The sequence below is a fragment of the Tessaracoccus bendigoensis DSM 12906 genome, assembly GCF_900141915.1.
In the GTDB taxonomy this organism is placed as follows: domain Bacteria; phylum Actinomycetota; class Actinomycetes; order Propionibacteriales; family Propionibacteriaceae; genus Arachnia; species Arachnia bendigoensis.
The window spans coordinates 1-88630 of record NZ_FQZG01000008.1 but is presented as its reverse complement, the minus strand read 5'-3'; the positions used below and the strand labels follow the sequence as shown (position 1 = coordinate 88630).

The following is an 88630-nucleotide window of genomic DNA, read 5'->3' as shown; positions in this document are numbered from 1 at the left end:
CCTTCCAAGTACCAGCGTGTCCGAGCGGGTTGTTCGCCCACTGGGCCCTGGTCATGTACGGCAGGTAGGTGAGGTTGTTGAATGCCCACCCCTGCTGACGGACGAAGGAGCCGTTCGCGTTGCGGGTCACCGTGGTTGCCCAGATCTCCGTGCGGCAGCGGGTCGTCTGTGAGTAGGTCTCGCAGGTGGTGAGCCACTGACGTCCGTTGAAGATGTGGTAGCCGGGGACGGTGTAGGGGATCGACGGCGCCCAAGCCGGAGCACTCGGCGTCGGCGTCGGCGTCGGCGTGGGTGTCGGAGTGACCTTGGCCTTGATCGCATAGGCGACCAGAACCGTCGTCCTGTTACCAGAAGCGTCCGAGACCGTCACCGTCGCGGTTCCCGAGCCAGCCGTGGTCGGCTGACCGGAGATCAATCCGGTGGTCGCATGGATCGACAACCCGGCTGGCAGCCCGGTCGCCGAGAAGGTGATCGGCTGGAGGTCCGTGGCCTTGACCTGGACACTGACCCGGTCGCCGACCTGGGCGTTGATCGGTGGCACTGCCTCGACGACCGGCTTGGTCGTGTCCTCGACGATGATCGTCAGATCCTCGCTGTCGGAGCGGTCGAGCGCATCCTTGACCGTGACGGTCACGTCCGAGGTCCCGAGCGCCGTCGGCGTTCCGGTGATCGCGCCAGTGGTGGCATTGATCGTGACCCCGGCGGGCAGACCCGTGGCGGACCAGGTGAGTGCACCCGAGCCCCCCGTGACGGTCGGGTTGATGACGACGGGTGAACCGAACTCGATCGTGGCATCGGACAGATCGCCGATTTCCGGAGCAGCGGGGACGCCAACCTGGACAGTGATCTCGGCCGTGGCCGAAACCTGACCACCGGTTGCCTTGACCTCAGCCTTGCCCACTGCCGTGCCCGAGGGGACGGTGATCGATGCGGTGAAGAACCCCGTCGCGTCGGCCGTGGCCTGAACCGATGCGGAACCGAGCGTCACCGTGACATTCCCTGCCGGGAAACCGCCACCGCTGACGCTCACGACGCCACCTGGGGCGACCGTCGTCGGCGAGACCGACAGGGCCGCGGCCAGCGGGACATCCGGGAGCGTCTCCGGGGCCGGAGCAGCAACTCCGGTGACCCGCAGCTCGGCCACGCTCGTCCAGGCCTGATTCAGGACCGCAGACGTCGAGCGGAGCTTGAGGTAGCGCGCCGTGACCGGCTCGCTGAACGTCACGGTCTTGGCGTCGGTGTTTGCCGTCGACCAGGTGCCGCTGTCGATCATCGAGTAGGTGGCATCGGCGGGCTCCGGGAAGCTACTCGTCCTCAGTTCCGCCGCAGTCGGGGCGACCCAGGTGCCACCGGTTGCCTCATACAACTCCCAGTTCGCGATCTGGCCGTTGCACGCCGTCGGCGAGTTCGAACCCGAGCAGGTCGACTTCGGCCTCGGCACGTACGTGAACGACGTCAGCGTCTTCTCAGAGCCGAGGTCGATCACGATGTAGTGCGGCTGGGGCGTGCTGCTGCCCTGCCACTGCGTGTGCCAGAAGGTGGTGGTGTCGCCGTCGATCGCGGCCGACACAAACCCGCTGACATCACCCTCGCCGCCGGCTTCGGCCGAGTTCCACGCCGCGACCCCCTTGGCGGTGATCGCCGCCGGATCCTGGAGCGTGATCCGCGACGTCACCGACGCGCTAAGCCCATCAGGGGTGGTGACGGTGGCCCGGATCTCCCCGGCCGTTCCGGTCTGGGGCGCGCGCACCGTGATGCTCGCCGTCCCATTGCTGACCCACTGCGCCGACGGCGACACCTGCCACCCGGCCGGTGCGGTGATCGACAGCTTCGACATCGGGGGCAGATCCTTCAGCGTGTAGCTGATGGTGCCGTCCGACGAAAGGACGAGGCTCGTGGGCGCCGAGGCGACCTCGATCTTCGGCGAGACGCCCACGGTGAGCGTGAACTCGACCGTTGCCTCGTTGCCGACGGCATCGGCGACCGTCACCTCGACGGGGAACGCCCCCTTCTCGGTCGACGTGCCGCTGATCAGGCCTTCGTCGTCAATGGACACCCCGTCGGGAAGCCCGGTTGCGCTGAAGGACAGCGGCAGGCTCCGGTCGGTTGCCTCGACCTGGATGTCGACGGCGTCACCGAACTCGACGAAGGTGTCGTCGATCGCCTCGACCACGGGGGGCCTGCGATCGGTGTCGTCACCGGAGACGACGACCTGCGCGTAGTCGCTGACGGCGAGGCGCTGTCCGCTGACCGCATCGGCGACCACGGCGCGCACCCGGTAGGTGCCGTTGATCTCAAGGACCCGCTCTGCAGGTGCGACCACTGGGGTGGTGGCCCCACGGTCGAGCCATTCGAACGTCGTCGTGGTGACGGCGCCGTCAGCCAGCCCCGTCGGGGCCGTGACCGTGGCGGTGGCCTTGACGGTCTCTGCCGGGGCCATGGTCGACCTGTCTAGCGCGACCGTCGCCGAGTAGGTCGGCGCGCCTGGCGCCTCGTACGGGGTGAAGTCGCCGACGGCGCCGGTGGTCGAATGCACGGGCACGAGCCTGACGGTGGTCGGGCCCTGGCCTGCGGCCTTCGAGAGCACCGCGACGGCGATCTCGTTGCTGCCCTGCGGGTTCAGCCAGCCGGACGGGATGGTGAACGACGACTGCGGGCCGACATCACCGATGAACATGCCGACGTTCCAGCCGTTGACGTACAGGTAGGCCTGCGAGCCGTTGGTCCTGGTCGCGGTGCTGCCGCCGAAGTTCGCAGCCTCCACGTTCAGCCGCCAAGCGGTGTCCTGGCCCTCCGGAACGTTCAGGTCCGCGGTGGTGCGGTACCAGGTGACGCCGGGCGTGTCGGCGACCATGGTCGTGGCGGCATCCCAGTCGGAGGTGGGGTAACCGGGCAGGTACCAGCCGGCCCGCTCACCGTAGAGGCCACCGACGTTGTACTCGCCGCGCACCTCATCGCCCGAGCTCTGCGGGTCGTCGGCACCCTGGATCTTCCAGGCCACCGCGCCCTCCGCGGAGAGCGCCGCCTCATAGAGGCCGCGGTTCTGCCGCGACAGGCCGTCATCGGACCAGTCGAGATTCAGGCCGAGGTTGTTGGCGAGCACCGAGACGACGACCGGCTGGCCGGCCACCACCGCACCGGCCGGTGCGGGGATCGACTGGGTCGACCCGTTCAGGGTGCGGGCACCGGCGTAGACGCCGTTGACCCAGACCTGGAAGAACGCGGGGTTCTTGCGCTGGGCCCCGAACGTGCCGCCGTTGCCGCGGAAAGTCAGGGTCGGGTCGCTGGTGGCGGCCGTGTACTTCGCCCGGTACCAGACCGAACCGTTGTGGAAGCCGTAGCGGTTGGAGTCGAGGATGACGCCGTTGCTGCCGGGGCCCTGGTATGGGTTCAGGCGGTCGGTGGCGTTCGCGACCGTCCAGGCCGAGTCGTCGAAATCGACTGCCGCCTCGGGGTTCTCGCTCGCCTTCACCCAGGTGAGGGTTGGCTCCGAGACGGCTGTGGCACCTGGCGCCGCGGCCGTCAGTGCCGACCCGTTCCAGGTGTAGGACGTGATCCCGGCCGGTAGCGTGACGCTCAGCGTGCCGGATTCACTCATGGAACCGGTGATGTGTGCCGTGGAGCCTTCGAAGGTGACGCCACGGACGAACTCGGCGCCGGCGACCCACACGGAGTCGTTGCCCGAGCCGCGGATCCCCTCCACGTGCCAGGTATCGGCCGCGGTGTCGCGGTCGATCACCTTCAACACGAGAACGTCACCGTCGGCCTCGGTCAGGACGATGTCCTGCGCCGAGGTGGTGTGGGTGTAGTTCAGCCGGAGTTGCTTCGTGGCCGCGTCGTACGTGCTGGTGACGCCCGACGGCGCCTGCAGGCTGTAGCCCTCCTCCACGCGAAGCAGGGTCTCGCCCGGGTCACCCGGGTAGCCGACCAGGCTCTGCTCGAGTCCACGAGCGGTGGTGAGCGGGTTGTCGAAGACCTGCGAGGTCGTGTAGTACATGTCGAACTCGCCGCCGATCTTCAGGTCGGCGGTCAACATCAGGGCGTCGCGGCCGTGGATACTCAGCTTGGTGTCGGCCTGCTGCGGCACCCGGGTCCAGCCGACGGCGTCGGTGGAGGTCTCCGGCGTGGTGGTTTCCCCGGTGAACACCTTGACGGCGTCGACGGAGAAGTAGGCGCCGCGGGTGTCCTCCGCCCCCGGGAAGAAGGTGCCGGTGTGGACCAGGCGCACGGTGTGGCTGCCAGCGGCCAGGCCGGTCTTCTCGAAGATCACCTGCTGGGGGACCGCGCTCTGCGAGACCTCCTCGCTGGTCTGCCCGACGAGCGTGTCGTCGATGTAGACATCGGCCGGGCCGTGGTTGGTAGAGAACGCGGCGAGCACCTGGAAGCCGGTGCCCTCGAAGGTGAACTCGACCTGGTCACCCTCGGTTCGGGTGTAGGTCTCATCGCCGTCGAGGTTGCCGGAGGTCCAGCTGAAGCCGGACGCGTGGGTCCAGTTGGCGCTCTCGCTGCCGACGGTGGGGGTGAACTGCACCGGCGCCGGGGTAAATGTGAAGAAGTCCGTGTCGGAGTCGTTGTGGGTGACCACCTCGCTGGTGGGGGCACCGAGCACATTGACCGCGTCGATCGCGACCGCCGTGCCGGTGCCGCCGGTGGCGGCCTCACCCTTGACGGTGACCACCGCGGTGTGTGTGCCGGAGGCGAGGTTCTCGGTGCGGTGCACCACCTGCTGCGTGGGGGCGTTCTGCTCCGTCTCGTACCAGGAGTCGAAGTCGACCGCGGCGCCGCCGTCGATCGAGATCGTGGCCTTGCCGTAGCTCGGGCCGCGCGGCGCGATGATCTCGATCCCGGTGCCGGTGAACGGGATGCTCACCGAGGAACCTGCCGTCGTGCTGCGGGTCAGCGTCTGCTGGTACGCGGTCGGTTCGGCGACCTGGGTCCAGCCGTTGCCGAATGTCAGCCGTGTGGAGCGGTCGTCGTCGGTGAACTGGTCGACGGTGCCGCCGTCACCCTCGTCGAGGGTCAGCGGGAACGCGAACGTCGTGTCGGTGGTGGTGTTGGAGTTGGACAGGCGGGCGCCGATGAACCGGGTGCCGTTGCCGGTGACCGACTGGTCGAGATTCTCGGTGGCCTGCCGCTGGTAGAGGTTGACGGTGCTACCGCTCACCTCGGTGGCCGCGGCGGAGTCGATGCGCGACATCGACGCGAGCGGGACGGCGCGCTGGTAGTAGCCCAACTCCTTCTGGACCGCCAGCTTCGGCGTGATGGTGCGGTCCTCGTTGAGGGCCGCGCCGTAGTCGTAGGAGGTGAAGCCGGAGCCGGGGGCCCCGGAGAAGCCCCAGTTGGTGCCACCGATGATCATGTAGTAGTTGAACGCGGTGACGCCCTGGCCGATGTTGTTCATGCCCCACTGGCGGGTGAAGTTCGTGTCGACGAAGTTGGCGCACTCGTCGTTGGCGCTCCAAGGTGCGCCCCACGGGGAGAAGGCACCGCCCTGAGCCTCGGTGATGAAGTGCGGGGTGTCGGGCGCGAAGTTGCGGAACGAGCTTTCCTGATCGGTGATCGTGCCGCGGGCCGCGTCACAGGAGAAGCCCAGCGGGTAGGAGTCGTAGGCGTAGAAGTCCAGCCCGAGCTCACCGGTGTCGCCGAAGCGGCCACCCAGCCCGTAGTCGTTGTGGAACAGCGGCACGGTGATGCCGTCGGCCTTGACCTGGTCGACGAGGGCCTTGAGGAAGTTGCGGCGCGGCTGGTCGTCGGTGATCAACTCGTTCTCGACCTGGTACAGCAGCACCGAGCCGCCACCTTCGGTGACCTGATGCTTCTTGGCGATCTGGTTGAACGCGTGCAGCCACGCCTTCGAGGGCTCGAGCACGGTCGCGTCGGTGGAGCGCAGGGAGGTCGCCATCTTGTTGACCATCCAGGTGGGCAGGCCTCCCATCGAGATCTCGGCGTTGACGTAAGGGCCGGGCGGGCGATGACGTAGAGGCCCTCCTCGGCGGCGATCGTCAGGAGCCGATCGATGTCGTGCGGGGCGGAGAAGTCGAAGGGACCACCCTCCTCGCTCTGGTGCATGCCCCAGAAGAAGTAGAGCGACACGGCGTTGAAACCGGAGGCGCGCAGCTTCTGGAAGACGTCACGCCAACCGTCCTCGTGCGGCACGCGCCAGTGGTGCAGCTCGCCCGACCAGACGACCAGACGTTCGCCGTCGATCTTGAACGAGTGCCCGTCGAACTCGACGTCGTGGGCTTGGCCGTCGTTGCCGGGGAACGTGATGGCGTTGGCGGTGGTCGGTTCATCGGCTTGCGCGGGTACCCCTGTTGTCAGGGTGCCCACCATCAATGCCGATGCGGCTAAGAGCGAGACGAGATGTCTGCTGAATCGTCTGAACACGTGGTGCGTCCTCTCCGATGTGGATGCTTTGCAGGGAGCATTGCAACCGGGAGGCCCACACCACAAGGGCGATGGGCAGATCAGGCGAAACGAACGCGCATTTCTGCTCACTTCCGGTAGGTGATCGCGCCCCGCAGGAAGGTCGCCTCGACGGGGTCGGGCAGCAGGCGGCCGTGGTACGGGTTGTTCCGCGATAGTGACGCGGACGCGGCACGGTCGACCTTTGCGACCCGCGCCGGGTCGATCAGGACGACGTTGGCCGGTTCCCCGACGGCGATCGGGCGGCCTTGGTTCGTCAACGATGCGATGCGGGCCGGGAGGTGACTCATCTTGTCCGCGACCGCCGCCCAGTCGAGCCGACCGGGGTTGACCATCGTCTGGATCACGACGCTGAGGGCCTGCTCCAGCCCGATCATGCCGGGGCGGGCGTCGACGAACGCGTGGTCCTTGTCGTGGGCGGCGTGCGGCGCATGGTCGGTTGCGACGACGTCGATGGTGCCGTCCTGCAGCGCCTGACGAACGGCCTCGATGTGTTCGTCGGTGCGCAGCGGGGGATTGACCTTGAAGGTGGTGTCGTAGCCCTCAAGCTCCCTGGTGCTGAGCAGCAGGTGGTGCGGGGTCGCCTCAGCGGTGACCCGGACGCCGCGGGCCTTGGCCCAGCGGACCACGTCGACCCCCTCGGCGGTCGAGATGTGGCAGACGTGTAGCCGCGACCCGGTCGCCTCGGCCAATTGCACGTCGCGGGCGATGATCGACGACTCGGCCACCGGCGGCCAGCCTCCCAACCCCAGTCGACCGGAGATCTCACTTTCATGGCAGCAGGCGTCGGGGCCTGCCAGGAACGAGTCCTGTGAGTGTTGCATCAGCACGCCGTTGAACGGCTTGATCCATTCGAGGGCGCGGCGCATCAGTTGGGGGTTCATCAGGCAGTGGCCATCGTCGGAGAACATCGTCACGTGGGCGGCCGAGGTGTGCATCAGCCCAAGCTCGGCGAGTTGCTCACCGGCGAGGCCCTTGGAGATCGCGCCGATCACCGTGACGTCGACCAGGCCGGCGCGCCTCCCCAGATCGGCGATGTACTCGGCCCGCTCGGCGGTATCGGTCACCGGCGTCGTGTTGGCCATGGCACACACGGCGGTGAAGCCTCCGCGGGCGGCGGCCTGGGAGCCGCTCAGCACCGTCTCGGTGTCCTCCCGGCCCGGTTCGCGCAGGTGGGTGTGGATGTCGACGAGCCCTGGCAGGGCGATGAGGCCGTCGCAGTCGAGGGTCTCGGCATCGGACGGGGCATCGTCGACGAACACGCCGTCGGCGATGAACAGGTCGGTGCGGGTGCCGTCAGGCAGGGTCACCGCGCTCAGCTTCGTGGATGGCATTGTCACGATTCCCTTCGTTGGGTGCCGGGGTCACCGGCCAGCAGGTGGTAGAGCACGCTCATCCGGACGGCGACACCGGAGGAGACCTGGTCGAGGATGATCGACTGGGCGGCGTCGGCCGCCGGAGACGAGATCTCGAGCCCTCGGTTCAGAGGGCCGGGATGTGCGATGCACGCGCCGGGCTTCAAACGAGCCAGCCGTTGCGCCGTCAGCCCGTATCCGGCGATGTACTCCCGCTCGGACGGGAAGAAGCCGCCGCTCATCCTTTCCCGCTGCACGCGCAGCATCATGACCACATCGACGTCGGGCAGGACCGTGTCGAGGTCGTAGCTGACGTCGACCCCCCAATGCTCGACGCCTGGGGGCAGCAGGGTCGGGGGAGCGACCAGCACGGCGGATGCGCCCAGCTTCGCCAGTAGCAACACGTTGGAGCGGACGACCCGCGAGTGCAGCAGGTCGCCGACGATTGCGACGCGCTTGCCCTCCATCGTGCCCAGGTCGTGTGCCTTGAGGTGTCGACGGATGGCGTGGGCGTCGAGCAGCGCCTGCGTTGGGTGTTCGTGCATGCCGTCGCCCGCGTTGATCATGGAGGCGCGGACCCAGCCGGCCGCCTGCCTCACGGCCCCCGACCCGGCGTGCCGCATGACGATCGCGTCGACCCCCATCGCGTCCAAGGTCATCAGCGTGTCCTTCATCGACTCGCCTTTGCTGACGGAGCTGCCTTTGGCCGACACGTTGATCGCGTCGGCCGAGAGCCATTTCGCCGCAAGTTCGAAGGAGGAGCGCGTCCGGGTCGAGTCCTCGAAGAAGAGGTTGACGACGGTGCGCCCCCGCAGCGCCGGGAGCTTCTTGACGGGCCGAGTCTGCACGTCGTGCATCTCCTCGGCGGTCGTGAGGATGGTCTCGATCTCGTCGCGGGAGAGGTCGGCGATGCTCAACAAGTGCAACATTCAGGCGCTCCGCTCGATGGAGACCAGGTCTTCGCCGTCGGTCTCGGTGAGGTGCACGCGGACCCGTTCCGAGCCTGCGGTGGGGATCGACTTGCCGACGATGTCGGCCTGGATGGGCAGCTCGCGGTGGCCACGGTCGATCAGGGTGACCAGTTGGATGGCACGGGGCCGTCCGAGGTCGGCGAGCGCGTGCAGCGCCGCCTGGACGGTGCGGCCGGAGAAGAGGACATCGTCGACGAGCACAACGGTCCGGTCGTCAAGGTCGCACGGGAGGATGGTGCGCCCGACGCTCCTGGTGGGGTTGGCGCGCAGGTCGTCGCGGTACATCGTGATGTCGAGTTGGCCCACCGGAACGCTCTGTCCGTCGCGGGCCGCGATGTCGGCCAGCCGCTTCGCGAGGGGGGCCCCGCGCGTCAGGATGCCGAGTAGGACGACACCTTCGGAACCGTGGTTCCGCTCAAGGAGTTCGTGAGTCATGCGGGTCATCACCCTCGACATGTCGTCCGCGGACAACATGGAACGTGCGGTCTGTTCCATCGCTTCCCTTTCGAGAGACCATGGTGAATCTATCGCAGCCGGGCCGCGATTATGATCGAGCCCGCCACGGGGCCGCGATTCGGCTAGAGTTCCCTGCATGAATCTGCTGCCTCTTGAGGTCCTTCCCGGCTGGCCCGAGCCCGCCCCGATGTCCGACCTGCACATGTGGCTTCTGTTGATCATCGGCCCCCTCGCTTTCGGGCTGGTCGTCACCTTGATTGCCTTCGCGCCGAAGTTGGCGCGCGGCACCAGCACGGAGGGTTCCGTCCCGGCCCGTGCGCTCGAACCACGCCAGGAGTAGCCGGACCATTAAGGACGAGGGTGGGCCCGATCGGGTCCACCCTCGTTTGCGTCTCCTGCCTCTGGTCGAGCCCCGGAACCGGTCCTGGTCCGGCGCGGATTCCGCGATTCCGCCTCCGTCAGCAGATTCTGGGCGCACCATTATCCAGTCTGAACCGATGAAGGGGGAAAAGTGACTCTCTCGAAGATGGCATCGCGGTACGGGAAGCGCACCTGGCTGAGCCTGGTGGTGACCCTGGCTGCGGCCATGATGATGTCGTTGGGAGCGGCCGAGCTCGCCTGGGCGGCCAGTCTTTCGACGCCGCTGCTGGTCGGCCCGATCGCGCGAACCAGCACCACCCTCAGCGTCCGGTTCTATCGACCACCGGAGTCCAACGGTATGTGCCAACCCGACATCGGGTACGAGTTCAAGGGAGGCGTGTTCAACGACTGGCACGACGCCGGAGGGTTTCCCCACGCTCCCTGCGACGACCCGGACCCTGGCTACAAGTTCTCGGGCCTGGCCCCCGGGACCAGCTATGTGCTGAGCATCCGCGCCTACCGCATCGTCAGCGGCGTCAAGACCGACTATTCGGTGCCCGCAAGCCTGACTCTCACCACCCTGGGGTCGACGCCGACGCCGACGCCGACGCCGACGCCGACGCCGACGCCGACGCCGACGCCGACGCCGACGCCGACGCCGACGCCCACGCCCACTGGGCTGATTGCGCCAACGCTCGCCCCGGCGCCCTCGGCCCGCACCGACACCACGATCAGCTTCCGGATCTACCGCTCGGTGACCTCGGGGGGCACTTGTCAGCCTGAGATCGGCTACGAGGTGCGCCGGGACACGGGCGGCTGGGTGGACGTGGGGGGCTTCGCCAGCGCCTGCGCCACGAACCCGGTCGGCTACAAGTTCACCGGGCTTACCTCCGGCACCAGCTACGTGCTCAGCGTCCGGGCGTACCGGCTGACCGGCGGCGTGAAGACCGAGGTGACCTCCGCCGCTAGCATCACGGCCAGTACCACCTGAACGGCGTCGTGGCTTCGACGACGACAGAGCCGACTGTCGCGCTCAGCTGAAACCCAGACAGACGGCGGCCCGGGGATCTCTCCCCGGGCCGCCTACGTGTCCTATCCGAATCAGACCTGGCGGCTGCGTTCCTGAGCCTGCAGCGCGCGACGGGCCTCGTCGATGCGCTCAGTGACGGTGCGTCGCACCTGCTCGCTCGGTTCGTTGTCCTCCAACCAGGAGGCGATCGTCGAGACCAGCGATTCCGTCACCAGTGGGGTGGGGAACAGCCAGCGCAGGGCGGTGCCGATCGCCGCGTAGCCGCGTGACTCCCAGACGCCCTCGCGACGCGAGATCCGGCCCAGCAGGTCAAGGTAGGCGGCCGGGTAGCTTTCCAGCACCTCATCCTGGCCGTAGCGCCAGAAACCCGCGCAGATCGAACGGTGCGTCTCATTGGGCACGTCGGGGTCATTTGTAGCGAGATCCCAGGCCAAGGCCTTGGCGTCGGCGTCGGGGCGGGCGGCCGCCGCCCCGGCCGCAGACTCCGCCCCGGCGGACGTGTTGTCGCGGTCCAGTTCTGCGCCGATCTCCTCGTCCCCGAACACGCCAAGTTTCGCCAGCGCCGAGACGATGGTCCAACGCATGCCGGTGTCGATGGCGAGGCCCTGCGGCACCTCCTCGTCCTCGAGCCAGCCCTTGAGGAGGTCGACACCTTGGGTACGAACCGTCGCGATCAGCGCCTTGGCGACCAGTACCTGCTTGTCAGATCCGGGTTCGGTGTCCTTGAGTAGCCGCGCCAGACCGGCAACCAGACGGGTGTTGACCTTGTCTCGCAACTCCGGGGCCGTGAACGCGAGGGCCGCGTTGCCGGCCTGAGCCAACAGCGTCGAGTACGCAGCCATGTCCTGCTCGCTGCGCAGGCCGGACAGCACCAACGAGACGTAATCCTGGGCCGCCAACTCGCCGTCGCGGGTCGACTCCCAGAAGGAGGTCCAGGCGACAGCCCGGGCGAGCGGGTCGTGTAGCGCCCCGAAGTGATCCGTCAGGGTCCGGGTGGACACATCGTCCAGACGGATCTTCGCGTAGGTGAGGTCGCCGTCGTTCAGGAGCACCAGGTCGCCGCGCTGTTTGCCGATCAGGTCGGGGACCGCGGTGCGTTCCCCCGCCACGTCCAACTCGACGAAGCCGTCACGGGCCAGGTCGCCATCTGATGTCAGGGAGTACAGCCCGATGCCGAGCCGGTGCGTGCGCAGCGTCGGCAGTTCCTCCGTGGCCGTCTGGACGACGTCGAACCGGGTGAAACGGCCCTCGTCGTCGAGGTCGAAGTCGGCCGCGAGCGTGTTCACCCCGGCGGTCTCGAGCCATTCCGACGTGAACCACGACAGGTCTCGGTCGGAGGCCGCCTCGAGCTCGACCAGCAGGTCGCTCAGGACGGTGTTCCCGTAGGCGTGTTTGGTGAAGTACTCATACACGCCGAAGGCGAACGCATCTACGCCGACGAACGAGACCAGCAGCTTCAGGACGGACGCGCCCTTGGCATAGGTGATGCCGTCGAAGTTCTGCTCGACCTTCTCCAGGTCGGACATGTCGGCGGCGATGGGGTGTGTGGTCGAAAGCTGATCCTGCTGATACGCCCAGGCCTTGCGTTCGTTGCTGAACGACGCCCAAGGGTCGGCTCCCGTTGCATAGCGCTCGGCGATCGCCGCATTGGCGTAGTGCGACGCCCATTCGGCGAACGACTCGTTCAACCAGAGGTCGTCCCACCAGCGCATCGTGACCAGGTCGCCGAACCACATGTGGGCCAACTCGTGCAGGATCGTGTTGTCCCGGGCATCCATCTCGCGCGCCGTGACCCGTGAGCGGAAAAGGTACTCGTCGCGGAACGTGACGCATCCGGCGTTCTCCATGGCACCCGCGTTGAACTCGGGCACAAAGATCTGGTCGTAGGTGCCGAACGCGTAGGGCACCCCGAACTCGGTCTCGAACACCTCGAATCCCCTCTGGGTCGTGGTGAAGATCCGCTCCGCATCCAGGTACGGGATCAGCGACCGGCGGCAGACAACGGAGGCGGGCACCTCGCCTGATGCCGACTCGATCGAGCCGCGCTCGACGTGGTACGCGCCGGCGACCAGGGCGGTGATGTAGGTCGACATGCGGGCCGTCGGCTCGTGCTCGAAACGGCCGAACCCGTCCCCGATGTCGGAGGGCTCGACGCTTGGGGCGTTGGTGAGCACGACCCAGTCCGACGGTGCGAGCACCGTCAGCTGGAAGGTCGCCTTGAGGTCGGGCTGCTCGAAGTTGGCGTACATGCGGCGCGCGTCCGCCGTCTCGAACTGTGTGTAGAGGTAGATCTGCTTATCGACCGGGTCGACGAAGCGGTGCAACCCCTCGCCGGAGTTCGAGTAGCGGCACACCGCGGTGACCTGTACCTCATGGCCGCCCTCGGACAGCTCGGGCAGGGGAAGGCGGTAACCGTCGAACCCGTCGACATCGAATGACACGCCGTCGAGGCTGGCTTCGCGGACCTCGTCCGCGATGAGGTCGAGATGGGTGGTCCCACCGCTCGATGTGAACTGCAGGATCGTGCTCGAAAGGAACTGGTGATCGGGCTCGGCCACCTCGCGGCCGGTCAGGTCGACGGTGACCCGGTACGCCTCGGTGGCGACGACCCGCGAGCGGGCGGCTGCTTCGGCGCGTGTGATGTTGGACGTTGCCATGCCCGGTGTTCTCCTTGGATCGAAACTTGTCAGCCCCTGGGTTCTGCTCTGACGGCCCCCATTGTTCTACGATTCGGGCGGTCACTGTGGGATATCGGGTCCGGGCGGGTCGCTTGCGCGTGTGGAACGATTGGGTCCATGTCTGATCCGCAAGTCGATTCCGCAGTGACGTCCCCCGAGCTGAGACGCCGCTGGAGCGACCTGAACACGCTCCTGACGGAGGCGCAGGAGGCCTATTACGGCGCCGACGCGCCGACGCTCTCGGACGCGCAATACGACCAGGCGATGCGCGACCTCGTCGCGCTCGAGGCCGACCACCCGTCACTCGTCAACCCGGACTCCGTCACCCAGCGGGTCGGGACGGCGCAGATCACGGAGTTCCAACCGGTGACGCACCTGCGAAGGCTGCTCAGCCTCGACAACGTCTTCAGCGACGAGGAACTGCTGGCCTGGCTGATGAGGACCCCCGCCGTCGACTACCTGTGCGAGCTCAAGATCGATGGGCTCGCCGTCGACCTTGTCTATCTGGACGGCAGGCTCAGCGTCGCTGCGACCAGGGGCGACGGGCGCGTGGGCGAGGACGTCACCCCCAACGTCGCAACCATCCTGGGCATCCCGCACCGGTTGAGGGGCGATGCGCCCGCCGTCCTGGAGGTGCGCGGCGAGGTGTTCTTTCCGGTGGCCGGTTTCGAGGAACTCAACGCGTCGCTGGTCGAGGCGGGCAAGGCGCCGTTCGCTAATCCACGGAACGCGGCGGCCGGGTCGCTCAGGCAGAAGAATCCCGCCGTCACCGCGTCGCGCCCTCTGCGGATGCTGGTGCACGGTATCGGTCAGGTGGAGGGCTTCCGTTTTGAGAGCCAGTCGGCCGCCTACGCCAAGTTGAGGGAATGGGGGCTGCCGGTGCCAGAGACCTTCCGGATCCTGCAGAGCCCCGCCGACGTGCTGGCGTTCGTGGCGCATCACGGCGAGCACCGCCACGACCTCAGCCACGAGATCGACGGCATCGTCGTCAAGGTCGACGACCTTGCCCGGCAGTCCGCGCTCGGAGCGACGTCGCGGGCCCCCCGCTGGGCGATCGCATACAAATACCCGCCGGAGGAGGTCAACACCTTGCTGCTGGACATCCAGGTCAACGTGGGCCGCACCGGCCGGGTTACCCCGTACGGCGTGATGAAGCCCGTGTTCGTCAGCGGTTCCACCGTCGAGATGGCCACGCTGCACAACGCGTTCGAGGTGCAGCGCAAGGGCGTGCTGATCGGCGACACCGTCGTGCTCCGCAAGGCCGGCGACGTCATCCCCGAGATCGTCGCGCCGGTGGTCGCGCTGCGTGACGGCACCGAAAGGGCCTTCGTGATGCCGACGCACTGCCCCTCCTGCGGTACAGAGTTGCGCCCCGAGAAGGAGGGTGACAAGGACATCCGCTGTCCCAACGCGCGTAGCTGCCCCAGCCAGCTGCGCGAGCGGCTGTTCGGGCTCGCTTCGCGTGGGGCGCTCGACATCGAGGCGTTGGGCTGGGAGGGCGCGGCCGCGCTTCTTGACTCCGGTGGGCTCACCGACGAGGGCGACCTGTTCAACCTGACCGCCGCCGACCTGCTCCAGACCGATTTCTACACGCGGGCCGCGAAACCGGCCGAGCTTACGGACGCCGGTGTTGAGGCCCGATCCGGCCGGGTGTTGTCCGCGGTCGGAGGGAAGTTGCTGGCAAATTTGGAGGTGGCTAAGCAGCAGCCGCTGTGGAGGGTGATCGTGGCCCTGTCGATCCGGCACGTCGGCCCGACCGCTGCCCGTGCCTTGGCGACACACTTCCGTTCCCTTGACGCCGTGCGAGCCGCGTCTGCCGAGGAACTCGCATCGGTCGACGGGGTCGGTTCGGTGATCGCGGAGGCGGTGCTGGCCTGGTTCGCGGTCGACTGGCGCCGCGCCATCGTCGACAAGTGGGCGGAGTCCGGAGTCAGGATGGCGGACGAGGTTGATGACACGACGCCGCGCACTCTTGAGGGCCTGACGGTGGTGGTCACGGGCTCGCTCGAGGGGTACTCCCGCGATTCGGCCAAGGAAGCCATCCTGACCCGTGGAGGGAAGGCGGCAGGATCGGTCAGTCGCAACACCGACTTCGTCGTCGTCGGCGCGAACGCGGGGTCGAAGGCCGATAAGGCCGAATCGCTCGGGGTGAGGATCCTCGATGAGGTCGGCTTCGGGAAGCTGCTGGCCGAGGGCCCGGCTGGGCTGGGGTAGTTGGGTTGAGAGCCGGGCTGGCGCGAGCCGGTTGAGCCGTGGTGCGCGTCGGTTGAGCGGGGGTGCGCGTCGGTTGAGCCGAGGTGCGCGACGGTTGAGCCGGGGTGCGCGACGGTTGAGCCGGGGTGCGCGACGGTTGAGCCGGTCCCACCGCGCGGAGCGCCGGGGACCGTGACGAAACCATCGTGGACCTTGTCCGGGGTCTTGTGCTCGGGTTCTTCGCCTTAGGTTCGTATTGTTTGTTCAGGGACGAACCAACATCGCGATGTTAAGCCAAAGTGGGCGTCATCTCGGGACTTGTGACCGGGATTCTGCGCCGGGTGCGAGAGGTAACGCCCACGCGCAGGCGTCGCTGCGCTCCTTCGGCGCGGCTCGACCAGCGCGACGGTTGAGCCGGTCCCACCGCGCGGAGCGCCGGGGACCGTGACGAAACCATGGTGGACCTTGTCTGGGGTCTTGCGCTCGGGTTCTTCAGGACGCTCACGCGCGACCATGAACTGAGCGTCCATCCGACGGCTGGGCTAATGTGGCCGCATCCGAGATTGGAGGTCGCGATGTCTGCTTCGCTGCCCGTGCCGATGCCGTCCGAACCGGCCTGGGACCGGTTCACTGCCGACCCAAGGCGCCCGCGCAACGCCGACATCCGGGTCGGGAACGCCGACCGGGACATGCTCGCCGACCTGCTCGCCGACGCCTACTCGTTCGGCCGCCTGGACAGCGCGGAGTACCACGAGCGGCTCGACAAGGCCATGGAGATCAAGACCGTTGGCGAGATCATGCCCGTCGTCGGGGACTTGATCACCGCACGCATGGCACAGCCGCAGGAGCGCTCTCATGGGCGCCTTGTCGCGGCCAGGGTGCTCATGCTCATCGCGGGAACGGCGGTAGGTCTCAACATCCTCATCTGGGCATTGGCCAGCATCTCCGTCGGTGGTTTCCTGTACTTCTGGCCGATGTGGGTGGCGGTCGGCATGGTGGTGCCCGTCGTGATTGCGTTCGCGCTGCGACGCTCGGACGACTGACTCCGCAACTTAGCGGTGCTGCTCAGCCCAACTGAATTACGCGAGACTCCCACGGGGCGAGCCGCGGCTCCTCCGGTGCGGAGGCGTGCGTGCCCAGCACCAGCACCGCGCCGGCCAGGCCCGGCAGCCCGTCGGCCGGGAGATCGGCCGGGGTGGATGAGCAGTTGGCCAGCACCAGCAGTGCACGGGGCTGGTCTTCATCCCCTGCAGGGGCAGCCTCGAGCGTCCGGGTGAACGCCCAGAGCTGATCGTGGTCGGGCAGCAGCAACTCGAAGCGACCCTCCCGCACCACCTCAAGCTCGTGCCGGAGCCGGATCAGCTTCTGGAAGTGGGCGAAGACCGACGCGGGGTCGCGGCGGGCATCCTCGGCGTTGATGCCGACGTAGTTCGGGTTGACCCCGAACCACGGCGTGCCGTCGGTGAACCCGGCGTTGGCCGAGTCGTCCCACTGGACGGGGGTGCGGGCGTGGTCACGGCTCTTGCGCGTCAGCGAGCGCAACACCTCGACCTCCGTGACGCCCGCCGCGGTGGCGAGCGTGTGGTAGTTGAGCGACTCCACGTCCTGGAAGTGTCCGATCTCCGTCAAGGGGGCGTTGGTCATGCCGAACTCCTCGCCCTGGTACACGTAGGGGGTTCCCTTGTGCAGGTGCAGGACGGTGGCAAGCGTCTTTGCGGAGTGGACGCGGTGCTCGGGCGAGTCGTCGCCGAAACGGGAGACGGCGCGCGGTTGGTCATGGTTGTCGAAGTACAGCGAGTTCCAGCCCGCCTCGGCCAGCCCGTACTGCCATTCTGCGAGGTTCCCCTTCAGACGGGGTAGCGGCAGGTCGGCCAGGTCCCACTTGCTGCCGCCTTCCTGCTTGTCGAGTTCGACGTGCTCGAAGGTGAACACCATGTTCAGTTCGTGCCTGGCCGGGTCGGTGACCCGACGGGCGACGTCGACGGTGGCGCCAGGCATCTCTCCGACGGTGATCAGATTGTTCTTCTCCAGGCCGACCTCGCGGTTCATCTCGGCGAGGAACTCATCCAGCCTGGCCCCGTTGGCGATCTGCATGAAGCCCGCCGAACCAGGGTCGACCGGGCCGCTGGAGGTCAGGCCCGCGGGCTTCGAGATCAGGTTGATCACGTCCATCCGGAACCCGTCGACGCCGCGGCCGACCCACCAGCGCATCATCTCGTAGACGCTGCTGCGCACCTCCGGGGTCTCCCAGTTGAGGTCGGGTTGGGCGGGGCTGAACATGCCGAGGTAGTACTGCCCGCTCGCCGGGTCGAAGGTCCAGGCCGACGGCGCGAAAGCCGCCGGGCTGTCGTCGGGTTCGGCGCCCGGGGTACCAGGCTCGTGCCCGGCGCGGGCCGATCGCCAGTAGTACCAGTCGCGCTTGGGGGACGCCGGGTCGCGGGACTCGACGAACCAGGCGTGCTGGTCGGAGGTGTGGTTGACCACCAGGTCCATCACCAGCTTGAGCCCGCGCTCGTGCGCCCCGGCGATCAGTTCGTCGAGGTCTTCCAGGGTGCCGAACAGCGGGTCGATGTCCTGGTAGTCGCTGATGTCGTAGCCGTTATCGACCTGTGGTGAACGGTAGACCGGCGACAGCCAGAGCACGTCGACGCCCAGTTCGGCCAGGTAGTCGAGCCGCCTCGTGATGCCGGGGATGTCGCCGACGCCGTCGCCGTCGGAGTCCTGGAACGAGCGTGGGTAGATCTGGTAGACGACGGCGGAGCGCCACCACCCGTCGGGTCGCTCGGAGTTTGTCGGGGGGGAGGAAATGTCTGTCATATGTGGTCCTAAAGGTCGTTGTCCGTGGATTGTTCGACGCTACTTGATGGCGCCCTGGGTCAGGCCCGACATCACCCAGCGCTGCGCGAGCACATAGACGAGGATGGCCGGCGCCATCGCCATCAGGTAGGACGCGAAGCTCACGTTGTAGCTGTTGCTGAACTGGGTCTGGAAGATGCTGTTTACCACCGGGATGGTCTGCCACTCGGCGTTGGAGATGATCAGCGACGGCATCATGAAGTCGTTCCAGGAGCGCAGGAAGGCGAAGATGCCGACGGTGGCGGCCATGGGAGACAGGAGCGGGAAGATCAGCTTCCAGAAGGTCTGCCAGGTGCTGGCGCCGTCCATTCGCATCGACTCCTCCAGTTCGAGGGGGATCGATCGCAGGAAGGTGGTGAACAGCAAGGTGTTGAACGCGAGGCTGAACACGATGTGCAAGATGATGACGCCGCCGAAGTTGTCGAGCCCCAGGATGCCCGTGAGTCGCACCTGCGGCAACGCGACCACGGGGAAGGGGATGAACATGGCCGCGAGCAGGTAGAAGAACGAGTAGCGGAAGAAGCGACGCTCCCAGTTGCGCACGATGGCATACGACGCCATCGCCGAGACGAGGATCGCGCCGGTCACGGTGACGAGGGTGACGACGGTCGAGACGAAGAATGCCTGCGGGAAGTTGGTCAGGCTCCAGGCCTCAGCGAAGCCGCTGGTGCTGAAGGGGTTCGGCAGGGTGAAGGCGTTGCCGTCGACTGCCTGCTGGGTGGTCTTGAAGGCCATGGAGACGGTGACGTAGAGCGGGACGAGGACTGTCAGGGAGGCGAAGAGCAGCAGGATGGTGGCGGGCCAATTGGTCCGTTCCTGGCCCACCTTGCCGCGCTTGGCAGGGGTGGTGGATGGCATGACGATGGCGGTGCTCATGATGCGGCCTTGGTCCTTCCCTGCGTCACTCGCAGCTGGATCAGTGCGATCACGATCGTGATCACGAAGAAGACGGCGGCATTGGCCATCTGATATGCGTAGTCGCCGCCCTGGAAGCCGCGCAGGATCGTGAAGGCGACGGAGCGGGTGGCGGTGCCGGGGCCGCCGTCGGTGAGGGCGACGATCTGGTCGTAGACGCCCAGGTAGTCCTTGAAGCCGACGATGACGTTGATGCCGACATAGCCAGCCACCAGCGGCAGCGTGATGTGCCACAGGGTTTTGGCCGGGCTTGCGCCGTCGATGGAGCTGGCCTCGTAGACCTCCCCTGGCACGGTCATGAAGCCCGCGATGTAGATCAGCATCGCGCTGGGGATGGAACCCCAGGTGCACACCAGGACGATCGCCAGCCAGGCCCAGCTCTCGTTGGCCAGCAGGCTCGACGACAGGGTCTCGAGTCCCAGCGCCTGGCCGAGCTCTGGCAGCGAGTTGCTGAAGAGGAAGCGGAAGACGTAGGAGTAGATGATGGCCGAGATCACCATCGGGATCACGAAGATCGCCCGGAGCGGATTCGTCAGCTTGATCTTCGACGTGAGGCCGAGCGCAAGGAAGAAGGCGATGACGTTGACGAGGACGACGGTGGAGATCGCGAAGAGGAAGGTGAAGGCATACGAGGAGACGATGTTCTCGTCCTGGAACAGCGCGATGTAGTTGCGTGCGCCGATCCAGTCGAAGTCGCCGAACCCCATCGAGTTGGTGAAGCTCATCACGAATCCCTCGATGGCGGGGTAGGTGATGAACAGGGTGAAGACGGCGATGATGGGCACCAGGAAGACCCAGTAGATCGGCTCGACGGGGCGGCGGTGGCGCGACTTCTGCGGGGCTGTGGCCCGGTGCTGAGTGGTTGCAGACATCTGTGTGGCTCCTTTTCTCAGGCGCGGAAGGCGAGTCGGGCCCAGTCGCGGTCGAGCTGCGCGAGCAGTGGCTCGGGTGCAGCGCCGAGGGCGATCGACTGGATGTAGTTGGCGGCCGGGATCGTGTTGGGGATGAACTGCGATGCCCCCATGTAGAACGCGCCCGAGTCGTAGAACGGGGTCAGCTCCGTGATTCGCGGATCCGTCGGCGCAGGCGCGTCGATCGTGGTGCCAAATCCCATGAATGCGGCGTTGTAGGGGTCTTGGATCTCCGGGCGCATCAGGTACTGGAGGAAGGCGCGCGCGCCCTCCTTCGCGTCGGACTTCTCCGGCACCCACAACGACAGGTCGATGTTGACCCTGACCTTGAGGTCGTCTGCACTGTCCGTGGCGGGCAGCGGGAAGGTGCCAAGGTCCTGGTCGGGATTGACCTTCGCGAACTCGCTGAAGGCCCACGGCCCCTGGAGGATCATGGCCGCGCCGTCGTTACCGAAGGCGGTGTTGCCGTCGCCGTACCCGCGGCTGGCGGCGTCCGGGTTCGTGTACTTCGTGAGCTCGATCATCTTCCTGGTCGGCTCGAGCATCACCGAGGAGAACGACACTTCGGACTCGGGCGTGACGTCTGCGCCGGCCTCGTTCATGGCCCGGTAGAACTCGGTGACGTCGACCATGCCGCCGATCGGGTAGTCCCACCAGCCCTGCATGATGGTCCACGGGTCGACGAAGGTGCCGAAGAACGGAAGCACCCCGTTCGCCTTGAGGGTCTCGCAGACCTCGATGAGGGCGTCCCAGGTGGTGGGCACCTCGACGTTGTTGGCCTCGAAGATCCGCTTGTTGTAGATGACGCCGGCGGCCATCGCGGAGTAGGGGAGCACGCTCACCCGATCCCCGTATTGCGGGTAGGCGTGTGAGAGTTCCACGATGTCTGGTCGGATCGTCGCGGCCTCAGGCAGGTCGGAGAGGTCGGAGAGCGCCCCGCGCTCCATGAAGCGGGCCATCTCCAGGTTGTAGTTCAGCATCCCGAGATCGGGTGGGTTGCTGCGCACGAAGCTGGCCGAGAGGTTTGTGGAGAGGTCGTGCAGGATGCGGTACTCGCTCTGGGACGCCGTGAACTGCGCGGCGAGGTCGCGGAAGTGGGGCACCGCCTCGGGTTTGGACTGGTAGAAGGTGACCAGTTGCGCGGCGTCGGAGGAGCAGCCCGCGAGCCAGGGGGTGGCGCTCGCGGCACCGACAGCGCCGAGGGCCTGGAGGAACCCGCGGCGGGAGGGTTTCCAATGCTTCGGCACGCGGGCGGGGTTGCGCCCGTCGGGTGGGTTGACTGAAGGCACGTCGTTGTCCTTTGTTGGTTGCGTTCAGGAGACTTGGTTCAGCGACTAGATTGGATAGCTGAAGAAACTCTGACTCGGATATAGTGCCTCAAGTTCGGGCACGACGTCAAGGGGGTTCGCGACATGGTTCTGGCAGAGAGGAACACCCGGCATCGCGCGAGCACCGAAGCGGTCCTCGGGTTCGCGTGGGATGCCGAGGCGTTTCGCGCCGACGACGTCATCGCCGCGTTGGGGGTGACGAGATCCACGACGCTGGCCGCGCTCGATACGCTGATCGAGGTGGGCCTGATTCGTGAGCTGCCCAGCGCCGGTGCCGAGGAGGGGTACCGGATGGGTCGCCCTGCCCGTCGGTTCGAGCTCAATGATGGGGCGGGGGTAGTCGTCGGCCTCGACGCCGGTAATCGTCGGTTCAGGGCGATCGTGGCGGACCTTTCGGGTCGCGCATTGGCCGAGGAGCACCTGGATGTGCGGGGCTTTCACGACGCGGCTGAAGTTCCCTACCCGGATCGCGACCCGGAGGAGCGCCGGGTGGCTGCCTTCGCCGTGATCGACGCCGCGCTTTCCCGGGCGGGGGTCGCGCGAGGCGCGGTCGTCGGCGTTGGGGTTGCGGTCCCTGCCCCGGTCGACGCCGAAGGTTTCTCGCCCATGCACCCGCGTGGGTTCTGGCAGTACATGAACGCGGATCTGCAGGCGGCGCTGGCCGTGGAGTTTCCAGGCGTCCGGGTGGAGAATGACGCAGCTCTCGCGGCCGTCGCAGAGAGGGGCCTCGGCGAGGCGCAAGGCTGCGACGACTTCGTCGCGATGCTCGTCGGTCGACGGCTCGGCTCCGGTGTCTACCTGGACGGTCGGCTGATCCGGGGAGCCCGGGGAGGCGTGGGAGAACTTGAAGGACTCGCCTATGTCGCCGATGTGGGCGGCACCTGGGGCATGGGGGACCTGGCCGAAAAATGGGCCCGCGAGAGACTTGAGAGCGGGCTGATCCCTACCGGGCATCCATGGGGGAGCCCGATGCCGTCCGCCGAAGAACTGCTTGCACAGGCCAGTCTCTCCGATCCTGTGACGCGGCCTCTGCTGGAGGAGCTGGGGCTGCGGCTCGGGCGGATCTGCAGCGTCGTGGCCCGGTTCTACGATCCGGCCCGCATCGTCGTCTGCGGTGCGGTGGCGGGTGCTCTTGGTGAGGTGATCGCGATCGCCAGGGCCGAGGTGCGGCGGTCGGCCGAGTTGCCCCCGCCCGAGATCGTGACCTCCCGGCTGGGTGGCGACGTCGTCTCGCTTGGTGCGGTCCTGGCGGCCCGCGAGAGGGCGCGGGGCCTGGTGTCGCCGCTGCTGTCCGACCGTCAGGCGCGTGGTCCCGAGGATGATTCGGCAAGGTCTTCTTGACACCGTCGTACCCGCTGTTACTCTTGACCAAGACAGTTGATTTGCGCATCGAAAATAGTCCGGGAAGTCCCTCGGGTGGGCGCCTCAACTCACGGTCCGGGAAGGACAGGCGACCCAATGACGCTCTCCTCACACGATGTCTTCAATGCCCCCGATTGGTGGCGTCAGGCTGTCGTCTACCAGATTTATCCACGCAGCTTCGCGGACGCCAACGGCGACGGCATCGGTGATCTGGTTGGCATCACCTCGCGGGTCGGATACCTCAAGGAGCTCGGCGTCGACGCCGTGTGGCTGAGCCCGTTCTACCCGTCGGCGCTGGCCGACGGCGGCTATGACGTCGACGACTACCGCGACGTCGACCCGAAGATCGGCACGCTCGACGAGTTCGACGAGATGGTCGCGGCGCTGCACGCGGCCCAGATCAAGGTCGTGGTCGACATCGTCCCCAATCACTCGTCGAACCGGCACGAGTGGTTCAAGGCCGCCGTCGCCGCGGGCAAGGGGTCGCCCGAGCGTGAGCGCTACATCTTCCGTGACGGCAAGGGCGAGGCAGGAGAGCTGCCCCCCAACGCCTGGCCGTCGGGCTTCGGCGGCCCCGCATGGGAGCAGGTCATCGAACCGGACGGCAGCCAGGGCCAGTGGTACCTGCACCTCTTCGCGAAGGAACAACCCGACTTCAACTGGGACCACCCTGACGTGCACGCCGACTTCCTGAAGACCCTGCGCTTCTGGAGCGACCGGGGTGTCGACGGGTTCCGTGTCGATGTGGCCCACGGCCTCAAGAAGAACCTGGATCCCGCGTTCGACGCGATCGCACGCATCCTCGAAGGAACCGACCTGTTCGGCGACGGCCAGCACCCACTTTGGGACCGCGACGAGGTGCACGAAGTGTACGCCGAGTGGCGTGCCGTGTTCAACGAGTACGACCCGCCGCGCACGGCCGTCGCCGAGGCTTGGGTCGCGCCGCACCGGCAGGCGCGCTACTCATCGCCGGAGGGGCTCGGGCAGACGTTCAACTTCGACCTGCTGCGGGCGCGCTTCGAATCCGATCACTTCTACGAGATCATCGACCGAAACCTGCGGGCGGCCGCCGAGATCGGTGGGTCGACGACCTGGGTGTTTTCCAACCATGACGTCGTGCGTCACGCCACTCGCTACGGGCTCGACGGGGAGGGAATGTCGGCCGCAGCCCCCGGCGGTGGCGCGACCATGGGAGGCAACGACGGCAAGCGGTGGCTGCTCGACGGCGGCGACCCGGCCGACGTCGACCAGGCCAAGGGCCTGCGTCGGGCGCGCGCCGCGACGCTGTTCATGCTCGCGCTGCCGGGGTCGGCCTACCTGTACCAGGGCGAAGAGCTGGGGCTTCAGGAGGTCGGCCAGATTCCGGACGAGGCCCGTCAGGACCCGGCGTTCTTCCGGAGCGAGGGCCGCGAGATCGGCCGCGACGGGTGTCGCGTCCCGCTGCCTTGGACGAGGGAGGGCGGCTCGTTCGGGTTCGGTCCCGGAGGTGCGCACCTGCCGCAGCCGGCCTGGCTCGGCGACTTCGCCGTCGACGTGGAGGAGGGCGATCCCGGGTCGACCCTGACCCTGTATCGCCAGGCACTGGCGCTGCGCCACGAACTGGAGTGTGCAGAAAGCCTCACCTGGTTCGAGCAGACGGCTACGACGCTCGGATTCGAGCGGCCGAACGGATGGTGTGCGGTGATGAACTTCGGCACCGAGCCGGTCGAACTGCCCGAAGGTACGGTGCTGGTCTCCAGCGGCCCGTTGACCGAAGGCCAGCTGCCTGGGGAGACCACGGTCTGGGTCCGGCGCTGAGCGGTTGCGCTGAGCAAGTAGTTGCCGAAACGTTCCTAAGCTGAACGTTTCGCGCGGGCGACCCGCAGTCGTCTGGCGGCGCGCTGTGCGTTGATCATCCGCGGAAGGACGAGGTTCGCGGACGAGCGTTCGCTCAGCCGTCGGTCCAGTTGCCTGAGGTTTCGGTTCGTGTTCTGCGCCATGCGGTCAGCGTAACGGCGGGGAAGGGGTGACACGCCGCACGGTCGCGCATTGGGATTGACCGCTAGCGCGTCGGTTGAGCCGGGCCGTGAGGAACGAACGGCCCGTGTCGAAACCATCTGGCACACGGTGCAGGAACCGGAGCACAGGTCCCTGGACAAGGTCCACGGTGGATTCGTCACGCCTTGCTCGTTCCTCGCAAGGCGGCTCAACCAGCGCGTCGGTTGAGCCGACGGCTCAACGCGGCGCTTCGCGCTGGGGGCCGGGCTCAACGGGGGGCGCGTCTCGCTGTTCCCCGGGCCCGATCGTTCTGCGCGGGGCGCCCAAGAGGCGGGCACGCAGCGCCCGCTCCTTGTCGACGAGACCCGACACACCGTCTCTCCCGAAGTCCCTCGGCGGCTGCTCGCTCATCGACCCAGGCTAGCCGTTGTGCCCGACCCAGTGGCACAGCCAGCCTTTGGCGGTAGGCCACAACGGTGCCCGAGCCAGCGCGCGTCACAAGGGTGGCCACGCTAGGTTTGGAGGATGCCTGAGGGACACGTCATCCACCGCCTTGCCGCCGCGTTGACCGACACGTTCGGCGGACGGGCGGTATCCGTCACCTCCCCGCAGCGGCGCTTCGACACCAGCCTGCTTGACGGCACCGTGCTTGAGCGCGGCGAGGCCGTCGGCAAGCACCTCTTCGTCGACTTCGCCAACGCCCGTGTGGTCCACATCCACCTGGGGCTCATCGGGAAACTCGGATTCGCGGACTACGCCGAGCCCTGGGGTCAGGTGCGGCTGAGGATCACCGACGGCGTCACCGCCGCGGATCTGCGCGGCCCGCAGTGGTGTCGCCTCCTCACACCCGGCGAGAGGGACGCGGTGATCGACGCCAGTGGACCCGACCCCCTCCGTCCGGACGCCGACCCAGCACGCGGCTACGCCCGCCTCAAGCGTTCCGGCAAGTCGATAGCTGCGCTGCTGATGGACCAGAGGGTCGCAGCCGGGGTGGGCAACATCTTCCGTGCCGAGGTGCTCTTCAGACACCGGATCAACCCGATGACCCCAGGACGCGACATCGATCCGCGCACCTGGCGCATCGTCTGGGACGACCTCGTCAACCTCATGGGACATGGCGTCGTCCATGGACGGATCGACACGGTTCTCGATGTCCACGGCCCAGAGGCGCAGGGCCGCCCGGCCCGCGTCGACCGGCACGGCGGCGAGGTCTACGTCTATCGCAGAGCGGATCAGCCATGCCTGGTGTGTGGAACGCCGGTGCGCTGCGCCACGCTCGAGGGCCGCAACCTGTACTGGTGCCCGCGCTGTCAACGCAGGAAGTCTGCCGCACGCCCGTAGGTAGGGTGGTTTGATGACTTGGAGCAACTATCGAGCCATCCTGTTCGACCTCGACGGTGTGATCACGCCGACGGCTGAGGTACACATGCGGGCCTGGCGGCAGGTGTTCGAGCCCTTCCTCACAGGGCTACCCGACCAGGAGCCCTACACCGAGCACGACTATTTCACCCACATCGACGGCAAGGCCCGCATCGACGGGGTGCGCGATCTCCTGGCCTCCAGGGGACTCGTGCTGCCGGAGGGATCGCCGGACGACGACCCCGCGTCCGAAACGGTCGTCTCCCTCGGCAACCGAAAGAACCAGGCGTTCAGGCAGATCATCACCGATGAGAGGATCCGGCCCTATCCGGGCTCCGAGGAGTTGGTCCGCGAACTCGCCGCGGCAGGGTTCCGGTTGGCGATCGTGTCGTCGTCGCGCAACGCCAGAGTCGTGCTCGAGTCGACCGGTTTGGCCGACCTGTTCGAGGTAGTGGTTGACGGCGAAGTCGTGGCCCACGACGACATCGAGGGCAAGCCGGCGCCCGACGCCTTCAAACATGCGGCCGCGCTGCTGGGTGTACCCGAGAACGTGTGCGTGGTTGTCGAGGACGCGACCGTGGGTGTCGAGGCTGGGGCGGCAGGCGGTTTCGGTCTCGTCATCGGGGTGGACCGGGGAACGGGCGCCGACGCGCTACTGGCGGCAGGCGCCGATCTCGTGGTCACGGACCTCTCCGAGTTGGTGGGCGCATGATCCGCGATATCGCTTCCGACCCGCTGGACAGGACCAGGTTCCCGGTCAAGGGGTGGAGCCTCACCGAGGTGGAGGGCAGTGACGCCGATGTCGGTGCCACCGAGAGCCTCTTCGCGGTGGGCAACGGTTACCTCGGAATGCGGGGCAACCCGGAAGAGGGTCGCACCGCGTTCGCGCATGGCACCTTCATCAACGGATTCCACGAGACCTGGCCGATAAATCACGCGGAGGAGGCGTTCGGCTTTGCTCGCACGGGGCAGACGATCGTCAACGTGCCGGACGCGAAGATCCTGAAGCTCTATGTCGACGACGAACCGCTGACCCTCTCGGTGGCGGACCTGGATTCCTACGAGCGCTCGTTGGACTTTCGCTCGGGCACCCTCACCCGCACCATGGTGTGGCGCACCCCGGCTGGCAAACGCGTGCGAATCCGCAGCTCCCGGATGGTCTCGTTCACCGACCGGCACCTCGCCTTGATGGAATTGGAGGTGACGATGCTTGAAGGCGATGCCCCGGTGGTGATCAGCTCACAGCTCATCAACCGCGCCGACGGTCTCACCGACCAGCCAGACGACGACGAGGAGGGGTTCGATCCCCGCAGGGCGGCCAGCCAGGGCGTCCGTATCCTTCAGCCGGAGCAACACTGGTGTGAGGGTGGCCGGATGCTGCTCGGGTACCGGACGACGCAGTCCCGGATGTCGCTTGCCGTTGCGGCCGACCATGAGATCGAGACGGAGAACCCGGTGGAAACCATCGTCAGGATCGAACCCGACCGTGGCAAGCAGGTATATCGCGTCCAGGCGGTGGAAGGGGAACCGATCAGGGTGCGCAAGGCGGTGGCCTACCACACCTCGCGGAGTGTTCCGGTGGGGGAGTTGGGGGACAGGTGCAAGCGGACCCTCGACCGCGTCCGCGGGTTCGGGTTCGAGCACTACCTCGAAACACAGCGTTCCTGGCTCGATGGGTTCTGGGCGAACAGCGATGTCGTGATCGAGGGCCAACCTGCGACCCAGCAGGCGGTTCGATGGTCCTTGTTCCAGTTGGCTCAGGCGACCGCGCGCAGCGACCAGCAGGGGATTGCGGCCAAAGGGGTTACCGGCTCCGGGTACGAGGGCCACTACTTCTGGGACATCGAGATCTACCTCGTTCCCTTCCTGATCTACACCTCGCCGCAGGTAGCGAGAAATGTGCTTCGGTACCGCACCAGCCTGCTTCCGCAGGCGCGCGCACGGGCAGCGGTGATGTCGCAACGCGGCGCGCTCTTCCCGTGGCGGACCATCAACGGCGAGGAGGCGTCTGCCTACTATGCGGCGGGCACCGCCCAATACCACATCGACGCCGACGTGGCCTTCGCATTCGACAAGTACCGGGACATCACCGGCGACCGGGATTTCATGTACCGCGAAGGCGTCGCCGTCCTGGTGGAGACTGCCAGATTGTGGGCAGACCTCGGGTTCTGGCGGCAGGACGCCGATGGCGGACCGAGATTCCACATCCACGGGGTAACTGGGCCGGATGAGTACACCGCCGTGGTGAACAACAACATGTTCACCAACGTGATGGCGAGGGCAAATCTGCGCTCGGCGGCCAGCCTCCTGAAGGAGATGCGTACCACCGACCCAGCGTCCTACGAGAGGGCCTGCAGGTCGTTGCAGTTGCGGCCCGAGGAAATCGGTGACTGGGAGGAGTCGGCCGACAAGATGGTGGTGCTGTTCGACGAGACGTTCGGTATCCATCCACAGGATGAGAAGTTCCTGAGCTCTGAAATGTGGGATCTCGAGAACACCCCCGACGGCAAGCGTCCGCTGTTGCTCCACTATCATCCCCTTGTCATCTACCGGTTCCAGGTGGTCAAGCAGGCAGATGTCGTGTTGGCGCTGCTGTTGCAGGGCCACGAGTTCTCCTACCAGGAGAAGCGGGCCGACTTCGAGTACTACGACCCGATCACCACCGGGGATTCCTCCCTTTCGGGCGCGGTTCAGTCGATCATCGCTGCGGAGGTGGGCTATCAGGACATGGCGATGAAGTACTTCCTCAACGGCCTCTACGTGGACCTGGGGGATCTGCACAGCAACGCCCGGGACGGCGTCCACGTGGCAGCGGCGGGTGGCGTCTGGGCCTCACTGATCTACGGCTTCGCGGGTCTGCGCGATCACGACGGCGAGATCAGTTTCGATCCTCGGCTGCCAGCGGATTGGGACGCGATGACGTTTCCGCTGCAGGTGCGCGGATCCCGGCTGCGGGTCCGTCTGGAGCCGTCGTCCATCGGCTTCTCCTTGGAGGTTGGAGAGCCGGTGGGAGTAACGGTGCGGGGAGAGCGTGTCGTGGTCGAAGGCGAGGGCCCCGTCAACGTGCAACTCGATGGGCAAGGGGAGAGGTTGGAGTCTTTGAAGGGGAGTCACCCGATCGTCGGGCTGCGCAGGGCCGACGGCTCCGTCGTGAGGTCGGTGCTACCCGAGGTATGACCGGTCGTGGAGCTCCGGCACGATCCGGCGAACCGGGTGCGGCCGCATTAGTCTGGCCAGATGAACTGGGGCAGGTTCCAGGGTTGGTTGTTCGACCTCGACGGTGTGATCACACCGACCGCCGAGGCGCACATGCGCGCCTGGCGTGAGACTTTTGCCCCCTTCCTGGCGTCGATCCCCGGCCAGCGTCTCTACGGCACGGGGGACTATTTCGCCCATCTCGACGGCAAGCTGCGCCTCAATGCCGTTCGTGACCTTCTCGCCTCCCGCGGGATCTTTCTACCCGAGGGTGAGCCCGACGATGATCCGTCGGCTGACACCATAAACGGGCTAGGGAACCGCAAGAATCAGCTTTTCGGCGCAATCGTGCGGGGCGGCGGCGTGCGCGCCTATCCGGGGTCGGAGGTTCTCGTGCGTCAGCTGGCAGATGGTGGCAGGCTGCTCGCAGCTGTCTCATCGTCAAGGAACGCAGAGTCGGTGATCCGCTCGACTGGGCTCAGGGACTTTTTCAACGTGGTGGTCGACGGCCAGATGGTCGCTGAGCGACACCTGGCGGGAAAGCCTGCCCCTGACATGTTCTTTCAGGCGGCGGAACTGCTAGGGGTACCAGCACAGCAGTGCGTGGTGTTCGAGGATGCCGTCGTCGGCGTCGAGGCAGGGGCGGCCGGGGGGTTCGGCCTTGTCGTCGGCATCGACCGGGGAATCGGGGCCGGGCGACTGCGCAGGGCCGGAGCGGATCTGGTGCTGCGGGATCTTGCGGAGGTGTCGCTGTCTTGAGCCAAGTGACACGAGGCTCCTCCGGGCCCCCGATAGGCTGGCCGGAGAACGAAGGGTCGTCAGGTGGAGGTCTCCATGGCTGGACAGAGCCCCGAGGGGCACATCCATGAGCATTGAGCTGGTGGGCTCGGTCTCCGAGCATTTCGAATCCCGGCTGCTGCCCGACGGGATTGAGATCACCGGGTCGGGGCGGCTGCACAAGCTCGCCATCACCTTCCCAGGTTGGCTGACGCCACGGGTGGCGGGTGAGTCCGTCGGCGTCGACATCGAGCACGAGGAAGGCGTCACAGCGAGGGTGAGGTTTCGGTCTGGCCAGCGGCTCCGCGTCGAGATCTCGGTCGAGTCGGACAGCGACGACCTGGTGGTGGTGCCCGGCCCTGTGATGGCGGTCAGCGGCCCGCGACCCGCGGTCTCCTGGTTCGCGGGCGCGTCGGGTGAGATCGTACTTCCGTCTGAGGAGGGGCCCGGCCTGCTTACCCAGCGGCGTGGGCTCTCTACACCGGGCGAAGGCTCCGGGGTCGGCTATCCGCTGGAGGCGGAGTTGACGCTGCGGGCGCGACATACGCTGAGCGCTGCCTGGACCTACGAGGCGTATCAGGGCGACCTGCTCGACGTGCCGTCCGAACCGTCCTGGCTACCGTGGGTCAGATACGTCGAGCGGGGCTACGCCGTCGAGGTCGTGGCGCCGGACGGTGTCGTGACCGTCGAAGATCGCACCCGAGTCGAGGAGGTCGACGACGAGTTCGAGGTTTACCCGCCGGAAGGGCTCACCACCGTCGGGCTCTGGGGGCCTGGTGGCCAGACCCTGTTCGAGGTCGGTTCCTACCGTCCGCTCTCCGGGCTCCGGGCCATGCTGGTCAGGGAACAGAGCAATGACGACGCCTGGTGTTACGTGGCGCTGAGGCATCTGCTCGAGACTTCGGTCGATGACCGGATTCTGGACCGCGTCGACTTCCTTCTGGGGGGTATGGAGGAGTCTCCGACGGCGTGGTCGGCGGTAGCGTGTCATCTGGCCACCCGGTTGGGGTTGCCGCTCGCCGAGCAGGCCCGGGAGTCTGCCACCACGGTTCTGTCTCGGGGGCTCGTCGACGACGTGTTACTGCTTGCCGTCCACCAGGTGGCGCCGGTCGATCTAGCGGCGGGAGCCTGGCCGGTCGGCGATTTCGACCGGCTCGGAGTGGAGGCGGTCGCGGCCCTCGGGTATGGCAGGATCTCGACCGACGAAAGGGTCGAGCGGGGCCGCGACGTCGCCGTCGCCAAGTTGTTCGCCGCAGGGCTCGGGGAGTCCGAGCGGGGGCTGCACGCGGCTGCGTGCGCCCAGGTCGCCGAGGCGAGGAAGTTGTCGGCGCTGTCGGTGCGGCCGAACTCGAACGATGTCGCCTGGCTGTCGGTCCCGTAGGGATGTGCGCGTTGCGTGAACCTCCCAGCAGGCCCTGCTAGGGGAGCCGTGGCCGCGGTCGCTGGCCTTCTGAAAATCGACCAGTGGTCGATTCTGGTGTGTCTCGTGTCGAGTATCGGCCTCTGCCTGTGCCCCGGGCCTCTTGACTGCCCCTACAGGTGCTGCCCGGGCAGTCGCTGGCCGCGACCACCTGACCTGGCCGACAACGGCGACGGGAAGGGCTCCAAGCACGGGGTCCTGATGGTCGCTGCAGCCTGCCCTGTCACTTACCCGAATGCGAGTCGTAGGTCGTTCTTGAACCGGTCCCAGTTCACGCTCTCGCGGGGCTCGACGAATCCAACCGGGGTGCGGAGGATGCCCAGCGCCCATGCCATGTCGTAGAGACCGTCGTCGCGGAGACGCTCACACATGATTGCCATTCGATCCAGATAGGTGGCCTGATTGAAGACTGGGTCGGGGGTGCCGACTCTGCTGGTGACACCAACCGGCCTCGTGACCTCCGGGGTCACCTCCATAAGAAAGACGTAGCCACGCTTCAAGCCAGTTGGCAGCAAGCCGTGCTCCTGGGCACGCCGCAGGTCCTGTGCAGCACCAATCACTTCGTCGGCACGGTTGTTGAGGTTCTTACCTTCTGAGCCCGTCATGCTCTTGTACTCCAGCGCGAGCACCGGGCGCCTCTCTACAGTTACGAGCAGATCCCAGTTTTTCGAGGCCCGGTAGTAGCCAGGGACGGTTGCGCCCCGGTCGAACCAGGCGTCGAGACCTGGCAGGCCGAGGGACTCGAGTTCATCCATGAGAAGGGTGTTGATTCCTGCCAGGTGTCTTCCTCCGGTGACCGCGGCCCTGGTGCCGCCTTGCGCCGTGCCTGCGGCCTCCGACTGGGTCTGCTGTTCCAGCTTGGTCTTGACCCAGAAGTCGACGGCTTCGGTGATGCGATTCCGGTCCGCTTCGTCCATGGCCTGAACCCTACAGAGTGGGGAACGTCCGCCAGGCGGCGGCGCTGGCCCTCGCGCGATCGTGGGCACGGAACGCCTTGGCCAGATCTGCCGCAACGGACGCCGGAACTTCACTTGGCCTTGGAATGCGAACCATTCGCAGAACTGTCGGCTGGAACCTTAGGGTGCCGCCTCGCATCCGCACACAGTGAGCTGCGACCTGACGCTCGACGGGCTCGGACAGCAGCAGGCCACCCAGTACATCCAAGTCCCACCCGTGGCTCATGAACCAAGTGAGCCCGTGGTGCGGATAGAAGCCCGCTGGCACCCGCACAGGGTGGGCGTGCAGCTTCATGTCCTGCATCACCAGCAAGTCGCATTCGAGTAGGGCCGGATTGAAGCTGTCGATGGTGCGCCACCAGTTCGCCGCACGCTTGGCGACGTTGCGGCTGCGAAGCTGCTCACCGTGGCGCTCGTAGTAGTGGTGCAATTTCGGGTATTCGGAGATGTTGACCAACGACCTGCCTTGCCACGGGCTGACCAGATGCTCGCCGGTCCAGTTGAAGGTCGGTCCTTTGATCGCGGCGGGCGTGACCATTGGGACCAGTCGGTCGCCTTCGACATCGGCGTCGCGCTGAATGTAGATCTTGTCTGCGCCGGTAGCGATACCGATGCCCAGCGTGACCCCTGCTTGTTCAATCAGCGGGAACCGGGCGAGGTCGGCCAGCCATGCCAATTCGTCTGGGGTGCCGTCAGGCCAGACAGCGCTGGTGGTGTGCCAGTGGTCCATCCGGGCGGTTGCGGCGTCGGTGCCGTAGTAGCCGTCTTCGTGCGTGTCGCGCCAGCTCAGGTAGTGGCGGGCGGCGGCGTCGCCGAAGGTATCGGAGGCGTTGGCGACATTGACCTGACCTTGCTTGCCCGCCCGGATGTTGACGATGGCCGGGTAGGCGGAAACCTTGTCATCGAAGGCGTCGGCCTCATGCATGACTAGAACGTCGTCCACGGCGAAGTCACGCACAACCTTGGCTCGGAGGTCTTTGCCGTAGCCGTTGCGCATCCAGCGGTCGGCGCAGATATAGATGAGTCTGCCGCCCGGCTTCAACAGGTCCAGCCCGCGCTCGAAGAATCCGACGAAGATGTCTGCGCGGCGGCTCATGGTCGGGCAGTAGTGGCGGTAGGCCGCCAGGAGCGTCGGGTCGAGGTTGTCAGCTCTGATGTATGGCGGGTTCCCAATCACAAGGTCGGCCTCCGGCACGTCCGTGAGCAGGAAGTCGGCGGTGTGGAACCACGCATCGACCAGCTCGTCTGCAATCGGACAGCCGGCGTTGACCAGAATCGAGCGGGACAGCGTCTTGCAGCTTTCGACGTGCTCAGAGCGTAGATCGTAGCCGCGCAGTGAGTCGAACATCGAAGTCCATGGCGCGCCGGATGCAGCCAGCCGCTCCACAATTGGCCCCACGAACGCGCCGGAACCGATGCTGGGCTCCACAACGCTCTTCGACACTTCGCCGTTGTAGCGGGCAAGGTCGAGCATCATGTCTACCACCCAACGGCGTGTGAACACCTCGCCGGTCGTCGTCACTGTCACCGCGCACCTCCGTCCCAGACCCTACCCGCCTGGTGTGACGCGTCGTGAGTGCGTTTGTGTGGTGCCCCGATGCCCATTCGAGAACAGAGGCCGACTCGCTAGTGGTCGGGGCGACAGGACTCGAACCTGCGGTCTCCTGCTCCCAAAGCAGGCGCGCTAGCCACTACGCTACGCCCCGGCAAGGGCTTTCGCCCCTACTTTTCGCCAACCTAACCGGCCAACCTAACTAAGTTGTACGCGGGCCTGTACAGATGTGCGGTGCCAACACTACAGGTGAGAGCTTCTTGCTCCCAACTCGGAACGGCACATGCCCTCCCTCATGGGCTGCGGGGGCGGGAAGGGTGGTGTGGGCCCTCATTCAGCAGCCACTCGATGCCTTCCAGGGCTTCTCTCGAGAACGCGCCTCCCTGACGGCGGGAGCTCCGCCACGGTGGGTCCAGCCCTGCCTGACGGCTAGTGAGCCCTATCATCAAGGCGTGGTGGGCGAGATAGAGCAGGCGAACTCCGACGGCAGTTCTCTCATGCCCGTCTACGAGGCGAAGAATCACTCCACGTACCTCAATCGCCTTGAGGCTGCGCTCTCGCAGCCAGATGTTCGCAACATTGCCTTGACCGGCCCGTACGGGAGCGGCAAAAGCAGCATCTTGGCGGGGCTGCGCAAGAACCCCGAGTTCAAGGCTCGTATCGTGCAGGTCTCCCTGTCGAGCGTCGGTGTGAGGCCAACCAACGGGCAAGAGGGCAACGAGTCCGACGAGACAGAAAGCGCAGACAGTTCGCTGGGTGAAAAAAACGAACCAGATTCAGAAAGAGATCGTCAAGCAACTGCTCTACAGCCTGCCGGGCAGGGAGTTACCCAAATCTAGGTTTCGTCGCATCACGCCCTCACCCGGCCCAGTGTTCAGATCGGGCGCCGACAGCCCAGCTGGCAGCTCTCAAGCCGCCTCATGAAAGAGGGAGGATAGGCTGGCCCCGTGACCATCACCCCCACCGAAGCCACCCCCTGGGCCGAGCAGGCCGACGCCGTCGCGGCGTCGCTCGGCTCGTCAGCCGCGGGGCTCACCACCGCCGACGTCGACCTGCGCCTCGAAAGGGACGGCGGGAACGAGCTCCCGACGCCGGCTCCGAAGCCCGCCTGGCTGAGGTTCCTGGCCCACTTCAACGACCTGCTCGTCTACATCCTCATCGCCGCGGCGGCGCTCAAGGCGATCAGCGGCGACTGGATCGACTTCACCGTCATCGCCGTCGTCATCGTTGCGACCGCGCTCATCGGCTTCATCCAGGAGGGGCGGGCCGCGTCCGCGCTCGCCAGCCTTCAGACGATGCAGTCGCAGGAGGCCCAGGCGCTGCGGGACGGCACCTGGGGCGTCGTCGACGCCGCGACGCTCGTCGCCGGCGACATCGTGCGGCTGCGCTCCGGCGACCGCGTGCCCGCGGACCTGCGGCTCGTGACCGCGTCGTCGCTGCAGGCCGACGAGGCCGCCCTCACCGGCGAGTCGGTGCCCTCGCAGAAGGAGGTCGACGCCGTCGAGGCGGGCGCGGGCGTGGGCGACCGCACCTCCATGCTCTTCTCGGGCACCCTGATCACCACGGGCACCGCCGAGGGCGTCGTGGTCGCGACCGGCGGTCGCACCGAGATCGGCAAGATCTCCGCGCTCGTCGCCGAGCAGGACAAGCTCGACACCCCGCTCGCCCGGCAGCTGAACAGGCTGGGCACGCAGTTGGCGGGCCTCATCGGCATCCTCGCCGTCGCCATGCTGGCCATCGGCTACTTCGTGCACCGCCTCGCCGCCGACGACCTGATCTCGGCCGCCATCGGATTCGCCGTCGCCGCCGTGCCCGAGGGCCTCCCCGCGCTCGTCACCATCACCCTCGCCCTCGGCGTGCAGCAGATGGCGAAGCGCAACGCCATCACCCGCAAGATGGCCGCCGTCGAGACGCTGGGCTCGGTCACGACGATCTGCTCCGACAAGACCGGCACCCTCACCCAGAACGAGATGACGGTGCGCACCGTCGTCACCGCGCAGGGCACCTACGACGTCGAGGGCACCGGCTACCGGCCGGAGGGCCGCGTCACCGCCGACGGCGCCGTCGCCGAGTTGGCCGAGCACCCGGACCTCGCGGCGCTCGTCACCGCGGCCGGGGCAGCCAACGACGCGCGGGTCGAGGAGACGCCGGAGGGCTGGCGCGTCGTCGGCCAGCCGACCGAAGGCGCGCTCGACGTCCTGGCGGCCAAGGCGGGGGCGGACATCGAGGCGGTGGCGCGGGTGGCGCAGGTGCCCTTCGAGTCCGCCCACAAGTTCTCCGCGACGCTCGACGACGTCCCCGGCGTCGGTCGCGTCGTCCACGCGCTGGGCGCGCCCGACCGGCTGCTCGACCGGGCCACGACCCAGCTCGGCCACGACGGCGAGCTGGTGGGCGTCGACCGCGAGGCCTGGGAACACCACATCGACGTGCTGTCCGGGAAGGGCCTGCGCGTCCTGGCTGCGGCCTCCCGCCCCGCCGACGGCGTGGAGGGCATCGAGCTGGACGACCTCGACTCCGGCCTCACCTTCCTCGGCCTCTGCGGCATCGTCGACCCGCCGCGGCCCGAGGTGCGCGACGCGATCCGCGAGTCCCACACCGCAGGCATCCGCGTGAAGATGATCACCGGCGACCACGCGGGCACCGCCGTCGCGATCTCGCGGGAGTTGGGCATCGCCCCCGCGGAGGGCGACGTCCCCGCCCTGACCGGCGCCGAGCTCGAGGCCATGAGCCAGGAGGAGCTCGCCGAGGTCGCGCGCGACGTCGACATCTACGCCCGCACGTCGCCGGAGCACAAGCTGCGCATCGTGCAGGCGCTGCAGACCCACGGCGAGGTCGTCGCGATGACCGGCGACGGCGTCAACGACGCGCCCTCGATCACGCGGGCCGACGTCGGCGTCGCCATGGGCATCAAGGGCACGGAGGCGACGAAGGAGGCCGCCGACATCGTGCTGGCCGACGACAACTTCGCCACCATCGAGCGCGCGGTCGAGGAGGGGCGCCGGATCTACGACAACATCCGCAAGTCGGTGGTCTTCCTGCTGCCGACCAACGGCGCCCAGGCGCTGGTCATCCTCGTCGCGGTGCTCTTCGGTTGGGCGCTGCCGCTGTCGCCGGTGCAGATCCTGTGGATCAACCTCGTCACCGCCCTGACGCTGTCGCTCGCCCTGGCCGGCGAGCCGGCCGAGCCCGGCATCATGGAGCGCCCTCCGCGCTCCCCCAAGGAGCAGGTGTTGGCGCCGCGCGCGATCGCGCTCGTCCTGTGGACGTCGGTGCTCATCGGCGGCGCCACCCTCGGCGTGTACCTCTACGGCCGCGCGAACGCCGACACGTACGCCATCGGCCAGACGACCGCGGTCACGATGCTCGCGCTCGGCCAGCTCGCCTTCCTGTTCAACTGCCGCTTCCTGAACAGCTCGTCGCTGACCCCGCGGGTGCTTGTGGGCAACCGGGCGGTGTGGGTCGCCGCGGGCCTGATGATCGCGCTGCAGGCGGTCTACGTGTACGCGCCGTTCATGCACTCCTGGTTCGGATCCGCCCCGCTCGACCTCGCGCACTGGCTCGGCGTGCTGTTGCTGAGCCTCGGCATCTTCCTCGTGGTCGAGCTCGGCAAGTGGGCGAGCCGACGCGTCTTCGGCGCCAGTCGCTGAGGCGCGGGGCTGAGAGTGCCCGCGGAGGGCGCCACCTACCCGACAGTGTCGATCCGTTGCCCCCCGCGGGCTGCCCTCACGGATCGCGTATCCGGCCTCACCCGCAAGGTCGGCCCTCATCAGCACCGCCGACCCCACCAGGTCGAACAGTTCGTGTGACCACCCCATCTCACTCAGCACGGCACCGGCCAGGCTCAGCAGCGCCCACCCCCTCCGTGAGGACCCGCTGCGCCACGCTGCGAGCCCGGCCACGCCGGCGATGCCGACGAGCGCGATCGCGAACAGCCGATCCGGTGGCGCGACGAGCAGGGCGACCCCCTCAACCGCCCCCAAGGGCGTGAACCCCAACGCAACGGGCCGGAGATCGGGCAGGTAGGCGCGTTTACAGGTGCCTCGTCGGGTCCATCCGTTGATGCAGAATCCGGATGACGTCGACGCCGCCGGCGCGTTCGACGTAGAAAGGCGCGTGGCTGCCAATGCCATACCGCCGATAGCCGACGCGGATCTCGTCGCAGGAGCGCCCGCGACGAGGATCGTCGGCGATACGTTCAATCGCAGACCTGATCTCTGTCACATATGTCTCTGCTTGGCGGATGTCCCAGCGCTCCTCGGTGGAGTCCCAGATCGACGAGAGGTCGCGCTGCGCGGCTGGGGAGAGACGGTAGTTGCTCACGACTTCTTCGCGGCGATGAAGGCGTCGAAGTCGAACTCTTCCGGCACGCCGCTCTCCTCGCCCGCGACCAGAGCCGCACGAAGAGCCCCCAAGCGTGTGTCCTGGTCCTCGAGGAGCCGGAGGCCGGCGCGGATGACCTCGCTGGCGGAGCGGTAACGACCCGACGAGACCTCGCGGGAAAGGAAGTCCGTGAAGTGATCATCCAAGCTGATCGACGTGTTCTGCGCCATGACAGAAGACTGCCAATGATTGGTAGCGATCAGTCCGGCAGACCTGCTGACGAGCCGTCCTGACTCGCACTGACGCTAACCTCGATCTTTCATGACGGGCCTGTGTGGGGCTGGTCGGCGCCGGTGGCGTCGGGGTTGTTCTGATTCTTGCAGGTGGGTGTGACAAGACTCCGCGTGACGTCTGCGGGGCGGGTTTCCAGGCCGAGAGCTTCGTGATTCAGAGGGTCGTGTGGAGGTCTGGGGGTCAGGTCGCGGGTGCCGGGAGGTTTCGGAGTCGGCCGATGCTGTCGATGATCAGCCCACTCCAGGGGGATTGCTCGGTGAGGTGGACGACGACGCCTCTCGACATTGGTAGTTCCGATGCTGCTGCTCTCCTATCGGAGGGATGGACCGCAAGCCAAGAACCGGTCACGAAGACGCTGGGAGCGGCCCGGGCGGGCGCATCGGAGGCTCAGCTCCGCGATAGCGGGAAATGGGAGACCGTTCGCCACTATCGAGTAAGCCTCAAACCGGGGGAGATCGAACTGCCGAGACTGGAGCTTGCGTATGTAGCGCGGAGGAGTGGAGCTCTCGACAACTCTCCCACCACGGTCCCGTTTGCGCTGCTGGTCACGATCGCTGATGAGTCCGGCGCGGTTGACGTCTACGACGATGTCAGGGCTCGCTTCTCCGGCCTTCGGCCTGCACTGCGAGCCCGGTCGCGGCTTCAGACGCGTAGTGCTCCGCGCCACTGGTTCTGAGGCGCCAACCGACGAGTGCTCCGAGGCATCTCGCGGGGGCCCTCGGTCGGCGCTTCGGGTCGAGTCGGCTCGGCTTGATGGTCGTTGGGACCCCGCCTTCGGTCCTGCCGGGCGAGATTGCTCCATCAGGCCCGGCCTTGCCGCAGCTTGAAGACGGAAGCAAAGTTGGGCGATGGGCGGGGGCCCATCGTGATGCGAGCCCAACGCGGGCCGTGGCAATGGCGCCATGGGAACAGTCACGATGAGCCCCATGCGCTCCCAGCGACCGGCTGGCAGGAATCCCGCCGCGCTGGGCCGCGCTGGGTCCGAATTCGGCATGGAAGGCGCGCGCGGCACTCAGGCCTTGGCTGCTCCACCTGCTCGCCCGGAAGTCGCACTTGGTCTCCAGGCGTGGGAGTCAGGAATCGGGGTCGGGTGACGGCTCAGAATCTTAGCGTCCCTTGGGGAATCCCGGTCTTGCTTTCACCCGCGAATCTGCCGCCATATCTGGGTTCCTCCGTGACGCTGACACTGTAGATGGGTGACGAGTCGAGACCGTATTGGTGACGCTGAGGCATGGTTTCCCAAGTCGCCGCGGACCTGCCGTGAAGCAGTCCTGGGCATCAGTCTGGCCTTGGCTGAGCCTCTGTTGGACCCCCGCGTGTTGAGCCGCTGCATGCGAATGATGGACGCAACTCGCGATGGTCGACCTTCGCTGTGGCTGGCCATGTGGTCCATGCTCCTACGTGGCGTCGGTCTCGCTCATCAGTACTCAGACTCGCCTCTGCTGCATCCTTCCCTGGCAATCTGCGGTGCGACCATTGGCGATACGCCAGACGATGCGGAAACCGGCGCGTGGTGGCCTGACGGTGAGCCATTTGGCGACCGTGGCGACTGGGGTGCTCCCGCCGGCGCCGACGACACCGACTTGAACTACGCCGCTCCGGACGCCTGGTGTGAACCGTCAGTGGTTGCCGTTGCGCTCTCAGCAGTCCACGGTCTGGATGAAGTCATGTACGCGCTGGAGCACGTAGCTGACAACGCAGTTCCACTCCACGCTCTTAGACACCTGGCATGGTCGGCCAGGCAGCTTGGTGCCCACGACTCACGCACGATGTATGCCCTCGGGCGAGCCGTGGCCACGTCGTCTTGGGGGACTGTCGAGGACGCAGAAGCCGGCTTGAGACTGGCTGTCGCCGAAGCGACCCGCGATACGCCTGACTGAGCGCCACCCCCTGCCGTCGCATTTCAGGATGAGGCAGAGCGTTCGGGCCCTTGCCCGGCCCGCCTCCACCCGTCTGTCAGTCGTTCAAGGAACAATGGTCCTGAACAGTGGAAGGGGCTCAGGATGCTCGAGTGGGTCACCGCCGTGAGTACGTCAGTCGCGGCAGTCGCCGCGGTGCTGGCGGTGGGTGCCTCTCTCTGGATCGTGTCGGGCGACCGGCGCCGTCAGCACCTGCGCGACCGGCTGACAGACGCCGTGTCGCTGATGGCTGCTTTCGAGGAGTTGCACGCTCTTGGGGTAGCGGACTGGTTGGCAGCGGAGGCGACGGGGCCTGCGCCCGGCTCGGGGCTCGAACGCACGCGAGCCGAAGCCCGCTTCGCGGCCCTCCTGCGTGCGTCGTCCGAGGAATTGCCAATCACGAAGGGGACTGTCTTCCGTCACATCCCATTCGGAGCGGATGATGAACGCGAGGCGGCGTATCTTGCCGCGGCGCCGATGCTTGGGAATCCCGAGACGGACGATGACGTCGACATGAAGATCCGCGCCGAGATAGTTGGGGTGATTGATGGTCTGCGTGCGCAGCTCAGCTCGGCGCGGGTCACTAACGTGTGGCGGGGTCGCCCTCTGTCCGACGGTGACATCGGCGATCTCGAACGGGATCGTGGAAGGGCCTAGCAGTGCAAATCAAGACGCGCCAGCGTGTTCGTGACCTTGCCGAGGTCTACACGCACACCCGCGAAGTCACGGCGATGCTCGACCTGGTCCCCGACATGTTCCCCAGCGAGACTGACCCCAACAACACCGACCGCAAGTTCTTCGAACCGGCGGCCGGCTCGGGCAACTTTCTGGAAGAGATACTGCTACGCAAGATCGCCCACGTCACTTCGCTGCGCTACGCGTCGACCCAATTCTACGAACACCGGCTGCTGCGCGCTCTGGCCTCGATCTACGCCGTCGACATCGATCCCGAGAACGTCGCGGAGTCCAAGGAGCGACTCAAGCACGTCATGCAGTCCCACCTAGACAACGACCTCAACACCAAGGTGCCCACGCCCGGCTTCGCGAGTGCCGTCGAGGCCATCCTGGGAACCAACATCGTGCTGGCTAACACCCTGACCGATCTCGACACCATCGAGTGGGTCGACTACCAGCCGGGCCGGAACGGCACCTTCACCCGTGAGTGGTCCACCGCAGGAGAAGCGGGCGACGACCTCTTCTCTGCGTTCACTGAACCTCGTCGCGATGCTGCGCCGATCCACTACTCGCTGTTGATAGAGAACCCTGAGCCCGTGAAGGCCCCGAAGAAGGTGCGAGCATGACGACCACGACCCGATTCGGGGCGCACGTCCCCGACATCCTCGACTGCCTGGCGCAGCTGTCCAACGATGAGGTGCCCACGCCGCCCAAGGTGGCCCGAGCCATGCTGGACCTGTTGCCAACCGACGTCTGGAGCCGCCCCGACTTCGTCTGGCTGGACCCGTTCAGCAAGTCCGGGGTGTTCCTGCGGGAGGTGGCCACCCGCCTGTTCGACGGGTTGGCCGAATGGGAACCCGACTTCGTCAAGCGCCGCGAGCACATCTTCCGCAACATGCTGCACGGAGCGTCGATCACCGAGATGACCGGGATCATCTCCCGCCGAAGCGTCTACTGCGCCGCCGACGCCTCCGGCACCCACAGCGTGGTGCGTTTCGACGACCCCGAGGGCAACCTGCCCTTCGTCCCGGCTGAGCATGACTTCAGCGGCGGTGGTCGTTGCGCACTATGCAACGCACCGCAAGACCTCGAACGAGGTGACAGCCGCGAGAATTACGCCTACTCGTTCATCCACGGCGCCTACCCGACCAAGGAGATGGCAGACATGAAGTTCGACGTGATCGTCGGCAACCCGCCGTACCAAATCGACTCAGACGGCAACACCCGAACCATGCCGATCTACCAGAAGTTCGTCGAGCATGCCATCGACCTCGACCCCCGGTACCTGGTGATGATCACCCCCTCGCGTTGGTTCGCGGGCGGCCTCGGTCTCAATGAGTTCCGTGCGCGCATGATTGCCGACCGGCGCCTGGCGAAGCTGGTGGACAACCCCAAGCTCTTCGACTGCTTCCCGGGCGTCGAGATCAAGGGTGGCGTCTCCTACTTCCTCTGGGATCGCGACCACGATGGCGACTGCGAGTTCTCGACCCGCATCGACGGCAAGATCGTCTCCACGATGACCCGTGATCTTCGCGCTGGTGACGGCGTCCTGATGCGGGATAACCGAGCTGCCTCGATCGTCAGGAAGGTTCTAGGTGCTGGGCTGCCGAGCGTGGAGGAGCGGTTCGGGCCCCAAGTGCCCTTCGGACTGCGAACCAACTTCAGTGGCTCCGAGGACCAGCCCTTCCCTGGCAGTGTCCCGGTGGTTTACGGCTCGCGGATTGGCTACGTCCGCCCTGACCAGCTCGAGCGGCTTCACGACTGGGTCGACCGGTGGAAGGTGCTTATCCCCATGGCTGGGGATGGGCACGGTCGGGAGATCTCATACGTACTTGGAGAGCCCATTGCTTTGGCTCCTGGTTCCGCTTGCACGCAGACCTATCTCATCGCCGACACCTTCGACACCCGTGATGAGACCGAGAACTACGCCTCCTACATGACGACTCGCCTCTATAGGTTCTTGGTGCTTCAGCGCAAGATCACTCAGCACCTGACCCCCGATCGATTCCGATTCGTCCCGATGTTGGACATGACTCGCTCGTGGACCGATGAGGAGCTGTACGACAACTTCGGCCTCACCCGTGACGAGCGTGAGTATGTCGAGGGTGCCATCGCGCCCCGTGATGTGAACTGGTCTCTCGACTCGCCGATCCCAGCGAGCCACCTGCCCGGCGGCTCCAAGTACCGGCCGGGTGCAGTTGACGATGAGCCGGAGGATGACGAGTGAGCAACCGGATCTACGTCTACACCGTCCTCGGCAAGGACACCGAACCGTGGACCCGCGCCGAGGGCACGGCGCTGGTCGACGGCGTCGGCCTCGTCAAGGTCGGCCAGACCACCAAGGGGACGGCCCGCGCCCGTGTGAAGCAGCAGCTCAACACCGCCTACCCGGGCCTCAAGGGCGTCGACATCCTGCTCGACGAGCCGGCCACCCGCACTGACGGCACGGAGTTCTCCGATCACGACGTCCACACTGCACTCGTGGCCGCCGGCATCAACCGCACGGGCGGCGAGTGGTTCGAGGCCACCCTCGACGAGGTCAAGGCCGCCATCCAGGTGGTGCGCTCCGGCATCGCCTACCAGCCCAAGCGGACCCAGTCGTTCGGCATGCGCCCCGAGCAGCAGGCCGCCGTGGACCTGACCGCCAGCTACTTCCGCAACCACGTTGGCACCAAGGCGCCCAAGTTTCTGTGGAACGCCAAGATGCGGTTCGGCAAGACCTTCACCACCTACCAGCTGGCCAAGGAGATGGGCTGGCAGCGTGTCTTGGTCCTCACTTTCAAGCCCGCCGTGGCCACCGCCTGGCACGACGACCTGGTCAGCCACGTCGACTTCGACGGCTGGCGCTACGTCGACAAGGAGTCGACCGCTGAAGAGCGCGACGACGCGGCGGACTACGCCGGACCAGTGGTCTGGTTCGCGTCACTCCAGGACCTGGGTGGCCGTGATGCCGACGGCAACATCAAGGCCAAGAACGAGGTCATCCACCTCATCGACTGGGATGCCATCGTCCTGGACGAGTACCACTTCGGCGCCTGGCGCGATTCCGCTCGCGAGCTCTACGACCCAGCCGACCAGAAGGAGCTCGCCGGGATTCGTGACCTGGACGAGGACGACGACGGCGTCACGACCGAGGACCTCACCGAGGAGCTGAAGGTCAAGGCGGACCACTACCTCTACCTGTCCGGGACCCCGTTCCGGGCCATCACCGACGGTGAGTTCACTGAGGATGCGATCTTCAACTGGACCTACGTCGACGAGCAGCGCGAGAAGCAGGACTGGGACCCGGCCGGGGGCCCGAACCCGTACGCCACCTTGCCCCGCATGGAGATGTACTCCTACGACATGGGCAAGGACGCCGCTGAGTACGCCGAAGACGGCGAGTTCAACGGGTTCAGCCTCAACGAGTTCTTCAAGGCCACCAAGGCCGACGATGGCACATTCGCCTTCGAGCGGCCTGACGAGGTCGCTGAGTTCCTGGAGATGCTGCGCGGCAAGCTGTCGGACCAGATGAAGCTGCAAGTGCTCACCCAGGACAAGCCGCCGTTCCCGTTCGAGGCGGTTCGTTTCAAGGATGCCGTGAAGCACTCCGTCTGGTACATGAACAACGTCGCGGCCTGCTTCGCGATGGCAGACCTGCTCGCCCAGCACCCGTACTTCTCCCAGTTCGAGATCGTCGTCGCGGCCGGCAACAAGGCGGGCCAAGGCATGGCCGCGCTGCCCCCGGTGGAGGCGGCGATCGAGGATGTGAAGAAGGGCAACGGCGTCGGCTCCATCACGCTGTCTGTCGGCAAGCTCATGACCGGCGTCACCGTCCGCGAGTGGGGAGCGATCCTCATGCTGCGCTCGCTGAAGAGCCCTGAGTCCTACTTCCAGGCCGCGTTCCGCGTTCAGTCCCCATGGGCCTACATCGACGCCGAGGGCAACCTCGACCTGCGCAAGCCGGTCTGCTACGTCTTCGAGTTCGACCCCAACCGGGCACTGTCTCTGGTGGCCGAGTACGGTGCCAAGCTGGCCACCACGGCCGACACCACGCCCGCTCAGGCGATCGGCGAGCTGATCAACTACCTACCGATCTACGGCTTCACCGGCGGCGCGATGACCCAGCTCGATGCCACCGCCGTGCTCGACTGGGCCACCGCTGGCATCGGCGCAGCGGCGCTCGCACGGCGCTGGAACTCGCCGACCTTGGTCTCGGTGAACGAGCACACGCTGGGAGCTGTGCTCGCCCAGCCAGCCCTCATGGAGTCGCTGGAGAACATCGAAGACTTCCGGGCCCTCGTCGATCATGCCCAGACGGTCATCACGAACACGAAGGACCTGAAGAAGGCCAAGCGCGAACAGGGTGGCAAGCTCGACGGCGACCAGAAGAAGAAGCAGACCGAGACCGCCTCCAAGCGCAAGGAGATCCGCGAAAAGCTCCAGAAGTTCCTCGCCAAGATCCCGGTGTTCATGTACACCACGGATTACCGCGAAGAAGCCCTGAAGCACGTCATCGAGTCTCTCGACTCGGCCCTGTTTGAGCGGGTGACCGGCCTAACGGTGGACGATTTCAAGACGCTGAACCAGATCGGACTGTTCAACGCCAACCACCTCAACCACGCCATCTACCAGTTCAAGCGCTTCGAGTCGGCAAGCCTCGACTACGCACTAACCGATGAGGAGCGCGAGCGACGGCACAGCAACGAACAGATCGGCTTGTGGGACACAGTCGCGTCAGCCCCAGTTTGACGGTCGTCGAAGGAACGCGGGCAGAATGAACGGCGGGAACGCACCCGCGATGGGGTCCCCGTTGGGATCAGTCTTGGGATGACGGTAGTGCTCGTCGACAAGCTCTCTTTGTAGGCGCTCGATCCGTGCCCGAAGTCGTCCGAGCTCAACTTCCAACTGAAGTTGTTGGTCGTCCTCCATGAGCTGCGCCAAGAGGCGATGCGACGACTGTCGTCCCGCCATCGGGGCATCCTCCCAACGCAGGACTTCCGGCTCCTCAGGCTCATTTGGGTCTGCGAGCGCCATTTCGCCGAAGTTGGCATGGCCGAACGCCCGAGCCAACGCGTTCAGCTCGTCCACATCGAGTTGCTTGCCGCCCTTAGCTGTGCAGATTCGGTGCAGGACGCTGCTCCCCACATCCCAGCCCTGCTCAGCACAGCGTTTCGAAAGTTGTTCGTAGCTCAGCCCGCGAACTTCTCGCCAAAGGCGAACCTCGATTTCCACTGCCAGTTGCCACGTCTCTCGGTCCGACTGGCGTCTTCGCCCCATCCAGTCTGGTCCCAGTTCGGCTTCGAGTTCTTGGTACCAACGAAGGAGGCGGTCAATCGCCATGATTGTCCGTCGCATTCGGCCCGCCGCAAAGGCTGGGTCGGTGTCCAGCATGTCGTGAAGCGGCACAGCGCATGCTTTGGACCACAGCGCAAGGTCGGGGAGCGGAGTTGGTTGCTCACCCCACCTACGACGATTCAACGAAGCCAGACTCAACTTCTGGCCGAGTTCTTTGAGCCGCGCCTGCACCACGCGAACTGGGAGACCTCTGATCTTCTGGGCCTTGGTCAGCGCTTGGTTGTAGGTGATTTCCAGCGTACGCATAAGCCATCCCAATAATGAGTAATTCTGTCCCGTGGTAATACTACGTCATGGGATGCACGATGGTGTCATGGAAGAGAACAAACTCATCACCACTGCCGAAACGGCCCGCATGCTCGGGCTCCATCCCGGCACAGTCCGCAACTGGCGTCAGCGCCAGCAAGGCCCCGCGTTCGTGCGCGTCGGGTCCCGGATCCGCTACCGAATCGCTGATGTCGAGAGCTGGATCACGTACAACCACCAAGGTGTGAACAAGTCGGAGGTGGCGCGATGAAGGGCTTCAAGACCAACGCATCCGCCACCTGGGACGCCTTCATCGACCCCAACGTGCGGTTCGAAACGATCGGGGACTCGATTTCGGGGACCTTGGTCGCTCTCGAAGCGAGGGAGTTCGACGACGGTGGCCGTGCGCCGCACCTGACATTGATGACCCCCGAGGGGGAGCGATACCTCACCGCCTCATCCAGAGACCTCGTCCGAAAGTTGGTCGCGCTCGCCCCGTCGCTCGATTCCACCATCGAGATCACGCTCTTGGGCATTGAGGACATCCCGGGCACGGACCTGCAGCGCAAGACCTTCAACGTTCGACTCATCGACCCATCAGAGGCGAGTGGCCAACTCGAGGATGACGGCACCAACTTCATCTCATGAGACAGCGCGGGGGGCTGGGAGACCAGCCCCCCCGCAGGAAGGACCACACACATGGCGCTCTCACCATTCACGATCGCCGCCCCTGACTACATTGGGGCCGGCTGGACCGTCGTGGTGCTGCCACAGCGCCGGAAGGCACCCCCACCCATGGGCACGACGGGGCGGCTGGCGAGCGCACCCACGCCCGAGACAGTGGCGCGCTGGAGGCGTAACGGCGGCAACATCGCCGTCCGCCTGCCCTCAACTGTCGTCGGTGTCGATGTTGATGCCTATGGAGACAAAGTTGCCCTTGACACCCTGAGCCACCTTGAGTCGAAGTTTGGGACCCTCCCTCCGACGTGGGTGTCTTCGGCTCGGTCTATTCCTTCGGGCATCCGGTGGTTCCGGGTCCCCGCCGGACTCGAGTGGTCGGATGTCGGCCCGGGCATCGAACTGGTGTGGTGGGGCCATCTACGCAGTCGTGCCTCCCTCGCTTCATCCCGAAGGCATGGCCTATCAATGGCGCGACCCGAGCGGCGCCAGCGTCCAGCTCCTGCCCGAAGAGCATGACCTTGCAGAACTCCCAACAGCATGGGTCACCGCACTGTCATCCGAAGCGAGGCCAGCCTGGTCCGCAGCGCCAGCAAGCCATGCAGAAGTGCAGTCTTGGATGGAGGCGCGCCGGGCCTCGCTCAGCCCTTGCCCTGAAATGGGCCGAAGAGCCCTTTGGCCACACGGGGGCGAGTCGGCCCACACCCGGCTGAACAGCGTGGTGGCACGTCTGGTGCGGACCGCCTCGGATGGGCACCCGGGCTTCGCCAAGGCCATCGAGTCGGTGACCGAAGCGTTCGTGGCTGAAGTCACCACCCGTGGACGGTCCGGCCGCCGTGCCCCACACGAGGCGCTCCTCGAAGTCCAGCGGTCAGTGGCCGGCGCGGTCGCGCGGATGGGGCAAGAGCCCCCGCCGGCACGGTGCCTGTGCGAGTGGCTCGAAGGGGCCCAGTCATGATGTCAACGTGGATTCCGCAGCCGGCGCTCGACATCACCGTCAGCGCCGATGACGAGGCGACCATCCTTCGCCGGGGTGACGGCGCAGGCCTGCTGTACAGCGGCCGCGTCAACAGCTTGATTGGAGCCAGCGAGAGCGGCAAGAGCTGGCTGGCCGTTGAGGCCCTACGACAAGTCGTCACCGATGGCGGGCTCGCCGTCTACCTCGACTTTGAAGACTCCCTGCCATCTATCGTCCGCAGACTCAGGACGGTGGGGCTGGCAGACGCTGACCTCGCCCGCGTCCGCGTCGGTAGCCCAGACGACCCACCCGCAGGGGAGGACGCGAACCGCATCGCCTCGGGCGCACAGCTGGTGGTCTTTGACGGGATGGACAGTGCCCTGCACCTCGCTGGCTGTGACCCGAACTCCGCCGCCGATGTCTCCGGCTTCTACGACGGCGTCCTGCGCCCCATTGCGCACACCGGCGCGGCAGTCATCGCGGTCGACCATGTGCGAAAGCGACGCGACACCGGCGAGCGAGGCGCCGGCGGCAGCCAAGCCAAGCGAGCCAAGGTCGACGGAGCGAGCCTGCGAATCACCATGACGGAAACCGTTGCGCCAGGACGTACCGGCCGCCTCGAACTCCATGTGGACAAGGACCGCCCGGGACGAGTGCGCGGCTTGACCACCGCTGGTGACCTCGTCGCTTTCGCCACCGTCGTCAGCGACCGCGTCACCCACAACATGAGCATCCAGCTCGATTCACAGCTGTCTGGCCGCCGGCGTGATCTCGTCGACCAGGTCGGCCTGTGTATCACCCAACGAGCCAGCGAGCACCTGACCCAAGCCGATGTTCGTCGCCTTGTCCCGCGGCGCCGTGAAGACGTCGACACGGCACTCGCAGAGCTGGTCGAACTGGGCTATGCGGCGTTCTCGCCCGCACCCCGAGGCGGGCGATTCATCACGGTGCTCAAACCCTACGACCCGGAAGCCATGACATGGAACGCCTATTGACCTGTCCCGCGCCGGGGACACAGTTCCCTGTCCAGTCGAGGGGAACAGCGACGGGCAGGGTGTCTTGGTTGACGACGACGCCCCCTGTCGCACCGCATTTCGTCTTGTCCCAACCGCGGGGACAAGCATCGATTGCCACCCTGTCCCACTGCCCCCCTCCCTATGAGGGGGCAGGGGGCACCAACAGAAGGAGAACCTCATGGAACTCGACCCAAGAATCGCCCTCATCAGACGTGTCCACTCGGACCGTGCATCCCGGCAAAAGGCCGCCACCGGACCGCGTCGCAAGCGCTCCGATGCTCGCGGGCTCAGCCAGCTCGACATCGACCGAGAGCGAAGGAAGCTCGACCGACTCGAACGAATCACTCAGCTGGGCACACAGGCTTCCTACTCCCGCTCTGCACTGAAGGAAGAACTGACAGAAGCGGCCCGGTCAGGAGTGCCAATCGCAACCTTGGCCCGCGCCTCCGGGGTCAGTCACGTGACGATTCGAAAATGGCGAGATGCAGCTGCCTGACGCGGACGCCGAGCGTGAAGGCGACTCAGCGAGCGGGGCCCACTAACGACCGTTAGTGACACGCGCTGACACTGTGGGGATATGAGCCCCAGAACCCGTCCCAAAACCACGAACGTCCCAGATGCTCCGGCGACCGTTTCTGGGACATCGCGCGCTGGGTCGGGCACAGTCGTGAGCTATCTGCGCGTCTCGACAAGCCGGGACCAGTCGGTTGAGTCTCAGAGGCACGCCATCGAGCGCGCTGGTTGGGCACCGGCCAAGATGTTCCTAGATGAGGGCATCACCGGGCGGCGTATTGATAGGCCGGGCTTGCAGAGCATGTTGGAATGGGTGCGCGACGGCGACACGGTGGTCGTCTACAGCTTGAGCCGTATCAGTCGCTCGACTACAGACCTGCTCGGACTGCTCGAACGTCTCGACCGACAGGGCGTGGCTCTGGTCTCGCTGTCAGAATCCGTGGACACATCGACACCGGCGGGCCGTCTGCTGGTGACGGTGCTGGCCGCGCTGTCGCAGTTCGAGGTGGATACCCTTCGGGACCGGACTCTCGCTGGACTAGAGGTGGCGCGTGCACAGGGCCGGGTAGGCGGACGGCCTCGGGCGCTCACACCCGAGGAAGTCGTGATGGTGCGCGGCTTGCGAGCCAGTGGTGTCCCGGCACAGTCCATCGCGGTCAGGATGGGCGTCGGTCGCTCGACGGTCTATCGGGCTCTGGAACAATGAGCCCGTGGCTAGCGTCGGTGACCTCTGGGCGAAGTTACCCCGTCGCGCCGTCGATGCTGCCCGCGCCCGTGGAGACAAGCGGTTCGTCGCGCGGTGGCGTGATGCAACGGGCAAGAGTAAGGAGAAGCGGTTCCACACACGCGCCGAGGCACTAGCCCATGCAACGGCCCATGACCATCGGGGTGGGGCTGTTGGTGAACTGACCGTGACCGAGGTCGTCCGTCAGTATGTCCATAGCAAGAGGCACCTGAAGTCCGCCGGGCTGGAGAGCGTGAAGCTCCACGCCGGGCACGTCACTGATGCCCTTGGTGATATCGCGGTCGCGGCGTTGAGGCGGTCCATGGTGGAGGACTGGGTGGCGGCGATGTCCTGCGCCGATAGCTCGAAGCGCAAGCGTCTGGCGCTGTTGCGCGCCGCGCTCGTGGCGGCACGGCAGACCGATGTGACCGCCGGGCTCGTCGTCAGTATCAAGGACAAGACGCCGATGGCGTTCCTCACGATGGCCGAACTTGTGACCGTTGCACGGACGGCCCGGACGGTGACCCCATCGAAGCATGGGCCACGGGGTGAGAGGGTCAACGCGGAGATGTGGGAGACCTTGATACTGCTGCTGGGCACCGCCGGGATGCGCGTGACCGAGGCGCTGACATTGACCGTCGGCCAGCACGACTATGCGCGGTCACTGCTATGGGTGGAGGGCACCAAGACCGTGACATCGCGGCGGTGGGTTGTGCTGCCCCATGCCATCAATGAACGCCTGCATAGCTATATCGGTGACCGGGTATCGGACGAACTCATCTTCCATACATCGCGCGGCACGGCGGTGACCCGTGAACGGGTTGGGGAGCGGGTGCGTGACGCAAGTCTGCGGGGTATCGGGCGGAGGATTCGGGTGCATGACCTACGACACACTGCGGCCTCTGCGCTGATCGAGGCGGGCGGTCTAGTCGTGGCCGCAAAGCAGCTAGGTCATGCGGACGCAGGTATCACTGCTGCGGTGTATGGGCATGTGCGCGATAGCGCCGTGCGTGAGTCCGTCGATGCTGTCTCTATAGAGCTGAACCGGGCGCTCGGTGTGAAGTCTGTTGCCCCGACCACCGGCGAGGTCACAGACGCCGACGCGGCGTTCTGAGCCTAACGGCGAACCTAACGAACTTGTACACGAACCGGGCGAAAGTGTGCACATTGTGGGGTGTCTGAGCGTAGATGCGACGCTCATCGGCGGCACCGCGCATTCTCCCAAAGCAGGCGCGCTAGCCACTACGCTACGCCCCGTGGTGCGCCGTGGACCTTGTCAAAGAGTGTTTGACAAAGCCACCGGCACATCGAGCGGATGACGGGAATCGAACCCGCGTAGCTAGTTTGGAAGACTAGGGCTCTACCATTGAGCTACATCCGCAGAACCGCGGATCAGCATATCAGCGATCCGCGGAAACCACATGTCAGCCCTTGAGGCCGAGGAAATCGACGAGTTGGGGCAGCTGTCGCTGCGACTGGAGACGCCCCGCGTCGTAGACCGCGCGGAGCTTCGTCACGTCCCTCTCCGAGTTCCGGATCGGCATCTCATCGGGGAAGATCAGGAACGCCTGCCCGGCCTCCTCCAACGCCAGCAGTTCGTCCAGGCTCCGGTTGTAGTTCGTCGGTCGTGCCAGGAGCGCCTCTGCCACCGCGGGATACCTGCGAAACACCGACCGGTAGGCCGCAGGCATCCGGGCGTTCTGCTTGCGGTAGCCCCGGGTCCTGGTCATGACGACGACGAACCTGGTATAGCCGGCGGCGCGGGCCGCGTCATAGGCGAAGCCGCCGGTCGGGCCGAGCGCGCCGTCGCAGTATTCGACCCCGTCGATGGTGGTAAACGGCATCAAGGCTGGCATGGTCGAGGAGGCTCGCACCCTTTTCATGAGCATGGGCAGGGCGACCATATCTTCGCGGCCCCAGTAGACCATCTCGCCGTCGCTGCACCTGAGCGCCCCGATCGCGACCCCGGCCGGGTTTGCCTGGAAGCGTTCCCAGTCGAAGGGGAGCGCCTGGTCGGGGGCTGAGGTCCGTTCATAGATCCACTCGGCGTTGAACACCCCCTTGCCCTGTAGCCAGGTCCGCCAGTCGCCGAACTCGGGCTCGGCGGCGAAGTCGGTGAACGACCGCTCCGAACGAGCGGTGTCGCGCGAGACGTAGTTGGCCAGGCAGGTGGTGCCAGCCGAGATTCCGCCGACCCAGTCGGCGTGGATGCCCGCCTCGAGGAGTGTGGTCACGACACCGGATGAGAACGCTCCGCGCATGCCTCCGCCCTCGAAGACCAGGGCAGTGTCGGTGACGTTATTGTTCATGGATTCCCGCACGCAGCCATGCTAGGTCGTGGCCCAACGGCGACAACGGGCTGGGGTGGGTGAGTCACATGGTGGCGCCGTTGTGCTACGCGCCGTGGCACCCCGATTGGTCGAGGCCGCTGGGGCGGATAGACTGGCCCGCGAACATTTTTCAACCTCAGGAGTCCTTTCGTGCCTAGCACCGTTGAGAAGCTGAGCCCGACGCGGGTCAAGCTCACCGTCGAGATCCCGTTTACCGACCTCCAGCCGTATCTTGATAAGGCGTACAAGGGGATCGCCGAACAGGTCAACATCCCCGGCTTCCGCAAGGGTAAGGTACCCTCCACCGTCATCGACCAGCGGTTCGGCCGGGGCGCCGTGCTACAGGAGGCCATCAACGAGGCCATCCCCGCCGCCTACAACGTCGCCATCGACGAGGCCAAGGTGTGGCCGATGGCCCAGCCGCAGGTCGACGTCACGAAGCTTGAGGACAAGGAACTCGTCGAGTTCACCGCCGAGGTCGACATCCGCCCCGAGGTGACGCTGCCCGACCTGTCGACCGTCGAGGTCACCGTCGACGCACCACAGTCCGCCGACGACTTCACCAGCGAGCGTCTCGAACTCCTCCGTCAGCGGTTCGCCACCACCACGGAGGTCGACCGGGCCGCTAAGGACGGCGACGTGCTGAGCATCGACCTGGTCGCTACGCAGGACGGGGAGGAACTGCCCGACGCCACCGCGGAGGCCATCACCTACAAGGTCGGCGAAGAGAAGAACATGCTCGAGGGCCTCGACGCGGCCGTCACGGGCCTCAAGGCCGGGGAGTCGAAGAAGTTCACCTCCACGCTCGTCGGGGGCCAATTCCGCGGCCAGGACGCCGACATCGAGGTCACCGTCAAGACTGTGTCCGAGCAGGAGCTGCCCGACCTCGACGACGACTTCGCCCAGATGATCTCCGAGTTCGACACCGTCGAGGAGATGCAGGCCGACCTACGGAAGGCCGCCGAGCAGCAGGTCAAGGCCGAGCAGCTCTCCGACGCGCGCGACAAGGTCCTCGAGGCCGTCGTTGAGGCGACCGACTTCGAACTTCCCGAGGCCGTCCTCGCAGGTGAGAAGGAAGGACGACGCGCAGAGGTGCAGCGCCAGCTCGCACAGGGCGGCCTGACCGTTGAGACCTACCTTGAGCAGGCAGAGGACGAGGAGGCCGAGACCGCAGACGAGTTCTGGGCCTCCATCGACACCCGTTCCACCCAGGCACTCCGCGCCCAGGTGATCCTCGACGTGTTCGCCGACGAGAACAAGGTCGACGTCTCGCAGCAGGAGCTCACCGAGATGATCTTCCGTCGCGCCCAGCAGAACGGTTCCTCGCCCCAGGACGAGATCAACCACATGATGGAACACAACCACATGGCTGAGTGGATGCAGGAGATCCGTCGCGGCAAGGCGCTGGCCCAGATCTGCGCCGCCGCCAAGGTCACCGACACCGACGGCAACGTGGTGGACATGTCGCTGCCGACCCCCGAGACCGCCGAGGACGTCGCCGACGAGGTCGAGGAAGAGAAGGCCGCAGAAGCCAAGCTTGACTGAGTGAGGCAACGCCACCCAGGCCGCCGTCGTCCCATCCGTGGGACGACGGCGGCCTCTTTGATACCTCTGACGGATAGACTCAGCGCCGCATCAGGAGGGACTTGCATGAACAACCAGGAACAACGCTCAGGCGAAGACGCGTCGGAGGTCGTGCCGCCGGAGCCCGAGCAGGCGGAAGGTGGCGCCGTTGCGGTTGCCGTTCCCGCCGCTGAGGAGCCCGACCCGATCGATCCAGAGCCGGAACAGGACGCGCAGGGGGCCAAGCGAACCGGGCTGCCCCGACTCGGGCTTGTCGCGGTGATCGTCGCCGCCGTGGCACTCTCGCTCGGACTGTTGCAGGATCTCTCGAGCACCATCGCACCGATGTTCCTTGCCTTGAACCTTCTGATCGTCGCCTACCCCATCTTCACCGCACTGCGGAAGGTCGGGACGCCGAAGCTCGTCGCTGCGGTGGTGACGATGCTCGCGGTGTTCATCGTCCTCGTCCTGGGAATCCTCGCCATCGTCTGGTCCGTCACCCAGGTCGTCACCGTGCTCAGTGGCTACAGCTCACAGTTCACTTCGATGTACTACTCGGTGGCCGAGTGGCTCGCGCAGTTCGGCCTCGACCAGGAAGCCATGCTCAACGCGCTGAGGTCCATCTCGCCATCCAACATCATCGATGTCGCAGGGTCGATCCTGTCGGGTACCTCCGCAGCCACCGGCATCCTGGCGGTGACTGTGGTCGGCATCGTGTTCATGACCTTCGATCTTCCCTCGGTCGACGAGCGATTGGGGATCACGCAGCGTCTGCATCCCGGGCTCACCGACTCGATCGGGGCAGTCACCGTCGGGATCCGGCGCTACTGGGTCGTCACGACCATCTTCGGCCTGATCGTCGCGCTCATCAACGGTGGTGTGATCCTTGCACTCGGGATCTCCCTACCGGCTGTGTGGGTCATGCTGACCTTCATCACGAACTACATCCCCAACATCGGATTTGTCATCGGCCTGGTTCCGCCCGCTCTGCTCGCGCTGGTGGAGAAGGGCCCTGTCGCCGCGTTGATAGTGGTGATCGCGTTCTGCGTCATCAACTTCGTCATCCAGTCGCTGATCCAGCCCAAGTTCACGGGCGACGCGGTGGGCATCACCCCGACGGTGTCGTTCATCTCGCTGCTGGTGTGGGCCTGGGTGTTCGGTGCACTCGGGGCCTTGATCGCCCTGCCCGCGACGCTGACCGTCAAGGCACTGCTGATCGATCCAGATCCCAGAACCAGGTGGCTGAACGCGTTCATCAGCAACGAGCCGCGCAGCGCCGCCGGTTGAACAGTCCTGCGTTGACGCCTGAGGCGAACTTCGAGGTGTCGGTCTTGGGTGCTAGCCGATAGCCGGTAGGTTAGTGGGGTGACTCAGAACCCAATCGACGCACTCCGCATGGCCGGGCCGGGTACCTCCGGCCTCGGCATGACTGACAACGTGTACGCGTCGCTGTTGGCCAACCGCATCATCTTCCTCGGCTCAGAGGTCAAGGACGACAACGCCAACGCGATTTGCGCGCAGATGCTCCTGCTAAACGCAGAAGATCCCGAAAAGGACATCTACCTCTACATCAACTCACCCGGCGGCTCCGTCGACTCAGGCATGGCGATCTTCGACACCATGCAGTGGATCAGCAACGACGTCGCCACGGTCGCGATGGGCCTGGCTGCCTCAATGGGTCAGTTCCTGCTCTCGGCAGGCACGCCCGGTAAGAGGTTCGCCCTGCCGCACAGCCGCATCATGATGCACCAGCCGTCGGGTGGCCTCGGCGGCACGGCCTCCGACATCCGCATCCAGGCCGAGCAGTCGCTTCACATCAAGAAGACGATGGCCAACCTGATCGCGAAGCACACGGGCCAGACGATCGAGCAGATCGAGGCAGATTCGGACCGTGACCGGTGGTTCACCGCCGAGCAGGCCCTCGAGTACGGATTCATCGACCACGTCTTTGAGCGTGCGTCCCAGATCAAGTCGGAGGCTCCGAACCAGTGATGACCAACTTGCTGCCGCAGGGCTCCGCGCCCGCAGGCATGGACATGAACTACTACATCCCCCAGTGGGAGGAACGCACCAGCTACGGCGTGCGCCGCGTCGACCCCTACACCAAGCTGTTCGAGGACCGGATCATCTTCCTCGGCACCCCGATCAACGACGAGGTCGCCAACGCGGTGATGGCGCAGCTGCTGTGTCTGCAGTCGCTCGACCCGGAACGCCAGATCTCGATCTACATCAACTCGCCCGGCGGTTCGTTCACTGCGTTGACAGCCATCTACGACACGATGCGCTACATCAAGCCCGACGTCCAGACCGTCTGCCTCGGGCAGGCTGCCTCGGCGGCCGCGGTCATCCTCGCGGCAGGCACCAAGGGCAAGCGGCTGGCGCTTCCGAACTCCCGCATCCTGATCCACCAGCCTGCGACGGAAGGTGGCTACGGCCAGTCGTCCGACCTGGAGATCCAGGCCAGGGAGATCCTGCGCATCCGCTCCCTTATGGAGCAGATGCTCGCCTCCGACACGGGCCAGAGCGTCGAGAAGGTCAGCAAGGATATCGAGCGCGACAAGTTCTTGACGGCACAGGAGGCCGTCGAGTACGGCATCGTCGACGACATCCTGCCGTCGCTGAAGGAACTCGACTGAACACTGCCGAACAGGCGCCGTCCCGCATCGGTGGGACGGCGTCGCTGGTTGGGCGCGGCACACCGATTTGGAAGAACCCAAACCAGGGTGTCGCGCCCCGCAGGAGCGGTCGACGGGTAGTGTGGGACAAACAGTTGATCAAGGCATCGAGGGGGTGGACGGCGTGGCGCACATCGGTGAATCGAGCGACCTGTTCAAGTGCAATTTCTGCGGCAAATCCCAGAAGCAGGTCAAGAAACTGATCGCCGGGCCCGGCGTCTACATCTGCGACGAGTGCATCGGCCTGTGCAACGAGATCATCGAAGAGGAGTTTCCGGTCCCCTCCGACTCCGGCCTGTCGAACGACCTGCCTAAGCCCCGTGAGATCAGGGATTTCCTCGACACCTATGTCATCGGCCAGGACGCGGCGAAGAAGGCGCTCTCCGTGGCGGTCTACAACCACTACAAGCGCATCCAGTCCGAGCAGAACCCTCACCGTCGCCGGGCGGAGGCCGAAGAGGTTGAGGTCGGCAAGTCGAACATCCTGCTGATCGGTCCTACCGGTTGTGGCAAGACCTATCTGGCTCAGACCCTGGCCCGCATGCTGAACGTCCCGTTCGCGATGGCAGATGCCACGGCGCTGACAGAGGCCGGCTACGTCGGCGAGGATGTGGAGAACATCCTTCTGAAACTGATCCAAGCCGCCGACTTCGACATCGCGAAGGCCGAGACCGGAATCATCTACATCGACGAGATCGACAAGGTCGCCCGCAAGTCGGAGAACCCGTCGATCACCCGCGACGTATCGGGCGAGGGTGTGCAGCAGGCGTTGTTGAAGATCCTCGAGGGGACCGTTGCGAGCGTCCCACCGCAGGGCGGTCGCAAGCACCCGCATCAGGATTTCCTCCAGATCGACACCACAAAGGTGCTGTTCATCGTCGGGGGCGCGTTCTCCGGCCTCGAGGAGATCATCAATCAGAGGGTGGGTAAGCGTCCACTGGGGTTCAGCACGGGGGAATCTGCCCAGCGCAAGTCCGACGTCGACCCATTCGCACAGGTGCGCCCTGAAGACCTGCACAAGTTCGGTCTCATCCCCGAGTTCATCGGCCGACTGCCGATGCTGACCACCGTCAGCCCCCTCGACCGGGAGTCGCTGACCCGCATCCTGGTCGAGCCGAAGAACGCCCTGACCCGGCAGTTCCAGAAGCTGTTCGACCTGGACGGCGTCGAGCTCGAGTTCACCGACGAGGCGATCGAGGCCATCGCCGACCTCGCGCTGGCTCGCGGCACGGGTGCCCGTGGACTCAGGGCCATCATGGAGGAGTTGCTCCTCGACGTCATGTTTGAGGTCCCTTCCGAGAGCGATGTCGCGCAGGTGCTGGTCACCCGCGAATCCGTAGAGGGGGCCGAGGCCCCGAAGCTTCTGCCGAGGGCAAAGCTGGCCCGCCGGCGCGACCTGTCCGCCTGACCAGGGAACGCGAACGCGGGGGTCGCTGATTACTCCGAAAATCGGGGTCCGAGTCACGCGGTAGGCTCGCCCTCATGTCTTATCTGCGCTACCCCCACCTGCACGGCTCCGCCCTCGTCTTCGTCGCCGACGACGATCTGTGGCTCGGGGCGGTCGATGGCGGACGGGCATCCCGGCTGACCTCCGGGGAGCTGACGGCGCGGAGCCCCCGATTCTCACCCGACGGTTCCCGGATCGCGTTCGTCTCCTCGTCGGCGGGCGGTCTCGACACCCATGTCGTGGCACTGGACGGAAGCGTCAAGAGGTTGACCTGGCTCAGCGCGCGGCGCATGCAGGTGTCGGGTTGGTTGGACGAGGCACACATCCTTGTCAGTTCCGACCACGCCTCGGTCCACCGGGTGGACGCGTCGATGTATTCCCTGTCCCTGGACGGGGAGTTGCGGCGCCTGCCCTGGGGAGCCGCGACCTCCGCGGCAGTCGACCATAGGGGGAGAGTCGCGGTCGCGAGCGCGAACTTCCGTGACCCTTCCGGTTGGAAGCGCTATCGGGGAGGGATGGCTGCCCGGCTCCACGTCTCCGACGGTGCAGGCCATTGGAAGCGACTGCTTCGGAACGAGGAGGCAGGGCTGTTCGGCCCCACGTGGATCGGCGACCGGATCGTGTTTACCTCCGACCGAGGGGAGGAGCCGGATGTCCAGGCCCAGGTCTGGTCGATGACGGCTTCAGGCAAAGACGTGCGGCAACACACCTGGCACACAGCCGAGCAGGGTTACGCCCGCGATGCCACCAGCGACGGGCACGCCGTCGTGTACCACGCCCGCGGTCGGCTCTATCATCTTTCCGGCCTGGATGAGGAACCTCGCGTGATCGACATCACGGTTCCGGCGGGCGCCCCCCGGCCCATTCCGGTGGCCCCGACCGACCGCTTGGAGAGCATCACCCCCGACCACGGTGGGGATGCCTCCCTGCTCGAATGGCGAGGCGCGGCCTACTTGATCACGCACCGCGGCGGACCAGCCAGGGCGCTTGCCGACAGGCCGGGCGTGCGGGTGCGCGAACCACGCCTGCTCGGCCGTACCGGATCTGCGGTGTGGGTCAGTGACATCGGTGGTGACGACTGCCTTGAAACCCGTCAACTGGACGGTGACAAGGACCCGAAGCGTTTCGCGGCCGGGCGCCTCGGGAGGGTGCTTGAAATCGGACCGGACCCGGCCGGCACGAAGGTCGCGGTAGGCAGCCATGACGGCACCGTGTACCTGGTGGATCTGGCGCGCGGGACGGTGAAGAAGATCGGGCGCTCGCCGGGCGGCGAGCCGAGCGGGTTCACCTGGTCTCCTGACGGTCGCTACCTGGTGTGGCGCAGCGCCGTCGCCAATGAGGGGATGCTCGGACGGCTCGTCGGTTTCGACCTCTCGGCAGAGAGCGCGTTCACCCTGACCAGGGGGCAGTTCAACGACTTCTCGCCCGTGTTCACGCCCGATGGGAAGCACCTCTGTTTCCTGTCGAGCCGCACGATCGACCCCAGCTATGACGAGTTGGGTTTCGACCTCAGCTTCACCAACACCGTCCGACCATGGCTCGTGCCGCTGAGCGCAAGCGAACCCGCCCCGTTCGGGCCGACCGCAGACGGCTGGCCGATCAGCGACCCGCACGAAAAGGAGGGCGACTCCAAGGACGACACACCGGCCCCGGACGGCCGGGACGAGGCCCGGGAAGAGGAAGCGGCCCCCGTGCTCGACAACGACGGCTTCGAGGACCGGATGGTCGCGTTTCCGGTCCCGTCCGGCCGCTACGCGGCGCTGCAGGCGACCAAGGAAGGCTTCGTGTGGTTGTCGCTGCGCTCGGTCGGGGAGCTGGGCGCGCTGCGCGCAGGGGTCGAGGGCGAAGTCAAAGACCAGATCGAGCACTTCTCCCTCAAAACACGGAAGGTCAATGTGGTCGTGGACGCGGCCGACTCGGCGACCGTCTCAGGCGACGGCGAACGGCTCGTCGTGCGCAACGGAGAAGACGTCTGGGTCCAGGCCGCGGAGCAGGCACCGGGAGATGACGACGAGGCGAGGGTTCACGTCGACCTGAGTCGGCTCCGCCGCGAGCTGGACCCCCGAAGTGAGTGGCGGCAGATGTTCGAGGAGAACGCCCGCCTGATGCGGGACCATTTCTGGCGCGACGACTTCGACGGCGTCGACTGGGGGAAGGCGGTGTCACGGTACCGACCGCTCCTGGAAGAACTGGCGACGTATGACGACCTGGTCGACGTGCTGTGGGAATGCGTGGGTGAACTGAACACCTCCCACGCCTACATCTCTCCAGCGGAACAGGGAGACGAAAGTCCCCGCGTGGCGTACCTCGGCGCCGAGTACTCACGCAACGCCAAGGGCCAGGTGGTGATCGAGCGGGTGCTGCCGGGTGAGAACTCCGACCCCTCCGCCCGTTCTCCCCTGCGGGCGGCAGGCGTGGCTGCGTCCGCGGGCGATGTGATCCTCTCGGTCGACGGCAGGCCGACCGCGGAGGCGGCAGATATCGGTGAGCTGCTGCTCGGCGCTGCGGACAAGGTGGTCGAGCTGACGCTGGCGCGCGGCAGCCAGAAGAGGCGGGTCGCCGTCGTTCCGACCTCAAGCGAGTCGTCCCTGAGGTACCACGAGTGGGTCGCAGGCCGCGTCGCCTATGTCGCACGGTACTCGTCGGACAGGATCGGCTACGTACACGTGCCCGACATGGCGGCGTCGGGCTGGGCCGAGTTCCAAAGGCTGGTCGAGGTCGCGATGCGGCATGAGGGCGTGATCGTCGACGTGCGGTTCAACGGGGGTGGCCACACCTCGGAGCTGATCCTGGAGAGGATCGGGCGGAAGGCGATCGGTTGGAGCGGGGCGCGCCACCTGGACGTGCTCGGCACCTACCCGTCGCAGGCCCGTCGGGGTCCTGCGGTGTTTCTCACCAACCCCTTCGCGGGTTCCGACGGCGACATCGTGACCGCCGCTGCCCAGAACCTCGGGCTGGGGCCGGTGGTCGGGGAGCGCAGCTGGGGCGGCGTCGTGGGCATCGACGGCCGGTTCAACCTGGTCGATGGCAGCGAGGTGACTCAGCCGAGGTACTGGATCTCGTTCGACAAGCAGGGGTTCGGCATCGAGAACCACGGCGTCGACCCTGACGTGGTCGTCGAGGTGGGGCCGGGGGAGTGGGAATCCGAACGCGACGTGCAGTTGGACAAGGCGATCGAGATCGCGCTCCAGTCGCTGGCCGAGTCGCCTGCCTCGACCCCACCACCGCTCGATCCGCCGCGCTTCGTCAATTAGCCGGTCGAGCCAGGCGCCTGCGAGGCAGGCAGTGGCCGATTCTCGTGTCCGGACGGATCAGAATCGGCCACTGGTCGATTTTCGGGAGTCGCGTCGCGCAACTCCCGCGGTGTTCAGTTGCTCTCGGCCAACTCCACAACCACCGACAGCGGTTCGCCGGACTCCGCCCACGTCACGTCACCGCTGATCCGGCCGACCGCCCGAAGGTCGAGCTCGATCCCGCGGAGTCGGGCGACGACGTCGGCGGGTCCCGAGAAGGCCGCGAGGCTGACGGCCGTCTTCATCGATACCTTCGCATTCGACTTGGCACCCCGGATGGCGATCAGTGCCTGCGCCACATCGTCCAGTAGCGTCGGGTCACCTTCGACTGCCAGTTCGGTGACCGTCGGCCACGCGGCGGCGTGGACCGACGAGTCGTTGGTCCAGCGCCAGACCTCCTCCGTGGCGAACGGCAGGAACGGTGCGAACAGCCTGAGCTGGACACCCAGCGCGATGCTCAACGCGGCCTGTGCCGAGGCGCGGCCCGCGTCGTCGCCGGTGTAGGCCCGTTCCTTGACGAGCTCCAGGTAGTCGTCGCAGAAGGCCCAGAAGAATGTCTCGGCACGCTCCAACGCGGTCGTGTAGTCGAACTCCTCGAATGCTGCGGTCGACTGGGCGACGACGGCGGCGAGGCCGGTCAGCATCGCTAGGTCGGCCGGGTTGGTGACGGAGGCGAGCGAGCCCGGTTCCTCAGCAAGCGACAAGACGAACTTGCCCGCGTTCAGAATCTTCATCGCGAGGCGGCGGCCCACCTTCATCTGGGTTTCATCGAATGGTGAGTCCATGCCGGGGCGGGCCATCGCGGCACGCCAGCGGACGGCGTCGGAACCGAACTTGTCGAGGATCTCCGTCGGGACGACGACGTTGCCCTTCGACTTGCTCATCTTCTTGCGGTCGGGGTCGACGACGAAACCCGAGATCGTTGCGCGCTTCCACGGCAGCGCATCGTTTTCGAAGTTGGCCCGCACGATCCGGCTGAACAGCCACGTCCTGATGATGTCGTGTGCCTGCGGCGCCATGTCCATCGGGAAAGTGAGGCCGAACAGTTCCGCGTCGCGTTCCCAGCCGGTGGCGAGTTGTGGGGTGAGCGACGACGTCGCCCACGTGTCCATCACGTCCGGATCGGCCATGAACCCGCCAGGATGGTTCCGCTGTTCCTCGGCATAGCCGGGTGCGGCGTCGGCCATCGGGTCGACCGGCAGCGATGTTTCATCCGCGACTATCGGGTGGTCGTAGTCCGGCTCACCGTCGGCATCCAGGGCGTACCAGATCGGGAAGGGCACTCCGAAGAAGCGCTGACGGGAGACGAGCCAGTCGCCGTTCAGGCCACCCACCCAGTTCTCGTACCGGTGACGCATGTGCTCCGGCGTCCAGGCGAGTTCCTCGCCCCGCGCCATCAGGCGCGCCTTCAGATCGTCGTCACGGCCGCCGTTGCGGATGTACCACTGGCGGGTGGCGACGATCTCCAGGGGCTTATCGCCCTTCTCGTAGAAGTTGGCCATGCGGGTGGTGGCCTTCGGTTCGCCATCGAGGTCGCCGCTGTCCCGCAGCGCCGCGACGGTCGCCTCCCGTGCAGAGAACGCCGTCTTGCCCGCCAACGGTTCGTAAGCCGAGGCGTTGACGACCCACTCCGGTGTCTCGGCCTGGAACCGGCCATCGCGCCCGATCACCGTGCGGGTCGGCAGGTTCAGCTCGCGCCACCAGGTGACGTCGGTCAGGTCGCCGAACGTGCAGCACATCGCGATGCCGGCGCCCTTGTCAGGCTCGGCGGCCGGGTGCGCTAGCACCGGGATCTCGACGCCGAAGAGGGGAGAGGCGACGGTGGTTCCGAACAGGTGGCTGTAGCGCTCGTCGTCGGGGTGTGCGATCAGGGCGCACACCGAGACCAGCAGTTCGGGGCGGGTGGTCTCGATGTAGACGGGGGAGCCGTCGGCGCGGCGGAAGGCCACGCGGTGGTAGGCGCCCGGGTAGTCACGGGCCTCGAGTTCGGCCTGCGCGACCGCGGTCTGGAACGTGACGTCCCACAACGTCGGCGCATAGCTGAGGTAGGCCTCGCCGCGTGCGAAGTTGCGGAGGAATGCCTTCTGGGCGGTGCCCTGCGAGGTCTCCGAGATCGTCGTGTACAGCGTGCTCCAGTCGACCGAGAGCCCTAGCTGACGCCACAGATTCTCGAACGCCAGTTCGTCGACCGCGGTCAGCTCGTGGCACAGCTGGATGAAGTTGCGACGGCTGATCGCCACCTGCCGCTTCGGGTCCGGTTTGGCCGGGGGCTGGAAATCGGGGTCGTAAGGGATCGACGGGTCGCAGCGCACACCGTAGTAGTTCTGAACGCGTCGTTCGGTGGGGAGGCCGTTGTCGTCCCAGCCCATCGGGTAGAAGACGTGCTTGCCGTTCATGCGCTGATAACGGGCGATGGTGTCGGTGTGGGTGTAGCTGAACACGTGCCCCACGTGCAGCGAGCCAGAAACCGTCGGGGGAGGGGTGTCGATGGAGAACACCTGGTCGCGCGACTCCGGCCTGACGAACGCGTAACAGCCTTCGTCCTCCCATACCTGCCCCCACTTGGCCTCGAGGCCTTCGAGAACGGGCTTTTCCGGGAGGGCGCGCTGATGCGCGTTGGCTGCAGTCATGCGCCCGATCTTAGTTGGCTGCGCGGGCGACGGTGAAACCAGGCGGAGGGTCGCTCGGGCCGGACATGGCAACGGCCCCGGGGATCATCCTCCGATGTCCCCCGGGGCCGTTTCCCCGGATCGGGTCAGCTGTCGATCTGCTTGCCGCCGGCCTCCCAGGCTTCGGTGATCGCCCGCAGCATGTCGTCCACGGTCGGCTGGATCAGCACGTTGTTGGACTCGTCCGCGAACTGGAGCTGCTGGCCGCTGACGAGGTAGGTCGGGGTACCGGTGATCTTGTCGTCGTCGAACCTGCCCTGCGTGTCGCGCACGAACTGGTCGTAGGCCCGCTCGTCGTAGAGCTTCTGGAACTTCGTCAGGTCATCGCCCTCGATGCCAGCCTCTTGGGCGAACTGGTCGCGGAGTTGCTCCTTGGTATAGCCGACACCCTCGGTCGGCTGGTTGCGGAACACGGTGTCGTGGTACTCGCGGAACTTCCCGACCTCATCCGCGGCGGCAGCCGCGATCGCGGCCCGCTTCGAGTCGCCGTCCTCCACCCGGCTGCCGTCGATCTTCTGACCATCCAGGAAATAGACGCTACGGACCTCGACCGTGATCTTGTCCTCGGCCACCAGCTGCTCGGTGATCGGGCCGTAGGTTGTTTCGCGTGCGGCGCAGGCGGGGCACTGGAAGTCCTGCCAGATGACGAGGTGCGGCTTGTCCTCCGAAGGCTGTTTGCCGTCCATCAGGATGCCATAGCTCGAGGTCGCGTTGGGAGGCGTCGCCTGATCGGCGGTGACCCCACGACCGGCGGTGACGGCCTGGATCACAACGATGGCCAGGACCACGACGACTACCACGGCCGCCAGCCCGATGCCGGCGAACGCGATCCGCTTGTTGCGCTTGCCGCGCTCCTCCTGCTCCTGCTGCTGGCGCAGCGCGGCGCGCTTACTCAGCGACGAGTTGTTAGCCATGTGCCGGGTGCTCCTTGTGTGGCGTGACATTGGCCGCGGCCTGTGCGGTGCGGCGGAACCATGGTAGCCGCCCTCGAAAGAGATCGCGCATTCAACTACCTGTTGTCCAGGACGGGATGTCGGATGATCGCCAAGTCCGAGGCTGGACAGTACCCTGAAGGCACGATGAGCCACTCCACACATGAAGAACTGACAGCAGCGCTCACCTCAAGGTGGCCTGAGCACCGTGTCGCTCCCAGCCTCAACCGCATCTCGGCGCTGATGGAACTCCTGGGCGACCCACAGCGTGCGATGCCCGTGATCCAGGTGGCGGGGACCAACGGCAAGGGCAGCAGCGCGATCATGATCGACTCGATCCTGCGGGCGGCGGGGCTTCGCGTCGGCCGCTTCGCGAGCCCGCACCTCAGCGACGTCCGGGAACGCATCGTCATCGACGGAGAGCCGATCGGGGTCGAGCGGTTCGACGAGGTGTGGGCCGAGATCGAACCCTACGTCGCGATGGTCGATGAGCAGAGGCTCGACGGCGTCGAAATGACCTTCTTCGAAGTCATCACCGGCATGGCCTACGCAGCCTTCGCCGACGCCCCCGTCGACGTCGCCGTAGTCGAGGTCGGCCTCGGCGGACGCTGGGACGCCACCAGCGTCGCCGACGCCACCGTCGCGGTCGTCGCACCAATCGGGCTCGACCACACCCACATCCTCGGCGACACGATCGAGGAGATCGCGGCCGATAAGGCCGGCATCATCAAGCCAGGGTCCACGGCGGTTCTGGCAGGCCAGGATCCGGCCGCAGCCCGGGTCCTGCTGGAACGCGCCATGGAGGTCGGCGCACCTATCAAGGCGGAGGGGCCCGACTTCGGCGTCATCGAGCGGTCCCTCGCGGTCGGGGGGCAGTTGCTGCGTCTGGAGACGTCGGAGGGCCCCGTCGGCGACGTGTTCCTGCCGCTCTTCGGTGAACACATGGCCCGCAACGCCGCATTGGCGGTGGCCGCGGTCGGAGCGCTACTCGGCGCTGGCTCGCCCAGCCCGGAGGTGGTGGTCGAAGGCCTCGGTGCCGTCGAGGCACCCGGTCGCCTCGAACTGGTGCGCACCTCGCCTCCCATTGTGATCGACACGGCCCACAACCCGCAGGCCGCGCGGGTCACCATCGATGCGGTTACCGAAAGCTACGACTTCGACCCCGTCATCGGCGTCGTCGCCATGATGCAGGACAAGGATGCAGAAGAGGTACTGGAGATCTTCTCCGAGAAGATGGATCAGGTCGTCATCACCAAAGTGTCGTCGAGCCCCCGAGCGAGAGAGGTGGACGATCTGGCCGCCGTCGCCGAGACGATCTGGCCCTCGCATCAGGTACACAGGGCCGCCACCATGGCAGAGGCGCTCGATCGGGCAGTCATGCTCGCCGACACCACCAGCAGCCAGGCCGGGGTCCTGGTCGCCGGATCGGTGATCGCCGCGGGTGAGGCCAGGGAACTACTCAAGAAGGAGAGCCAGGAATGACTCTCGCTCCCGACAACCCGATGCGTGTGCCCGCAATGAGCACGCTCATCTTCCAGATCATCGTCGTCTGGCTAGGCTATATCGGCATGATTCAGGTTGCCGAGGTCGGCCTCGGGATCGCCGCCGGATGGTGCGCCGCGGTGTCCGTCCTGTGTCTCGTAGGTGCCGGGGGATTGCGCCACCGGTGGGGCTACCTGGTCGGCTGGGCCGCGCAGGCAGGCACGATCGCACTCGGTCTGCTGACCCCCTGGATGTATGCGATGGGTATCATCTTCGCGTTGATCTGGATCACCTGCATCGTCCTGGGCAGGAGAATCGAGACCCGCCCACGAGAGGAGAGCGCCGGATGAACGCGCGCACGCTGGTCATCATCAAGCCCGACGCGTTTGCGGCTGGCCATGTCGGTAGCATCCTGCGCCGCTACGAAGAGGCGGGGCTCAGGATCCTGGCCATGGAGAGGCGCACGATCGGCCCCGACTTCGCCGACCTCCACTATGCGGAGCACGTCGGCCGGGATTACTACCTGCCGCTGCGTAAGTTCATGACCGAGGGACCGCTGGTCGCAGTCGTGTTGGAGGGCGAGGACGCGATCCGGCTGGTACGCACCATCAACGGGGCGACCGACCCGGCGCAGGCGGACGAAGGCACGATCCGCGCCGACCTCGCTGAGTCTCATAGGCGCAACGCCGTGCACGCCTCCGATTCTGAGGAATCGGCGGAAGCCGAGATCGCGCTCTGGTTCCCCGACCTCTGACGCGACACGCCGAGGCGGCCCGCTTTCAGCGTCCGATGATCCGTGGCTATGATCGGTGGCGTTGAACCGGGCAATGAGGCCCGAGAGCAGGGAGGGAAGCGCCCAATGAATGCGCGCACATTCGTCATCATCAAGCCCGACGCGTATGCGGCCGGTCAGGTAGGAAACGTGCTCACCCGCTACGAGAGCGCCGGTATGCGGATCCTGGCCATGGATCTGCGCAAGATCGAGCCCGAGTTCGCGGACCGGCACTACTCGGAGCATGTCGGCAGGGACTATTACCCTGGGCTCCGGGATTTCATGACGGAGGGACCGCTGGTGGCAGTCGTGTTGGAGGGTGAAGACGCGGTGGGTCGGGTCAGGGCGCTCAACGGTGCCACCGATCCTGCCAAGGCCGCGGCGGGGACGATCCGCGCGGATTTCGCCGAGTCCATGGGGCGCAATGCGGTACACGCCTCCGATTCGCAGGCGTCGGCTGAGGCGGAGATCGACCTCTGGTTCCCCGTTCTGTGACCCAGGATCGACCGGAGCTCATCCCGCCCTCGGAAGCAGCGGATCCCGGGTCCGCTCCCGAAACAGGCAGCGGGGAGGCCCAACGCGGGCAGTGGGCTCCGCCGTCGATTCCAGTACCGCAGCACCGGGCGCCCGGCGCCGGGACCCCCGGCTGGGATCAGTCGGCGCCGTGGGCTCCGCCGACGTATCCGCCGCCAGACGCCAACATCCGCCGTTCCCCGCTGCCTGGGGAACCGACCAGCTATCCGCAGTTCTGGCGCCCAGCCACCCGCGGTCTGCCGATCGCGGCCTCGCTCCTCATGGGGGCCATCTTTCTTGTGGTAACCACGGTGGTCGTGGCGGTGGCCATCCTCGCCAGCGGCACGGACGATCTCACCGCGATCGTGGCAGGCGAGTTCACCCCTGGGGTGGTGCTCGCAAACAGTGTCGCGATCGCTCTGGTGCTTCCGTTCTCGTTCCTGGTCGCAAGGATCACCGGGCAACGGCCCGGGTATCTCTCGTCTGTGGTCGGCAGGTTCCGATGGGGGTTCTTCTGGAAGTGCGTGGCGGTCGCCGCTGCCGTCCTGCTCGTCTACATGGGCGTGCCGATCCTCTTCACGGGAGTAGGTGACCTCGGGCTGGCGGTTCGGGACTACTCATGGTGGCTCCTCATCGGGCTGTTGCTGGTGACGCCGTTCCAGGCGGCCGCAGAGGAGTACCTCCTGAGGGGGTTCGTGTACCGCACAGTCGGCTCCTGGTTCGCGGCCCCGATGGTCGCGGCCGTCGTCGGTGGCCTGGTCAACTCCCTGATCTTCGCCGCGATCCACCTCTCAACCGACCCCTGGCTGAACCTGACCTACTTCTCGATCGGCGCGATCGCCAGCTACCTCGTGTGGCGCACCGGCGGGCTCGAGGCGGCGGTCGCGCTGCACATTGTCAACAACATGATCGGGATGGGGCTGCTGCCCTTCCAGGATCTGGCCACCCAGTTCGACCGCTCAGCCGGCGCAGCCGGGGCGGAGGTGCTGCTGCAACTTTTGGCCTTCGCGGTCAGCGCGTGGCTCATCGTCCTTGTCGCGAAACGGTCTCGTGTCGCGCGGCTCGGCCCGGAACGGCCCACGGTGAATCCGGAGATGGTGTAGCGCACGACCTATGGCGCGGCCGACGTCATCAACGACGAAGGCGGGACCGGCGCGGCAGTATTCACCGCCCCAGAGCTGCCCGAAGGCGAGACCCGCGTCATCTTCGAGCGCCTGGAGCAGTGGATCGCTGGTCAGGGCGGACGGTCGAGCGCAGCGGCTCAGAGATGTGATGGTTGAGCGGTAGATAGCGTGCCGAAACTCCCACCGAAACCCATTCCAACCGAAACTTGCCGTAGATCCTTTTCGGCTGACTCGCGTACGATGGGAGAGTCCACAGAACGGAGCAGATCATGACCAGCGTCAGGCGTCCTCCATCCACCCAGGCCGCCGTCGAGGAACCTCTCGCGTTTCAGGGTGAGCTGCTCAGCGTCACCGCGTTGCTGGCGCGATCGTTGGCTGAGCCTGATCAGGTCAGCGCCGATCGAAGCTTGCGCCACGATGCAGCCTCCAATGCAGTGTTCGGTCGGTTGCTGCTTGCCGAGGGCGAAGAGCTAGCTGAGGTGTGGCGACTGGCTGTGCTGCAGACCCTCGACGACTACAGCTCAGCGCTGAAGCGTGGGGGAGTGGAGCTGGCGCAGTGCGTGTTCCACCACGAGCCGGCCTTGACGGGCTCGGCCGAGATCGACGCGGCCTTTGCTGGGTTGGCTGAGTATCTGGCTGATCGCGATGGCTGGGTAGCGCCGGAGTGGACGTCCGCAGCGGCGACCGTGGCGCGGTGGTACCCCGGCGTGCCGAGGATCTTCCGTGAAGATGCCGACCGGGAGAGCCCGCCGGCGTTTCGCCGGCGCGGGATCTTCATCACCGACTCGTCGCTCGCTCGAGCATGAGCAGCGACAACATCGAGCTCGGCTCTGAACAGCTGCGTGGGCTGTTCGAGGAACTCTCGGAAAGTCTGAGAGCACGCGACCTTCAGGCGCAGCTGTTCGTCGTAGGCGGGGCCGCGATGGCGCTGGCCTATGACGATCGCCGCATGACCCGCGACGTCGACGCCGTTTTCGTCCCAGCACGGGAGGTTCGTGAGATCGCGGCCGAGGTGGGGCAGCGCCACGACCTCGACCCGGACTGGCTCAACGACGCCGCGAAGGGTTTCATGCCCGCGGTGGAGGACACGCCCCAGACTGTCTATGAGTCCGAGAGCTTGGTTGTGCAGGTTCCCTCCGCAGAGTTCCTCCTGGCGATGAAGCTCCACGCCTCGCGTGCCGATCGGGACCTCGACGACGCCGCGGTGCTCTTCGTCAAGGCCGGCTATCGCACGCCGGAGCAAGGCATGGATCTCCTGGCTCGGAGCTACCCGCCATCACGCCTTCTCCCGAAGCACACCTACGCGGTGGCGGAGGTAGCGCAGCGTGCAGCTGCTCTGAGGGCGACTCAGCAGGAGGCCGCCGGTCAGGAGCAAGCGCTCCGCGCACGTCGCCCCGCTCTGCAGGTGATCCGCGAGACAATTCGGCAGATCGAGCAGCGCAACGACCTCACCGGTGACCAGCCCCGCCACAGAGGGCCCGAGCCGGAGATTCGCGGCCGTGACGAGTTGGGGCGTGAGTTGTGACGAAGATCGGATACGCCCGGGTCGGTACCCGGGAGCAGAACCCGCAGGCACAGGAGGCCCAGCTGCGCGCGGCCGGGGCGCAGCGGGTGTTCGTCGACCAGGGCGAGTCGAGCAGGCGCTCTGATCGGCCGCAGTGGTTGGCGTGCCTGGACTACCTACGTCCCGGGGATCAGCTGTTGATCCGGGCGTTGGATCGGATCGCCGGTACGGAAGTCATGGCGATCGAGATCCTGCATGACCTGGGTCGGCGTGGTGTCAGCGTGAAGAGCCTGACAGAGCCGGCCTTGGATGTGGACACGTCGACGCCTGCCGGTCAGGCGTTCGTGGGGATCATGGCGGTGTTTGCTCAGTTCCGGGTGGACCAGATTCGTGCCAACACGAAACGAGGCCTTGAGTATGCGCGGGCGCAAGGTCGGGTTGGTGGCCGACCTACCGTGATGACGCCGGAACGAGTGGAGCAGGCGAAACGGATGCGTGAGGAGGGGGCGAGCATCAGCTACATCGCCAAGGTCCTCGACGTTGGAGCAAGCTCCGTCTCCCGCGCGCTGCGTCAATGCAGTTCTTCGGCCACCTAGACGTGACGACGCCGCCAACATCGGCACGAGCTCGAAGGTGCGACTGCCGGCCGTATAGCCTCGCTCAGCGGGGCTCATCGGTTCAGCATCAAATGCGCGGGCCTCGCGTCCCCACGCCTCGAGCGCGAACGGCTCAAACCCTCGAGGACCGTTTCGAATCGGAACGTGGGGACGAACCACCCGTTGACCCATTGGTCGAGTTCAGTCGATGGGGTGGGCCACACCATCCACGGTCGCCGCTCGACCCCGACGAGGCGCTCGCTGAGGTCCTCGACGGTGGCCGCGAGCGCGGCCAGCAGCGCGAGCAGTTCACCTTTGTCTTCACTCTGAGGCGAGGCTGGTTCCGCCGGCGGGGGCACGGGAAGGTTCCCGGGGAGCCGACGGTGGTGGGGGCGGTAGTCTCCCGGATAGTCTGGACGACGCTCGCTGAACTGGAGGTTCCACATGACGACGGACGCGCTGCCGCTGCACTCGGTGTTCGACCGGCTCGAGCCCCTGCTCGCCCGGGTGAACAAGCCGATCCAATACGTCGGCGGTGAACACAACAGCGTCGTCAAGGACTGGGAAGCCGTCGACGTGCGCTGGTGCCTCTCCTATCCCGACGCCTATGAGGTCGGCCAACCCAACCAAGGGGTGGCGATCCTGTACGAGGTGCTCAACGAACGCGACTGGATCCTCGCCGAGCGCACCTACTCGGTGTGGCCGGACATGGAGGCGCTGATGCGGGAACACTCCATCCCGCAGTTCACCCTCGACGCGCATCGCCCGGTCGGCAGGTTCGACGTGCTCGGCGTCTCCTTCTCGACCGAGCTGGGTTACACCAACCTGCTCAACCTGATCGACCTGGCTCAGTTGAGCCTGCACGCCGCCGACCGCGGGGAAGACGAGCCCCTCGTGATTGCGGGCGGTCACGCCGCGTTCAACCCGGAACCGATAGCGGACTTCATCGACGTCGCGGTGCTCGGCGACGGCGAGGAGGCTTCGCTTCTCATCTCCGACATCATCCGGGAATGGAAGGTGGAAGGTCGGGAGGGGGGCCGTGACGGGCTGCTCATGCGGCTGGCGTTGACCGGGGCCTTCTATGTGCCGCGGTTCTACGACGTCGACTATCTGGGCGACGGGCGGATCCAGCGCGTGGCACCGAACCGGGCAGGGGTTCCGCACCAGGTGCGCAAACACACGCTCATGGATCTCGATCAGTGGCCCTATCCCAAGAAGCCCATCGTTCCGATGGCGGAGACCGTGCACGAGCGCTACTCCGTCGAGATCTTTCGCGGCTGCACCCGGGGTTGCCGGTTCTGCCAGGCGGGCATGATCACGCGCCCGGTCCGCGAACGCAACATCGAAACCATCGGCGCCATGGTGCAGGGCGGGCTGAAGGCGACCGGGCTGGAAGAGATCGGCCTGCTTTCGCTGAGTTCGGCCGACCACTCCGAGATCGCGGAGGTCACCCGCCAACTCGCCGACCGGTACGAGGGCACCAACGTGTCACTCTCGTTGCCGTCGACCCGCGTCGACGCGTTCAACATCGACCTGGCCAACGAACTGAGCCGCAACGGTCGCCGCTCCGGGTTGACGTTCGCTCCCGAGGGCGGCTCGGAACGGATGCGCAAGGTGATCAACAAGATGGTCACCGAGGATGACCTGATCGACACCGTCGCCGCCGCGTTCTCGTCTGGCTGGCGTCAGGTAAAGCTGTACTTCATGTGCGGGCTCCCGACAGAGACCGACGAAGACGTGCTCGCCATCGCCAACCTGGCGACCCGCGTGATCGAGACCGGCCGTCGGGCCTCAGGCACCCGCGACATCCGCTGCACGGTGTCCATCGGTGGTTTCGTGCCGAAGCCACACACCCCGTTCCAGTGGGCGGCGCAGGCCAGCGCCGAAACGATCGACCACCGGCTGATGCTGCTGAAGGAGACGATCCGGCAGGATCGCAACTACGGCAAGGCCATCGGCATGCGGTACCACGACGGGAAACCGGGCATCATCGAGGGCCTCCTGTCGCGCGGCGACCGCCGCGTCGGTCGCGTCATCGAGCGGGTGTGGCGTGAGGGCGGCAAGTTCGACGGCTGGAGCGAGCACTTCAGCTACGAGAGATGGACAACGGCCGCCAACGAGGAACTGGCCCGGTTCGGGATCGACCTCGATTGGTTCACCACCCGCGAGCGGGGCTACGAGGAGGTCCTGCCTTGGGATCATCTCGATGCCGGCCTCGACCGTGATTGGCTGTGGGAGGACTGGCAGGACGCGATCGACGAGCGCGAGGTCGAGGATTGCCGCTGGACGCCATGTTACGACTGCGGTGTGTGCCCGCAGATGGACACCGAGATCCAGATCGGCCCGACCGGCCGCGTCCTGTTGCCGCTCACCGTGGTTGGCCCGGATCTGGCCTGACGCCCCGTCCGCAGGTGGAGTCCGGCACTGCCCGTCTCGCGGTTCGGGCAGCAGGTAGGCTGTGCATCCGTGGCTGACCTTGGATTTGATCGCGAGCGGTACCTCGCTCTTCAGTCGGAGCACATCAACGAGCGCCGGGCGCGCTTCGGTGGCAAGCTCTATCTCGAGTTCGGGGGCAAGCTGTTCGACGATCACCACGCTTCGAGGGTGCTTCCCGGGTTCACCCCGGACAACAAGATCCAGATGCTCGAGACGATGAAGGACGACGTCGAGATCGTCATCGCCGTCTCGGCGGTCGACCTGGCCAGGAACAAGGTGCGGGCCGACCTCGGCATCCCCTACGAGGCCGACGTGCTTCGGCTCATCGATGAGTTCCGCTCCTACGGCCTGTTCGTCGGGAGCGTCGTGATCACCCAGATGACCGACGAGCACCGCCAGGCCCGCGCGTTCAAACGCAAGCTGGAGCGGCTCGGTCTCAAGGTCTACCGGCACTACCCGATCAAGGGCTACCCGAACGATGTGGTGCTCATCATGAGCGAGGCCGGCTACGGTCGCAACGAGTACATCGAGACCGAGCGTGACGTCGTCGTCGTCACGGCTCCCGGGCCGGGCAGCGGGAAGATGGCGACCTGCCTTTCGCAGCTGTATCACGACCATCAGCGGTCGATCTCGTCGGGATACGCAAAATTCGAGACGTTCCCGATCTGGAATCTGCCCCTCGATCATCCCGTCAACCTGGCCTACGAGGCGGCCACCGCCGACCTTGACGACGTGAACATGATCGACCCGTACCACCTGGCCGCCTACGGCGAGCAGTGCGTCAACTACAACCGCGACGTGGAGATCTTCCCGGTCCTGAAGCTGCTGCTGGAACGGCTGACCGGCAGTTCCCCCTACCAGTCTCCGACGGACATGGGCGTCAACATGGCGGGCGTGTGCATCTCGGACGACGAGGTGTGCCGGGCCGCCGCCAAGCAGGAGATCATCAGGCGCTACTTCAAAGCTTTGGTGGCCGAGCGGCGAGACGAGCTTGAGCCGACGGTCTCCGACCGGATCGCCCTCACGATGAGCCAGGTCGGCATCACCAGGGGCGACCGTCCTGTCGTCGGCCCTGCGCTGGAGCTCGAACGCAAGACGAAGGCGCCCGCGGCCGCGATCAAGCTGGCCGACGGACGCATCGTCACGGGCAAGACGTCGCCGCTGCTCGGCGCCTGTTCGGCCATGCTGCTCGACGCGCTCAAGGCGCTCGCGGGAATCGACGACAAGGTCAGGCTGCTGGCCCCGGAGAGCATCGAACCGATCCAGACGCTGAAGACCGAGCACCTTGGCAGCGCCAACCCGCGTCTGCACACCGACGAGGTGCTGATCGCGCTCTCGGTCAGCGCCAACTTCGACGAACACGCGAGGGTTGCGCTAGACCAGTTGCGAGAGCTGCGGGGCTGCGACGTGCACAGCTCGGTGATCCTCGGCTCGGTCGACGAGGGGATCCTGCGGAACCTCGGGATCAACGTCACCTCCGAGCCCGTCTACCAGTCGAAGAAGCTCTACAAGAAGCGCTGACCGGTTGCAGGGGTGAGTGTTTCAGCCACTTCCGAGTCGTGGAGAACATCGACACCAGCGACATGGCGCAGGTGGGAGGTCGCTGACTAACCACCCGACGACGCCGGTGGCGACGAGAACCTCGGGTAAGACCGCGTCGACGGCGCCGCTCGGTGCGGTCTTGACGTTGAGCACTATCCCGGGGTCGATGGCCCAAAAGGCCTGTTTTCACGTTCAAGTTCCCAACGAACCCTGGATAGTGCTCAAAGCCCGACGTGACCACAGCCCCGACGCGGCCAGGGAAGTGCGCTTGCGCGCGTTCGAAATCCTGGCCGACGCGTTGCTCTAGCCCGCTCTGGCCGGCTTTAGCCCTGCAACAGCCCGCGGCTCACCGCAGTCGCCAGAGAAGGAGTCAGTGGCAGACGCGGGATCAGCGTCGCCTGCACAGCGTGGTACAAGTCCGGCTTCCCCGGCCAGACGGTGTCCGTCGGCCGGTTCTGGGGATCGAGCTGGTGGAACCAGGAGCCGTCGAAACGGTCGATGAAGCAGGTTTCGGCGTGGTCCCACCAGCGCGCGTAGTCGGACGCGAACCGCTCATCGCCGGTGGCGCTGTAGAGGGCGGCAGCCGCGCCGATCGCTTCTGCCGCGACCCAGTGCATCCGGTCACGCGTCACCGGGGTCCCGTCCCAGCCTGTGGTGTAGACGAATCCTTCCTTGCCGTCGGCGGCCCACCCATCGGCGACCGCCCGGTCGTACAGCGAGACGGCCGCGTCGACCCAACCGGCCTCCGTGTCGCCGAGTGCAGCCTGCAGGTGCAGGAACAGCCGTGCCCACTCGAGCCCGTGCCCGACGGTGGCCCCGTACGGGCGGAATGGATCGTCGGGGCGGTCGACGTTGTATTCGAGCTGGGGCACCCAGTCCTCATCGAAGTGCTCCGGGAGCCGCCACTGGTTTGCCTCGGCCTGCGAACGGGCGAACCGCGCGATTCGTTCCGCGCGGCGCAGCCAGGCGACATCGCCGGTGACATCGGCAGCGGCGAGGAACGCTTCGACGGAGTGCATGTTCGCGTTGATGCCACGGTACGGGTCGACCGAGTCGAAGCTGGGGGAGACGGCGTCGACCATCAGGCCGTGCTCCTCGTCCCAGAACCGCTCCATGATGGTGTCGAGCGCGTCATCCAGCAGCTGGCGGGCGCCGTCCAGGCCAGCGAGCGTTGCGGAACTCGAAGCCAACACGACGAAGGCATGGTCGTAGGCCTCCTTGGCGCCCTGTTGACGCGCGTCATGGAACCAGCCGCCGTGCGTGGCGTCGCGTAGCGGCCCGAGCGCCAGAGCGTCGACGGCGCCTTGCGCCAGGACTTGTGATCCCGGGCGACCGAGCAGGACGCCGAGCGAGTACACGTGGGCCGTGCGGCAGGTGATCCAAGTCTCAACCGGGTGGGACTCGTCGGGAAGCCCGGACCCGTCCAGCCAGGCGGCTCCCTTCCCGGGGACGATGGCGCGGACGCCGAAGCCGAGCAGACGTTGGGTCTCGGATTGGAGCCACGTCAGGTGTTGGGGGAGCCGGGGCCAGGGCAGCATTTCTGGACTTCCTTCGTGGGGCCGGCCCGCGTTGAGCGGGCGACAATGGTGGCGTGGCCTCACTCTAGTGGCCCGTCGCGCCCAATTGCACGGGTATGGCGCGTCATTCGGGCGACTGACTTCGTTGTCGTCGGTCGACGTTGGACACCGGTGCGTGACCCTTCAGCCCACCCCGGAAGCGTCACAGGCCGGCGCTGTGGGGCGGCTAGACTCCGCTCGTGGGAAACCGACAGCCACCAGTCCAGCAGGCACCGCCAGCGCAGAAGTTGCGCCTCAGGTACGCGAAGCGTGGGCCAGCCCGGTTCACCTCACACCGCGACTTCGGCCGGGCCCTTGAGAGGGCGCTTCGGCGTGCGGAGATTCCCATGGCCTACTCATCTGGCTTCTCGCCCCACCCGCGCATCTCGTATGCGAACGCGGCTCCCACCTCGGCCGCCTCCGAGGCTGAGTACGTCGAGTTGGGCCTCAAGGAGGTCTGCGCCCCGGCAAAGGTCAGGAACGCCCTCAATGAGGTCCTCCCACACGGTTTCGTGGTGTTGGACGCCGCCGATGCGGTAGCCGAATCCCTCGGCGATCTCCTCCAAGCCTCCGATTGGGTGCTGAAAATCGCCCAGACGCCGACCGGGGTGCTGACGGATGTGGTCGCGGCTCTGCTTGATCAGGAGACGTTCACGGTCGAGCGGATGACCAAGAGCGGCATGCGGACGTTCGACGTGCGCTCAGCGGTGATCCATCTCGAGGCCAGGGACGACGAGACGCTGGTCCTGCGGTGCCTGCACCAGACGCCGTTGGTGAGACCCGACGATGTGGTTTCCGCGCTGAGGAAGATCGATGCCCGGGTGCCGTCCCAGGCGCTGCTGACGAGGGTCGCACAGGGGCCCCTGCGCAATGGTGAGATCGGCGACCCGCTGCGCTGAGCAGGCCTGAGCGACGGAGAAATATCCCCATTCTTTGGTGCCTGTGCGATAATGGCGAACAGGTCACGGCACCGCCGGTGCCAAACCGTGTGCAGCGGGCTGCACCGCGGCAATCATGCCGCGACTGCCCGTAGCTTCGGCCGACCTTCTGTCTTAGTGCACAACCCCGGTTGTGCCCGTCCGCGCTACGCGCGTAAGGAGCCGCATGCTCGACAACGAGATCGCCAGCGAGTCCAACGAACCCACAGAATCCAAGCCGGTGACGCGCCGACGCCGCACCGCCTCGCGACCGGCAGGATCGCCCGCCCCTGAATCGACCACCCCTACCGAGGAGGGGGCGACGACCGACATCACGCCCAAGCGCCGACGCGCCGACACCGCCACCACGGAGGCCACCACCCGCCGCCGCAAGGTCCCGGTCGAGGCTGCCGAGGCGGAAGGTACGAATGAGACCGTGGTGCCCAACGACGGGTCCGCGGAGCCTGCCGATGGCCAACAGGCCCCTGAGAAGCCCGTTCGCCGCCGTGCGACACGCAAGACCGCCGCTCCCGCGGTTGCGGAAGCCGACGAGGGTGAGGTAGATGCCGGCGGGGCCGCTGCTGCCAAGGCCCCGGCCAAGAATCGGCGCAGCCCCGCCAAGCAGAAGCCGGCAGCTGTGGAGGAGCCCGGCGCATCGGAGCCCGAGACCCCGACGGTTGAGGAATCCTCGGATGAGGTCGCTCCCGCGGACGCCGATGAGGTCACTTCCAGCCCTGCGCCTGACGCTCCCTCGGCGGCGCCGGAGGTACCCGTGCGGCGACGCCGCGCGACCCGCCCGACCGCCGCCCCTGAACCGGTCGAGCCCCGGGCGATCGCAGCCACGCCGGTCCAGTCGGCCATCGTGGCCGCCCCGACCCAGTCGTCGATCGAGTCCGCTCCTCAGTTCGCCGCTATCGAGGCGCCCGTCGTGGAGGTGAAGGCGGAACCTGTCGCTCAGCCTCCCGCCCGCCGTCGTCGAGCGACCCGGGCCGCCGCGGCACCCGAGCATGTCGACGCTCCCGTGGCCGCTCAGCCGCTCGATGAGGCGACACCGGAAGAGGAACCGCTCGAAGAGGACACGACCACAGCGGACACGGCCACAGAGAACCAGCAGGTGTCCGACGCGCAGGCTGTCGAGCAGCCCAGGTCACGGCGTCGACGCGCGACCCGCAAGGCCGCTGCCCCCGAACCGCACACCCCTGACGAGACCGACGATCCCATCGGCGCCGCGCTAAAGGCCGCCGAGGACATCGCGGAGGCGCGCAAGGCGGTGCAGGCCGACCCCTTCATCACGAAGGAGGCCCGCGACGCCGAACTGGCCGCCCTTGCGGGAGCCATCGCCGCCGGTGAGGATTCCGACGAGGGACACGACACACCCGAAACCGACCCCGAGCCTATCGGTGACGAGGCTGCCGCGCAGCACGGGGACGGCGAGGCCGACACGGATGAGCCTTCGGGTGAGGAACCCGACGCCGAGTCTGACGACGAGCGTCCGGCCCGTCGCCGCCGCCGCCGCGGAGGTCGTCGCCGTCGTCGCTCTGATTCCCGGGACGAGGACTCCGACGATGAAGCAGACGAGGACTCCGGTGAGGAACCGCCAGCCGAAGGAGCCGGTGAGAACACCTCGGAGGGCGATTCCGGCAGCGCTGATTCCAACGAGGACGATTCCGATGCCGATGAGAACGGCTCGACCACGCGTCGCCGTCGCCGTCGCCGTCGCAGGGGCGAAAACGACAAGGAAGGCTCCTCCGACGGCGAGGTGACCGGCATCGAGGGCTCCACCCGGATGGAGGCGAAGCGTCAGCGGCGCAAGGAATCGCGTGCCGCGGGGCGCCGTCGTGTACCGATCCTCAGCGAGGCCGAGTTCCTGGCCAGGCGTGAGGCGGTCGACCGGAAGCTGATCATCCGGCAATCCGAGGATTACACCCAGCTGGTTGTGATCGAGGACGACATCCTCGTCGAGCACTACGTCGACAAGCCATCGGCCGCGTCGCTGATCGGCAACATCTACCTCGGCAAGGTCCAAAACGTGCTGCCGAGCATGGAAGCGGCCTTCATCGACATTGGTCGCGGACGGAACGCGGTGCTCTATGCCGGCGAGGTTGACTGGGCCTCCTTCGGAGCGACCGGGGAGAATCGCAAGGTCGAGAACGTGCTGAAGTCCGGGCAGAGCGTCCTCGTGCAGGTGACGAAGGACCCGGTCGGCGCGAAGGGTGCCCGCCTGACGGCGCACATCTCACTGCCGGGCCGCTACATCGTCTACTCGCCGGGAGGACACCTGAGCGGTATCTCCCGCAAGCTGCCCGACATTGAGCGCAACCGCCTGCGCAGCGTGCTGAGCGGGCTGATCTCCGATGACGAGTCGGTTATCGTCCGCACCGCCGCTGAAGGCGTCGCGGAGGACGAACTCGTCCGTGACGTGAACCGCCTTAAGGCGCAGTGGGAGGTCATCGAGAAGAAGTCGAAGCAGGGTGGCGCCCCGCAGGCGCTCTACGCCGAGCCTGACCTGACGCTACGGATCGTGCGCGACCTGTTCACAGAGGACTTCGGACACCTGATCGTCCAGGGCAACGGCGAGCAGGACGACGCGTTCGACGCGATCTCGGCCTACGTCGGCCATGTCGCCCCGCATCTGGCCGATCGGGTGGAGCGGTTCGAGGTCGGCGAGAACGGCAAGGACGTGTTCGCGAAGTTCCGCGTCGATGAGCAGATCGCCAAGGCGCTCGACAGGAAGGTCTACCTCCCCTCGGGAGGCTCCCTGGTGATCGACCGCACCGAGGCGATGACGGTGATCGACGTCAACACCGGCCGGTTTACCGGGTCGGCAGGCAACCTCGAGGCGACCGTGACCAGCAACAACCTTGAGGCGGCCGAGGAGATCGTGCGCCAACTGCGGTTGCGTGACCTCGGCGGCATCATCGTGATCGACTTCATCGACATGGTGCTTCCGAGCAACCGTGACCTGCTGCTGCGTCGCCTGGTCGAGTGCCTGGCCCGCGACCGGACGCGCCACCAGGTCGCCGAGGTGACCAGCCTCGGGCTGGTGCAGTTGACCCGGAAGCGGATCGGCACCGGCCTCGCGGAGGCGTTCACCGAGCCCTGCGAGCATTGCCACGGCGCCGGCTACCTGCGATTCGACGACCCGGTCGACTCGCAGGCCCCCGCCGACGGCGGTGAACGCAAGTCGGGTAACCGGCGCCGCCGGAAGTGACGGGTTTGGCTGATCAGCCGAACGCGGGTTAAGATAATGCGGTTGTCTTCCTTCGGAAGGCACCCTGAACCAAACCTGGGCCGAGGGTCCGGGCACGAACTACGAGGAGATTCCAGTGGCTGCCAAGTGTGACGTCTGCGCCAAGGGACCTGGGTTCGGTCACAACGTGCCGTGGTCGAAGAAGAAGACCAACCGTCGCTGGAACCCGAACATTCAGCGCGTTCGCGCCACCATCAACGGTGTGCCGCAGCGTGTCAACGTGTGCACCTCCTGCCTCAAGGCAGGCAAGGTCTCACGCTGAGCCCCGCTCACAAGCAAACTGCGATCGGCGGTCCACCTCGGTGGGCCGCCGATTCCGTCTCCGCCCCTCCCCGCCGGGAACTCCTGTCGGTGTCCCTCGCTAAGGTTTAGCCATGGCGACCTGGCAAACCCCGATCTACCGCGAACTGGCCCGACGTCTGGTCGATGTCGTCGGCGGCAAGACCGCCGCAGAGTTCGCCAAACTGGGTCTCGTCACGGTCGACGACCTGGTCAGGCACGTGCCACGGCGCTACCTCTCGGGCACGGAGATGACGTCGTTCGGCCAGCTGAAGGTCGGCGAAGAGGTCGCGGTCATCGCAAGGGTCGTCAGCTCCGAGATCAGGTACAGCGGTGGCTCGGGCCGCGTGCAGGCCACCATCACCGACGGCGACGAGTACGTCTCGCTGTCGCTGTTCTCCGGCAACAGGCGCCACCTGGAGTTCTGGACCCGCCAGTTGTCTCCCGGCGCCCGTGGCATCTTCGTCGGACGCGTCGGCCAGTTCCAGCACCGGTTCCAGTTCACGCATCCCGACTTCGTCATCCTCGACGGCGCAAAGGTCACGGGCGGGAAGAACGCCACCGCCCGCCAGGCGATGCAGAGGCAGGTGCAGAGGGCGACGATGGTGGGGTTGTATCCCGCTTCGTCGAAGCTGCCGACGTGGGTGATCGCCGACTCGATCGAGATGGTGCTGCCGACGTTGCGTGGCGACACCCTGCCTGCCTGGATCGTCGAGCGCGCCGGGGTACTCCCCTTTGAGCACGCGCTCACCGCGGTCCACGAACCGACCTCGACCGATCAGGCCAAGGTCGGGGTCGACCGGCTCCGATTCGATGAGGCGTTCGGCATCCAGCTGGCCATGGCGCAGAAGCGGCGTGATGCCGGGGCCCAACCAGCCACCCCACGTCCCCGCCGCAAAGCAGGGATCCTGGACGCATTCGACGAACGGCTCCCCTTCATCCTGACCGCCGGCCAGATCGCGGCCTGCGAAACGATCTTCTCCGAACTCGCACGCACATCACCGATGAATCGGCTGCTGCAGGGGGAGGTCGGATCAGGCAAGACCGTCGTCGCGCTCCGGGCCATGCTCCGCACCGTCGACGCTGGAGGGCAGGCGGTGCTTCTTGCCCCGACGGAGGTGCTCGCAAAACAGCACTACCAGAGCATCACGAGCCTGCTCGGCGACCTGGGGGAGGGCAGGAAGCTCGGCGCGCACCCGGAGGCGACCGGCGTCGTGCTGCTCACCGGGAGCAGGTCGACGGCCGCAAAGCGCGAGGCCCTCAACGATATCGTCACCGGCGAGGCCGGTATCGTGATCGGTACGCACGCCCTGCTCAGCGACCCGGTCACCTTCTTCGACCTCGGCCTGGTGGTCATCGACGAGCAGCACCGCTTCGGTGTCGAGCAACGGGCGCTGCTCTCCGCAAAGGCCGAGAACAAGCCGCACACGCTGGTGATGACGGCCACCCCGATCCCCAGATCCATCGCGATGACGGTGTTCGGCGACCTTGAGGTCAGCGAACTGCGGGAACGGCCGGCCGGGCGGCAGAAGGTGCAGACGGTCTACGTCAACACCTTGCAGCACCCCAGTTGGGTCGACCGGGCCTGGGAACGCATCCGCGAGGAGGTCGCGGGCGGGCGGCAGGCGTTCGTGGTGTGTCCCGCGATCGCGGGCAACCAGGTTGAGGCCGGCATGGAGGCCGACGGGGAGCGTCAACTGGCGGCCGTCGAGGAGCTGGCCCCGCAACTTGCATCGGGGCCGCTGAGCGGGCTGCGGATCGCGGTGGTCCACGGCAGGCAGCCGGTGGCCGAACGCGACGACGCGATGGCGGCGTTCGTTGCAGGAAAGCTCGATGTGCTCGTTGCCACGACGGTGATCGAGGTCGGCGTCGACGTGCCCAACGCCTCGGTGATGGTCGTGATGGACGCCGACAGGTTCGGGCTCAGCCAGCTGCACCAGTTGCGGGGTCGCGTCGGTCGTGGCGTCCACGCAGGCCTGTGCCTGCTGTTGGCTCCGGTCGACGACAACGCCGACGCCGAGACCAGACTGGGCGCGATGGCATCGACAGACGACGGTTTCGAGTTGGCCGAGCTCGACCTCACGTTGCGCAGGGAGGGCGATGTCCTCGGCGCCAACCAGTCGGGGCGGGGAACGCTCAAACTGCTGCGTGCCCTCACCGATGCCGACGTGATCGCGCACGCCAAAGTGTTGGCGGAGGAGGTGCTGGACGACGAGCGATCGGCCGCAGATCCGCTGCTGGCCGACCTGATGACCAAGGCCGAGGAGCTGGCGGCCGGCGAATGGATGGAGAAGTCGTGAGCCGCATCATCTCCGGGTCAGCCAAAGGCCGCAGGCTTGCCACGCCCAAGGGGGATGCCACGCGGCCGACCACTGACCGCACCCGCGAGGCGCTGTTCTCGGCTCTGGTCAGTTGGTTCGACGCGACCGGTGCCGCCCCCGGAGAACAGCTGTCCGGGATAGCCGTGCTCGACCTGTTCGCAGGCTCGGGCGCGGTCGGCCTGGAGGCCGCGAGCAGGGGGGCCGACCCCGTCGTGCTGGTAGAGGCGGACCGACCGACCATGAAACTGATCGAGCACAACGCCCGCACCCTTGGGCTGCGGGCCGAGGTGCGGGCGGTGAAGGCGGACGTGGCGGCCTCGTCGCCCGGCCGACGTTTCGACCTCGTGTTCCTCGACCCGCCATACGACGTCGCGACCGACGCGATCGAGGACCTCCTCGTTGCGTTGAGCGTCTCCGCCGTCGCTCCGCGCGGCCTCGTGGTGGTCGAGAGGTCATCCAGGGATCGGGCGCCCTCCTGGCCTGCCGAGTTCACCGACACCTGGGAGCGGCGCTACGGGGAGACGACCCTCTATTACGGCTCGGTCGGCTGAGGCGAAGGGGTAGTCTCACCACAGTCGTCTCACAAGGAGTCACCGTGAAGGTCCTCTGTCCCGGCTCGTTCGATCCCATCACCGTCGGGCACCTCGACATCATCCGCCGCGCGCATGCGCTGTTCGGTGAGGTCGTCGTCGCCATCGGCAACAACTCCACGAAGAACTACCTCTTCGACTTCGACGAGCGGGTGGAGCTTGTGAAAGGCGCCACGTCGGACCTCGACGGCATCACCGTCGAGGCGATGGACGGCCTGCTGGTCGACTTCTGCCGTGAACGGGGGATCCGTGCGGTGGTGAAGGGCCTTCGTTTCGGGGCCGACTTCGACTTCGAGCTGCAGATGGCCCACATGAACCAGGAGATGGGCGACGTGGAGACGGTTCTGCTTCCGGCTGCCCGCGCCCATGTGACCCTCTCATCCACGATCATCCGACAGGTCGTCCGACTCGGTGGCGACGTCACCGGCTATGTTCCGGGCAACGTCCGGGCAGCGCTCGGACGCAAGTTCCCGCAGCCACGCTGAGTGGCCCGCCATGCAGCGGTTGACGGGCGTCCAGCGGCTCCTGCTGAGTTCACTCATCTTCGGTCTCTTCTTCGGCGCAGGGAACCTGATCTTCCCAGTCCAGCTGGGTCGGGCCGCCGGCGCCGCCTCACCCCTTGCGACGCTTGGCTTCCTGATCACCGCGGTCGGGCTCCCCGTCGCGGCCCTTGTGGCAGCGGCCCTCAGCGGCAGCCGGAGCGTTGCCGACGTCGTCGCCCCGGTGTCTCGGCGCTACTCGATCGGGTTCACCGTCCTGCTGTACCTCACCATCGGCCCGGCATTCGCGATCCCGAGGACGGCCACGGTCTCCTTCGAGGTCGGGGTACGCCCGCTCCTCCCAGCCGCCTCTGCGCGGCTTGGGCTGCTGCTGTTTACGGTGGTGTTCTTCGGGATCACCGGGTTCGTCGCGATGCGGCCGACGCGTCTGCTGGATTCGATCGGCCGTTACCTGACTCCGACCTTCCTGGTCCTGCTCGCGGCCCTTGTCGTCGGGGCCCTGGTCATGCCGATGAGCTCGGAGCTGGCTGAGCCGACCGGAGCATACGCGTCCGCGCCACTGACCACCGGCTTCCTGGACGGCTACAGCACCATGGACGCCCTCGCGGGGCTCGCCTTCGCCATCGTGGTCGTTGAGGCCCTGCACCGGCTCGGCGTCCAGGAGCGGGGGCGGGTCGCCGCCGAGATTGCCAGGGCCGGGCTGTTGGGTGGCATCGGCATCGCCGTGGTCTATGTCTCACTGGTGTATGTGGGAGCCACCAGCGTCGGCGCGGTTCCCGAAGCCGACAACGGCGGGGTGGTGCTGGCGGCGGTGAGTCGCCATCTGTTCGGCGTGCCGGGCCTCATGCTGATCGCGGGCATCGTTACTGTCGCATGTCTGAAGACCGCGATCGGCCTGATCGTGGCCTGCTCGGAGATGTTCGTCACGCTCACCGGCGGGCGTGTCGGATACCGGGCCTGGGCGCTGGGGTTCACGACCGTGTCGGCCGTGGTCGCCAACGCCGGGCTGGAGACCCTGATCGCCTATTCCGTTCCGGTCCTCATGCTGTTGTATCCCCTAGCGATCGTCGCCATCGCCATGGGGATCGCGTCGCGTTGGGTCGGTCACAAGCCGTATATCCACAGGGGTGTCACCGGGCTGACCGGGGTCGCCGCGCTGTTCGACCTCGTCAAGGCGCTGCCGGAACCGTTCGCCTCTCGGCCCTGGGCGAGGGTGCTGGTGGACTTCGCTGCCAGCTGGCTTCCCGGATACAACATCGGTTTCGGGTGGCTGGTTCCGGCGGTGGTGGGTCTGGTCCTCGGGGCGCTCCTGGAGAGATTTGGACGGCCACAGTTGTCACGGTAGAGTTGGCGGTCGGTCATGACGAGATTCATGGATGGTCTACAAAGGAGATCCGACGTGTCGCGCGTGCATTCCCATCCGGATCGGCGCTCACCCCTCATCCTCGAGGTGCATGAGCTCGGTCGAGGTGCGGGAGCATGTCAGCGCATCGACACGACGGTGCCTGCGCCGGCCGACATGGGCATCGAAGTGATCGGGGTACCGCAGGATTCCGACATTGAGCTCGACCTTTTGCTCCAGTCGGTCTCCGAAGGTGTCCTGGCTTCGGGAACAGCTACCGTGCAGTTGCACGGCCAGTGTGCCCGCTGCCTGGACAGCATCGAGGACGAGGAATCCTTCGATGTGCAGGAACTCTTCTTCTATCCCGGCAACGAGATGGACGATGACGAGAGCCTCGTCGTGGACGAGACGATCGACTTGGAAGTGGCCCTGCGTGACGCCGTGGTGCTCGAGTTGCCGTTCACGCCCCTGTGCAGGGAAGATTGCCTTGGTTTGTGCCCCGAATGCGGGTTCAACCTGAATGAGGACCCTGAGCACGGGCACGGTGAGAAGATCGACCCCCGGTGGTCGAAGCTTGCCGATCTGACCGGTGACACCCCAAACTGACTTTGAGTCGCTAGTCGAAAGACATAAGGAGAAGATCGTGGCCGTTCCGAAGCGGAGAATGTCGCGCAGCAATACCCGTTCGCGTCGGGCGCAGTGGAAGACGACCGTCGTCCCCACCGTGACCTGTGCAAACCCGGCGTGCCGTGAGCCCCACCTCCAGCACACCGCATGCCCCAGCTGTGGCCAGTACGGCCCGCGCGGAGAGCGTCGCCAGGTCCTCGAGGCCTGACCGGATCGCCACCGCGCCGAGTTCGCGGGTGAGTAGACTCCAAGACCGGCTGAATGAGCTGGGTGTCGAGGTAGACGCCCAGCTCTTCGAGCTGTCCTTCACGCATCGGAGTTTCGCCTACGAGAACGGTGCCATAGCCTCCAACGAGAGGCTGGAGTTCCTCGGGGACGCGGTACTCCAGATCGTCGTCACCGAACACATCTACCTCACATACCCCGACCTCAGTGAAGGGCAGCTCGCCAAGCTCCGAGCTAGCGTGGTCAGTGCCGTGGCGCTCGCTGAGGTCGCCCGCACCCTCGACCTGAGCGACCACCTGCGACTCGGTAAAGGCGAGGCCGCCACGAAGGGCACCCAGAAGGCGTCGATCCTCGCCGACACGATGGAGGCCGTGATCGGCGCCGTCCACCTCTCGGCGGGTACCGAAGGCTCGGCGCGGTTCGTGCACAGCGTCTTCGACCCACTGATCGCCAAGTCGGAGGCTTCGGGCGACTACGCCGATCACAAGACCGTGCTGCAGGAACTCTGCGCAGCCAGCGGCTGGGACGTGCCCCACTATGAGGTGGCAGGCACTGGGCCAGACCACCAACGCGTGTTCACCGCGGTGGTCATCGTCGACGGCTCGCCGCTGGGGGAGGGGATCGCGCCCAGCAAGAAGAGAGCAGAGCAGATCGCCGCACGGCAGGCCGTCGAGGTACTCACGGGTGCCTGAGCTGCCCGAGGTCGAGGTCGTCCGCCGTGGCCTCCAATCCCATGTGATCGGTCGCCGGATCGACGCCGTCACCGTGCTCCATCCCAGGCCGGTGCGCAGCCATCCGATCGGCGCAGATGCGTTCTCCGCTGATCTGGCTGGCCGCACCATCGACGACGTGCGCCGCAAGGGCAAGTACCTGTGGCTGGTGCTCGGCAGCGATGCGATGATCGTCCACCTTGGGATGAGCGGCCAGCTCCGCATCGGTGGCCCGGATGACGTGCTGCTGCGCAACACGAGGGTGCTGTTTGACCTCGACGGAGGCAGACAGCTCAGGTTCGTGGACCAGCGCATGTTCGGTGGCCTCGAAATCGTGCTCGGGGGAGCAGGTGACCCGGTCCCGCACATCGCGCTTGACCCCTTCGACCCCCGCTTCGACCAGTCGGCGGTGGCGCGTCGCATGCGGGCCAGGCACACCACCGTCAAACGCGCGATCCTCGATCAGCGGCTGATCAGCGGCGTGGGCAACATCTATGCCGACGAAGCATTGTGGCGCGCCAGAATCCACTTCGAGCAGCCCACGGCCGACCTCGGCCCTAGGAGGGCCGTCCAACTCATCCGGTCGGCCCATGAGGTCATGGCCGAGGCGCTCGAACAGGGCGGAACCTCGTTCGACTCGCTGTATGTCGACATCGACGGGGAGTCTGGCTACTTCGCCAGGAGCCTCAACGTCTATGG

At 66.4% G+C, this 88630-nt stretch carries 71 protein-coding genes, 2 tRNA genes and 1 pseudogene; 51 read left to right on the top strand and 23 right to left on the bottom strand.

Features of this window, described 5'->3' with window-relative positions:
* From BUC15_RS20660 to pyrR, 5 genes and pseudogenes are all read right to left on the bottom strand, one after another.
* Positions 1 to 1837: putative Ig domain-containing protein (locus tag BUC15_RS20660; protein WP_245787865.1), on the bottom strand; the 1837-nt coding region annotated here is incomplete at its 3' end.
* 156 nt (positions 1838 to 1993) lie between these two features.
* A pseudogene (locus BUC15_RS20655) lies at positions 1994 to 6333 on the bottom strand (beta-galactosidase); the annotation flags it as partial.
* Positions 6334 to 6494: 161 nt separating this feature from the next.
* A complete protein-coding gene (locus BUC15_RS03045; RefSeq protein WP_073186078.1) occupies positions 6495 to 7760 on the bottom strand; it encodes a dihydroorotase in 1266 nt (421 codons plus the stop codon).
* Positions 7761 to 7762: 2 nt separating this feature from the next.
* On the bottom strand, positions 7763 to 8710 hold the full coding sequence (locus tag BUC15_RS03040; protein ID WP_073186077.1) for an aspartate carbamoyltransferase catalytic subunit: 948 nt from the start codon (positions 8708 to 8710) through the stop codon (positions 7763 to 7765).
* Positions 8711 to 9247: a bifunctional pyr operon transcriptional regulator/uracil phosphoribosyltransferase PyrR gene (gene pyrR / locus BUC15_RS03035; RefSeq protein WP_073186076.1), complete on the bottom strand. Its 537-nt coding sequence runs from the start codon at positions 9245 to 9247 to the stop codon at positions 8711 to 8713.
* Positions 9248 to 9344: 97 nt separating this feature from the next.
* Between pyrR and BUC15_RS03030 the strand changes: the two genes are divergently transcribed.
* Both BUC15_RS03030 and BUC15_RS19785 read left to right on the top strand, forming a co-directional pair.
* Positions 9345 to 9548, top strand: coding sequence for a hypothetical protein (locus BUC15_RS03030; protein ID WP_073186075.1), 204 nt, complete (start codon positions 9345 to 9347; stop codon positions 9546 to 9548).
* A gap of 171 nt (positions 9549 to 9719) precedes the next feature.
* Positions 9720 to 10559 (top strand): fibronectin type III domain-containing protein, encoded by an 840-nt coding sequence (locus tag BUC15_RS19785; RefSeq protein ID WP_175558224.1) that lies wholly within the window; start codon positions 9720 to 9722, stop codon positions 10557 to 10559.
* 110 nt (positions 10560 to 10669) lie between these two features.
* On the opposite strand, the gene pepN is transcribed toward BUC15_RS19785, so the two are convergent.
* The gene (gene pepN, locus BUC15_RS03010; protein WP_073186071.1) at positions 10670 to 13255 is read right to left on the bottom strand and encodes an aminopeptidase N; all 2586 of its coding nucleotides are present in this window, start codon (positions 13253 to 13255) and stop codon (positions 10670 to 10672) included.
* Between the two features lie 138 nt (positions 13256 to 13393).
* Between pepN and ligA the strand changes: the two genes are divergently transcribed.
* A complete protein-coding gene (ligA, locus tag BUC15_RS03005; RefSeq protein ID WP_073186070.1) occupies positions 13394 to 15490 on the top strand; it encodes an NAD-dependent DNA ligase LigA in 2097 nt (698 codons plus the stop codon).
* Between the two features lie 554 nt (positions 15491 to 16044).
* Positions 16045 to 16512 carry a DUF1707 SHOCT-like domain-containing protein gene (locus BUC15_RS03000; RefSeq protein ID WP_175558229.1) on the top strand — a complete coding sequence of 156 codons (468 nt, stop codon included), beginning with the start codon at positions 16045 to 16047 and terminating at the stop codon, positions 16510 to 16512.
* Between the two features lie 22 nt (positions 16513 to 16534).
* On the opposite strand, the gene BUC15_RS02995 is transcribed toward BUC15_RS03000, so the two are convergent.
* From BUC15_RS02995 to BUC15_RS02980, 4 genes are read right to left on the bottom strand one after another with little or no spacing between them, the layout of a single operon-like run.
* Positions 16535 to 18286 (bottom strand): glycoside hydrolase family 13 protein, encoded by a 1752-nt coding sequence (locus BUC15_RS02995; protein WP_073186068.1) that lies wholly within the window; start codon positions 18284 to 18286, stop codon positions 16535 to 16537.
* A 39-nt stretch (positions 18287 to 18325) separates the two neighbouring features.
* Positions 18326 to 19201: a carbohydrate ABC transporter permease gene (locus BUC15_RS02990; RefSeq protein ID WP_073186067.1), complete on the bottom strand. Its 876-nt coding sequence runs from the start codon at positions 19199 to 19201 to the stop codon at positions 18326 to 18328.
* A complete protein-coding gene (locus BUC15_RS02985) occupies positions 19198 to 20112 on the bottom strand; it encodes a carbohydrate ABC transporter permease (RefSeq protein WP_073186066.1) in 915 nt (304 codons plus the stop codon). The genes BUC15_RS02990 and BUC15_RS02985 overlap by 4 nt, the downstream gene beginning before the upstream one ends.
* 17 nt (positions 20113 to 20129) lie before the next feature.
* Complete coding sequence (locus tag BUC15_RS02980; RefSeq protein WP_217652091.1) at positions 20130 to 21440, bottom strand: ABC transporter substrate-binding protein; 1311 nt, start codon at positions 21438 to 21440, stop codon at positions 20130 to 20132.
* A 123-nt stretch (positions 21441 to 21563) separates the two neighbouring features.
* Between BUC15_RS02980 and BUC15_RS02975 the strand changes: the two genes are divergently transcribed.
* On the top strand, positions 21564 to 22820 hold the full coding sequence (locus BUC15_RS02975; RefSeq protein WP_084189313.1) for an ROK family protein: 1257 nt from the start codon (positions 21564 to 21566) through the stop codon (positions 22818 to 22820).
* Between the two features lie 117 nt (positions 22821 to 22937).
* Complete coding sequence (locus BUC15_RS02970; RefSeq protein WP_073186065.1) at positions 22938 to 24638, top strand: glycoside hydrolase family 13 protein; 1701 nt, start codon at positions 22938 to 22940, stop codon at positions 24636 to 24638.
* 35 nt (positions 24639 to 24673) lie between these two features.
* Here the strand turns inward: BUC15_RS02970 and BUC15_RS19780 are convergent, their stop codons facing one another.
* Positions 24674 to 24820 (bottom strand): hypothetical protein, encoded by a 147-nt coding sequence (locus BUC15_RS19780; RefSeq protein WP_175558228.1) that lies wholly within the window; start codon positions 24818 to 24820, stop codon positions 24674 to 24676.
* A 235-nt stretch (positions 24821 to 25055) separates the two neighbouring features.
* A complete protein-coding gene (locus BUC15_RS19775; protein ID WP_175558227.1) occupies positions 25056 to 25229 on the bottom strand; it encodes a hypothetical protein in 174 nt (57 codons plus the stop codon).
* A gap of 114 nt (positions 25230 to 25343) precedes the next feature.
* On the opposite strand from BUC15_RS19775, the gene BUC15_RS02965 reads away from it, so the two are divergent.
* From BUC15_RS02965 to BUC15_RS02945, 5 genes are all read left to right on the top strand, one after another.
* Positions 25344 to 26159 carry an Fpg/Nei family DNA glycosylase gene (locus BUC15_RS02965; RefSeq protein WP_073186064.1) on the top strand — a complete coding sequence of 272 codons (816 nt, stop codon included), beginning with the start codon at positions 25344 to 25346 and terminating at the stop codon, positions 26157 to 26159.
* A 13-nt stretch (positions 26160 to 26172) separates the two neighbouring features.
* Positions 26173 to 26889, top strand: coding sequence for an HAD family hydrolase (locus BUC15_RS02960; RefSeq protein ID WP_073186063.1), 717 nt, complete (start codon positions 26173 to 26175; stop codon positions 26887 to 26889).
* The gene (locus BUC15_RS02955) at positions 26889 to 29354 is read left to right on the top strand and encodes a glycoside hydrolase family 65 protein (RefSeq protein ID WP_425443326.1); all 2466 of its coding nucleotides are present in this window, start codon (positions 26889 to 26891) and stop codon (positions 29352 to 29354) included. Before BUC15_RS02960 ends, BUC15_RS02955 begins: the two co-directional genes overlap by 1 nt.
* Before the next feature lie 60 nt (positions 29355 to 29414).
* Complete coding sequence (locus BUC15_RS02950; protein ID WP_073186061.1) at positions 29415 to 30131, top strand: HAD family hydrolase; 717 nt, start codon at positions 29415 to 29417, stop codon at positions 30129 to 30131.
* 106 nt (positions 30132 to 30237) lie between these two features.
* Positions 30238 to 31530, top strand: coding sequence for a hypothetical protein (locus tag BUC15_RS02945; RefSeq protein ID WP_073186060.1), 1293 nt, complete (start codon positions 30238 to 30240; stop codon positions 31528 to 31530).
* 266 nt (positions 31531 to 31796) lie between these two features.
* Here BUC15_RS02945 and BUC15_RS02940 read toward each other — a convergent pair whose 3' ends face one another.
* The 3 genes from BUC15_RS02940 to BUC15_RS02930 all read right to left on the bottom strand — a co-directional run bounded on the left by BUC15_RS02940 (position 31797) and on the right by BUC15_RS02930 (position 34231).
* Entirely contained in the window at positions 31797 to 32486 is a 690-nt protein-coding gene (locus tag BUC15_RS02940) for a PaeR7I family type II restriction endonuclease (RefSeq protein WP_073186059.1), read from the bottom strand.
* Positions 32487 to 32496: 10 nt separating this feature from the next.
* The gene (locus BUC15_RS02935) at positions 32497 to 34053 is read right to left on the bottom strand and encodes an Eco57I restriction-modification methylase domain-containing protein (RefSeq protein ID WP_217652090.1); all 1557 of its coding nucleotides are present in this window, start codon (positions 34051 to 34053) and stop codon (positions 32497 to 32499) included.
* A gap of 102 nt (positions 34054 to 34155) precedes the next feature.
* Positions 34156 to 34231: transfer RNA gene (locus BUC15_RS02930), tRNA-Pro, on the bottom strand.
* A 298-nt stretch (positions 34232 to 34529) separates the two neighbouring features.
* Here BUC15_RS02930 and BUC15_RS02925 point away from each other — a divergent pair.
* The 3 genes from BUC15_RS02925 to BUC15_RS02920 are packed head-to-tail and all read left to right on the top strand — an operon-like array spanning position 34530 to position 37724.
* Positions 34530 to 34916 carry a YobI family P-loop NTPase gene (locus BUC15_RS02925; RefSeq protein WP_139280069.1) on the top strand — a complete coding sequence of 129 codons (387 nt, stop codon included), beginning with the start codon at positions 34530 to 34532 and terminating at the stop codon, positions 34914 to 34916.
* The gene (locus BUC15_RS21185) at positions 34852 to 35001 is read left to right on the top strand and encodes a hypothetical protein (protein ID WP_425443325.1); all 150 of its coding nucleotides are present in this window, start codon (positions 34852 to 34854) and stop codon (positions 34999 to 35001) included. Before BUC15_RS02925 ends, BUC15_RS21185 begins: the two co-directional genes overlap by 65 nt.
* A 23-nt stretch (positions 35002 to 35024) precedes the next feature.
* Positions 35025 to 37724 (top strand): cation-translocating P-type ATPase, encoded by a 2700-nt coding sequence (locus BUC15_RS02920; protein ID WP_217652089.1) that lies wholly within the window; start codon positions 35025 to 35027, stop codon positions 37722 to 37724.
* A 382-nt stretch (positions 37725 to 38106) separates the two neighbouring features.
* Here BUC15_RS02920 and BUC15_RS02915 read toward each other — a convergent pair whose 3' ends face one another.
* Both BUC15_RS02915 and BUC15_RS02910 read right to left on the bottom strand, forming a co-directional pair.
* Complete coding sequence (locus BUC15_RS02915) at positions 38107 to 38397, bottom strand: type II toxin-antitoxin system RelE/ParE family toxin (RefSeq protein ID WP_073186056.1); 291 nt, start codon at positions 38395 to 38397, stop codon at positions 38107 to 38109.
* Positions 38394 to 38627: a type II toxin-antitoxin system ParD family antitoxin gene (locus tag BUC15_RS02910; protein WP_073186055.1), complete on the bottom strand. Its 234-nt coding sequence runs from the start codon at positions 38625 to 38627 to the stop codon at positions 38394 to 38396. The genes BUC15_RS02915 and BUC15_RS02910 overlap by 4 nt, the downstream gene beginning before the upstream one ends.
* A gap of 2067 nt (positions 38628 to 40694) precedes the next feature.
* Here BUC15_RS02910 and BUC15_RS02895 point away from each other — a divergent pair.
* Genes BUC15_RS02895 through BUC15_RS02880 form a run of 4 tightly spaced genes read left to right on the top strand, consistent with a single transcriptional unit; the run spans position 40695 to position 45995 of the window.
* Complete coding sequence (locus BUC15_RS02895; protein WP_073186052.1) at positions 40695 to 41246, top strand: hypothetical protein; 552 nt, start codon at positions 40695 to 40697, stop codon at positions 41244 to 41246.
* 2 nt (positions 41247 to 41248) lie between these two features.
* Positions 41249 to 41890 (top strand): hypothetical protein, encoded by a 642-nt coding sequence (locus tag BUC15_RS02890; RefSeq protein WP_073186051.1) that lies wholly within the window; start codon positions 41249 to 41251, stop codon positions 41888 to 41890.
* Positions 41887 to 43491, top strand: a complete 1605-nt coding sequence (locus BUC15_RS02885; RefSeq protein WP_073186050.1) for an Eco57I restriction-modification methylase domain-containing protein — start codon at positions 41887 to 41889, stop codon at positions 43489 to 43491. The genes BUC15_RS02890 and BUC15_RS02885 overlap by 4 nt, the downstream gene beginning before the upstream one ends.
* The gene (locus BUC15_RS02880; protein WP_073186049.1) at positions 43488 to 45995 is read left to right on the top strand and encodes a GIY-YIG nuclease family protein; all 2508 of its coding nucleotides are present in this window, start codon (positions 43488 to 43490) and stop codon (positions 45993 to 45995) included. The genes BUC15_RS02885 and BUC15_RS02880 overlap by 4 nt, the downstream gene beginning before the upstream one ends.
* On the opposite strand, the gene BUC15_RS02875 is transcribed toward BUC15_RS02880, so the two are convergent.
* A complete protein-coding gene (locus BUC15_RS02875) occupies positions 45981 to 46847 on the bottom strand; it encodes a hypothetical protein (RefSeq protein WP_073186048.1) in 867 nt (288 codons plus the stop codon). The two genes, BUC15_RS02880 and BUC15_RS02875, sit on opposite strands and share 15 nt — an antisense overlap.
* A gap of 67 nt (positions 46848 to 46914) precedes the next feature.
* Here BUC15_RS02875 and BUC15_RS02870 point away from each other — a divergent pair, with 67 nt between their 5' ends.
* The 6 genes from BUC15_RS02870 to BUC15_RS02835 all read left to right on the top strand — a co-directional run bounded on the left by BUC15_RS02870 (position 46915) and on the right by BUC15_RS02835 (position 51850).
* Positions 46915 to 47118: a helix-turn-helix transcriptional regulator gene (locus BUC15_RS02870; protein WP_084189317.1), complete on the top strand. Its 204-nt coding sequence runs from the start codon at positions 46915 to 46917 to the stop codon at positions 47116 to 47118.
* Positions 47115 to 47495: a hypothetical protein gene (locus tag BUC15_RS02865; RefSeq protein WP_073186046.1), complete on the top strand. Its 381-nt coding sequence runs from the start codon at positions 47115 to 47117 to the stop codon at positions 47493 to 47495. The genes BUC15_RS02870 and BUC15_RS02865 overlap by 4 nt, the downstream gene beginning before the upstream one ends.
* 51 nt (positions 47496 to 47546) lie before the next feature.
* On the top strand, positions 47547 to 48044 hold the full coding sequence (locus tag BUC15_RS21180) for a bifunctional DNA primase/polymerase (RefSeq protein WP_073186045.1): 498 nt from the start codon (positions 47547 to 47549) through the stop codon (positions 48042 to 48044).
* Positions 48045 to 48479: 435 nt separating this feature from the next.
* Entirely contained in the window at positions 48480 to 49478 is a 999-nt protein-coding gene (locus tag BUC15_RS02850) for an AAA family ATPase (RefSeq protein ID WP_073186043.1), read from the top strand.
* A 688-nt stretch (positions 49479 to 50166) separates the two neighbouring features.
* A complete protein-coding gene (locus BUC15_RS02840; protein WP_073186041.1) occupies positions 50167 to 50718 on the top strand; it encodes a recombinase family protein in 552 nt (183 codons plus the stop codon).
* Positions 50719 to 50722: 4 nt separating this feature from the next.
* Complete coding sequence (locus BUC15_RS02835) at positions 50723 to 51850, top strand: tyrosine-type recombinase/integrase (protein WP_139280068.1); 1128 nt, start codon at positions 50723 to 50725, stop codon at positions 51848 to 51850.
* A gap of 196 nt (positions 51851 to 52046) precedes the next feature.
* On the opposite strand, the gene BUC15_RS02830 is transcribed toward BUC15_RS02835, so the two are convergent.
* Both BUC15_RS02830 and BUC15_RS02825 read right to left on the bottom strand, forming a co-directional pair.
* A tRNA-Gly gene (locus BUC15_RS02830) sits at positions 52047 to 52117 on the bottom strand.
* A gap of 43 nt (positions 52118 to 52160) precedes the next feature.
* Positions 52161 to 53045 carry a patatin-like phospholipase family protein gene (locus BUC15_RS02825; protein ID WP_175558226.1) on the bottom strand — a complete coding sequence of 295 codons (885 nt, stop codon included), beginning with the start codon at positions 53043 to 53045 and terminating at the stop codon, positions 52161 to 52163.
* Positions 53046 to 53216: 171 nt separating this feature from the next.
* Here BUC15_RS02825 and tig point away from each other — a divergent pair, with 171 nt between their 5' ends.
* The 6 genes from tig to BUC15_RS02795 all read left to right on the top strand — a co-directional run bounded on the left by tig (position 53217) and on the right by BUC15_RS02795 (position 62005).
* Complete coding sequence (gene tig, locus BUC15_RS02820; protein ID WP_073186038.1) at positions 53217 to 54611, top strand: trigger factor; 1395 nt, start codon at positions 53217 to 53219, stop codon at positions 54609 to 54611.
* A 105-nt stretch (positions 54612 to 54716) separates the two neighbouring features.
* Positions 54717 to 55916, top strand: coding sequence for an AI-2E family transporter (locus BUC15_RS02815; RefSeq protein WP_073186037.1), 1200 nt, complete (start codon positions 54717 to 54719; stop codon positions 55914 to 55916).
* Positions 55917 to 56024: 108 nt separating this feature from the next.
* On the top strand, positions 56025 to 56621 hold the full coding sequence (locus BUC15_RS02810) for an ATP-dependent Clp protease proteolytic subunit (protein ID WP_073186087.1): 597 nt from the start codon (positions 56025 to 56027) through the stop codon (positions 56619 to 56621).
* Positions 56622 to 56665: 44 nt separating this feature from the next.
* A complete protein-coding gene (locus BUC15_RS02805) occupies positions 56666 to 57265 on the top strand; it encodes an ATP-dependent Clp protease proteolytic subunit (protein WP_073186086.1) in 600 nt (199 codons plus the stop codon).
* A gap of 163 nt (positions 57266 to 57428) precedes the next feature.
* The gene (gene clpX, locus BUC15_RS02800) at positions 57429 to 58712 is read left to right on the top strand and encodes an ATP-dependent Clp protease ATP-binding subunit ClpX (protein ID WP_073186085.1); all 1284 of its coding nucleotides are present in this window, start codon (positions 57429 to 57431) and stop codon (positions 58710 to 58712) included.
* 74 nt (positions 58713 to 58786) lie between these two features.
* Positions 58787 to 62005, top strand: a complete 3219-nt coding sequence (locus tag BUC15_RS02795; protein WP_073186036.1) for a S41 family peptidase — start codon at positions 58787 to 58789, stop codon at positions 62003 to 62005.
* A 113-nt stretch (positions 62006 to 62118) separates the two neighbouring features.
* Here the strand turns inward: BUC15_RS02795 and valS are convergent, their stop codons facing one another.
* Together valS and BUC15_RS02785 are read right to left on the bottom strand one after the other, a co-directional pair.
* Complete coding sequence (gene valS / locus BUC15_RS02790) at positions 62119 to 64674, bottom strand: valine--tRNA ligase (RefSeq protein WP_073186035.1); 2556 nt, start codon at positions 64672 to 64674, stop codon at positions 62119 to 62121.
* A 125-nt stretch (positions 64675 to 64799) separates the two neighbouring features.
* Entirely contained in the window at positions 64800 to 65627 is an 828-nt protein-coding gene (locus tag BUC15_RS02785; RefSeq protein WP_073186034.1) for a DsbA family protein, read from the bottom strand.
* 123 nt (positions 65628 to 65750) lie between these two features.
* Between BUC15_RS02785 and BUC15_RS02780 the strand changes: the two genes are divergently transcribed.
* From BUC15_RS02780 to BUC15_RS02730, 10 genes are all read left to right on the top strand, one after another.
* A complete protein-coding gene (locus tag BUC15_RS02780; protein ID WP_245787864.1) occupies positions 65751 to 67127 on the top strand; it encodes a bifunctional folylpolyglutamate synthase/dihydrofolate synthase in 1377 nt (458 codons plus the stop codon).
* Positions 67124 to 67477, top strand: a complete 354-nt coding sequence (locus tag BUC15_RS02775) for a DUF4233 domain-containing protein (RefSeq protein WP_073186033.1) — start codon at positions 67124 to 67126, stop codon at positions 67475 to 67477. Before BUC15_RS02780 ends, BUC15_RS02775 begins: the two co-directional genes overlap by 4 nt.
* Positions 67474 to 67881: a nucleoside-diphosphate kinase gene (gene ndk, locus BUC15_RS02770; protein WP_073186032.1), complete on the top strand. Its 408-nt coding sequence runs from the start codon at positions 67474 to 67476 to the stop codon at positions 67879 to 67881. Before BUC15_RS02775 ends, ndk (BUC15_RS02770) begins: the two co-directional genes overlap by 4 nt.
* Before the next feature lie 105 nt (positions 67882 to 67986).
* Positions 67987 to 68394, top strand: a complete 408-nt coding sequence (gene ndk, locus BUC15_RS02765) for a nucleoside-diphosphate kinase (RefSeq protein ID WP_073186083.1) — start codon at positions 67987 to 67989, stop codon at positions 68392 to 68394.
* On the top strand, positions 68391 to 69515 hold the full coding sequence (locus BUC15_RS02760; protein ID WP_084189310.1) for a CPBP family intramembrane glutamic endopeptidase: 1125 nt from the start codon (positions 68391 to 68393) through the stop codon (positions 69513 to 69515). The genes ndk (BUC15_RS02765) and BUC15_RS02760 overlap by 4 nt, the downstream gene beginning before the upstream one ends.
* A gap of 290 nt (positions 69516 to 69805) precedes the next feature.
* Positions 69806 to 70342, top strand: coding sequence for a hypothetical protein (locus tag BUC15_RS02755; protein ID WP_073186030.1), 537 nt, complete (start codon positions 69806 to 69808; stop codon positions 70340 to 70342).
* Entirely contained in the window at positions 70339 to 71061 is a 723-nt protein-coding gene (locus BUC15_RS02750) for a DUF6036 family nucleotidyltransferase (RefSeq protein WP_073186029.1), read from the top strand. The genes BUC15_RS02755 and BUC15_RS02750 overlap by 4 nt, the downstream gene beginning before the upstream one ends.
* The gene (locus BUC15_RS02745) at positions 71058 to 71636 is read left to right on the top strand and encodes a recombinase family protein (RefSeq protein ID WP_073186028.1); all 579 of its coding nucleotides are present in this window, start codon (positions 71058 to 71060) and stop codon (positions 71634 to 71636) included. The genes BUC15_RS02750 and BUC15_RS02745 overlap by 4 nt, the downstream gene beginning before the upstream one ends.
* Before the next feature lie 444 nt (positions 71637 to 72080).
* Complete coding sequence (locus tag BUC15_RS02735; protein WP_175558225.1) at positions 72081 to 74033, top strand: TIGR03960 family B12-binding radical SAM protein; 1953 nt, start codon at positions 72081 to 72083, stop codon at positions 74031 to 74033.
* A gap of 69 nt (positions 74034 to 74102) precedes the next feature.
* Positions 74103 to 75593, top strand: coding sequence for a DUF1846 domain-containing protein (locus BUC15_RS02730; RefSeq protein ID WP_073186026.1), 1491 nt, complete (start codon positions 74103 to 74105; stop codon positions 75591 to 75593).
* Positions 75594 to 75937: 344 nt separating this feature from the next.
* Here the strand turns inward: BUC15_RS02730 and BUC15_RS02720 are convergent, their stop codons facing one another.
* The gene (locus tag BUC15_RS02720; RefSeq protein ID WP_073186024.1) at positions 75938 to 77152 is read right to left on the bottom strand and encodes an AGE family epimerase/isomerase; all 1215 of its coding nucleotides are present in this window, start codon (positions 77150 to 77152) and stop codon (positions 75938 to 75940) included.
* Between the two features lie 218 nt (positions 77153 to 77370).
* On the opposite strand from BUC15_RS02720, the gene BUC15_RS02715 reads away from it, so the two are divergent.
* The 11 genes from BUC15_RS02715 to mutM all read left to right on the top strand — a co-directional run.
* Complete coding sequence (locus BUC15_RS02715; RefSeq protein ID WP_073186023.1) at positions 77371 to 78069, top strand: TIGR03936 family radical SAM-associated protein; 699 nt, start codon at positions 77371 to 77373, stop codon at positions 78067 to 78069.
* Between the two features lie 205 nt (positions 78070 to 78274).
* Positions 78275 to 81298 (top strand): Rne/Rng family ribonuclease, encoded by a 3024-nt coding sequence (locus BUC15_RS02710; protein ID WP_139280067.1) that lies wholly within the window; start codon positions 78275 to 78277, stop codon positions 81296 to 81298.
* 115 nt (positions 81299 to 81413) lie between these two features.
* Positions 81414 to 81599: a 50S ribosomal protein L28 gene (gene rpmB, locus BUC15_RS02705; protein ID WP_073186022.1), complete on the top strand. Its 186-nt coding sequence runs from the start codon at positions 81414 to 81416 to the stop codon at positions 81597 to 81599.
* 112 nt (positions 81600 to 81711) lie between these two features.
* Positions 81712 to 83916, top strand: a complete 2205-nt coding sequence (locus BUC15_RS02700; protein ID WP_073186021.1) for an ATP-dependent DNA helicase RecG — start codon at positions 81712 to 81714, stop codon at positions 83914 to 83916.
* Positions 83913 to 84488 (top strand): 16S rRNA (guanine(966)-N(2))-methyltransferase RsmD, encoded by a 576-nt coding sequence (gene rsmD, locus BUC15_RS02695; RefSeq protein WP_073186020.1) that lies wholly within the window; start codon positions 83913 to 83915, stop codon positions 84486 to 84488. Before BUC15_RS02700 ends, rsmD begins: the two co-directional genes overlap by 4 nt.
* A gap of 44 nt (positions 84489 to 84532) precedes the next feature.
* Positions 84533 to 85012 (top strand): pantetheine-phosphate adenylyltransferase, encoded by a 480-nt coding sequence (coaD, locus tag BUC15_RS02690; RefSeq protein WP_073186019.1) that lies wholly within the window; start codon positions 84533 to 84535, stop codon positions 85010 to 85012.
* Positions 85013 to 85022: 10 nt separating this feature from the next.
* Complete coding sequence (brnQ, locus tag BUC15_RS02685; RefSeq protein WP_073186018.1) at positions 85023 to 86372, top strand: branched-chain amino acid transport system II carrier protein; 1350 nt, start codon at positions 85023 to 85025, stop codon at positions 86370 to 86372.
* A gap of 54 nt (positions 86373 to 86426) precedes the next feature.
* Entirely contained in the window at positions 86427 to 86975 is a 549-nt protein-coding gene (locus BUC15_RS02680; RefSeq protein WP_073186017.1) for a YceD family protein, read from the top strand.
* A 37-nt stretch (positions 86976 to 87012) separates the two neighbouring features.
* The gene (gene rpmF / locus BUC15_RS02675) at positions 87013 to 87204 is read left to right on the top strand and encodes a 50S ribosomal protein L32 (protein ID WP_073186016.1); all 192 of its coding nucleotides are present in this window, start codon (positions 87013 to 87015) and stop codon (positions 87202 to 87204) included.
* Complete coding sequence (gene rnc / locus BUC15_RS02670; protein WP_073186015.1) at positions 87155 to 87913, top strand: ribonuclease III; 759 nt, start codon at positions 87155 to 87157, stop codon at positions 87911 to 87913. The genes rpmF and rnc overlap by 50 nt, the downstream gene beginning before the upstream one ends.
* Positions 87906 to 88630: bifunctional DNA-formamidopyrimidine glycosylase/DNA-(apurinic or apyrimidinic site) lyase (mutM, locus tag BUC15_RS02665; protein ID WP_073186081.1), on the top strand; the 725-nt coding region annotated here is incomplete at its 3' end. The genes rnc and mutM, both read left to right, overlap by 8 nt.

Excerpts from the sequence above, each read along its gene's own strand:
- BUC15_RS03045 (WP_073186078.1), bottom strand. The coding sequence starts at position 7,760 with ATGCCATCCACGAAGCTGAGCGCGGTGACCCTGCCTGACGGCACCCGC.
- BUC15_RS03040 (WP_073186077.1), bottom strand. The coding sequence starts at position 8,710 with ATGTTGCACTTGTTGAGCATCGCCGACCTCTCCCGCGACGAGATCGAG.
- pyrR (WP_073186076.1), bottom strand. The coding sequence starts at position 9,247 with ATGGAACAGACCGCACGTTCCATGTTGTCCGCGGACGACATGTCGAGG.
- BUC15_RS03030 (WP_073186075.1), top strand. The coding sequence starts at position 9,345 with ATGAATCTGCTGCCTCTTGAGGTCCTTCCCGGCTGGCCCGAGCCCGCC.
- pepN (WP_073186071.1), bottom strand. The coding sequence starts at position 13,255 with ATGGCAACGTCCAACATCACACGCGCCGAAGCAGCCGCCCGCTCGCGG.
- ligA (WP_073186070.1), top strand. The coding sequence starts at position 13,394 with ATGTCTGATCCGCAAGTCGATTCCGCAGTGACGTCCCCCGAGCTGAGA.
- BUC15_RS03000 (WP_175558229.1), top strand. The coding sequence starts at position 16,045 with ATGTCTGCTTCGCTGCCCGTGCCGATGCCGTCCGAACCGGCCTGGGAC.
- BUC15_RS02995 (WP_073186068.1), bottom strand. The coding sequence starts at position 18,286 with ATGACAGACATTTCCTCCCCCCCGACAAACTCCGAGCGACCCGACGGG.
- BUC15_RS02990 (WP_073186067.1), bottom strand. The coding sequence starts at position 19,201 with ATGAGCACCGCCATCGTCATGCCATCCACCACCCCTGCCAAGCGCGGC.
- BUC15_RS02985 (WP_073186066.1), bottom strand. The coding sequence starts at position 20,112 with ATGTCTGCAACCACTCAGCACCGGGCCACAGCCCCGCAGAAGTCGCGC.
- BUC15_RS02975 (WP_084189313.1), top strand. The coding sequence starts at position 21,564 with ATGGTTCTGGCAGAGAGGAACACCCGGCATCGCGCGAGCACCGAAGCG.
- BUC15_RS02970 (WP_073186065.1), top strand. The coding sequence starts at position 22,938 with ATGACGCTCTCCTCACACGATGTCTTCAATGCCCCCGATTGGTGGCGT.
- BUC15_RS19780 (WP_175558228.1), bottom strand. The coding sequence starts at position 24,820 with ATGGCGCAGAACACGAACCGAAACCTCAGGCAACTGGACCGACGGCTG.
- BUC15_RS19775 (WP_175558227.1), bottom strand. The coding sequence starts at position 25,229 with ATGAGCGAGCAGCCGCCGAGGGACTTCGGGAGAGACGGTGTGTCGGGT.
- BUC15_RS02965 (WP_073186064.1), top strand. The coding sequence starts at position 25,344 with ATGCCTGAGGGACACGTCATCCACCGCCTTGCCGCCGCGTTGACCGAC.
- BUC15_RS02960 (WP_073186063.1), top strand. The coding sequence starts at position 26,173 with ATGACTTGGAGCAACTATCGAGCCATCCTGTTCGACCTCGACGGTGTG.
- BUC15_RS02950 (WP_073186061.1), top strand. The coding sequence starts at position 29,415 with ATGAACTGGGGCAGGTTCCAGGGTTGGTTGTTCGACCTCGACGGTGTG.
- BUC15_RS02945 (WP_073186060.1), top strand. The coding sequence starts at position 30,238 with ATGAGCATTGAGCTGGTGGGCTCGGTCTCCGAGCATTTCGAATCCCGG.
- BUC15_RS02940 (WP_073186059.1), bottom strand. The coding sequence starts at position 32,486 with ATGGACGAAGCGGACCGGAATCGCATCACCGAAGCCGTCGACTTCTGG.
- BUC15_RS02910 (WP_073186055.1), bottom strand. The coding sequence starts at position 38,627 with ATGGCGCAGAACACGTCGATCAGCTTGGATGATCACTTCACGGACTTC.
- BUC15_RS02895 (WP_073186052.1), top strand. The coding sequence starts at position 40,695 with ATGCTCGAGTGGGTCACCGCCGTGAGTACGTCAGTCGCGGCAGTCGCC.
- BUC15_RS02885 (WP_073186050.1), top strand. The coding sequence starts at position 41,887 with ATGACGACCACGACCCGATTCGGGGCGCACGTCCCCGACATCCTCGAC.
- BUC15_RS02875 (WP_073186048.1), bottom strand. The coding sequence starts at position 46,847 with ATGCGTACGCTGGAAATCACCTACAACCAAGCGCTGACCAAGGCCCAG.
- BUC15_RS02870 (WP_084189317.1), top strand. The coding sequence starts at position 46,915 with ATGGAAGAGAACAAACTCATCACCACTGCCGAAACGGCCCGCATGCTC.
- BUC15_RS02865 (WP_073186046.1), top strand. The coding sequence starts at position 47,115 with ATGAAGGGCTTCAAGACCAACGCATCCGCCACCTGGGACGCCTTCATC.
- BUC15_RS21180 (WP_073186045.1), top strand. The coding sequence starts at position 47,547 with ATGGCGCTCTCACCATTCACGATCGCCGCCCCTGACTACATTGGGGCC.
- BUC15_RS02850 (WP_073186043.1), top strand. The coding sequence starts at position 48,480 with ATGATGTCAACGTGGATTCCGCAGCCGGCGCTCGACATCACCGTCAGC.
- BUC15_RS02825 (WP_175558226.1), bottom strand. The coding sequence starts at position 53,045 with ATGAACAATAACGTCACCGACACTGCCCTGGTCTTCGAGGGCGGAGGC.
- BUC15_RS02815 (WP_073186037.1), top strand. The coding sequence starts at position 54,717 with ATGAACAACCAGGAACAACGCTCAGGCGAAGACGCGTCGGAGGTCGTG.
- BUC15_RS02810 (WP_073186087.1), top strand. The coding sequence starts at position 56,025 with ATGGCCGGGCCGGGTACCTCCGGCCTCGGCATGACTGACAACGTGTAC.
- BUC15_RS02805 (WP_073186086.1), top strand. The coding sequence starts at position 56,666 with ATGAACTACTACATCCCCCAGTGGGAGGAACGCACCAGCTACGGCGTG.
- BUC15_RS02795 (WP_073186036.1), top strand. The coding sequence starts at position 58,787 with ATGTCTTATCTGCGCTACCCCCACCTGCACGGCTCCGCCCTCGTCTTC.
- valS (WP_073186035.1), bottom strand. The coding sequence starts at position 64,674 with ATGACTGCAGCCAACGCGCATCAGCGCGCCCTCCCGGAAAAGCCCGTT.
- BUC15_RS02785 (WP_073186034.1), bottom strand. The coding sequence starts at position 65,627 with ATGGCTAACAACTCGTCGCTGAGTAAGCGCGCCGCGCTGCGCCAGCAG.
- BUC15_RS02780 (WP_245787864.1), top strand. The coding sequence starts at position 65,751 with ATGATCGCCAAGTCCGAGGCTGGACAGTACCCTGAAGGCACGATGAGC.
- BUC15_RS02775 (WP_073186033.1), top strand. The coding sequence starts at position 67,124 with ATGACTCTCGCTCCCGACAACCCGATGCGTGTGCCCGCAATGAGCACG.
- ndk (WP_073186032.1), top strand. The coding sequence starts at position 67,474 with ATGAACGCGCGCACGCTGGTCATCATCAAGCCCGACGCGTTTGCGGCT.
- ndk (WP_073186083.1), top strand. The coding sequence starts at position 67,987 with ATGAATGCGCGCACATTCGTCATCATCAAGCCCGACGCGTATGCGGCC.
- BUC15_RS02755 (WP_073186030.1), top strand. The coding sequence starts at position 69,806 with ATGACCAGCGTCAGGCGTCCTCCATCCACCCAGGCCGCCGTCGAGGAA.
- BUC15_RS02750 (WP_073186029.1), top strand. The coding sequence starts at position 70,339 with ATGAGCAGCGACAACATCGAGCTCGGCTCTGAACAGCTGCGTGGGCTG.
- BUC15_RS02735 (WP_175558225.1), top strand. The coding sequence starts at position 72,081 with ATGACGACGGACGCGCTGCCGCTGCACTCGGTGTTCGACCGGCTCGAG.
- BUC15_RS02720 (WP_073186024.1), bottom strand. The coding sequence starts at position 77,152 with ATGCTGCCCTGGCCCCGGCTCCCCCAACACCTGACGTGGCTCCAATCC.
- BUC15_RS02710 (WP_139280067.1), top strand. The coding sequence starts at position 78,275 with ATGCTCGACAACGAGATCGCCAGCGAGTCCAACGAACCCACAGAATCC.
- BUC15_RS02700 (WP_073186021.1), top strand. The coding sequence starts at position 81,712 with ATGGCGACCTGGCAAACCCCGATCTACCGCGAACTGGCCCGACGTCTG.
- brnQ (WP_073186018.1), top strand. The coding sequence starts at position 85,023 with ATGCAGCGGTTGACGGGCGTCCAGCGGCTCCTGCTGAGTTCACTCATC.